A 115,343-nucleotide genomic window follows, 5' to 3' on the forward strand; every position below is an offset into this window, starting at 1 on the left:
GTCGTCGAGGTCTCCGGTCAGCTCAAGACCGTCGCGGTCTCGCTGTTCAAGATCGCCAACGACCTGCGTTGGTTGGGCTCCGGCCCGAGGACCGGTCTGGCCGAGTTGGCGCTGCCCGACCTGCAGCCTGGTTCGTCGATCATGCCGGGCAAGGTGAACCCGGTGATCTCCGAGGCGACCATGATGGTGGTGGCCCAGGTGATCGGTAACGACGCGGCCGTGACCTTCGCGGGTTCGCAGGGCAACTTCCAGCTCAACGTGATGCTGCCGGTGATCGCCCGCAACGTCCTGGAGTCGAGCAGGCTCCTGGCGGCGGTCGCCCGGCTGCTGGCCGACAAGGTCGTGGCGGGTGCGGTGGCCGATGAGGACCGCACCAGGGAGTACGCCGAGTCCTCGCCGTCGGTGGTGACGCCGCTGAACCGCTACCTGGGCTATGAGGAGGCGGCCGCCATCGCCAAGCAGTCCCTCAAGGAACGCAAGACGATCCGCGAGGTCGTGCTGGAGCGTGGGCACGTCGAGAAGGGCACGCTCACGCTGGCGCAGCTCGACGAGGCGCTCGACGTGCTGCGGATGACCAATAGCGACCGCTGATCGAGGATGCACGAGGGCGGGCGGACCTGATCGGTCCGCCCGCCCTGTCGTTCTTCAGCGGCGGGTTCGGCCGCCGCGATGTCGGTCCGTGTCAACGGCAGTGGTGTTGTCCGCGCGGCAGTTCGAAGCCGTTGTCCTCGGCCACCGAACGCAGCCGCACCGGATAGTCGGTGATGATGCCGTCCACGCCGTCGTCGATCAGTTTCTGCATGGTGGCTTCGTCGTTGATCGTCCAGGGGATGACCTGGATGCCTGCGGCGTGTGCCTCGTCGACCAACGCCTCGGTGGTGAAGGGCACGTAGTCGGGGTCGTCGATGGTGGCGTTCTGCGGCTCGCCGTGGACCGGCGAGAGTGCGCTGGCGCCGAAGGACCGCACCGCCTCGACCGGGCTGCCGCCGAAGTCGTCGATGTCCAGTCCGCCCAGCCACGGGGAACGGCCCGGCTCGCCGACCTGCAGGAAGTTCGGCTCGGTGAGGGCGACCAGCGGCAGTCGGGGTTCCAATTCGCCCATCATCATCAGCGCGCCCCAGTCGAAGCTCTGGATGGTGGTGCGGTGCAGCATCCCGGCTCGCCGGATCTCCCTTGCCGCCACCCGCACGAAGTCCTCACGAGGCGCGGTCTCGTGCGGTGCCGCCGCCTCGACCTTGGTCTCGATGTTGAACCGGACGTCCCGTGCCCCGCACCGGCCGACGAGTTGGAAGACCTCGCGCAACGTCGGCATCGGCTCGCCGGGCGCCGGACGCTGCTCCGGGTACTGCGGTTGGGTCTGCGAGCCGCAGTCCAGGGTGCGGACCTGCTCGAAGGTCAGCGTGTGCACGTACTTGCCCGCGTAGGGGAAATCGGGGTCGCCCTCGAACACCGGTTCGGTGTCCTGGCACTTCGCCGGGTTGATCAGCCGGTCGTGGGTGACGACGTCCCGGCCGTCCCTGGTGATCTGGATGTCGAGTTCGAGGGTGGTCACACCGATGCGCAGGGCGTTCTCGAACGCGGGCAGGGTGCCTTCCGGCAGGTAGGCCATCCCGCCCCGGTGTGCCTGGATGTCGAAGGCCTGCTGCGGTGCCGGAGCCGACTCCACATCGGCTGATCCGACGGCCGATGCCTGGCCTACCGAGGAGATGAGCAGGGCGCCGACCAGCAGCGACACCACACCCGACGGTGATCTGACCATCAGCGGTTCCCTTCGCCCAGCGGGCACGCCCAGCCAGCGACCGTGCCTCGTCGGAGCAGCGTGGCACGGCGGATACACATCGAGGTGACCTGCGGGTTAGCGCCGGACGACGTCGGCACGCACGTCCGGGGTATCCGCCGCCGCGATTGGATGGTCGTCGCGCCGGTCAGGCCCTCGGCCGGTGAGCCGGTCGGGACGGCCCGACTCGCCGCAGCCCCACCGCGCAGCCCGCGGCCACCAGCGCCGCGCCCAGCAGCGCGGCCGAGGTTAGCTGCTGAGCGCTCAGACAGACCGAGGCCACCAAACCGGCCACCGGCATCGCGCCGATCAGCACCGCAGCCCGATCGGCGCCGATCCGCGAGACACAGTGGAACCACCACACGAAGGCAACGGAGGTGACCAGCAACCCCAACACGATCAGGGCGACGGTCTCCGTCGCATCGGGTAGTCGCCAGGCCGGTGGCCCCTCGGCCACCGCGCTGACCACTCCGGCGCCGATCGCCGCGATAAGACACGCGTAGGCGGAGGCACCGATCGCGCCCAGTCTGCGGATGGGGCCCACCGCGAAGAGGGTGAACGACACCTCGCCGAACATGGCAAGACAGGCGAGGAGCAAGCCCGGCCCCTGCCAGGAACCACCGCCGGAGAGCACCACGACACCCACCAAGACCAGGGTGGCTCCGCCGATGACCCATCGGCCGGGACGCCGACCGGCGAGCAGTGGCGCAAGAATTCCCAAGACCAGCGGCGCCGAACCGACCATCGCGGTCACGAACCCGGGATCCGCATGTCGTTGGGCCAGCAGCACACAGATGCTGAATCCCACCATTCCGAGGGTCGCCACTGCGCCGAGAGCGAGGAGGTCCCGAGGCACGAGCTTGGGTAACCGTTGACCCCGGAGCACCAGCCAGCCGAACAGCCCGGCCGCGCCGATCAGATAGCGCACGGATTGAGCGGCGAACAGCGGGTAGTCGTCCAACAGCCCGGTCACGGGTACCGATGCGCCCACCAGCGCTATCCCGAGTAGGCCGAATGCGATGGCAGGCGCCGCACTCTTGATCGTCGCGGGTTCGGGGATCGTCACGCTCCGTCGAACTGGCACGGAGAACAGCGTGATCGCCGAGTGAACCAAAGATAAGGTCCACCCTTATGGCGCCTGGCTGGACCACTTTGCGGGAGATCCTCCTACCCGAGATGGCTGCGTCCGCTCGGGGCAACCGGGAACGCACCCTCGAAGCGGCGCTGCGCACCGGAATCCGCGAAGGCAGGCTGGCCGCCGGATCACGGTTGCCGTCGAGCCGGGATCTCGCCGCGCAGCTCGGGGTGGCCAGGGGCACCGTGACCAGTGCCTATGCCCAACTCGCCGCAGAGGGCTACGTGACGTCCCGCCGAGGGTCGGGGACCTCGGTGGCCAAAGTTGCCGGCAGCGAGAGCAACTCAGCGTCCCGGGCCGTCTCCGTTCGAAGCGCCGCGCCGCTCTGGGATTTGCGGCCAGGGCTTCCCGCGCTCGCGGCGTTCCCGCGCGCGGCGTGGTTGGGTGCCTTACGACTCGGACTCGCCGAGCTCGCCGATCACGATCTCGGCTACCCCGAACCGGCCGGTCTGCCCGCCTTGCGTACCGAACTCGCGGCCTATCTCGGTCGGGTGCGCTCGGTACACGCCGATCCGGGAGATCTGATCATCACGCATGGAGCGGCCGAGGGCTTCTCGCTGTTGGCGACGCTGCTGCGCCGCAGCGGCCATCAGACGATCGCGGTCGAGGATCCGGGGCATCCAGGGCAACCGCAGCTCTTCGCCGAGCATGGGCTCTCGACAACGCCGATTCCCGTCGACGATCGGGGGCTGCGAATCGATGCGCTGACCGCAGCCGAGGTACGAGCCGTGCTGGTCACCCCGGCCCACCAATTCCCTCTCGGCGTCGCGATGGCGGCCGACCGTCGGCGGGAACTCGTCGACTGGGCACGGCGGGTGAACGGAGTGATCCTGGAGGACGATTACGACGCCGAGCATCGTTACGATCGGCCTGCCATCGGATCCATCCACTCGCTGGCCCCTGCACACGTCGTCTACCTGGGCAGCGTGAGCAAAACCCTCGCGCCGGCGCTGCGCCTCGGCTGGTTGGTCTCCCCAGCGGGCATGGGCGCCGAGCTGGCCAGGATCAAGCTGTTCCGGGACCTCGGCACCGGCACCCTCGAACAAGCTGCGTTGAGTCAATTGATTCGCAACGGCGGCTACGACCGCCATCTGCGGCGAACCCGTCGGATCAACCGGGATCGTCGGGATGCCCTGGCGGGAGCGCTGGCAACCCGGTTGTCGAGCTGGCGCGTGCGGGGCCCGGCCGCCGGGCTGCACCTGGTCGTCGAACTGCCTGCGGGATCGGATGACCGGCTGGTGAGTGCCGCACTCGCCGAAGCAGGTGTGGCAGCGCCCGCGCTCTCCTCCTATGCCAGGGGCGACGCGGGCGTGCCGGTTCCCGGTCTCGTGCTCGGCTATGCGTCGATGTCCGTCGATCGGCTGCGGGCGGCGGTCGACGCGCTGGCCGGGATCGTCGCCGGTCTGGGTGCCGCCGTGGGTACCGCGTCGACTGCCCCTCGCGGCGAACCCACCGCCGCTCCGGCACCCGATTCCAGCCAGGCGTCAACCGTTCCAGGACCGCTGCCTGCCACGTAGGGTGCTACGTGTGCAGTTCCTTGACGGACACCTCCCCGCCCACGATCTGACCTACGACGACGTCTTCCTGGTGCCCAGGCGCTCGGGAGTCGAGTCCAGGTTCGACGTGGACCTGTCGACCTCGGACGGCACCGGCACGACGCTGCCGCTGGTGGTCGCGAACATGACGGCGGTGGCGGGCAGGCGGATGGCCGAGACCGTGGCACGGCGCGGCGGGCTGGTGGTGCTGCCGCAGGATGTGGCGCCCTCGGCCGTCGCGGAGATCGTCGACTGGGTCAAGCACCGGCACACGGTGTGGGACACGGCGCTGGTGTTGGGCACCGAGGACTCGGTGGCCGACGCGTTGAACCTGCTGCCCAAGCGGGCGCACGGGCTCGTGGTGGTCGTGGACGACGAGCAGCGTCCGGTCGGCACCGTCGACGAGGCCGCCTGCACCGAGGTCGATCGATTCACCCGGTTGGGCGAGGTACTCGACTCCGATCTGGTGTTGGTCCCGACCGACACCGCGCCGCGCGAGGTCTTCGACCGGTTGCACGGCAAGCAGGCGAGCGCCGCCCTCTCGGTGGACGCCGATGGTCGACTGGTGGGTGTGCTCACCAGCCTCGGCGCGCTTCGGGCCGGGATCTACCAGCCGGCCGTGGACGACCGGGGTCTGTTGCGGATCGCCGCTGCGGTCGGCGTGAACGGCGACGTGGCCGCCAAGGCCGCCGCCCTGCTCGCCGCAGGCGTGGACGCCCTGGTCGTGGACACCGCGCACGGGCATCAGGAGAAGATGCTCAGCGCGCTCAAGACCATTCGTGCGTTGAACCCGCAGGTGCCGCTGGTGGCAGGCAACGTCGTGACGGCCGAAGGCGTTCGCGATCTGGTCGAGGCAGGCGCGGACGTGGTCAAGGTCGGCGTCGGACCGGGCGCGATGTGCACCACGCGGATGATGACCGGGGTCGGCAGGCCGCAGTTCTCCGCCGTCGCCGAGTGCGCGGCCCAGGCCAGGGCCCTCGGCAAGCATGTCTGGGCGGACGGCGGCGTGCGCCACCCGCGCGATGTCGCGTTGGCACTGGCGGCTGGCGCTTCCTCGGTGATGATCGGCTCCTGGTTCGCGGGAACCTACGAATCGCCGGGCGATCTTCGCCGCGACGAGAACGGCCGGGCCTACAAGGAGTCCTTCGGGATGGCGTCCAAGCGTGCGGTCGGGGCGCGGACCCGGACCGACAACGCCTTCGACCGGGCCAGGAAGGGCCTGTTCGAGGAGGGCATCTCGAGCTCGCGGATGCTGTTGGACCCGCGCAGGCCGGGTGTCGAGGATCTGATCGACGAGATCTCGGCCGGTGTTCGCTCCGCGTGCACCTATGCGGGCGCGCATACGCTCGCCGAGTTCCACGAGCGCGCCACGCTCGGCATCCAGTCCGCCGCGGGCTTCGCCGAAGGACGTCCGCTGCCCGCAGGCTGGTGACCGGTCCCCGAGCGCACTACCGGCGGATCTCGTCGGCCGGCCGGCCTCGCTGTGCCGCCTGATCGACGCGAGCCGGGCCGCAGCCGGTGCCAAGGCCGGACCCGGGCCCGAACAGACGACCGTGCCGCCGACGCTAGAGGGAGGCGTCGGCGGCACGGTGACTCAGCTGCCCTGCATCACAACGGCGTATCGCCCTCCAACATCTCCGTCACCAGCGCGGCGATCGGAGACCGCTCGGAACGGGTGAGGGTGACATGGGCGAACAGCGGATGCCCCTTGAGTTTCTCGATCACCGCTGCCACGCCGTCGTGCCTGCCGACCCGGAGGTTGTCCCGTTGTGCCACGTCGTGGGTCAGCACCACCCGTGAGTTGGTGCCCAGCCGCGACAGCACGGTGAGCAGCACGTTGCGTTCCAGGGACTGCGCCTCGTCCACGATGACGAAGGAATCGTGCAGCGAGCGTCCCCGGATGTGGGTCAATGGCAATACCTCGAGCATGCCTCGGTCGACGACCTCGTCGATCACATGCTGCCCGGCCAGGGCACCGAGGGTGTCGAACACCGCTTCGGCCCACGGCTGCATCTTCTCGCTCTCGCTACCCGGCAGGTAGCCGAGTTCCTGTCCACCGACGGCATAGACCGGCCGGAAGACCACCACCTTCCGATGCTGCGAGCGCTCCATCACCGATTCGAGCCCCGCGCACAGGGCCAACGCCGACTTCCCGGTTCCGGCCCGGCCCCCGAGCGAGACGATGCCGATCTCCGGGTCGAGCAGCAGGTCGAGCGCGATCCGCTGTTCCGAGGATCGGCCACGCAGGCCGAAGGCCTCCCGTTCGCCACGGACCAGACGGACCCGCTTGTCCGCCGTCACCCTGGCGAGCGCGCTGCTCGTTCCGGCGAGCAGCCGCAGACCCGTGTTGCACGGCAGGTCCCTAGTCTCGTCGAGGTCGATGATGTTCTCCTTGAACAGGGAGTCCATCACCTCCTGGTCGATGTCGAGATCGGTCATCCCGGTCCACCCGGAGGGCGTGACGTTCTGCGCTCGATACTCGTCGGCGACCAGACCGACCGACCCCGCCTTGACCCGCAGGGGCATGTCCTTGGTCACCAGGGTGACGCGCCTGCCCTCGGCGGCCAGGTTCAGCGCACACGCCAGGATGCGCGCGTCGTTGGAATCGGTGCGGAAGCCCGGCGGCAACACCGAGGGATCGGTGTGATTGAGCTCCACATGCAGCGTGCCGTCGGCCTCCCCGACGGGGATGGGCCGATCCAACCTGCCGTGGCTCAGCCGCAGGTCGTCCAGCAGCCGGAGGGACTCCCGGGCGAACCAACCCAGTTCGGGGTGGTGCCGCTTGCCCTCCAGTTCGCTGATCACCACCAGCGGGAGGACCACGGAATGCTCGGCGAATCGAGTGATCGCCCAGGGATCGGACAAGAGGACCGACGTGTCGAGCACGTAGGTGGCGGTGCGATCCTTCGTGCGGGACCCGCGAGAGCGGGTGGCCCGCTTGGCGGGTTCAGCCGTCACCTCCGAGTTGTTCGACTTCGTGCTGGAGGTACTGCTGGCGGACCGCCTCGAAGAACGGGGTGCAGTCACGGCAACTCCCTAGCGACCACGTGGCGCGGACGCATCTCGGTGGGCCGGGTACGCTCCTGGCCGTTCGGATACGCCGGTTATCACCCGCGGAGGGCACGAGCGGCCGGAGCCTGCCCCACGCCCCTGCCAGCTGACCGGATCGGCAGGCCTGACGCCTGCAATCCGTTGCCGTACCCACTGAAATCACGACGTGAGCCTCCCGGGGCGGGCCGCCTCCGTCACGACTCGCCTCTTCGGACGCTACCTCCGCTCACCGGCATCTGGCACGGGCCACACAGGTGATTCGCCGAGCGGTAGTCCGCACGCTACGTGCAGGCCTGGCCTGGGAAACCTGGTGTTTCACCAAGCACATGCAGGCGAAACACCGACGTCGCCGCCACGCGGTCCGGCCGGATTCGGAAACGGCCCAACCGGCTCACCAGCAATCGAAGGTTGGTTCGCTCACCCGTTCAGCGCAATCGATCTCCGTCCGAACGGACTCGGGCACCAATGGTTCGTCCAGCAATCTCGCATAGCGGACGCCCAGGGGCTCCGCCGCAGGCCGCAGATCGAGCCAGGTCCGCAGCAAGCGGTAGCCCTCGACATAGGTGGTGGTGTATGCCCGCCACAACGGGTCGGCGAGGAAGCGGAGTGCCTGTCTGGCACGTCGATCCGAGATCAGCAGCCAACGGCGGAGGAAGGCCACCACCTCGTCCTCGTCGGCTCCTCGGTCGTGCAGCATCAGCGCGGCGTCCTGTCGGACTCCGAGCAGGCCCGCTCGGACGGTCTCGACGCGCTCGACGAGTTCGCCCTCCATTCGGAGCCCGAGGTCGGCCATGATCTCCGAGGTCCATCGCCCCCAGCCCGGGCCGACGATCGCGTGCAGTCCCAGGTCGGCCATGCCCTCGGCCATCAGGCATTGCGGGGTGTTGACCAGAAAGATCGTCTGTTCCTGCTGGCCGGAGCGGCCGACGAGGCCTGCCTCCTTGCGGCAGTGCTCGGTGTGATGCCCCGGATACGACTCATGGGCGATCAGATGCGGGAGATGCGCCATCCGATGGCCGATGTCGGTGTTGATCGACACTCGTGACCGGTAGTCGCCGAGGTAGTAGTTGAAACCGCTCCATGGTTTGTCGCTGACCACCTCGTATTCGACGGCCTCGTGCTCGGGCAGGCCGAACTGGGCCCGCACGCGCTCGCGGAGCGCGCCGGAGATCTCGCGGACGCAGCCTTCGAGGCGATGCGGTGGGATCTCGTCTCGTCTGCGTAGGTCGGCGAGTCTTTCCGGCAGTGGCCCCGAGCCCGGCAGCAGGGCGGCGAGATCGGCATGGACGGCTCGATAGGCATCGGTGTCGCCGGGTGCGATGCGAACCTGGAAGTAGGACTCGACCTCGTCGACGAAGCCGATCTCCTGGCCCGCGAGCCGCCGACCCGAACATTCCAGCGCGGTGAGTTGGGCGTCCAGGAACCGGGTGCGCTCCGCCGCCAGCCCTGCGGCGGGTAACCGCGCGCGCAGTTCGGCAGCCCACCGCGCCAATGCGGCGGGCTCCGGACGCGGTTCGAGATCGACCTGTCGTCGCAACCGAGGGTCGCCCGGATAGGCATCGACGAATCCTTCGACCAGGCGATCGAAACGCAGCCCCAACAGCAGGTACTCGCGAACGAGCTGGTTGCCGTCCATGGACCGGGGAGCCTACGGGCCGAGTCTTCCTTTCACGAGAGCGTGCGTATACCAAAGTCGTCACGCACCCACCATCATCGGGGGCCGGGCGTGGTACCAGCACAGATCGCGAACAGTAACTAATATCGAGTATCAACCTGCGGTTTCACTAACGAGTGAAAATCAACGGAAATTGCGATAACCACTCGATGGTGAATACCCGGTTGGATGATCTCGACTTAGTTAGAATTATTCTTTCACACAATAGTGTGACTCCGTTTCCCAGGATTGGCTTTCTGCTAGTAACTTTTGCCCTCGGCAGAGAAACACTTCGACTTCGCGACGTCAGTTCGCTGGTTCGAAGCCCCGAAACCGGTCGCCGGGAGTGGCTCGGAGACCGTAAACGCCTGTCGAGGAGCCTGCGCCAAGCCTGAATGTTGACGCGTTTTCCGTCGAGACGGGAACCCCTCGGCGTCGGTCACGACCGCCATGACGGGGACCGCAGATCCGCAAGGCTCTGCTGCTCGAGTCGGCCTGTCGCCTCGAGTAACGGCACACCGGGAATCCCGAGCTACATTCCAAGAGGAGAGTGAATCCAAGTGCTGAAGAAGGCAGGCGCTGTCGCCGCTGCTGCAGCCGGTCTGATGATGCTGGCTCCGGCCGCATTCGCGGGCAGCTACGACAACGATGGCATCAACATCCTCAACGACAACCAGCTCAGCGTGCTGCCGATCCAGCTGTGCGGCAACAACGTGGCCGTCCTGGGCATCATCGTCCCGATCGCCTCGCCGCAGATCAGCGACTGCACCAACGCGCCGCTGACCAGCGACGTGGGCAACACCACGAAGATCGTGGACTGAGTTCTCCCACGTAACACCCCGGCGGGGCGGTAGGCATCTTGTCTGCCGCCCCGCTGACGTGTCCGACCGGTATGTCCGGGCAGGCGAGCTTCCGGCCCCGTTGCCCGTATCGCGGCAGTCGCCTGCGGTGTCGCCGCACACATGTGCCCCCGATACGTAACCTACGGTCCCGTAACCTGGGGCACGTGACCGCAATAACCGTGCCGAAGCCGCTCGCGAAGCCTCGGATGCGCGGCTGGATCCACCTCTGGTCGTTCTTCATCACGCTGATCTCCGGTGGCACGCTGATCACGCTCGCCGCGACCACCGCCACCGCAGCCGCGTGGATCTCGGTGACGGTCTACGTACTCACCATCCTCGGGCTCTTCGGAGTCAGTGCCCTCTACCACCGACATCATTGGGCGAGCAATGCGAGCCGGGCCTGGATGAAGCGGCTCGACCATTCGATGATCTTCATCTTCATCGCGGGCACGTACACGCCCTTCGCCGTGCTCACGCTGTCCGACCAGACCGGGGCCGTGGTCCTCGGGGTGATCTGGGGCGGCGCGGCGGCAGGGGTCGCACTGAAGCTGCTGTGGCCGCACGCGCCCCGCTGGGTGGGGGTGCCGATCTACATCGGCCTCGGCTGGGTCGCCGTGTTCGTGATGCCCGAGATCGGTCAGAACGCCGGGATCGCGGCGCTGGTCCTGCTCATCGTGGGCGGCGTGTTCTACACGGTCGGTGCGGTGTTCTACGCGACTCGCTGGCCCGACCCCTGGCCGACGGTGTTCGGGTATCACGAGTTCTTCCACGCCACCACGGTCGTGGCGGCGCTCTGCCATCACATCGCGATCTGGTTCGTGTTGTTCGGCTAGATCCCGCCGACGCAGTCGAAGGGGTGGCCTGAACACCACGCCCGTCGACTCCGCTGGCGGCCGCCTGCGGATCAGGTCAGGTCGGGTCCCTGGGTCCGCAGCTTCTCGACCTCGGCCATCGCGCCGCGCAACTCGCCGAGCCAGTCGTCCGCGTGCTCGCCGACCAACCGCACCGCCCACGCCAAGGCCTCCGAACGGGAGCGGGCCACTCCGGCGTCGACCAGGGTGTCCAGCACGAGTCGCTCGGACTGGCGCAGCCTGGTCATGACCGGCACGGAGACCGTGGTGAAGTGCTCCTCGGTCTCCCCCAGCTTCGCGCCCCAGGCGACCTTGCGCCCGTAGCGGTGCTCGGCCTGCCGAGCGATCTCGATGCGCTCCTCGCGGGTCTGCTCGCGGAACCTGGCGATGCGTCCCGACTCGGCGGCGCTGCGCGCGGCATCGTCGGTGAACTCATCGGTCAGTGCGGGCAGCTCGCCGACAACGAGGATCTCCTCGCGGTCGATGGTCAGCTCGGGAGCTTCGACGAACCAACCGTCGGGCAGCCGCCCGGCGAACCAGCCTGCGGCGTCGTCGGTGGCGGGCAGGTCGGTCTGCTGCCAGCCGCCGCGTCCTCTGCCTCGGCCCCTGCCGGGCCGTCCACCACCGGGACCGCCGCCCCAGCCGCCGTGTGGACCGCGACCCACTGCCATGAATCGTGCGTACATTACCGCCTCCATTGCAACGATTACTTGATTACACCTCTTGCAACGTTGCGGGGGGCAGCGCTTGTTCCCGTGGCAGGCCCACTCGCGGGACAACCACGGGACAGACTGGAGAACTCGCAGGTCAGCGGGTCAGGGCTGCACGCAGTTCCGCCGCTTCGGTCAACGGCAGATCGCAGACGTAACCCCGGCAGACATAGGCAGCAGCGGCGCCCCCGATCGACGTGCGGTCCGCCAGCAAGGGCACGCCCTGATCGTCGCCGAGGCCCGCGACCACCACCGTGCCGCCCGGCGCGAGCGAACGGGCGGTCGCCAACAGCTCCGCCGCGCCCGACTCGTCGGTCCCGGCCGCGACGGCGATCTGCAGCGGTCCGGTGATCATGCCCTCGGCGACCGTGAGCCAGTGTCCGGCGAAACGAGGGCTGCGGGCGACCAGGACGCCCGCCCGTGCCAAGGCCTCCTCTGCTGCGGCCCGATAGCGACCGGCCCGCTCCGGCCCGGTCAATGCCGAGGCCGTCAGCAGGGCCTCCGCCGCAGCCGAGGCACCCGATGGGCTGGCGTTGTCGCCCGGATCGGATGGCCTGCGGACCAGGCGTTCCGCGTCGTCGGCGGTGTCATGGAACAACCCGGACACCTCCGGATCGGCGAAGTGTCGCAGCGTCGCATCCAGCAGCGTCTCGGCCTCGGTCAGCCAGCGCGGGGCCGCGGTGGCCTGATGCAGGGCGAGCAGCCCCTGCGCGAGGCTGCCGTAGTCCTCCAGCACCGCGCGGGCGCTGCCTGCCGTGCCATCACGCGAGCTGCGCAGCAGCCTGCCGTCGGCGAAGTGCAGCGAGAGCAACAGCTCGGCGGCCTCGACCGCTGCGGCGATCCAGTCCGCCCGGCCCAACGCCGTCCCGGCCTCGGCGAGTGCGGTGATCGTCAAGCCGTTCCAGGCGGTGACGACCTTGTCGTCCCTGGCCGGTTGGGATCGCCGGTCGCGGGCGACCCGAAGGGTGGTCCTGATCCGCTGCCACCGCTGCCAGCCGGGCGCGCCTGCGGATTCGGTCTGCGTGGCTTCGGTCGCCACGGCTTCGGTCGCCGCCGGTTCAGCAGCAGCGGAATCGGCCTCGGGCTCGCCATCGGGGTCGGCGAGCAGCCGCAGGGTCGAGCTGCCGTGTTCGAAGCTGCCCTCCTCGGTGACCGCGAGCAGCCGCGCCGCCCAGGCACCGTCTTCCGCTCCCAGGACGTCGATTAGCTCGGCGGGGGTCCAGACGTAGGTGCTGCCCTCGACTCCGTCGGTGTCGGCGTCCAGCGACGCCGCGAAGCCGCCCTGTTCGGTGCGTAGTTCGGTGAGCAGGAACTCGACGGTCTCGGTGGCGATCCGCTCGGCGAAGGCCGAGCCGGTACGGCGAGCCAGATGCGCGTAGACCCGAACCAGCAGCGCGTTGTCGTAGAGCATCTTCTCGAAGTGCGGCACGATCCACTGCGCGTCCACGCTGTAGCGCGCGAAGCCGCCCGCGAGCTGGTCGTAGAGCCCACCCCTGGCCATCGCAGCGCAGGTCTGCTCGACCATGCGCAGTGCGCTCCGATCGGCGGTGCGCTCGTGGTGCCGCAGTAGGAACTCCAGGACCATCGACGGCGGGAATTTCGGCGCCCCACCGAATCCGCCGTTACCCCGATCGAAGCCCGTGGTCAACGCGGCAACCGCCGAGACCAGCGTGCTCTCGTCCACCGCAGCGGCGGGCAGCGGCGCGGTCTGCTCCGCCAGGCCCGCGACGATCCGGCCCGCAGCCTCGCGGACCTCGTCGTTGCGCTCGTGCCATGCCTGCGCCACGGCATCGATGAGCTGCGGAAATGAGGGCATGCCCGGCCGTGGCGTCGGCGGATAGTAGGTGCCGCAGTGGAAGGGCTCGCCCTCCGGAGTGAGGAAACAGGTCATCGGCCAACCGCCGCTGCCGGTCATCGCCTGGGTCGCAGTCATGTACACGGCGTCGATGTCCGGCCGCTCTTCACGATCCACCTTGACGTTGACGAAGTTCTCATTCAGCAGGCCTGCGATCGCCGGGTCCTCGAACGACTCATGGGCCATCACGTGGCACCAATGGCAGGCGGCGTAACCGATGGACAGCAGCACCGGGACATCCCGCCGCGCCGCCTCGGCGAAGGCCTCCGGGCCCCACGGATACCAGTCCACCGGGTTGTCCGCGTGCTGTTGCAGGTAGGGACTCGTCGCGTCTGCCAATCGGTTCGCCATGATTCCGAGCCTCCCAGCAGGTGCCGACGCGCGCACCAACGCCCCGCCGCCGGGCAGGCGGGCCGACCGGCGGCGGGGCTGCCGCGCTGGAATGACCAGCGCCGCGTAGGTGGTTCGATCAGAGATTCACCGGAGTGCCGCCTCCAGGGAGCCGCAGCTCGCTACGTCGGCTTCCTGATGCGTCAGGATCGCTGGAAGGAGCTGAAGGCTCCAGCTCGAACGCAACAATGCCTGAAAATCACACCACCGTGTACTAGACACCTACCTGCGAATGCTGTCGAAGTTCCGCCGCATCAGGGACAGCCGCCAGCGCGGCACCAGCCGCTACGACCATCTTCTCTCATTCGACGAGCTGCAGCAGATCTCGAACGCGCGGGTGCATCCTTCGAACCGTCTCAGGACCGACCGGTGAAGCGCGCAGAGAGCCGCGTGTGCTAACCTTGATGTATCACGACCGGTTCCGCCTGCCTCGGCAGGTCCAGGGCCGGTCCTCATTTTTTTCGGGAAGGTCCGCGTGAGTACAGGGGTGAAGGAATTCCTTCCCTACAAGGACCAGCTCGACCTGCTTGTCCAGCGAGGTATGGACGTCGGCGACCGAGAATACGCGGCCGACTTCCTGCGTCGCGTTAACTACTACCGACTCAGCGGCTATTGGTACCCGTTCCGGCAGCTGGTCAACAGGACACGCACCGATGACTTCTATCCGGGAACCCGACTCGACGACGTCTTCGCACTCTACGAGTTCGACGGCCGACTGAAGGCGGCGACGTTCTCGGTGCTGGCTCCGATCGAGCTGGCGTTACGTGCGCTCCTCGGCCACGAACTGGGCCGCATCGACCCGTGCGCTCATCTCGATCCAAGTCTGCTCGGTCCGACCGCGCGTAAGGGCGGCGCGTACGCGAAGTGGCTCCGCGGCTACGAGTCGGAGCTCGCCCGGTCGCGAGAAGACTTCGTCGAGCATCATCGCCACAGATACGGTGGACGACTCCCGGCCTGGGCCGCAGTCGAAATTCTTGACTGGGGAAGTCTCACGTACCTTTACGGCTTCGCGCCTCGCACGGTCCAGGACGCCGTCGCCAATACGTGCGGACTAAGTGCGCCCCAGCTGACGAGCTGGATGAAGGCGCTCAACCTCGTGCGAAACACCTGCGCACACCACGGTCGGCTATTCAACCGTGTCCACACCATCATCCCGAAGCTGCCACCTGCGGACCGACATGCGGATCTCAACGCAGCCGCGTCCGAGTGGAACCGCACCTTCGGACAACTCACTCTGATCCAGTTCCTTCTCGACCGACTCGAACTCGGCCGCATGAGGTTGCTCCCGGCTGTGGTGAAGACCTTCCCGTCTGTGACTGCCGTGCCGCTGGCTCACCTCGGTGCTTCACAAGATTGGGAGACCGCGAGCCGACTCTGGGCAGGATGACGTGCTTCCCGGCGGCATTGATGCCCGCCGCAGCTGGGTGCTTCAGCACTGGCAGATCGCACGCTAGAACGGTTGTCAGGAATCAGCCCGCACAAAGCAGGTGAATGAATCCGATTGCCGACTCAACTCGGACGCGCAGGGCGCTGAGCTGCGTGATCGTGAATCGCCCTGCGTGCCCGTGTGTGCCGTTGTTGAAGTCACGGAAGAGGGTGAGGACGTTGTTCATGTCCTCCTCCACGAGGCTCTCGATGGACTCCTCGTGGATGCCCTTGCGCTGCAGGAGGAAGCCGACCTTGGCCCGTCGAGTCGGTGCTCCCTTGTCTGTCCGGTCGCAAGCCGGATCGGCCTCGACGACGCTTGCGTCAGGCGCTGCGCTGTCGATCATCTTGATCAGAACCTCGCGTGCGCTGGTGCAGAAGTGGCGAGCAGCGTCGGGGTTGCGTGGGCTCAGGGAGAACAGGGCTCCCGTCCATCGGTCGACGAGGTCTTGTCCGAACGTCGCGAGCTCGGCCTGCATGCTCGGACCGCGCAGGCCGTCCTCGGTCGGGTCATCCTCGGGCGCGCCGTCGCCGTCCATCGCGTTTAGCAAGTAGGCGCTGTTCGCGGCCTCTTCGCTGCTGCGGTCGACGAGCTCGCGGCCTGCGGGCGTGACGCTCCGTCCGGCCAGGCTCTCCTCGGTCTCGGTGTACGTCCGCGCGAGAGTCTCGACCGACGCACGGTACGTGACGAAGGTCGTCGCTGCCGGACGCGAATTCAGACGGCGGATCTCCTGGTCGAGGCGATGGCGTTGGTTCTCGACCCTGGCGTTGTGGGCACGGGCCTTGACGTTGTACGCCCGCAATTCGCGGTTGTAGTCGTTCACGGACTTCTTGACCGCCGCGTTGTGCTGGCGGGCTTGGCGGTTGTACTTGTCGATCGCCTGCTTCTGCTGACGCTGCGCCCTGTTCACTGCGGCCTTGAACTGAGCGGGTGTCATTTTCCGGGCCATGTCGATCAGTATGTCGGCGGGCAAGGACATTTCCAGCCCGTTGTCAACGGAGAGGGTTCGAACCGGCAGCGACAGTTCGCCGCACCGTCAGGGTTGCGAATCCGCTACGAGACGCCGTTCCTGTGGTTGCGAAAGCTGTGAGGACGAGCAAGACCGAGCAAAAAATCGGAGTCACGGGCGTGGCTCGGTCACAAGCTACGGAAGAAGCGGCCAGCGACGCCGCTGCGGTTCGCCATGATTCCGAGCCTCCCAGCAGCCGCCGACGCGCGCACCAACGCCCCGCCGCCGGGCAGGCGGGCCGACCGGCGGCGGGGCTGCCGCGCTGGAATGACCAGCGCCGCGTAGGTGGTTCGATCAGAGATTCACCGGAGTGCCGCCGAGGGTCACCTCCAGGGAGCCGTCGGAGGCGAAGCTCCAGTCCAGGTTGCCGGAGTACTGCGAGCACCGGGATCCGTTGGAACCGGACCACCACTGGTTTCCACCAGCATCGTTGCCGATGATCCGGTCGTTGGACCCGCTGTTGCAGGAGGTGTTGTTCCGGAAGTCGGAGTCACCGCCGTCGAAGTTGTAGTTGCGTTCCTCGCTGCCGATGCTCAGGTTGTTCTCGATCGTCATCGAGCCGTGGTTCCGGTTGTAGGTGAACCCGTGCTTGCCGTTGTCGAAGGCGATGGTCCGCACCACGGTGTGGTCGACCGAGATGTCCTCGCCGCCGAGCTTGAAACCGTTGCGGTCGCCGCTGGAGTTCTCGGTGCCGTCCGAGAGCGTGCCGTTCTCATACGACAGCGAGTCCTCGATGGTGACCTCGCCGATCGGGCCGGTGTCGCCCTTGGTGTACAGATCCCAGCCGTCGTCGATATTGTTGTGGGCCACGCAGTTGCGGAAGACGTTGCCGGGGCCGACGGTGAGCTTCGGGGCGAATCCGTCGGCGTCCTCACCGTCGGAGTCGGCGTTGTCGTGCGACTCCGAGCTGAGGATGAGGTTGTTCGAGGGCCACTCCGAGGCGGGCGCCCCTGCGGCATAGCGCGACAGTTGCAGCCCGGTGTCCCGGTTGAACCGCGTCACCACGCGCTCGATGATGTTGTTGTTCCCGCCGAGCAGGATTCCGTTGTCGCCTGCGCGTTCGACGATGATGCCCTGGATATGCCACCAGTCGGCGCCGATGGCCAGCCCACGGTTGGACGAGTCCTCGCTCTGCGCCGAGAAGTTGATGACCGGGGTCTCGCCGGGGTAGGCGAAGAGCTCGGTACGGCTGCTCGAGGTGCCGTCGTTGCCGGGCTCGATGTGGACGGTCTCCGACTCGTTGTAGGTGCCGCCGCGCAGGTAGATGGTCTCGCCGGGGGCGACGCGATCGATCGCCGAGGTGAGCGTCGTCGGGTCGGACTCGGTGCCTGCGGCGTTATCGCTGCCGTCCGGCGCCGCGTACAGTGCCTCGCCGGTCGGCGGCGGCTGGTCGCCCCCGCCGTCATCGTCATCGTCGTCGTCATCGTCGTCGGGCGGCGTGGTACCTGCGGCGAAGGTCTCGATCTCGGCGACCCGTGGGGTGCCGTTCGAGCCGGTGATGTGAATGGAGATCTTGCGCAGCGAGGTCGCGGCGAAGGTGGTGACTCCCGCCCCACTGCCGGAGACCAGGACGGCGCCGGTGTCGTGGTTGACGACCTCCCAGTTGCGGATGTTGCCCTCGGCTCCGGCCGCCTCGCGGATGTTGACCGTGGACACCGTGGTGGGCGAGTTCCACTTGACCGAGATGCGACCGGTCGAGCCGTTGGGCGACCAGTAGGTGTTCAGGTTGCCGTCGACGACGTTGCCGTAGCTGGTCCCGGATGCCTTGCTGGAGCCGTCGGCGCCCGCTCCGAGGCTGAGGTTGGCTCCGCTCGGCGGATCGGTCGGGTCCGGGTCCGGCGGGTCGGTCGGGTCGGGATCCGGGGGATCGGTCGGATCCGGCGGCTGCGACGAGCACTGGCCGTCCGACACCAGCAGTCCCTTGTTGGCGCCCGCCGTCTCCGCCACGATGCCCGCCACGCATTCGGCGTCGTCGAGGCGGTAGTCGTAGGGGATGCTGACGGAGGTGGTGGACTCCGGGTTGGGGCCCGCGGGATAGTTCTCGTCGTCCTCCTCGGACCAGGTCACGTTGTCGTAGATGTTGCCCGCGACCTCCCACGTACCGCGCTCGTCGGTGTAGAAGGTGCCCAGGACGTCCTTGGAGTCCTGGAAGTGGTTGTTCTCCACCTTGGCCCGCGCGCCCGCCCGCGAGTTGATCCCCGATTCGACGAGGCCCTCGTAGTGGTTGTTGAACGCATGGGCGATGCCGCCGCGCAGCAGGGGCGTCCGGGAATTGAGGTTCTGATACACGTTGTGGTGGAAGGTGACGTAGCCGTTCGACCGGTCGCTCTCACTCGATCCGATGAGGCCGCCACGCTCGGAGTTGCGCAGGATGCTGTAGGACAGCGTCACGTACTGCGTGTTGTTCTTCATGTCGAACAGGCCGTCGTAGCCCTCGTCCTCGCCGCCCGAGGCCTCCAGCGTGAGGTGGTCGGCCCAGACGTTGCGGACGTTGCTCTCCATGCCGATGGCGTCGCCACCGTTGGACGTCGGTGAGCCCGACTTCTTGACGTTCCGGACGGTCAGGTTCTGCAGGATGATGTTGCTGGAATCGCGGATGTGGATGCCCAGCTGGTCGAACAGGGCGCCGCTGCCGACCCCGACGATCGTGATGTTGCTGATGTTCTTGAGTTCGATCCGGTCGTCGTCGGTGTCGCAGCTGTCGCCGGACACCTTGCTGGTGTTGCCGTGGTTCACAGTGCCCTCGACCTCGATGATGATCGGGGTGCTGCTGTCGGCCCGCGAGCACAGGGCCTCGTGGATCTGGGTGCCGGTGGTGGCCCGGACCGTCTCTCCGCCCGCACCGCCGGTCGTCCCGCCGTTCTGACTGGCGAAGCCGGTCGCGGTGGCGGGGGCTGCCACGGCGCCGGTAGTGGAGATCACCAGTCCTGCAACGGCCAATGCCGAGGTCGCCAGCACGGCACCGAGCCGCGCGGCTAATGGTCTTCTCATGGGTTCTCTCCCCATCCGTTGTCGAATACCGAACTTCACTTTTTCGCACGCTATCGAATGAGCGGGTAGCACTCATTGTCGAAATATCGACGCAGTTCTTCTCGTGTCGTCGAATAGCTCGTCAGCTATCCAGTCCACGCAGATCCGGCAATACGGGAAAGCGTTTTCCCAAGTGGGAGAAGGGTAGGTTATTCATCGTATGGTTGACAAGGTTTCACCATAAAAGCGTTCACACCTGGATCGGTATGGGGCGGCACCCCGAGGCCTTCGGGGGCGAATGGCGCACACTGACCGGATGAGCAGCAGGCGCGGAGCGGCCAAAGGCCGGGCGAGGTGGACGGCCGAGGTCGTGCAGGCGTCGGTAGCAGGCGGCGAGGCCGTGCTGCGACCGGACACCGATCGCCGCGACTCGTGGACACTACTGGTCAACGGCACCCCGCAGTCACATGTCGACCTCGCCGAGCCGGACTACCTGCTCTTCGAATACGTGCGCCGGATCGGTCATGTGGTCGACCTCGTCGCCGAGCCCTCGTCGGCATTGGACGCGGTGCATCTCGGCGGCGGCGCGCTCACCCTTCCCCGATACGTGTCGGCGACCCGACCGGGGTCACGGCAGCGGGTCGTGGAATACGACGCGGCCCTGACCGAACTGGTCCGAACACACCTACCCATCGATAAACGCGCCAGAATCCGGATCAGCGGGGCCGACGCTCGCGAATGGCTGTCCCGACAGCGTCCCGCCGGGGCCGATCTGCTGATCGTCGACGTCTTCGCGGGCGCCAGGACGCCCGCGCACCTGACCTCGACGGAGTTCGTCGCTGCGGCGGCCGCGCTGCTGCGGCCCGGCGGGATCTATGTGGCGAATGTGGCCGACGGCCCGCCGCTGAGCTTCGCCCGCAGACAAGCCGCGACCCTGCGCGCGGTGTTTCCCGAGACGCTGCTGATGGCCGAACCCGGCCTGCTTCGCGGCCGCAGATTCTCGAATCTGATCTTGGTCGGCTCGACGGCGCCGCTGCCCGTCGCCGACCTCGTCCGTCGGACGGCTAGCGATCCGACGGCGGCCAGGGTCGTCGCCGGCGCCGACCTGACCGAGTTCATCGGCACCGCAACCGCAGTCACCGATGCCGACGCACGAGACTCCCCTATGCCTCCTGCGGGGATCTTCGGCGGGTGAACACCCGTCAGGTTTGACCGCTGTGGCTCGCTGGCGCCACACCGTCCGCAGGTCGGGAAACCGGACCGAGATCACCATCCACGGGCTTGGTCAACCGCGCAGCCAGCTCCGGGTCCGCGTAGATCGCCGCAGTGGCCTTCCACTCCCGAACCGTCTGCGCGAGTACCGTCCAGTGCCCCAGCTCCGCTGATGTCCGAAAGGCCCTCGCCAGCTCCGCAACGAACTCGGCCCGAGCATCCTCGGAAAGCACATCGACCCAGGGAAACTCCTTGATGGCGGCCCTCGCCAACTCTGAGGGGACCAACTGCGAGGTGAGCGACCGCACGAGGCGTGCCGCGTCCAAGGCGCCCTCGATCCTGCTGTTGGCCCGGTCTTCGCGGGTCAACAGCAGGGCGGGCCCATCCCGTCGATGAACTCGCACGTCACCCTCATCGGCCAGCCGGGCCACCGACTTGGGATCACGTTGCAGCTCGCTCCAGTGCACGTCTGCGGTCACAAGGCAATTCTGGACCTGATTCTTCGCAAAGCTGGCTATCTCGGCCTCTCACAACCTCGGATCGACCGGGTCGGATTCCAGGGCCAGCACCGCGAAGGCGCATTCGTGCACCCGCCACAGCGGCTCGCCGCCTGCCATCCTGGTCAGGCCCTCCAAGCCCACTGCGTACTCGCGCAGGGCCAACGACCGCTTCGAGTCCAGCTTGCGGTCCTTCAGCCGCGTCAGGTTCTCCGGTCGGAGGTAGTCGGGGCCGTAGATGATCCGCAGGTACTCCCGGCCGCGCACCTTCAGTCCTGGTTGCAGCAGTCGGTTCTTGGCGCTGACGAGGTTTGCGGTGGGCTTGACGACCATGCCCTCGCCGCCTGCGGCGGTCAGCTCGTCCCACCAGGCGATGCCCGCCTCGACCTCGCCGCTGTCCGCCAGTTCGACCTCGATACGTCGGGTGGCGCGGAAGGTCTCCGGGGCCGAGGCGACCAGCCGATCGGCCAGGTCGAGGTGCCAGCCGTGTGGGCGGTCCTCGTAGGTGTGGCCCTCCGTGGCCAACAGCTGGAACGGCGCCAACCGGATCTCAGCGAGGCCGGTCAGTGGCTCGCAGTAGCGTCGATAGGCGGTGCGGAACGCGGCCGCATCGGCGGATCTGGCGGTGGTGCGGGCCAGGAGTTCCGTCACATCGGCTCCCCGCGCCGCAGCGGCCGTCAGGCTGGCCACGGCCTCGGGCAGGGCCGCCTCGGCGGCCGCTCCGACGGCGGCGAAGTCCTCCCGGATCAACACGTCCGCCTTGGCGTTCCACGGCAGCAGTTCCGTGTCCAGCAGCAGCCAGTCCGTCGCCAGCTCGGTCCACAGACCGGCCTGCTCACAGGCCGAGCGGACCCGGTCCAGCAGGGCTTTGGTGTCCTTCTCGTCGAAGAACGATCGCCCGGTTCGGGTGTACACCGCGCCCGCGATCGCGGCCTGGACCTCGTCGCTCATCCCGAATCGCGACCGGGCGGTCTCGGCATTCCGGCACACCAGCACGACCGCCCGGGAACCCATGTGCTTCTCCTCGCACACGACCCGGCCCGTGCCGGCCGCGCGATAGAACTCGAAGGCCTCGGTCGGATGCTCCAGGACATCGGGCCGTGCCGAGGTCGGCGTCGGCGCCATCGTCGGCGGCAGGTACAGCAACCACCGAGGATCGAGGGAGAAGCGGCTGATCACCTCCAGCGCGGCTGCGGCCTGCTCGGCTCGCACCGTCACCCGGCCGTGGTGCGCGGTCTGGACGACCCGCTTGCCCGCGACGTCGTCCAGCCGAAGGACGTCGGGCTCGACCCGCGCGGGTGCCGCGTCCCCGCCCGGCTGCGACCCGGTGGCGGCGACCAGCGGCCGAACCGGCTCGTACCAGACCTGCTCCGCCGGTACCGAGACCAACTCCCGCTCGGGATAGCGCAGCGCGCTCAGCTTGCCGCCGAACACGCACCCGGTGTCCAGACACAGGGTGTTGTTCACCCACTCCGCCGTCGGCACCGGCGTGTGCCCGTACAGCACCGTTGCCTGTCCCCGGTAGTCCTTGGCCCACGGATAACGCACCGGCAGCCCGAACTCGTCGGTCTCCCCCGTGGTGTCGCCGAACAGGGCGAAGCTGCGAACCCGACCGGAGGCCCTGCCGTGATAGCGCTCCGGCAGGCCCGCATGCGCGACCACCAGCCGACCGCCGTCGAGCACGTAATGCGCCAACAGCTCGTCGCAGAACTGCCGCGCCCGTTCGACGAACTCCGCCGGTTCCTCGGCGAGCTGGGCCAGGGATTCGGCCAGTCCATGCCCCACCGAGACCTTGCGGCCCGCCAGCGCGCGAACGAGTTTCGCCTCGTGGTTACCCGAGACACACAGTGCGACGCCGTCGGCGACCATGCCCATGACCAGCCGCAACACGCCCGGGGTGTCGGGGCCTCTGTCGACGAGGTCGCCGACGAAGACGGCACGCCGATCGCCGGGCGGCCTCGCACCGACGGCCCGCCCCTCGGCATCCCTGCGCAGTCGGTACCCCAGCTTCACCAGCAGCGATTCGAGCTCGGCCCGGCAGCCATGCACATCACCGATCACGTCGAACGGCCCGGTCTCGCCACGCAGGTCGTTGCGCAGCGGCTCCAACCGCACCTCGGCGGCGGCGACCTCCTCCGGGCTGCGCAGCACGTGTACGCGCCGGAAGCCCTCCTTGGCGAGCCCGGCCAGCGATCGACGCAGCTCAGCCCGGTGTCGACGCACCACGTCGGCGCCGAACGAGCGGTCGGACCGGCCAGCGTTGCGTTCGATGCACACCCCGGCGGGCAGGTCCAGCACGATGGCCACCGGCAGGACGTCGTGTTCCTTGGCCAACTTGATCAGGCTGGCGCGGGCCTGGCGCTGGACGTTGGTCGCATCGATCACGGTGAGCCTGCCGAGCGCCAGCCGGGCGCCCGCCACGTGGTTCAGCGCCTCGAAGGCGGGCACGGTGACCGACTGATCGTTCTCGTCGTCGCCGACCATGGCGCGGAAGGCATCGCTGGCCAATACCTGGGTCGACAAGAAATGCGTACGCGCGAAGGTGGACTTGCCGGAGCCGGTCGCGCCGATCAACACCACCAACGCGGTCTCGGGCACGGTGAGGGTGGTCATGCGCCTGCTCCTTCCGATGCCGAGGCGTGGTCTACCGCGGTGTCCTGGCCCGCCGCACGCGGTGCGGCGGGATCGACCTCGGATTCCTGTCGGTTGAAGACGGCCAGCTGGGTCAGCGGCCCGAACTCCGGGTGCGTCGCGCCGACGCCCTCGAAGCGCACCCGATAGCGGTAGCGCCTGCAGATCTGTCTGGCCCAGGCCGCGAACTCGCCCCTGGTCCACTCGAACCGGTGGTCGGTGTGCCGGAAGCCGGCCGGGGTCAGCGTCTCGAATGATGCGTTGTGCTCGCGGTTCGGCGTGGTCACCACCACGGTGCCGGGCCGGGCATGTCCGAACACCGCGCGTTCCAGCGCGGGCAGCCGGGCGGGGTCAACGTGTTCCACGACCTCGACCAGCGCGGCGGCGTCGTAGCCGAGGAGTTCGTCGTCGAGGTAGGTCAGCGCCGACTGCCGCAGGGTCAACCGCGAGCGCTGCGAGTCCGACAGACGTTCGACGCCGATGCGCTTCTCCGCGATCCGCAGGGAGCGCATCGAGACGTCCACGCCGGTGACCTCGGTGAACGTGGGGTCGGCCAACAGATCGGCGACCAGCTCGCCATTCCCGCAGCCCAGGTCGACCACGCTGGAGGCACCGGAGGCACGCAATGCCTCGACGACCGCTGCCCGCCGTTCCCGCGCGGCCGTGCCTCGCGCCGGGCGCTGCTCGGCGACCGTGTCGGGTGCCACGTTCTCCTCGGGGACCTCGGCGGCCAGCCTGCCGAGAGCGGAGGCCACGTAGTCCCCGCGATGCGCGAGATATCGGGCGGTGATCAGATCCCGTTCCGGATGAGCGGCCAGCCAACCGGCGCCCGCCCGCAACAGCTTGTCGACCTCCTGCTCGGCCACCCAGTAGTGCTTGCCCGCATCGAGCACCGGCAACAGCACGTACAGCTGGTTCAGCGCGTCGGCCAGTCGCAGCGTCCCGGTCAGACGCAACCGCGCATAGGGCGAGTCGCCCCAGCCGGGGAACTCCGCGTCCAGGGGTTCCACCACGGTGTCGACCTGCCAACCGAGTGGCTCGAACAGCCGATGAATCAACCCCGCGTCGCCCCGTGTGGGCACTGCGGGGACCTCGATCACCAGCGGGATCGCCGTGTCGGCCAGTTCGGGTCGCGCATCACAACGGCCTCGCATCGCGGTGGCGAAGACCGAGCCCAGGGCGACCGCCACCATCGAAGAGGCCGCATACGGCCGGTCGTTGACGTAGGAGCCGAGACCGAGGTCACGCCGATCGCCCCGCGCCGCCCGCCGGGCCAGGGCGATCGGGTCGATCTCCAGCAGTAGGGCTGCCGTGCAGACCGATTCCTGTGCCTGCGGGTAGAAGACGTGTGCCGTCCCCGCGGGCGCTGGGAAGCTCTGCACCCGATCCGGATGCTTGTGCAACAGGAAGCCCAGGTCCGTCGCCGGTCGATGGGTGGTGGTCACGGTCACTAGCACCGCGCCATCCTGTCGCAGCCGGGCTCCCCAGCGCAGCCCTTTTAGCTGGGCTCGGCCGAGCCGCCCTTCGACGATCCGCTGCTCTGACCTGCGGCGCCGACGGTGACCTCCGGGGAGGCGGCAACAGCACCATCACCCCGTGGATCCGTGGGTTCGGCGTCATCCCGCGATGCGTCGTCGGCGGGCGGATCGAAGCTGGCGGGCAGTCTGCGCAGATGCCGGGTCATCGATCGGACCAGCAGACCCACCGCCACGAAGAACAGGATCAGCAACACCAGGCCGACGGGCGAGGACTTACCGAAGTCCTCACCCTGTCCACCGGGATCGTCCACGCCGAAGGCCAACGTGGACCAGGCCAGGTTGTTCGCGATGCTGATCACGCCATTGCCTTCTCATGCAGACCCGCGAAGAGGTCGTTCTCGGGCAGCGTCGCATCGACCAACGACCGGACCAGCTCGTACTCCTCGGTCGGCCACACCTCGCACTGCACGTCCAGCGGGACCGCGAACCACCTGCTGTTCGGGTCGATCTGGGTGGCGTGTGCGATCAGGGCCGCGTCCCGAGCGGCGAAGTGATCCGAGCACTCGACCTGGGTCGTGACCCGCTCCATCACGTCGGGGCCCTTCTCCTCCCAGTTCGCCAACCACTCGGCGTAAGGCGACTCGATGCCGCGCTTCAGCAGTTCCTCGTGGTAGGTGGTCATCTTCGCCCGCGAGAAGCCATGCGAGTAGTAGAGCTTCGAGGGCTGCCAGGGCTCGCCCGAGTCCGGGAATCGCTCCGGGTCGCCCGATGCGTCGAACGCGGCCATCGAGATCTCGTGGCAGCGGATGTGATCGGGGTGCGGGTAGCCGCCGTTCTCGTCGTAGGTCACCACGACGTGCGGCCGGAACTCACGCATCACCCGGACCAGCGCCTCCGTGGAGACGTCGAGGTCGACGAGTGCGAAGCAACCCTCCGGCAGCGGCGGAAGCGGGTCGCCCTCGGGGAGTCCGGAGTCGACGAAGCCGAGCCACCGGTGCTGGACACCCAGGATCTCCGCTGCGGCGGCCATCTCCTGGCGTCGCACCGCAGTGATGTTCTCGCTGATCTCCGGCCGTTCCATCGCCGGGTTGAGGATGCTGCCCCGTTCGCCACCGGTACACGTGACGACCATCACCTCGTGCCCCTCTGAGACGTAACGCACCAGGGTGGCGGCACCCTTGCTCGATTCGTCGTCCGGGTGAGCATGCACCGTCATCAATCGCAGCTTCTCAGCCATGGTGCGAACCGTCGTCCCTCCTGCTGGGTTAAACCGCCCCCGGCGAGCAGCCCGCCAGGGTGGTCCGGGGATACTCGTCAACACGGGTAACAATGCCATTGTTCCCGTGCTCCCCGACAACCCGCGTTTGAGGTATGCATAGGCCGTGAACGAGACCCCGTCGACACCGTCCGGTGAGCGGCCCGAGGGCCGATACGGCAGTCGCACCCGCCGCCGACCACGGTGGGTGGTCGGAGTCTCACTAGGCGTCGCCGCCGGGCTCGGACTCGTTGCGTCGGTCGTCGCCTACAACAACTTCGGCCCCGCGCCGATCCAGGCCCAGCAGACTGCGTTCGACATCACTTCCGACGCCGGTCTGGATCTGAGCTTCGAAGTGGTGCGGGACGAGCCGGAGCGCGCCGCGGTGTGTGTCGTCGCCAGTCGCGCCGAGAACGGCGACGAGGTGGGTCGGCGCGAGGTCTTCGTTCCGCCCGGCGAGGGCACACAGATCTACACGACAACGTTGCGCACATCGCAACCACCGGTCATCGGTGAGGTATTCGGCTGTTCGTATGACGTGCCGGAATACTTGGTCGACACTGTGGTGACACCACCAGAGGGAGGGATGCGGCCAAGCGGGTGAACCGCAGCTCACAGCCCGGCCCGACGCAGGAAAGCACGCGACGGGCCTCTTTTGGCGTGCTAACCTCGAAGGACAGCACGGTCCCCTGGTGGGCCGTGTTTTTCCGTATCCGGGCCGCGCGCCCGGATGGCTGCGGACGGGCCGACGCCTGTTCGGGACAGAACGAGGAGTGGTGACCGTGAGCGACACCCAGGTGACCTGGCTTACCCAGGATTCCTTCGACAGGCTCAAGCAGGAGCTTGAAGACCTGATCGCGAGCCGCCCGGTCATCTCAGAGAAGATCAACGCCGCCCGCGAGGAGGGCGACCTCAAGGAGAACGGCGGTTATCACGCCGCCCGCGAGGAACAGGGGCAGCTCGAGGCGCGCATCCGGCAGCTCCAGGAGCTGCTGCGGGTCGCCAAGGTCGGCGAGACTCCGACCGAGTCCGGCATCGCGCAGCCCGGCATGGTCCTCACCGTTCGTTACGCGGACGACGACGACACCGAGAGCTTCCTGCTGGCCACCCGCGAGGAGGGCACCCAGGGCGACCTGGAGGTCTACTCCCCCAGCTCGCCGCTGGGCCAGGCACTCCTGGACGCCAAGGAGGGCGAGACCAGGGAGTACGAGCTGCCCAACGGCGGCACCATGAAGGTCACGCTGGTCAAGGCGGTGCCCTTCACCGGCTGAGGCCGCACCAGGCGATTCGACGGGGCCGCGTTCCTTGGGAGCGCGGCCCTTCGCATGGGCGGTGTCGATGCGCTGCCAGGGCTGGTGTCTTGCGCGGCGACGAGGCCGGGTAAAGCGGACTAATTCCTTCGCAATCACCCTGTGTGAACTGGCACGATTCCGCAATGCCCGAATTCATGACACCTGAGCAGATCGCCGCGCGGGCGACCCGCGCCCTCGATGCGGCCGTCGCCGCAGGCCGCGATCTCGGGCTCACGGTGGACGAACCGCGAGTTCTGCACGACGTGTTCTCCGTGGTCGTGCATCTCGCCCCGTCGCCGGTGGTGGTCCGGGTGCCCACCGTCCTGCCCTATATCGACCCGGTCGCGCAGGCCGCCCAACAGCGCCGGGAGCTGGATGTGGTGGCATGGCTGGCGAGGCGGGGCGTTCCGGTGATCCCCCCGAGTCCACTGGTGCCCGCAGAGCCGGTGCAGCGCGATGGCTTCTCGATGACGTTCTGGCAGTTGGTGGAGCAGGACAAGGACGCGGAGCCGGATTACGTGCGCAATTCGGCGTTGATCGCCGACCTGCACGCCGCGCTGCGCGACTACCCCGGTGAGCTGCCCTTCCTGTCGGCCGCCGATCCGAGGATGGTCACCGAGAGCTTCGTCTTCCTGGAGTCGCATCCCGAGCTGTTCGCCCCGGGGGATCTGGACCGCGCCCGGCGGGAGTGGGCGGTCTTGGAGCCCTTCGTGAGTTCGCGCGAGCGTTTCGAGGCGCGATTCCCGGGGGTCGACCTTCAGCCGATCCATGGGGACGCACCGGCCTACAACATCATGGCGACCTCGAAGGGGATGCTGTACGCCGACTTCGAATTGATCTCGCTGGGGCCCGCCGAGTGGGACTTGGCGGCGTTCGGTCCGGAGGCCGAAGCCGCCTACGACGTCGCCGCGCAGGGCTTGGGCGGTCGGACGCTCGATAAGGACGTCCTGAAGTTCGTCAACGCGATCGGCATGTCGCGCGCGGTGGCCTGCCTGGCGATGTCACCACAGCTGCCGATGCTGGCGGATGCGGTCGCACCTGCGGTCGAGCAGTGGCGGGAGACGCCCTTCGCGGGCGGGTTCGTGAGCTGATCAGCCGGTTGCGGCGGCTGACGTGCCGCCGCAACCCGTGTCCGCGCGGTCCTGGGTCATTCCGGGTCCGCATTCCGGACCAGCCGTTCCAGCAGCGGCCGCACCCTCGGGGCCACCGGGGTGGACAGCGCGATCGACGTCGAGGTGCGTTGCACCCAATCGACGTCGACCATCTCGTCGATCACCCGTTGCAGGTCCTCGTTGGAGCGCGCCACGATGCGGACCAGTAGGTCGCCCTGACCGGTGGTGGCGTGCACCTCGCAGACCTCGTCGATCTGCGTCAACCGCTCGGCGACCTCGCCGCGTCGGCCCTGCGAGATCTCCAGGATCGCGAAGGCCGTCAGTCCGTAACCCATCGCGGCGAGGTCGATGCGGGGCGGGAATCCCGTCAGCACGCCGCGTCGGGTGAGCCGTTCCAACCGGGCCTGGACGGTGCCTCTGGCCACCGCGAGCCGCCGGGCGCACTCCAACACGCCCAGGCGTGGTTCGTCGATCAACAACAGCAACAGTCGGGCGTCGAGGGCGTCGAGTGGGTCTTGCTCTGTGTGGCGGCTCATGTCGTCCCATCTGGGCAGATTGCGCGAACCGAGCGGTCTTGTTCCGGGTTGGCTGGGCAATCTGTCCAGTCGAGTGCCCCGCTGTTGCTCAGACTGCGATCTCGATCCCATGCTGGCTGTACCGCAGACCGGATGCAACGGCCGTGACGGAGGACCCCGTGACCGAGATCCTGGATCAGCAGAACATCGACGACGTCAGCTTCGACCAGCTACGCCAGCTCGTCGGTTTGGTCGAGTACGACGAGAGCCGCGACCCGTTCCCCGTTCGTGCGATGGACGCCGTGGTGTTCGTCGTCGGCAATGCGACGCAGAGCGCGTTGTTCTATCAGGTGGCGTTCGGCATGCAGCTGGTCGCCTATTCCGGCCCCGAGACGGGCAACCGGGACCACAAGTCGTATGTGTTGAAGTCGGGTTCGGCGCGTTTCGTGCTGCGGGGCGGGGTGGACCCGGCCAGCCCGTTGCACGACCACCACCGGGAGCACGGCGATGGCGTCGTCGACCTGGCGTTGGAGGTCACCGACGTCGACAAGTGCATCGAACACGCCCGGAAGCAGGGTGCGACGGTGCTGGTCGAGCCCTACGACGAGAGCGACGAGCACGGGACGGTCCGCTTCGCCGCCATCGCCACCTACGGGCAGACCCGGCACACCCTGGTGGACCGCTCCCGCTACACCGGCCCCTATCTGCCGGGCTTCGTGAGCAGACAGGGCTCGTTGCAGCGGCCTGCGGATGCCCCCAAACGGTTGTTCCAGGCGGTGGACCACTGTGTCGGCAATGTCGAGCTGGGCCGGATGGACGAGTGGGTGTCGTTCTACAACCGGGTGTTGGGCTTCGTGAACATGGCGGAGTTCGTCGGCGATGACATCGCCACCGAGTACTCCGCCTTGATGAGCAAGGTCGTCTCCAACGGCAACCATCGGGTGAAGTTCCCGTTGAACGAGCCTGCCGTGGCGAAGAAGAAGTCCCAGATCGACGAGTACCTGGAGTTCTACGGGGGCGCAGGCTGCCAGCACATCGCCCTGGCCACCAACGACATCCTCGACACGGCCGACCGAATGCGTGCGGCGGGCGTGGAGTTCCTGGACACCCCGGACTCCTACTACGAGGACCCCGAGCTGCGGGAGCGGATCGGCGAGGTGCGGGTGCCCATCGAGGAGCTCAAGAAGCGTCGCATCCTGGTCGACCGCGACGAGGACGGCTACCTGTTGCAGATCTTCACCAAGCCGGTGGGTGATCGTCCGACCGTGTTCTACGAGCTGATCGAGCGCCACGGCTCGCTGGGCTTCGGCAAGGGCAACTTCAAGGCGCTGTTCGAGGCGATCGAGCGGGAGCAGGATCGGCGGGGGAATCTCTGACCGGTAGGCCGCTGACCTGGGGCTGACGTCGTGTGCGTCAGCCCCGGGCCCACGTCGGCGGCTTCGGCCGGGTGCAGGTTGGCGCTTGAACGGTCAGTCGGTGGGCTCGACCGCCAACCAGAGTTCGACGTCGGCGTGGGTGCCCTCGTCATCGTGGTAATCGGCCCGGACCAATTGCGGAACGGGCACCAGCCGGTACGGATTGGCCGGGAGCCATTCGCCGCCGACCGACCGCCACAACTTCTCCAAGGACTCGGGGAAGGGTCCGGACGCGGTGAAGGCCGCCCAGGTGTGCGCGCCGATCTCGAGCGAGTCGTAGCCGGGCGGCGCAGGCTGGTTGGTCGCCGCGCCGAGGTAGAACTCGGCCTCCGTGCCCTCGGCGCCGCCCGTTCCGTCGGCGTCGTACCAGACCGACAGCGCGCCGGCCGGCTCCTGGTCGGAGAGTTCTTCGATGCGCTCCCAGTCCGAGTCGGGCAGGGCGAGGACGAATTGATCGAGTTCGCTGTTGCCGCCCTCGAAGATGATCCTGGCGCGGGTTCGGCGCCCGACGATGCGGAATGCCGGCTTCTCGACGATGCGGTATTTCATGTCCGTTCTCCCTTGGACGGTGAGGTGAAAGGACAGCCTGGGTTGCGAACGCAGGATGGCTTCGGGCCGACGCGCCTGCTCCGGTCCGACGCCGTGCACGCCGCGAAAGGCGCGAGCGAAGGCATCGGCCGAGTTGTAGCCGAAGCGCACCGCGATGTCCTGCACAGACTCTTGACCGGCTCGTACGGCACGGGCGGCGACCGTCATCCTGCGGCGACGGATGTACTCCGACAGCGGCATCCCGGCCAGGACCGAGAAGACTCGGCGAAGCTGATACTCCGAGGTCAAAGCGGCGGCCGCGACCTGCCGCATATCGATCTCGTCCTGTTCGAGGTGCTCCTCGATGACGTCCATCGCGCGGTTCCACAACTCCATGGCCCATCCCTTCCGACCTGCTCAGCGTGGCGAAACCGAGCGGGCCGAGTCCGTCATCTCATGCCCGGGATAGTCGGGTGGTTTAGGGGCGCGGCGCCAGGGCGTCTCGGGTGCCGAAGTGCCCTTTGGCCAGATGCACGGCGACGACGCGCGAATCGTCAGGCCACCCACTGCATTCGATGAAATCGACACCCGAAAATCGTCTTCACCGTGTCGCGCGGAGACGGCGAGATACTCGGGACGAGCATCTGAAATGTCTTGGTACCCATTAGCGTTCCAATACCGATAGATTACCTCGACAACCCCTTCAGGACGCCGACTCGGTAAACCTTCGATAGACTGGCTGGCGTGAACGGCCAAGCGTCCCGTCGCACCATAATCCAATGGATCGAAACATTCTTGGCTGTCCACACGGGCGGCCGCTTCGGATCCCACCTCACCAGCCAGCTCAGCAATAGCTAGCTGAATATGCCGCTCGGCCATCTCCGTTGCTTCATCTTCAGTAACCGTCGATACGAAGTACCAACCCAATCCCGACAACAGAAAAACCGGGGCAATTATGATGATGGCAGCAACGCCGATCAGTACAATGTACCTTGAGTCCGCCGACTTTCTGCTTATCACGGCACCTCTGGTTCCGGTGTTCCGTTGGGCCATATGCACGGGGAAGAGGCGCCGAGCGAAAGACTTCCCTGAACGCTCGCACGGATCGACATGCGAAAGCCATCCTGGCGATGCTCAACCGATACGAATAGATCGTCTTCATGTCGCTTATCGGACAGAATCACAAACTCGTTGCTCTCCCACCAGCTCACAAGTTCATCCACGACGGCACGGTTCATCGATCGGTCTATACCGTCCATCCAATAGGTCGTACCTGAACTCACCCTACCCAATGGGCCATTATCATCGGGATCCAGACATTCCGAGCTTCGCCGTGAGTACAACTCAAGCTGCGGATCAACTGACAAGCTTTCCACAGCATCTTGAATTAGCTGCTCAGCTCGCCCCTCCGCCTCGGCCTCAGTTATTGTCGGTTCCATTCCATTACGGCCCATAACTCCACACCCAACCACGGAAAAAAGAATGAATAGCAGAAACAACGCTTGAGTCGAGAATTTCCACGACCTCGACGACTCAGCCATCTCCGACCACGATTCGCCCCATGTTCCGCAGAGAATCCGAACCTTCATCCCAGTACTCGGAATGCGCCGATCCGCTGAGCCCGCCTGATATCCAGGAGCCACTGGTACCAGCCTCGGTGTAGAAGGTCTGGCCGCCGAAATCGTCACTCGTTGGATCCGGCCCATGAACCGCCCATGCAGCAACTTTGATGAGATCGTTTTGAGCTAAGCCTGAATGGACGTTCTCAGGAGGTATGCCCAGTTCGCTGGCATGGTCTACGCCGACGCCTGGACTTCCGACGAATATCATGCTGTCCACGTCCAAGCCTCCTCCTGATCGCCCCGCATAGCCCACGGCAGTAGATCCGTAACTGTGGCCGAGAATCGTATTGTGCGAGCCGCTTCCTTCGTGTGTGACGCGCAGCCCTTCCTGGAAGCGCTGGAGGCTGCTGGTAGCACCTTCGGCGTACGATCCTCCCGCAGCATGAACGAGATCGGGAGGGGCGTCGTAGCCGAGCCAAGTTACGGCAGCCGTGGTCGCTTCTTTGTCGGCCAATCCGGAAGCATGCACCAACAGGTCAGAGCGATCCAGCAGCCCATGGACACCTGACAGATTGGCGCCTGTTCCGGGCACGCTGGTCACCACGTTATCCGCAGTGTCAGGGTTACCTGCCGCGACAACAGCCCGGCCACTCCCCTCGCTATCGATGAGGACCAGGTAGGCATCCTGCTCTCCCGGTTCAGGGTTCCTCAGGCGTTCGTCTACCGCGTTCAAGCCGCCGATCTTCCCGATAATCTCGTCAAGTTCGGCCTGTTGATTGCTACCCAAGTCCCCCAACGCCTCCAGCTGATCACGCCTGGCGGTGAGCACAGCTAGCTGCTCCTCCAAGATCGCTCGATTCGCCCGATCGCGTGCTTCGATCGGCACACCGTCCAGGCTGCCGACCAGGTCCGCGTCGCCGTAGATCAGTGACTCACGTTCCGTTGCGGTGAGCGAGTCCCACCAGTCTTTGACCTCGGCGGGGTCGGTGCCTGGCGCTGGAATCGACTCACGGGGGTACGGCTCGCCCGCACCGAGAGCCTGGGGAGACAGACCGACAACAGCAGGCATCAGTTCTGCAAGATTGGCCTTCGCCGCCTCGTCTGCTTCGGTCGCGGCCGTGACCGAAGCCCTGATCGCCGCCGCTAGCTCTTCCCTCAGCCGTTCGGCCTTGGCGAAATGGTCATCCCATCGCCCGCCCTGATGCCCTGGTCCTCGTGATGGACCGCTAAGCGCCCCATCGGGATGGACAGAGATTCCGGTCTCCTCCGCCTGCCGGATCGCCTCCAACAGTTGGTCCCGCGCGGTCGTGGTTCTATCGGTCAACTCCAGCAGGATCGGTGGGATCTGTCCCATCGTGCCGGCTGCCTCGGTGAATTGATCGTGTAACCGGCGGAAGTGCGCCCGCGCCGCGTCGGCGGCCTGCCCTTGCCAGCCTTCCAACTCATCGATCTTGCCGTCGAGATCATCCGCATGATGGCTGAGTCGGTCGGCGTGATCGGACCAGTTCTCGGCGGCCTTCTCGAAACGGCCCGGTTCTGCACTGCGCAAGTCTCCGAACGAGACCATTCACATACTCCCCTGCGGCCCACCGGCGCGGGCCATCGTCCGGTCGGCAACCGACTTCCCGACCGATGCTCGATAAGACCCGGTGTCACTCCAAGACGAATGAGCCGCGCGCTTCTTCGTCCATGCGCAGGTATTCGTCGGCATTCTCCTTGAGCAGCCCGCCGCCCGCGGAGGTCCGAGCGCTCAGTGTCTCGACCGCCTCCTGCCACTGCGACTCGGCGTCGATCAGCAGCGTGCTGGACTCGAAGCCCTGATTCAGACCGCCCAAGGCCGAGGACTCGCCGCTGAGTTCCCCGACCGAGGCGTGGATGTCATCCGCGAGCGTGATCAGCCCATCTCCGGTGCCACGTAACGCTTCCGGATCCACGTCGAAACCCTCGGACACCCCTCATCGCCTCCCCGCGATAGATCATCCGACCGAGCCGTACCGTAGCCAGACGATCACGCAAGGAAGTTCAATTCAGCAGAACCGGACGAAACACCACCCGAACGGCCGATCGACCGTCATGACACAGGTCGCCGCCCGACGAAGACAGCGCAGCGAGCCAAGGCCAACACGCGATCAGCGAAGCTCCTGAACAGCCACGGAAGGCGGTTGCAGTGCTTCACTCCCGTTCCGGGTTCGGGTTAGACCCAGGGCGATGAGGCTCCGACATCATGAAGGCATCATCTTCATTCATCACTGAGATGAATATCTTTCCAGAGCGGTGAGCCGTGCAGGCTTGATCAATGCTGCTTGCCGCCCGAACGGTCGATCAGTGCGAGAGCAGAATCGGATGCCCCGCGCCGAGGCGCTGCACGACCTCGCGGCGGTGGTCGGGTCCCCTGGTCTCCAGGTTCAGTGCGACGTTGACCTCGCCGAGTGCCAGCGCGCCGGATATGCGGGAGTGCTTGACGTCGATGACGTTGGCGCCCAACTGGCCGACCTCGGTGAGCAGCGCGGCCAATGAACCCGGCCGGTCGGGGATGCGGACGGTGAGTTCCAGGTACCGCCCGCCTGCGGTCATGCCGTGTTGGATGACGTGCAGGAGAAGCAGCGGGTCGATGTTGCCGCCGGAGAGCACCACGGCGACCGGACCTTCGAAGCTGCCGGGGTGGTCGAGGAGCGCGGCCACTCCCGCCGAGCCTGCGGGCTCCACGAGGAGCTTCGCCCGTTCCAGACACAGCAGGAGCGCGCGGGACAGCGATTCCTCGCTGACAGTAATAACGTCGTCGACGAGTTCGGCGACGTGGCGGAAGGTGACGACTCCCGGTTCGCCGACCGCGATTCCGTCGGCCATGGTGTGCATCTCGGTGAGGCGGACGGGCTTTCCTGCGGCCAGCGACGCGGGCCAGGCAGCGGCGCTCTCCGCCTGGGCGGCGACGATGCGGACATCGGGGCGCACCGGTTTCACGGCGGCGGCGATGCCCGCCACCAGTCCGCCGCCGCCCGCGGCGACCACGATGGTGCGCACATCGGGGAGTTGTTCGAGGATCTCCAGGCCCACGGTGCCCTGGCCTGCCACGACGTCTTCGTGGTCGAAGGGGTGGATCAGTTCCGCACCGGTCTGCGCGGCGAACTCCTTGGCAGCGGCCAAGCTTTCTTCGAGTACCGCTCCGACCAACCGAACCTCGGCGCCGTAGGCTTTGGTGGCCGACATCTTGGGCAACGACGCCTGTTCCGGCATGAACACCGTGCAGGGGATGTCGAGCAGCGACGCCGCGAGTGCGACTCCTTGAGCGTGGTTGCCCGCGCTGGCCGCCACCACCCCGCGTCGACGCTGGTCGGCCGACAGGTTATGAATGCGGTTGTAGGCGCCTCGGATCTTGAACGAGCCGGTGCGTTGGAGGTTCTCGCATTTGAGAAACACCTCGGTGTCACACCGATCCCGCAGCGCCCGTGACGGTCGCAGCGGGGTCTCGCGCACCACCCCGGCCAACAGCTTGCGGGCGGTATTGATCCGATCGACGCTGACCAGCTCCATGGCGGGCATCCTGCCAAACGAACCGAGGTACTGGGGATGAGCAGGACGCGAATCACCCGACCTCGGAACCTCTTGCCATACCGCACCCGAAGGTGGGAAGAGATGAATGGTCACGAGTACGCTTCAGAAGAGTGATCCCCCAACCGAGTGGATCAAGGATGTCGAGGAGAGGGACGGCGGTGTTCGGGGCGAGACAGGCCGGAGTGTCCTCCCTGGTGATGAGCGTGCTCGCCGCCACGGCGCTGACGGGCGCGGCGTTCTTCACCGTCTCCAGGATCGACTGCGATCCGTCCCCCCGCTATGAGCAGCACGATGGGGTGACCGAGCTGGTCGACTCCTGCTTGACCGATGAGGATCTACCGGCCTCCACGGACCTACGGCAGCGCGCCGAGCGGTCCGAACGCACCGGGGAGAAGCTGCCGAGCGAGCTGCACCGCTGAGCTTGTTCGCCTCGGCGCGCGGGTGGGTCCGCTAGGGCCGAATTCTTTGTGACATCGACACCGCGATAGGCGGGTTTCGTCGACCCTGCGCGGTCATCGACAGGCTTTACAGTGCGAGCAGGTGATCTCGGCGGCGATGAAGCGCCGATCACCTGCCGATTCGGGTGTCGATGAGTGAGGACGAGGACAGATGAAGGCGACGACGGTCACCACAGCCCTTACCCATCACGGCGAGGGACCGGTGTGGAATCCGCAGCGTGGGGTCCTGCACTGGGTGGACATGCTGGCGGGCGCGTTCCTGACCAGCGATCCGAGTTTCCGTGATGTCACCAGGACCGAGGTGGGCGAGGTCGCCGCCGTGGTGCGCCCCGCGACCGATGGCGGGCTGGTGGTCGCCGTCGAACGCGGTTTCGCGGTCATCCCGCCGGGGTCGGACGAGCCGCAGCGGCTGACCGAGGTGTGGTCCGATCCGTCGATTCGGATGAACGAGGGCGGTTGCGATCCGCAGGGCAGGTTCTACGTCGGGTCGATGGCCTACGGCGCGACTCCCGACCGAGGTAAGCTCTTCCGGTTGGACCCGGACGGCTCGGTCACCGTGGTGTTGGAGCCGGTGACCATCTCCAACGGCCTGAACTGGAGCTTGGACGGCGAGATCGCCTACTACATCGACACCCCGACCGGCCGCGTCGATGCCTTTGACTTCGATGCGACGGCGGGAGCGCTGCGCAACCGGCGGCCCCTGGTCGAGATCGACTCGAAGCACGGTTCGCCGGACGGGATGGCGATCGACGCCGAGGGCAGGCTGTGGGTGGCGTTGTGGGGTGGATCGGCGGTGCACTGCTACTCGCCGAACGGCACCCTGGAAGAGGTCGTGGACGTGCCGGTCCGGCAGGTCACCGCCTGCGCCTTCGGCGGGGACGGGCTGGACACGCTCTACATCACCACCTCCCGCGACGGACTCAGCGATCCCGAGGCCGAGGCGGGTGCGCTGTTCTCGGTCACCCCGGGCGTCACGGGCGTGCCGGTGCTGCCGTTCGCGGGGAGTACCGCGCGGGGGTGACGCGGGGAACGCGGTGGTCGGCGGCAGGCGAGCCGCCGACCACTCGCCGGACAGGGGCGCGCCGGCACGCTGGTTGTTGCGGCGGGCCGAGAGGGGACCACAGAATGACGGCGACGACGTCGGCGTGGCATGAATCAGCGCACCGGCTTGCCGAGGAGATGGCGGCGTCGGGGATATTGCGGTCGCCCGCGTGGCGGGACGCTGTCGAGGCGGTCCCGCGACATGTGTTCGTGCCACGGTTCTATGTTCAGCAACCAGACGGTCAGTGGACCGAGACGAGCGCGGACGATGACGGATGGTTCGCCGCTGTCTACCGCAACGAACCGCTGGTCACCGAGCTGGCGACCACCACGAAGGGCAATCGGGTCACCGTCTCGTCGTCGACCAAGCCCGGCCTCATGGTCCGGATGCTGGAGGCGCTCGATGTCCAGGATGGCCATCGGGTGCTCGAAGTCGGCACCGGGACCGGTTACAACGCCGCGCTGTTGACCCATCGGCTGGGCGCCGACCGGGTGTTCTCCGTCGATATCGGGGCATCGCTGGTCGATGCGGCCCGATGCAGGCTCGATCGATTGGGGTTGGCTCCGACTCTGGCCGTCGCGAACGGGGCCGAGGGCCTGCCCGCGCATGCTCCCTTCGATCGGATCATTGCGACGTGTTCGCTGCCGAGCATTCCTTGGGCGTGGGCCGAGCAGGTGCGAGAGGGCGGGCTCGTGTTGGTCGATCTGAAGCCGAGCACCCATGCAGGCAATCTCGTGTTGTTGACCCGACATGCCGATCGGTTCGAAGGGCGGTTCCTGCCGCAGTGGGCCGGGTTCATGGCGATGCGGAACACCGATCGCGCCCCGGAAGCCACGGGCTTCGTCGGGGAGGTGAACGCGAGCCGCCGATCCTCGACCCGCCTCGAACCGACACCGTGGTCGTCGCTGGTGCCGTGGTTCCTCGCGCAGACGCGGTTTCCCGGCGAGGTGGCCTTCGGGTATCGGGGTGCCACCAGTTCGGGGCCGGAGTGGGCTGTGTTCAGCACGCCCGACGGCTCCTGGTCCGCAGTCGGAATGCAGGCCGACGAGAACGGCAGGCGCGAGACCCGGCAGGGCGGTCCGGTGCCGCTCTGGGACGCCTTCGATGAAATTCACGCAACGTGGGACGCCCTCGGCGGGCCAGCCTGGGATCGTCTCGGTCTGACCGTCACCCCCGATGAGCGGCACCGGATCTGGCTCGATGAGCCGGAAGGCTCGGTGGGTTGGGACCTGCTGGTCCAGTAGCAGGCCCAAGATATTACGTACCCGCCCCCAACTACAAGAGAATCGCCATCCACAGACAAATCAAAAATTCCCGAAAATACTCCCAACAAATAAAGCAAGCGAAAGCAATTCTAAGGTAATCTGCAAGAACTTGCAGCTCAATCACCGGGATAAAATTTAGTGACACGAGCCACGCAAGTTCCACCGAACGGCGGAGTTTCAAGCTATTAGGGCTGCAGTAAGCTGAAAATCGATCCGGCAATTCCCATCTAAGTCTTATCCAATCTCGCACGGGAGGTGAATCCTATGCGTAAACCCATTTCCGGCAAATTTGCGAAACCAATGACAATTGCTTTGATTGCAGCCCAGGCATGCGCAGTCCTATCGATCCTATTGCAGTACAATCACCATCGGTGGGTATGCATCTCCCTGTCCGATTGGTACCAGACTACCGAGATAGCAAGAACCGGGTTGCTAACGACCCAATGTCGATATAACGACAGTTCGAATACCTACGATGTCGTTATCCATAGCTGGCCTCTTTTCCTCACATTGAGCGTCCTAGCGGTTTCGATTATTGGATCCATAATTACACATAGAACCATTTCACAGCCAAAAAGATAAGGAAACCTTCGGCCATAAAAAAATCGAATCTACGCAGAACGCTTAGAATCGCCCTACTGTCGCCGTTATTTGCAACACCCCTACTTGCAGCTGTTGTCGATCGACTGCCGCTTGCCCCGCTCTCCTCGGTCAGCCGTCGCCTCGCTGACGCTCATGGTGTCGTGGCCGCCGAGTGGTACGGAACCACCAGCCCGCACGCCCACCGAGCGCAAGCGTGCCTACGAGGCGTGGAAGCCGAACTCGAAGCGGCGCAGGCCAAACTCGTTCGGGCCGCCGAGCTGATCCAGTGCTACGTGGTCAGGCTCTAGGCGCGGCTGCCCATGAAGTCCGTCGAAACGATCGTCGCCGCTGTGCGGGCTTCGCTCGATGACGTCACCCCCAGCGAGATGGCCGCCTACCGGGAACTCATCCTGGGTGAACTACTGCCACCCTTGACCGAGGCTGCCTCAGGTTCCGCCAGTCCCGAACTGCACACCGCCGTCGCTCTCCTGCACGAAGTAGCCGAAGACTTGGCCCGAGCCTGGACACGGTTGGAAGCCGCCGGTCACCACGCCGAGTCCTATGCCCAATCCGTCCTCGGCTCGGACCCTGCCGCGCCGCAGGCCATCATCCCCACCACCGATCCCGCAACCGGCGCCCCTGCACCCCGACCGAGCCCGAAAGCCCCAGAACAGCCCGCATCGACGACCCCCGCCCGAGAACTCACCGAACAGGAGTCCGCCGATTGGGCTGCTCGGCAGAGGGTAAGGCTCCCGCCGCGTGTGCAAGGAAGCAAAACCACTGGTCGTTACCGTGATGCTAGCGGTGAGGAGTACGAGATCGTGAGCGGCGCAGACGCTGAGTGCGACCGAGTCAACGAGCACTTCCGCGATCATGGTCCGATTCCGCAGAGCAAGCTTCCCAACAGCCTTTCCAGGCACGTAGAGATAAAAACTGCATATAGGATGGTGGAGGAGGGCTGCTCTCGCGCCGACTTGGTGATTAACCATAGGATGTGTGCGCGAGCTTTGTATAATTGCGAGCGTATCGTTCCAAGGATATTGTATGTCGAACAGATTTTGATTATTCATGACCCAGTGAAGACGCATGTCATTAAGGGGCGGAGGACTCGATGACCTGCACCCTCCATGCAATGTATAAAACCAACGACGACACGCCCGTGGTGGTTCGAGACCAGGAGTCCCTGGACAAGGTCATCGATGAGGTGTTTGAGACTTATCTGGATGATAATGCGATCTTCATTATTGTCGAACGCCCGAAAGTTGAACCTAATGATCTACCCGATCATCAACTGGCTATCGACCTTCGTTTGGGTTGTGCCGTCACGGCGATTTACTTCATCGGCGAGACATCATCCGGGGAGGAGGGTCAATGGTTCAGTCTGAACCCGCATCCGATCGATGATGCGCCGGAGCTTTGTTACGACCTGCACACCGGCGATAGGTTCCCCGCGAATGCCGTGATCACGATGGATGACTTTCGCCGTGCACTTCACGAGTTCATGGACAACGGCGGTGTCCGTCCTGATTGTATAGATTGGCAACCTTTCCGCGATAACCCCGAATTGACGGATTCGTTGTCCCGGTGATCGATGACGTCCGGTTCGGGATACAGGCGGTGCGCGTCGACCCCAGGATCGCCCCGCCCAGCGCCTACCTGGGCGTGCTGGGGATGCCCGGCCTGACGGCATATGCGGGCATCGTGGACGTCGCGAAGGCCAAGGAGGGCGATGTCGTCTTCGTCTCGGGCGCGGCGGGTGCCGTCGGGTCGATCGCGCGCACGCACCGCTTTAGGGTAAGGTTAAATTTACGCCGAACCTAGTCTCGTTCATTCTTTCGGGCGGCAAGTCGCGAGACCGCAAACAGTGCTACGCCAGCTAAGATGACGCCGACGAGAACAAAAAGGGCAGCACGCCAACCTTGCAATAGGAGCGTTCCAGAGACCATCGTCAAGGCAATGACAGCGAACACCAGGAAGCGGCCTCTCATATCAACTCACCTTTCGACACCGAGAACTTGACCAAGTTTTACATCATACTCGACACATTGCATAAAAGTCCGAGTTGACAGCCTACCGGATTGACATTACACCCTTAGCCACCGCAAACGAAACTGGTGACACTAGCGCATCCGACTGTTGCGATGATGCCGCACAGAACACCGCATCCAAGGCCAGCAGGCGTGGTTCCGAAAGCGGCACAATACAAGAAACACTGGGCCGCACCCGACGCGCCACACAAAACGTTCATGAGGTTCTCGCACCAATTTAGAGTGCCAGCCTCGCCCGCGTTTTCGTCCAGTTGGGTCGCGTCACCGAAGTCCCCTTCGTCGAAACCACCCGGGAAGACTCCGCAGTCTTCACAATCTGAGATGCTTCCGCGCCTGGGAAGTACCTACCCAGAGCTTCCTCGGTGAGCTTCCCGTGACCGAGGCGGTGTAGCAGGTGTTCGAGGCGTATCGGGAGCTTCGGGTGGGCTGATCTCGCGTGATCGGCGAGGGAGATCGGTTCGATCGGACGCGGCGGCCTGGCTGTTAGGTCAGCGCAGTCGGTCGGCCTTCAACTGGGACAGGAACGCATCGAACTCGGGGCGGCCGACGACGAGCGTGCCGCCATCGCGGTTCTTGGTGTCGCGGATGCCGACTAAGCCCGGGGCGTCACCGACCTCTACACAGCCGCCGTTGCCCCCGCTGGCGTTCGCCTTGTGCCATCCGGTGAGGTTGTGGTTCATCCCGTCCCCTTCGTGGTGCTGCGAACAACTCACGATGGGCGGCTGAGAAACGAAGCGGCCCATCGCCGATCGTGGCGATGGGCCGCGGAGACGTCGAGGGTGGTCATCCGATCGGACGCGCCAGCGTGGCACCGCCGTCAGCGCAGCCGGTTGGCCTTCAGCTGGGACAGGAACGCATCGAACTCGGGGCGGCCGACGACGAGCGTGCCGCCATCGCGGTTCTTGGTGTCGCGGATGCCGACTAAGCCCGGGGCGTCGCCGACCTCTACGCAGCCGCCTTCTGCATGGCTCGCCGTAGCCTTGTGCCAACCCGCGAAACGAGGGAACTTCATTCCGCCGCCTTCCTTTCGTGGTACCGCTGATAGCTGATCATGAGGTTGACGGACTCAGCTGAAGACATCGCCTGAGATCGCAACCGCTTTAGCGCTGGCGCATACGGAGCGGTGTCGTTCGGCTTGTCGAGCCAGGTCGCCGTCGCGAGTAGCTCGACGTAGACGACGGGGTCAGAGTCCTCGAACTCCAACACTGTGAACTGAGCAGACATTCCGGGGTAGACACCAGCCGAATTAGGGATGACACGAACATCGACATTTGAGAGTTCCGCCATGGTGGCCAGGTGTGCCATCTGCTTCGCCATCGCCTCGTGGCCCGCAATCGGTCTCTGCAAGGCAGATTCATCGAGAATCACCAGGTAGAACGGTGCGGTCGAGCAGGTCAATACTTGTTGCCGCTCCATCCGGATCCGCACCAGGTCATCTTGGTCGTAACGCTCCGAAGTGGAAATCATGGCCCGTGCGTACTGCTCGGTCTGGAGCAACCCAGGGATGATCCGAGTGATCTCGTTTATCTGCACCGCTTCACGCTCGTAACCAACCAGGGTCGTCAACTGACCGGGGAGGTCCGTGCTTGGCGTCCACGGAGACATGCCGATGTCGTCCGCCCGCCGGGCCAGCGCCTCGCGTTCCGGGGTCGGCAGTTCGAGTGCGTTGGCAACTGCTGTCACCAGCTCTGGGGTGAAGACCACTTCACCACGTTCCAGCATGAGCACCCACGCAGCGGACTTGCCCAATCGGCGACCCAGGGCGCGGGTGGAATGACCTGCCGCCGTGCGCGCAGCCTTCACCGCTGCACCAAGCGATCGAGCACCGGGCGTTCGCAGCTGAGCGCTACGCGGTCTTCCCATGCCGAGCAGCATAGCCGCTGGTAGTTCACCCAGACGGAGGAAGATCCTTGTTTATATGAACCATGAAGCCATAGTGTTCATATGAACGAATTCCTGACAAGGAGGCTGCCTGATGGCGCCGTTTTGGATCTTCACCTTGCTCGCGCTGCTCACCACAGCGCTTGCCTGCCACTGGCAGGAAAACCGCCTCTGGCGGGCTCGCCGCCGCCCGCCATCGCGCCGTCGGATGGCGGAGATGAAAACCCTCACCGCCGATGCGATTCGGCGGGCCGCCGAAGGACCAGCAGCACCGTCTTCTCCGGACCTCGCTGCATCGGCACGGTCCGCCGCTCCCCCGTTTCGGCCGCAGCCGCCGAGGCCCGCGTTGGTGGGCACGCTGCCTCGGCATCTGCGAGTGTCGCGGTGAGCGGGGCGAACTCCGTAGCGGCGGAGTGGATCAGCTACCTCGACAGCCAGGCCGTCGAACTCTCAGTGGAGGTCGCAGCCGAGCGAATCGCCCTGGTGGGTGGGCGTTCCGACGTGGCAGCCGCCGTTCGGGTGGAGGTGGCCAGGACCGACACGGCCGATCTCCTGGACATGCTCGGGCGCGGCCGGTTCCTCGATCTGCCCGCCGTGCAGGACGGCGAACCGCGTCGACTCCGACTGGAACGACAGGCCACCGGCGTGGAGGTCGCGGTGTTGCGGCTTCGGCACGACGACCTTGTCGCCCGTTGGCTGGTCGCCGCACGTTACGTACCCGCGTTGTTGGCCGCACTGCGCAACGCGCTGACCGAGCTCGACACCCGCGAGGCGCTGGCCGGACTGGAGGTGTCATGACCGAGCCCTCGGAATTCTGGTTCGTCCGGTCCGTCGCCATCGGCGACACCCACCTCCGGCACCCCGCCGCGCTGCCCGCACCGCAGGTCGCGCCCCGCTGTGAGCCCGAGGCCGTCTTTCATCCGCTGAACCGGCGCCCCGTGGAATCCTGCTTCTTCGATTGGCAGGAGTGCCCCGGATGTCGGGCCGCCGCCGCACCGCACAGCGCACGCGCCTTGGCGGTGGTCCGGTGATCGGCAACGGAACACGTCCCTGGCTGCGGGTGCTGCGGTCGGTGCCCGCCCGGGCCCGCAAGCTGCGAGTTGTCGACCGGCGGCCTCGGTTGCGGCTCGTCACCACGCCGCCCGAACCACCGGCCACCACCCAACCCCGCTGGTCGGCGCCGAGTCTGCCGCAGCTGTGGCCGATGGGCGCGGTGCGGCAGCTGCGGGCCGCCCGGATTCGACCATTCCTCAACAGTCCACTGTGGCCGGACAGCGAGGAAGCGGCATGACGGCATCCTGTGCGGCGGCCGTGTCCGTGCACACGGCGACCGGCGGGTCCTTCACGCTCGTCCTCGTGGCCAACCGCTCGGCAGGCTCGGTCTCGCTGGCCTGTCGCGGGCGCGGCTTCGCCTCCTTCGCCTCGCGCGAGGCGGGTCTGCTGCTGCGCACCGTGACCACCGAACGCCCAAGCGCCACCACCACGTTCAATGTGATCGACCGCGCCCGCCAGACCGGGCAGCTGCGGGTGACCGTCCTCGGACCGCGAGCCATCATGCAGGTCGCCGTCGGAAACCTGGTGCTCCAACGCTTCATCGTCCCCGACCGCGCCACCCTCGCCACCGCCACCGCGCGGGTGGTCGACCACCTCGCCGAGGCCCGGTCCGCCTAGCGGCAATCACGTCCGCGCGGCCGGGCGCCCGGCCGCGCTGTCGATTCCTCCCTGAGAATGCGCGTCTCCCGCGCGTCCCCTTGTCATGCCCTGCTCATCAACGCTGATGGAGCCATGCCCGTGTTGAAACCTTGGATGAAAAAGCGTCCCGACGAAACAGAAGAGGAGGCCTATAACCGCAGGTCACGAACCTGCTACTACTGCCCCCGCGAAGACGCGAACGCCACAGAAAGCATCGAGCACGAAAAAGAACACGAAAAGCCTCGATCAGGGAATCCCGAGCCGAATCCGAAACCGGTCTACTCGGAGGATGAAGCAGGTGGTGCGCGTGTGCCCCTTGAGTGATCGCTAGGAGCTTTCCTGCGGCCGCAGCGTGTACAGCATGAACCAGTGATCGCGCTCGGGGTCGTGCAGCATCTCGGTGTCGAAATCGAGCCAGCCCCGCGTGGGGTGGTGGATGCGTTTGAACGCGGATCGCCACGCGCCGACCTCGCCGCGTTCCCACCGCTCGCGAAAGGCCGCGCTGCGCGCCAACAGATCCTCGAACAGCCCGCGTAGATAGGGGTCATCCGGATACCGGCTCAGCGCCGCGCGCAGCTCGGCGGCCGCCACCCGCCACAACTGCTCCATGCCCTCGTCATCGAGGAACTTCGCGAAGACCTCCGAGGTGAAGGCCCGGTGGACGATGTTGCGGCCATAGTCGCCGCTGCCAATGACTGCGCCGAGGAGTTCCGTGGCGGCGGCGTTGGTGGACACCACATCGAGTCTGCCGTCGTGCACCGTCACGGGAACGGCCGAGTCAAGGTGCGCCATCAGGCGCAGCAGGCCCGGCCGGACAGCGCCGGAGGGCTCGGCCGGTTCGGGCGGCAGCTCACCTGCGAGCCGGTACAGGTGGTCCCGTTCCGCGACGGTGAGTTCGAAAGCGCGGGCCAGCGCGGCGAGGATGTCGCGGGACGGGCGCGGGGCCCGGCCCTGTTCGAGCCGGGTGTAGTACTCGACGGAGATCGACGCGACCTCGGCCAACTCCTGACGGCGTAGTCCCGGCACTCGGCGATGCGAACCCCGAAGACCATCCGCCCTGGTCGGCGGGGTCATCATCGCCCGTCGCCGCCGGAGGTAGTTCCCGAGGTCCGGGTGGCCAGCGTTCTCCATGAGCCCAGTGTGCCCATGGTCCCCGCACACCACGACCGACGAGCGTGGCCCTGCTGAGACCAGTTTCGTCGTGGCCTTCCTCGGCCGCCGCCCAGCCCGCAATGTCCTTCTCGATGGCCTCGCGAACCCACCGAGCCGCGCCGAGGCAGCCAACTCACCGGAGGACGCACCCATGGCCGACTGCACGATCGTGATGACCGGCGCCACCCGAGGTATCGGCCTCGAAGCCGCCCAAGAACTGCTTCGCCGTCGACCGGACGTCCACCTCGTCGTTCTCGCGCGGGCGGCCTCCGCCGCTCAGGTAATGCCGCAACTGCGGAAGATCTCCGCACACGTCTCCACCATCGACGTCGACCTGGCGAGCACGGCGAGCATCAACAAGGCCGCAGCACAGGTAGAGGACCTGCTCGACGCGGGCACGCTTCCACCGCTGCACGGCGTGGTCTGCAATGCCGGTGTTCACCTCGACAGCGCGATGCACACTACGGTCGACGGCTACGAGACGACCTTCGCCGTCAACGTGCTCGCCACGCATCTGCTCCTTCGTAGACTGCACCCGCATCTGCGGAACACACCTGCACGCATCGTCGTCACCGTCAGCGACGCCCACTTCGGCGACCTCCGCCATACCGCAGGCGTGTTCCCCGCCACCGACTGGACCACCCCCGAAAAGCTCTTCCGGCCCGGCGCCTACGTCCGGTCGACATCCGTCCGCGCAGGCCGAAGGGCCTACGCCACCAGCAAACTCGGCGGCATCCACCTGGTCCACGAGTGGGCGCGCAGGCTTCCCGAAGGAGTCGACATCCTGGCCTACAACCCCAGCTTGGTCATCGGCACCGGGCTGGCTCGCGAGGCGGGCGGCGCCTCGGACTTCGTGATGAAGTACCTCGTCCCAGCGTTCACGCTCACCCCGCTCGTCGACACCCCGCCGGTCGCGGGCCGCAAGCTCGCCGACGTCATCCTGGGCGACACCTCGGCGGTCACCGGCTCGTACATCCACCGCACCCGGGTCGCCGCGTCGTCGAAGGAGTCCTACGACGCCGACCGGGAGGCAGAACTCTGGGCGTGGCTGGAGAAAGCGGCGCAAGGCTGAGCGGATTCCGCCCCGCCGCCGGAGGGCGACGGGGCGGAAGGCAACACCGAGAACTACTGACTCACGGTGTCCCGCCGCTGCCAGCCGTCCTTGAACAGGTTGAAGTTCACCTTCTGCCGAGGGTGCTCGGCGACGAGATCCAGATCCAGCTCGACGCCCAGACCCGGCCCGGTGGGCAGGGCGAAGTAGCCGTCGACGACCTCGGGGTTACCCGGTGCCACGTCCTTGACGAAGGCGTCCGAGAAGTCGTTGAAGTGTTCCTGGATCTTGAAATTCGTGGTGCAGGCGGCCAGATGCAGGTTGGCCGCCGTGAGCACCGCGCCGCCCACGTTGTGCGGGGCGACCATCATGTGATGGGTCTCGGCGGTGGCGGCCAGCTTCTTCAACTCCAGGATGCCGCCGAAGTGCGAGATGTCGGCCTGCACGATGTCCGCCGCCTGCAGGGCGAAAAGCTGGCGGAACTCGTGTCTGGTGTGCAGGCGTTCGCCGGTGGCCACCGGTGCCTCCGCCGTCGCGGAGAACTTCGCCAGCGCCTCGATGTCGTCCGGCGGGGTCGGCTCCTCCAACCACGCCGGGTCGTAGGGCCGCAGTAACCGCGCGATCCGGGACGCGGTGGCCGCAGTGAAACGACCGTGCATCTCCACCAGCAGTTCGACCTCGGGCCCGACCGCGTCACGCACCGCCTCGACCAGTTCGATCGAGCGCACGGTCTCGGCGTGGTCGAGTTCCATCCGGCCGGGGCCGAAGGGGTCGAACTTCAACGCCTGGTAGCCGTAGTCGACGACCTTCTTGGCGGCGGTGTGGAACTCCTCCGGCGTCCGCTCCACGGTGTACCAGCCGTTGGCGTAGGCCTTGATCTTGTCGCGCACCGCGCCGCCGAGCAGCCGATACACCGGCTGGTTCAACGCCTTGCCGATGATGTCCCAACAGGCCATCTCGATGACGGCGATCCCCGACATCACGATCTCGCCAGCCCGACCGAAGTCGTTGTGATACATCCGCGACACCAGCGACTCGATGTCGAAGGGGTCGCTGCCCAACACATGGTTGCCGACGGCCTCACCGAGATAGCCGATCAGCGCGTCGGTGTGGTTGAGCATCCGCACCTCGCCGACGCCCCGCAGCCCCTCGTCGGTCTCCACGACGACGTAGGTCAGGTTCCGCCACGGCGTGCCGAGCACATGAGTGCTGACGTTGGATATCTTCACTGACACCCTTCTCCTTTGATTCGAAACGGCGTCGCCGATCGGCAGGCGCCGGCTGCACCCGAGCTATGGAGCCACTGCGCCGCATTCGGCGCGCTGGGCTCAGCTGCCGAGGCGGATCACGTTCCAGGACAACGGCGGCAGCGCGGCCTGAACTCGGCCGTCGGTGACGGTCGAGCCGTCGACCGTGGTGGGCCGCACGCGATCCGGGGCGGCCAGCGTGTTGCTGGCATGCCGGTCGGTGTCGGTGAGGACCCGGTGCTCCAACACGCGGACGTCGCCGAGGTTGCGGACGTCCACCGACAGATCCAGCGCGTCGGTGGTGGAGCGGTTCACGGCGAACACCGTGGTCGTGCCGTCCTCGCCCTGCACGGCCGTGGCGTGCAGCAGGTCGACGTCGCCGTACTTGGCCGTCTCATGCGAGGGGCTGTTCGGTTCGACGCGCAGCACCCGGCCGCGCCCGTGCTTCGCGGCGTCGGCGAACGGGTAGAAGCTGGTCTGTCGCCAGGCCGGGCCGTCGGGTTCGGTCATGATCGGGGCGATGACGTTGACCAACTGGGCGATGCAGGCGGCGGTGACCCGATCGCAGTGCCGCAGCAGCGCGATCAGCAGGCTGCCCACCACCACGGCGTCGGTGACCGTGTAGTTGTCCTCGATCAGCCGGGGCGCGGTGGACCAGGGCTCGGGCTTCTCGGCGGTCTGGCGCGACTGGTACCAGACGTTCCACTCGTCGAAGGAGATCATCAGCTTCTTCTTGCTCTGTCGCTTGCCCGCGATGTGATCGCTGCTGGCGACGACACTGCTGATGAAGTGCTCCATGTTCACGGCCGACGCGAGGAAGCTGTCGACGTCGCCGTCGTGCTCCTGGTAGTAGGCGTGGCAGGAGATGTAGTCGACGTGGTCGAAGGTGTGGTCGAGGACGGTCTCCTCCCAGCTGCCGAAGGTCGGCATCGAGGAGTGCGAGCTGCCGCAGGCCACCAACCGCAGGTCCGGGTCGACCAGTCGCATCGCCTTGGCGGTCTCGGCGGCGAGCCTGCCGTACTCCTCGGCGGTCTTGTGCCCGATCTGCCACGGGCCGTCCAGCTCGTTGCCCAGGCACCACAACCGCACGTCGAAGGGCTCTTCGTCGCCGTGGGAACGCCGCAGGTCGGAGAGTTCGGTGCCGCCCGGGTGGTTGCTGTACTCGACCAACCTGCGGGCGGCGTCCACTCCCCTGGTTCCGAGGTTGACGGCCATCATCGGGTCGACGCCGGTCTTGCGGGTGAAGTTCATGAACTCGGAGAGCCCGAACTGGTTGGTCTCCACCGCCCGCCAGGCCCCTTCGAGGCGACGCGGCCGGGATTCGGCCGGACCGACGCCGTCCTCCCAGTTGTAGCCGGAGACGAAGTTGCCGCCGGGATAGCGCACCAAGGTGACGCCGAGTTCTCTGATCAGGTCCAGCACATCGGTGCGCAGGCCGTCCTCGTCCGCCGTCGCATGTCCGGGCTCGTAGATGCCGGTGTAGACGCAGCGCCCCATGTGTTCGACGAAGGAACCGAACAGATGCGGGTGCACCTCGCCGACGGCGAAATCCGGGTGCAGGGTGAAGGACGCGGCAGTCGACTCGGTGGGCTTACTCATGGCTGCCTTTCCGGTTGCAGAGTGAGGTTCGTGCGCTCGGGTGTGCGCACGGACGTCGATGGATGGCCACGGGCACCGGGCTTGCGGTGCTGGAAGAACCTCCCTGGTGTTTGGCCCTTGGCGGCGGGCGCACTCCAGCGGGTGCGGGCGCCTGCTTCGAGGCTGCCCGCACCCGGCCCGAGATCAGTAGACGTACGGCCAACCCTGGTCATCCCAGCCGAGAAGGTTGACTCCCAGCCGTTCGATGCCCGAGTTGTTCGCGTCGTAGTAGTGGTAGACGAGCAGGTCGCCGTCGGTGTCGCGCAGGACGCTCTGGCCGCCGGGGCCGATCACGTTGCGATGGCTGCCGAGGATCTGCGTGCCGCCGCCACCGAGCATCGGCGTGCCGTTGCGGTCGTAGTACGGGCCGGTCGGCGAGTCGGCGCGGCCGACCATGATCCGGTAGGTGCTGTCGGTGCCCGCGCAGCAGCGATCGAAGGAGACGAACAGGTAGAAGTCGCCGCCGCGTTCGAGGATGTAGGGGGCTTCGATCGCGCCGCCCGCCGATGGCCTGCTGGCGAGGTTGTGCACGGTGCGGTCGGAGCCGTGGCGCATCCCGGTGGCCGGGTCGATGCGGATCATCTTGATGCCGGACCAGTGCGAGCCGAAGGACAGCCACCAGTCGTTGCCGACGACCAGCAGCGAGGGGTCGATGGCGTTGTGATCCGCGCTGGTGGTCGTCGAGTAGACGACCCCCCGGTCCTGCCAGCTGCCCGGTTCGGCGGTCTGGCTGGTGGCCAGCCCGATCGCGGAGTTGTTGCTGCCGAAGGACGAGGCCGCGTAGTACAGCCAGTAGGTGCCGTTGTGGAAGGAGATGTCGGGCGCCCAGACATCTCCGCCGGAGTTGCGGGAGTACACCCACTCCGGGATGGCGGACAGGGCGGCCGGATTGCGTTGGAAGTCGACGCGGTCCGGCGAGGTGCGCAGTTGCACGCCGTCGTGGGTGGCGAACAGTCGATAGCCCTGCGGGGTGCGGATCATCGAGGGGTCGTGGGCCCGCAGGTCGCCGGTGACCAGGCCGGGCAACGGATAGTCCTGGTCTGCGGTGGTCTGCGTGTTGCTCTCCGATGCCTGCCGCTCGACGGCTGCGGCAGGTAACCCGGCGGCGACCAGCAACAGCAGGCTGCCGAGCAGGATGGCCGCTCGGCGCGGCCGTTGACTTCGGCCCGTGGTTCGTCGGTGGGGTCTGGTCATCACATCTCCTTCTGTTGGTTCCTCAGACCTGGTTTCTCGCTGGCCTATTGGCCGGAAAGACCGGTGTGCGCGATACCGCGCACCACCTGGCGTTGGAACAGAACGAAGATGATCAACAGTGGGAGAGCCGCGAGCACGGCCGCGGCCATGATCTCGGCGAATCGGAGTCCGTAACCACCCTGCACGGCGACCAGGCCGACTGGCAGGGTCATGGCGTTGGGGTCGGTGGTGACGATGAAGGGCCAGAGGAAGTTGTTCCAGGTACTGATGAAGGTGAAGATCGACACGGCGGCCAGGACCGGCCGGGACAGCGGCATGACGATCTGCCAATAGATCCGCCAGCGGCTCGCGCCGTCCATGTGGGCGGCCTCCTCCAGCTCGGTGGGTAGAGCTTGGAAGAACTTGACCAGGATGAAGACCATCGCGGGCGCCACGACCTGCGGCAGGATGATGCCCCAGTAGGTGTCCACCAGCCCGAGAGCCACCATCTCCGCGAACAGCGGAACGATGAGCACCTGCGGCGGCACCATGATGCCGATGATGGTCAGGGCCAACAGGATTCGACGGCCGGGGAAGGTCGTCCTGGCGAATCCGTAGGCCGCCATGCTCGACACCAGCACCACCAGGATCGTGGTGATCACTGCGGTGACGATGCTGTTGAACATCCACAGCCCGATGTCGCTGTTGCCGATCACCGACCGATAGGCGTCCAGCGTCCACTCGGTGGGGAACCACTGCAGCGGAATCGCGGTGGTCTCGCCCTCCGGCTTGAACGAGGTCAGCACCGCCCAGGCCAGCGGCAACAGCCAGAATGCGGCCAGCACTGCGGTCACCGCGAACAGCACGACCGTGCTGATACTGATCCGGCGACGACGACCCCTGCCCCGGCCGGTCGGCCGGTTCGATCCGGGTGGCACGCGACCACCGCCCGATGGCTCGGCGGGATCCGGTTTGTCCAGCGTGAGCGCGTCGGCGGTCATCGGTCTGACTCCTTGCGATTGCCGAACAGGCGTAGTTGCGCCAGGGCGATCACCAGCACGATGGCGAAGAACAGGTAGGAGATCGCGGAGGCATAGCCGATCCGGAAGTTGGTGAAGCCCATCTCGTAGACGTATTGGATGACCGGGATGGTCGAGTTGCCCGGCCCGCCGCTGGTCATCAGGTAGATCTGGTCGAACACCTTCAGCGAGGCGAGCAGCTGGAGCACCAACACCAGTCCGGTGGTGCGGCCGAGCAGCGGCAGGGTGATGCGCCACAGCTGTCGCCAACGGTCCGCGCCATCCAGGGCCGCGGCCTCGTAGTACTCCTGCGGGATCGATTGCAGCGCGGCGAGATAGAGCAGGAAGTTGAAGCCGACCGTCCACCAGGTGGTGGTCAGCACGATGGAGAACATCGCCATCGAGGGATCACTCAGCCACCCGACATCGGTGTTCAGCCCGATCGCCGCGAGCATTCCGTCCGCCAGACCGAAATCCGGCTGGAAGATCCACACGAAGATCAGCGATACGACCGTGGCGGGCAGCAGGAATGGGGCGAAGAACGACAGCCGCCAGAACCACCGTCCCGGCGTGAGCTGGTGCACCAACAGCGCGAGGATCAACCCGATGCCGACCAACAGCGGCGTGCTCAACACGGTGAACCACAGCGTGTTGCCCAGCGACACCCAGACGTCGGGGTCCCGGAACGCGGCGACGAAGTTGTCCAGCCCGACGAACTCGCCGGGGGTGGACAGGCCTGCGTCGGTGGTGCTCGTGCCGAGGCCAGCGAGCAACGGCCAGATCAGGAAGGCCACGAAGAAGGCGAAGAACGGGAGCACGAAGTACAGCCCCGTGAAGTCCGTCCGACGTCGGTTGGGCCTCGGTCCCGACGGATCGGCTAAGCGGCTGGGGCGCGCGGCGCTGCGCACTGCCATGGCCGTACCTCCGAAGATGGTCAGCGGGTTGGATCTGGGGTGTCGAGGAGGTTCTGCAGGGCGCTCTTCGCCTCGTCGAGTCCCTCTCGCGGGGTGGCGCGACCGGTGAGGACGGAGGAGAACGCCGAGCCGAAGGAGATCCACAGTCGGGAGGCGGAGCCGCCGAACCAGACGGGCGGATCGATCTGCACGTCCTCGGCGACCGAGCTGTAGAGCGACTGTGGTCGCATCGACAGGAACTCGTCGCTGGTGGCGACGGGCTGGTAGGCCGGAAGATGGCCGCTCGCCGCCCATTGCAGGCTGTCCCGCAGCAGGTAGGCGATGAACTCGTAGGCGTTGCGCTGCTGCTCTCGATCGCTGCGATCGAGTTGATGCGGCAGGACGAAGACGTGCGAGTCGGCCTGCGCGACGTCGGTGTCGAAGATCTTGGGAATCCGGGCCATCCCGAAGGGCACCCCGGTCTCCTGGAAGGTGGCCAGCTCCCATTCGCCGTTCATATGGAAGCCGGCCTGACCGTTGCCGAAGATCGCGACCGACCCGTTGATGTCCATCTCGCGGGCGGCGCCGCCGCTGTGGGTCATCTGCTGCATGAAGTCGAGCGCTTCGAGGGCCTTGTCGTCGTCGATGGCCGATGCCTGGTTGTCCGGCGTCAGCAGTTCGCCTTCGAGTTGGCGATAGAGCGTGTACCAGAGGCGCCACGGCGTGATGCAGTCCGGACCGAGGGTCTCCATGGCCAGTCCGTGCACGCCGGTGATCTCCTGGGCGGCGGTGAAGGCGTCCAGGATCGCCTCGGGGCCCTCCAGTGCGCGTAGCTCGTCGTTCGCATCGAGCAGGCCCGCCTCGCGGCAGACGTCGAGGTTGTAATAGAGCACGAACGGGTGGGTGTCGAATGGGATCGCGAAGAGTCGGTCGCCGGAGTGGGAGCGCCGCCAGAGTTCGGCGGGGAAGTCCTCCTCGCGGATGCCGACCTCGGCCAACAGTTCGTCGTCGAAGGGGTCGAGCAGTCCGGCGGGGGCGTAGGCGCCGAGCCGGGCCAGGTGCAGGGCGGCCACATCGGAGGCGCGACCGCCCGCCCCGGCCATCGCGAGCTTGGTGTAATACGGCTCGCCCCATTGCAGGGTGACGGCCTCCAAGCTGACCTGGGGGTGGGCGGCCCGGTAGCCGTCGAGCATCTGCTGCATGTTGACGCCGTCGCCGCCCGCGTAGAGATCCCAGAACCGCAGGCCTGCGTCCTGGCCGCCGAAGAAGGTCCTGGCGCTGCAACCGGACAACGCGCCGAGCGCGCCGATGCCGAGGGCACCCGTGAGCAGGCCGCGCCTGCTCACGGTGAACGGCTTCATCGCGTCTCGCCCGTCTGCGTGCCATCGGCCGATTCCGGCGCGGGCTCGAATCGACGCAGTCCCCCGATCGCCCTGCTGCCCAAGGGCGACATCTGGTCGAGCAGGCCGCGTCGCTCCAGTAGAGCCAGGCCGAGTTCGGCGCGGCGGACCCGCTCGCGGCCGGACTCCAGCACCGCGCCGCGCAGATGTCCGCCGGAGGGGTAGATGTCCGGGGCGTTGCGCAGGCCGAACTTGAGGTAGACGGGGGCGACGAGCCGGACGAGTTCGGGTCCGTCGTAGTGCCGGATGAAACCGCCGAGGTTGTCCGGCGATTCGAGGTAGAAGTCGATGGCACTACGGCCCGCCGAGCGCAGGGCCGAGAGCTGGGCGAGGCTGAGGTCGCCGGGGACGTTCACCGAGTCGGCGCCCAGATTCTCGAACAGCGCGAAGGAAGCGGGATTCGCCGGTCCGATGAGCGCGGAGACCTTGAAGGTCAGATCGGCGGGCAGTTCACCGGTGGCCCGCAGGCGATGCAGCGCCCACAGCACACCTTCGTCGCCGACGAGCAGGCAGCGGACCCCGAGTTCCACGGCCCGCAACGCGTCTTCGAGGCTCTGCTCCAGTTGCTCGCCGCCGCGCGCCCTCGTACCGAGGTTGCCCGCCGCCGTGTACCGCCCGGCGCCGTAATCCCAGCTCGCGCGGGGACCGAGGAACAGACACAGCTCGATGTCGGCCTCGGCGCAGCGCTGCACCATGTCGGTGATCTCGGCGTCGGTCTGCATCATCACGCCGCTGCCCTGGCTGACCCGGTGGATCGGTACCGACCGGCGGGCGGCCTCGTCCAGCACGGCGGCCAGCGCGTCCGGGCCCTCGACGGAGGGGATCTCCACCCGGAAGGCACCGCCGTCGGGGAAGGCCAGTGCGGACGTCGGCAGGGTGTTCGCGGCGCCCGGATAGCCGAGCCGGGCCAGCGACGCCGACGCTGGCGATGTCTGGGTCGAACGCGGTACGTCTGAAGTCACCACAGGCATCCATTCGATATTTCGGACCAAATCTGTCCAACCGAACACGAAAGTACGACTGTGCTTGCAGTCACGTCAACCCCTGCATTGCCTGGACATCGACCGGATCGGCAATGGTGCAAACCATTACCTCGGACGGCCGGAACCTGCCATTCTGCCCATTACAGATGTTAAAGTCGTCGACAATTCGACGCATGTTCGATATTTCGAATCAATACCCGCGCGGGCCGCACCCTCGGAGTCCTGCGCGGCGCCGAGGAGAACCGGTTCGCCAGCAGAATGGAGCCCCAGCCCGATGAGCGACGCCGATGTCACACCGCGCAGCGCCACGCAGCCCGGCGCCCAGCACTGCGCAGCGGTGCGGGTCGAAGCCCCCGGAAGGCACAGGCTGATCGAGCACGAGGTACCCGCCCCCGGGCCGGGCGAGGTGCTCGTCGAAGTCGCCGCAGCGGGCGTGTGCGGCAGCGATGTCGAACTGTTCGAAGGCCGCAGGCCCGCCCCCTATGTTCGCTACCCGATCGTTCCCGGACACGAATGGGCAGGCCGGATCGCCGCCGTGGGCCAGGGTGCCGAGGCCTTGCCGATCGGCGCCTCCGTGGTCGCCGAAGGTTTTCGCTCCTGTCTGACCTGTGCACGCTGCCGGGCAGGCGAACCCACCCTGTGCACCGCCGACTACGCCGAGACCGGATTCACCCATCCCGGCGCGTTCTCCCGCTTCCTCACGGTGCCGAGCCGACTGGTCCACCTGCTGCCCGCCGAACTGCCCACGGGCGCCGAACTCGGCGACTGCGCGCTGCTCGAACCCGCCGCCTGCGTGGCCGCCGGACTGCTGGCCGCCCAACCACGGCCGGGCGGGCGGTTCACCGTGCTGGGCACCGGAACCCTGAGTCTGCTCGCCGTGCAGATGTTGGCCGCCTATCGGCCCGAATCGCTCACCGTCGTGGGGAGGGGCGACCAACACTTCGCGCTCGCCGAGTCCTTCGGCGCGACCCGCTGCCTCCGCTCCGGCGACGCGGCCGGTTTGGCCGCGGTCGCGGGCCGGGCAGACCTGGTCTTCGAGGCGACCGGCGCGGCGGCGATGGTCCCGCTTTCGTTCGAATTGGCTCGCCGTGGCGCGACGGTGCTCCTCGAAGGCATCGCGGGTGCTGGGACCGTCGAACTGGACCCCGACGTCTTCGCGCTCAAACAACTCACCGTGCGCGGCATCTTCGGCGCGGGCCCGGCGGCCTGGTCGCACGCCATCGACCAACTGCGCATCGGCGTGCTCGACCTGCCCAGCCTGGTGTCGCACCGCATCCCGCTCGCCGACTACGCGCGGGGCATGGAACTGCTCGGCAACCGGCCGCCGGAGTTGAAGAAGGTGCTGTTCGTGCCCGCGTGAGACATCGACTGCGGCGCAACCGGTTTCGGCTACCGTGGCCGGGGATTCGGTTGTGCGACGGGTAGGCCGCCGATCCGAGGAATCGGACGGCTCCCCGGCCGCCGCCCAACCGACCCAAGGCGTGGAACAGCAAGGAGACCGGGATCACCGCGTGAGCGCAACTGCTTCGTCCGAGAGACCGAACACGACTCGGTAGGCTCGAAAACCGGTCGGTGTAGCGGAAGGCAGGCATGGCATGGCGCGACACGTTCCCGCGGTGATGCGCGCGGCGGACATCCTGGAGCTGTTCCTCGGCGAGCGGACCACGCTGTCCGCTCCGGAGGTCGCGAACCGGCTGGAACTGCCACGGAGCACGGTGCACGAACTCGTCACCACGCTGGTGGCCCGGGGCTACCTCGATCGCCAGCCCGGTGCGGAAACCCAGTACAAACTGGGCTTCCGACTGCTGGAGCTCGGCGCCCGCTACCAACAGGACCTCGATTTGGCCGCAGAAGGCGACGCGGTGGCGCGGCGGATCGCCCGCGAGTGCGGGGAGACCGTGCACGTCGCGGTGCTGGACGGCCTGGAGGTCGTCTACATCTGCAAGATCGACTCGACGCACTCGGTGCGGATGATCTCCGGAGTGGGCAGGCGGCTGCCCGCACACTGCACCGCCGTCGGCAAGGTGCTGCTCGCCGGTCTGCCCACCGAAGAGGCGGATGCGCTGCTACGCGGCCACGAACTCCATCCGCTGACCCCCCGCAGCATCACCTCCGGGGCGGCCCTGCGCGGCCAACTCTCCGAGGTGCGGCGCACCGGCGTCGGCTACGAGATGTGCGAGTCCAACCCCGACGTCGGATGTGTGGCTGCCCCGGTGACCGACCACGCGGGCACCTGGGTGGCAGCGCTGAGCATCTCGGTGCCGACCGTCCGACACCGCGACGATGCCTGGCCGGAATGGGAACGACTGGTCCGCGACGGCGCCACCGAACTATCCCGCCGGTTGGGCAGCACGGTGCGTTGAGTCTTGCCGACCGAAACGAGGGCGGACCGTTGGCATTCAACGGTCCGCCCTCGTGGTCTCGGTCAGATCAGCCCAGCGCCTCGGTCAGGTCGGCAATCAGATCATCGGCATCCTCGATGCCGACCGACAGCCGCACCAGGTCGTCCGGCACCTCAAGCTGCGAACCAGCCGTGCTGGCGTGCGTCATCTTGCCGGGGTGCTCGATCAACGATTCGACACCGCCCAGCGACTCGGCAAGCGTGAACAGCTTCGTCTTCGCACAGACCGCCAGCGCGGCGTCCACACCACCGGCCAGACGGAAGGACACCATGCCGCCCGCGCGACGCATCTGCTTGACCGCCACCTCGTGGCCGGGGTGCTCGGCCAGGCCCGGGTAGGCCACCGAGGTCACCGCCGGGTGGCTCACCAGCAGGTTCACGATCCGCTCCGCGTTGTCGCAGTGCCGATCCATCCGCACCGCGAGCGTCTTGATTCCCCGCAGCGTCAGGAACGCATCGAAAGGACCGGGCACCGCGCCCGCGCCGTTCTGCAGGAAGCCGAATCCCGCGTCCAGCGCCTCATCCGAGGTGATCGCCGCGCCGCCGACCACATCGGAGTGACCGCCCAGATACTTGGTGGTGGAGTGCACGACGACATCGGCGCCGAGGCCCAGCGGGGACTGGAGATACGGGGTGGCGAAGGTGTTGTCGACAACCAGCCGCGCGCCGAACTCCCGCGCGATCGCGCCCAACCCGGCGATGTCGGCGATGTTGAGCAGCGGGTTGGTGGGTGTCTCACACCAGATGGCCTTGGTCTCCGGGCGCATCGCGGCCCGCACCGCGTCCAAATTCTGTAGCGGAACCGGGGTGTGCTCGATGCCCCACAGGCTGAAGACCTTGTCGATGAGCCGGTAGGTGCCGCCGTAGGCGTCGTTGGGAATGAGCAGGTGATCGCCGGGCTTGAGCAGCGTGCGCAGCACGGCGTCGGTCGCCCCCATCCCCGAGGCGAAGGCGCGGGCATGCCTGCCGCCCTCCAGCGCGGCCAGACACTCCTCCAGCGCCGTCCGCGTCGGGTTGCCGGTCCGCGAGTACTCGTAGCCCGCCCGCATTCCGCCCACGCCGTCCTGGGCGTAGGTAGAGGTGGCATGGATGGGCACGATGACGGAACCGGTGGTCGGATCGGGTTCCTGGCCTGCGTGGATGGCGTTGGTGGCGAACCCGTGGCGCGCGTCGCTGGGCTGACTCATCTGTCAAGCGTAGCGCCGTCATGTCCGCCGAACGGAGCAGCCCGGCGACAGAGCGTGGCAAGCCACGCGGGGACGTCGTCGAGCCGTGCTCACGCCGCGACCGACACATCCACTGCCACCCAACGAGAAGCGGCCCCGAACCCGCTGGGGTTCGAGGCCGCTCGCTAGGAAACGAGAACTGCTGTGCTCAGTAGCCGGGTCCCTGCTGCGGGAAGCCACCCTGGCCGGGGGGCGGGCCGGTCAACTGCTGCTTGACCTTGAGTTCCTGGGTGGTCTGCGGCAGCCACCACAGGACGATCACTCCACCCGCCAGCAGAAGCTGAAGCACGCCGATGACGTGGAAGGCCGTCGTCATCCCGAACAGCACTAGCGCGACGACAAGTCCGCCGGTGATGGTCAGGACGAGCCGACCCCAGTCCTGGCCTTGACCCGCGAACCAGCCGCCAACGCCGATGCCGACGTACAGCAGAAGGATGATGATGGACGGCCAGATCGGGACGGCGAAGCTGCTGGAGCCACCAAGGCTCGAAATCTGGTCGTTCAGGCTCATCAGGTTGAACAACCCAAAAAGCGACAGCAGCAAGCCGACGCCGCCGACACCGACGCTGCTCCACAGCGCGATCGGGAGCATCTTGGTGCCCGTGCCGCCCGGGTACGCCTGCGGGTATTGGCCCTGCTGGCCATAGGGATTGGCGCCCCACTGCCCCTGACCGGGCTGCCCCGGCTGGCCGAACTGGCCCTGCGGCTGCTGACCGAACTGCTGCTGGCCGGGCTGCCCATAGCCCTGCTGCGGCTGCTGGCCGAACTGCTGCTGCTGGGGCTGGCCGAACTGCTGCTGGCCATAACCCTGCTGCTGACCGAACTGGCCCTGCGGCTGACCGAACTGCTGCTGGGGCTGCCCATAGCCCTGCTGCTGGCCGAACTGCTGCTGCTGAGGCTGCCCATAGCCCTGCGTCGGCTGCTGGCCGAACTGCTGCTGTTGCTGCTGGCCACCGCCACCGGCCACCACCTGCGTGGCGTCGGGGTTGGGCGTGCCACCGGCGGCCTGCTGGCCGGGGCGGACGACCTGGGTGGCGTCCGGGTTGCCGCCTCCGGGCGTTCCACCGGCGGCCGGTGCGCCGGGACGGACCACCTGGGTGGCGTCGGGATTGCCACCCGCCGGCGTTGCAGGGGCAGCGGCTGCGGCGGGCGCCGCAGCGGCCTGCTGGCCGGGACGCACGACCACGGTCCGCTCCGGCTCGTCGCCGCCGGAGTCCTGGTTCGTCGGAACCGGATTTTCCGTCGGTGTCGGTGCCGGGGTGGACGGCGTGCCCTGGCTGGGCTCGCCCCCCTGCCCGGGCTGCTGCGGCTGCGCGCCCTGGGGCGGCTGCGGAGCGCTCATCGGGTGTTCAACCCCCTAAGGGTGTTTACGATTTCGGGTTACGAGCCCTCGGCGGTGCAGTCCCTGCAGACAGCGCCGCCGACGAGCGTCCTTACGGTAGCCGATGGATGTGGGGCCACAGTCACGGATTGCGTTGATACAGGCCAATCCGGTCACGGACGACCCGCGATGAAACCCAACACATCCTGTCGAGTGACCACGCCCGCGGGCTTGCCATCGACGAGCACCAGGGCACCGTCCGCATCGGACAGCGCCGACATCGCCTTGCCGACCGGTTCGCCCGCACCGATCGTCGGCAGTGCCTTCGACATGTGCTGTTCCACCCGATCCGCCAGCTGGGCCCGACCCGCGAACAGCGCGTCCAACAGCTCGCGTTCGTTGACCGCACCGGAGACCTCGGCCGCCATCACCGGCGGTTCCGCGTTGACCACCGGCATCTGCGAGACACCGAACTCGCGCAGCACCGCGACCGCCTCCGCGACCGTCTCGTTGGGGTGCGCGTGGATCAGGTCCGGGATGGTGCCGTCCTTGCGGCGCAGCACATCGCCGACGGTGGCGCCCGCGTGGTCGGGCGAGAGGAAACCGTAGGAGGCCATCCAGGAGTCGTCGAAGACCTTCGACAGATAGCCGCGTCCGCCATCGGGCAACAGCACGACGATGACCGCGTCCGGGCCCTCGCGCCGGGCCACCTCCAGGGCGGCGGCAGCGGCCATCCCGCAGGAACCGCCGACCAGCAGGGCCTCCTCGCGGGCCAGCCTGCGGGTGACGTCGAAGGAGTCGCCGTCGGAGATCGCGATGATCTCGTCGCAGCTCTCCCGGTCGTAGGTGGTGGGCCAGAAGTCCTCGCCGACGCCTTCCACCAGGTAGGGCCGACCGCTTCCACCCGAGTAGACCGAGCCGACCGGGTCGGCGCCGATGATCTTGACTCGACCGCCGGAGACCTCCTTGAGGTAGCGCCCGGTGCCCGAGATGGTGCCGCCCGTGCCGATACCGGCGACGAAGTGGGTGATCCGCCCCTCAGTCTGCTTCCACAGCTCGGGGCCGGTGGTCGCATAGTGCGAGGCCGGGTTCTCCACGTTGGCGTACTGATTCGGCTTCCACGCACCCGGCGTCTCGCGGACGATCCGGTCGGAGACGTTGTAGTAGGAGTCTGGGTGCTCCGGGGCCACGGCCGTCGGGCAGACGACGACCTCGGCGCCATAGGCCTTGAGCACGTTGCGCTTGTCCTCGCTGACCTTGTCAGGACAGACGAAGATGCAGTGGTAACCACGCTGCTGGGCGAACATCGCCAGGCCGACACCGGTGTTGCCGGAGGTCGGTTCGACGATGGTCCCACCCGGCTTGAGCTCACCGGACTTCTCGGCTGCCTCGACCATCCGCAGCGCGATGCGGTCCTTCACGCTCCCGCCGGGGTTGAAGTACTCGACCTTGGCCAGCACCAGCGGCTCAAGTCCGTGCGACAACGCCCCCAGTCGAACCAGGGGGGTGTTGCCCACCAGGTCCGTCACATGCTCGGCGTACTCCATCTCAACCGGCCTCTTTCGTCGTCATCGAGATCGAAGGCGAGCCTAGAGCAACCGGAGCAACCCGCCGGATCCCGCTGGCACACATCGCTCGTTGGGTAAAACGACAGATCGTGTTCGACCGGAACGGGGATGATGAGGGGGAAACTTGAACGGGGAGCTGGTTGATGTTGATACCGAGAGTGGTGCGAGGCGCCGCGCTCGCGGCGGGGGCGTTGGGCGGACTGACCGGCGTCGCCTACGGACTGTTGACGGGACAGTCCAAGCAGGCACGGAAGGTGATCGGGATTCCCACCACCGATCCGTTCCGTGCCGATGGGATCTACCTGCCCGACGGTTCCGGGCCGATCGACCCGGCGGCCTTCGGGCTGCCGGAGCAGCGGGAGCCGCGCGCGGGCTGCCTGACCGAGGAGGAGACCTCGGGCCCGAGGACGCTGGGGCGCGAGGATGTCCTGTCCTTCGGCGTGCTCGGCGACTCCTCGGCGGCCGGACTCGGCGTGAGCGTCGCGGCCGAGCTGCCCGGGGTGCTGATGGCGATCGGTCTGGCCGAGGAATCGGAACGGCCGGTGCGGCTGCGGACCTACGCCGTCAGCGGTTCCACGAGCCTGGACCTGGCGGGCCAGGTCGATGAGGCGCTGACCGATCCGCCGGACGTCGCGTTGATCATCATCGGCGCGAACGACGTCACGACCCAATTGCCGGTGCGCACCTCGACCGCGCTGCTGGGCGTCGGTGTCGAGCGGCTGCGCGCCGCAGGGATCGGGGTGACGGTCGGCACCTGCCCCGATCTGGGCGCCATCCGACCCATCGCGCAGCCGCTGCGCTCGATCGTGCGGAGCTGGAGCCTCGCGCTGTCCAAGGCACAGCGCGACGAGGTCGAGCGGGCCGGTGGCATCGCCGTGCCGTTGGCGGACTTGCTTTCCCCGGAGTTCCTGACCCGACCGACGGAACTGTTCAGCGCCGACCGCTTCCACCCGTCGGCCGCCGGCTACGAGACCGCCGCGGCGATCCTGCTGCCCGCGCTGTGCACCGCGGCGGGGATCTGGGACGGCGGCCCGCTGCCCAGGACGTCGATCCGCTCGGCGGCCGCCGAGGCCAGAAGACCGACGAGTCGGATCGTCCAACGGTTGAACAGGCGGTTCGGCCGCAATCGTTGATGCGAGCAGGCCGGGAACGCCGGAGCCGCCGCGCCACCCGAGCCGGTCGACTGAACGCCTGGAACGACAACGACGTCGCTCCGGTGGCCGCGCTCACACCACGGCAGGCCGAAAAGTCCTACTCTTCAGTAACAAGGACTTTTCTCTCGTGGGGACAAAGGAGTTTCCGTCATGCCAGAGGCCGTGATCGTCGCCGCCGCCCGCTCCCCCATCGGCCGGGCCCGCAAGGGCTCGCTGATCGACCTCCGCCCGGACGACCTCACCGCGCAGATCGTCTCGGCCGCGCTGGCCCAGGTCCCGGAGATCAACCCCGCCGAGGTCGACGACCTCCTGCTCGGCTGCGGGCTGCCCGGCGGCGAGCAGGGCTTCAACATGGCCCGGGTCGTCGCGGTGCTGCTCGGCCAGGACACGCTGCCGGGGACCACCGTCACCCGCTACTGCGCATCGAGCCTGCAGACCACCCGGATGGCCATGCACGCCATCCGGGCCGGCGAGGGCGACACGTTCATCAGCGCGGGCGTCGAGACCGTCTCGCGCTATCCCAAGGGAAACTCCGACAGCTGGCCGGACACGATGAACCCGGTCTTCGGCGAGGCGATCGCCCGAGGTGAGGCCGCCGCCGAGCAGGGCGCGCAGGAGTGGCACGACCCTCGCGAGTCCGGTGGGATCCCCGACGTCTACATGGCGATGGGCCAGACCGCCGAGAACCTCGCGCTGGCCAAGGGAATCAGCCGCCAGGAGATGGACGAGTTCGGCGTCCGCTCGCAGAACCTCGCCGAGCAGGCCGGGACGAACGGCTTCTGGGCCAGCGACATCACGCCGGTGACCCTGCCCAACGGCACGGTGGTTTCCGCCGATGACGGGCCGAGGGCGGGCGTCACCTACGAGGGCGTCTCCGCGCTCAAACCGGTGTTCCGCCCGAACGGCCGGGTCACCGCGGGCAACTGCTGTCCGCTCAACGACGGTGCGGCGGCGGTGATCATCACCAGCGACGAGAAGGCCCGCAGGCTGGGACTCACCCCGTTGGCGCGGATCGTGTCCACCGGGTTGTCGGCGCTGTCCCCGGAGATCATGGGACTCGGCCCGGTGGAGGCGTCCCGGCAGGCGCTGGCTCGCGCGGGTATGACGATCGACGACATCGACCTGGTGGAGATCAACGAGGCCTTCGCAGCCCAGGTCATCCCGTCGTACCAGGAGTTGGGCATCCCGCTGGAGAAGCTCAACGTCAATGGGGGCGCGATCGCCGTCGGTCATCCCTTCGGCAGCACCGGAGCCAGGATCACGACGACGCTGCTGAACTCGCTGCGCTTCCACGACAAGCAGATCGGCCTGGAGACGATGTGTGTCGGCGGCGGCCAGGGCATGGCGATGGTCATCGAACGGCTGTCCTGACGACTGCCGTCCGCCTCACCTGAGGACCTGCACAGACAAGAAGAGCCGTCCCGATTCGGGACGGCTCTTCTTCAGCTGGTCAGCTTACTCGTTGAAGTACGAGAGCAGGCGCAGGATCTCGATGTAGAGCCAGACCAGCGTCACGGTCAGACCGAACGCGACCTGCCAGGCGTACACCGAGGGGGTGCCCTGCTGGATCATGTCGTCGGCGGCCTTGAAGTCGAGCAGGAACACGAAGGCCGCGATGCCGATGCAGACCAGGCTGAAGATGATGGCCATCGTGCTGCCGTCGCGCAGGCCCATGCCGCCGGGGACGAAGAAGCCCGCGACCAGGTTGGCCAGCATCAGGACGACGACACCGATCATGGCGCCGAAGATCCAGCGGGTCAGCTTCGGGGTGACGCGGATGGCGCCGGTCTTGTAGACGACCAGCATTCCGGCGAAGACACCGATGGTGCCCACCACGGCCTGGCTGACGATCGCGCCGCCTCCCGGGGCGAAGCTCGCCACCAAGCCGCTGAGCGCGCCGAACAGCATGCCCTCGGCCACCGCGTACAGCAGGATCAGCACCGGGCTCGGCTTGCGCTTGAACGCGTTGACGAAACCGAGGATCAGGCCGGCGATCAGGCCGGGAATAGCCAGGAAGTACGCGCCACTCAACGCGGTCAGCACCGCCGTGATCACCAGCACGCCCAGCGTCATGCCGGTCTTGGTGACGACGTCGTCGATGGTCATGGGCCGGTCGGCCACCACCGGCGGGCCCTGCTGCTGGCCGTAGCCCTGCGGCTGGCCGTAGCCGTCGAAGTTCGCGTAGCCGCCGCCGCTGGGCAGGTTGCGGAACGCGGGATTGCTGGTTGTGCGCACCTGATCCTCCTGGAAACGTGCTCACGCTTTACCGGGTTCAACGGCCGAACGGGTCGTCGGGTTCCCGCAATCGAGTAAAAGCTACTTTACTCGCCGGGCCGGCCGAGTCGAGCCGCCGGTAAGCGGCCGACGGCGCCGAGACCCACGTCACCCGCCCGTGACCTGGTTGTTGCCAGCTGGATGCGAGGCAGCGCAGCGTGCCGCTCCCCACGCCGCCGGTCGTGGCGTTACTCCGCCATCACGGTGACATTCGGCGAGGATCCGGTGACCCGCCGCCAGTGCTGATCTTGGAAAACTTCCTTCTAAAGGCGGCTTGCGACACGGGGAGTAATCAGACGAGCATCACAGCGTCTCTGCATGGTGGCGTCGTGTGTCGACGTTCGAAGGGCGTCGACCGATCCCCATCGACGCACAACCCGCCGATGGGCCCGACCACTCGATGCCACCTCGAACCAGCTGCACCCGTCGTCCGCCGGGCTTTTCGACGGCGACGGCGACGGCCGATCAGCGACGACATGACCAGCAGCGCACGCAAGGAGAATTCATGCGGAGGAGAGTGGTCGCCGGTCTAGCCGGCATCTCGATGCTGACCGCCGTGGGACTGGCTGCGGTGCCAGGCACGGCGACCGCAGAAGTTGAGGAGGGACTCGGCTACCAGACCGCACCTCAGCCCTACCTGCACAAGCCGCAGGACTACGACTGGGTCGGGTCGTACCTGTGGAACGGAGAGCACGTCTGGTGTGTGCAGTACGCATTCCGTGCACCGGACTCCAACGAGGAGTACGTCGACGGCGATGATCTGCTGACCAAGTGGGGCGACCCGCTCGACCCGCAGATCGCCTCGAACATCTCCTATCTATTGCTGCGTTACAGCGGTACCGAGTCCAACGACGAGTCGGCGGCGCTGGCCCATCTGATGCACAGCTGGACCGCCGCGCCCCGTGAGGGTCACGACGACCTCAATCCGAACAACGAGTACACGACCATCGGCTACGACATCGACTTCCACTACAACGAGCTTCCCGAATCCACCCGACTCGTGATCGACCACATGCAGGCCGACGCAGAGATCAATCGGGGCCCTTGGACCGTCGAGATGGCCGCCCCGGAGGGCGACCAGATCATCGGGACGCCGGATTCGTGGCAGGTCGATGTACTGAACACCGCAGGCGTCGGCGTCGGCGGCATTCCGGTGGAGTTGCAGCTCACCGATGCCGAACTCGCCGAGCCCGAGATCGTCGAGCCGCCCAGGACGGTCCTGCTCCAGAAGGAGGACCTCGAAGGCGACGAGGACGGCACCACGACCCAGTATCTGAACACGCCGGAGGACGGCTCGCCGCTGGTCTTCGACGTGGTTCCGACCGGGCCGAACCCGTCGGTGGTCGCCAACGTCCAGACGCCCGCGGCACAGCCGCAGGTTCGGGTGCCACCGGACGCGGGCAACAACGTCCAGCGGGTGGTGACCACCGGGGGCGAGGACACCGTGACGGTCGAGGCGGCCCTGGAGGCACGTACCGCCCCTGGCATCGTCGAGGTGTCCAAGGTGGACGCCGCCACCGGATTGGCCGTCGCGGATGTCTCGCTGCGGATCACCGGAGCCGACGAGGTGACGCCCGCCATCCGACAGGACGGCGAGCCGCTGGTCGGCGACGACGGTGAACCGTTGGTCGTCATCACCGACGCGGAGGGCAAGGCCGTCATCGAGGATCTCCAGACACCACAGGAGATCTGTCTCATCGAGACGGCGGCACCTCCGGGATACGAGGAGGAGTTCGACCCGAACGATCCGCCGACTGCGTGTGGCACGGTGGAACCGGGTCAGACACTGAGTCTGTCCATCGCCAATCAGCCCAATCCGACACCCACCGTGCCGAGCACCATTCCGGCCGGTGACGTCGGTGCGGGCGTGACCACCGCTTCGGCCTCGACCACTCAGACGAACCCGGCCGCCCTGGCCGGACTCGGCGCGTTGGTCGTGATCGGCGCTACGCTGACAGGACTCGTCTGGCACCGCAGACTCGCCGGACGGGACAGCCGACGACAGTAGGCGGTCGGAGTGTCCTCCAGCTCAGAATCCACCACTCCCGGCGCGCGGCGACGCGCGGCGGGAGTGGTGGGCGTGGGCGGTGCCGTCGGCATCGCCGGACTGCTCATCTTCGGTCCGACGACGACGCCGGTGCCCGGAACGCCCCACGCCATCGAACAGCCGAGGTCCAGTGTGCTGGGCCATAATCTCGCGCTCCCCGGAGCCGCCGAGGTGCGCTTCGGGGTTCCCGCCGAACAGCCGGTCACCGACGAGACCGTCGAGCCGGACGTGGAGCAGACGGCCGAGATCGAGCCGCCGCCTCCGCCGCCACCATCTCCGCCGCCCGCACCGCAGGCCGCGCCGGATCCGCCTGCGCAGGATGCCCCGGCGGGCGTCGCCCAGCGCCCCGGCACGATCCGCCTGCCGCAGGGCGGCACCGCCGACCTGGTCCGCCAAGAGGTCGGCGCCGATCGAGTGCTGCCCGTTCCGGATGGCATCAACGAGGCCACCTGGTGGGGCAGCGGACTCGGTGCGAACGCGGGCGCGGCCGTCTTCGCAGGCCACGTCAACTGGCAGGGCAGCCGAGGCCCCTTCGCCGAACTGTGGGAATCGCGGATCGGCAACGAGGTCTCGGTGATGGACCGCGACGGCCGCGAATGGCGGTACTCGGTCTCCGAGGTGTACACGGTCCACAAGGACGATCTCCCGGCCAGGGCCGCGGCCCTGTTCGGTCAGGACGGACCACATCGGATCGTCCTGGTGACCTGTGGCGGTCGTTGGCAGGGCGGCGCGCTCGGCTACGAGGAGAACCGCATCGTGGTCGCCACCCCGGTCGCCTGACGCTGCAATAGCGCTTCCGCCCGGCTGGATTCGCCGCAGGGCCCCGAAAAGCCCTGCGGCGCATTCGGGGCCTTCTCTAGGAACGATTCGCCCGGTGCGCGGGCTCAGGGGTTGGTCGGCTCCTCGGAGTCGAGTAGACCCGCACCCCGGCTCGTGGTCGTCGGCGGAGGCGAGACGAGCTCGGTCCGGCCTGCTTGGGCGGCGCGATACTTGGCAGGCTCGGCACCGCTTGCCTGCTTCGCATCGGTTCGCACGCCGACGTCCGCGCGGTCCGTATCCGCCGCGCTGGCACGACTGTGCTGGGCATCGGGTCCGTACCGCAGCACGAGGGCCACCAGCAACCCCATGGCGACAAGCCCACCGACCACGTAATCGCCCGCGAGAAGCTGCTGCCAACCCGACCATTCCGTACCCCGCTCACGGACACCGGGCAGCCACCAATGCATACCGAGGACCAGATAGACGCTCAGCACGACGCAGCTCACGCGCTGGATCAACACCAGTCTGCGGTATTCGGGGGTCGTCGGCGCCAGCAGAGTCGAGTCGGTGGCGGGCAGGCCGTCGCGATCCTCGAGTGCCGGTTCTCTGCGCCCACCCGGCTGTCTGCACCACAGCACCAACAGCAGCGGAACCACCCAGACCCAGTGGTGCGACCAGGAGACCGGTGAGATCAGCAGCCCGGTCAACGCCACCGCGCACAAGGCGAGGACGTCCTGACCCACACGGCGCAGGCGGACCGCCAGCCACCAACCCATCACGACCACGAGCGCTGCGGACACCGCCCACGCGGCGATCAGGAGCGTCTCATCGGAGATGAGCCTGGCGAAGACGCCCCGCAGCGATTGGTTGCCCACATAGGCCAGATTGCCGACCCGCCCGGCATCGTTGAGCGTCTCGAACCAGTAGCGGAACGAGTCGGTGGGGGTGATCAGCCAGCCGAGTCCGGTGGCACCCAGGAAGCCGGTGATGGTCCAGCCCGCCGCCCGCCAGTCACGGCGGGCGAGGAAGAACAGGATGAAGACCGCCGGGGTGAGCTTGATCGCGGCTGCCAGGCCGACCAGGACTCCCCTGGGCAGGAAACGCGCCTTGCCCAGGCAGTCGATGGTCACCATGCCCAGCAGGATCAGATTGATCTGAACGAAGTCCACTGTGTGCGCAACCGGTTCCAACAACGTCGCCACGGCCGTTGCCACGGCTGCGATGGCGAGGGTGCGGGTTCGATCGGCATCGAAACGGCGAATGACCAGCAGCAGCGACGCGAACAGGAAGGCGAAGCCTGCGACGGTCAATATCAGGACGCCGGGTAGCAACGAGCCCGCGAAGATCGGGACGAACAGGATCGCGGCGAACGGCGGGTAGGTGAAGGGCAGCCCGAGGCCTGCGGACTCGATCCGTTCGCCGTAGAGGTCGCCGCCCTCCAACAGCAACCGCGCGCCGCCGAGATAGACCTGCGCATCGACGAGCAGGGAGGCGTTGACCATCCGCGCGACGTTGAAGATCGTCAACCCTGCCGCGAGCGAGATCATCAGGATCAGACGCAGCTGGGCTCTACGGGCATCCGAGGGCGCAGTCGGCTCGCGAGCATCTCCGGATGCTGGCAAAGAGCTCTTCAACATGACACATAACATAAGTGCCCGACCTGACGGAAGTGGCCACCTTAATAACACGCCTGGGTTGAACTTAAATTTCACCCGTTTGGGTGAACATGACCGGCCTAGGGATCAATGGCTGCTGCCTGGCTGCCGAAGAATGAGTTGCGCCGCGCGGAGGCCGACCCCTCTGGCGCGGTGCGCAGTTCCTGCTGAATCTCGACACCGAGCGGTCGTCGTGGCGGCTATGGCGCACTGGGCGACGCTGCTGGTGCCCCCGGTCGGACTCGAACCGACACTGGGACCCTTTTAAGGGGCCTGCCTCTGCCTATTGGGCTACGGGGGCAGCGTTGAACCGGTAAACGGTGGGCGCTGACGGCGGCCTCGTCGACCACGACCTCGATGCCAAGAGCACGACGACGATCGCCGCACCGAAACGCGGCCGACCCATGACGACCGGGGCGCACGAGGACGCACCGACTGGGACAGGACGGCGGCATCGAAGGAGTGGGCTGCAAGATCGCCCGCTCGGCTCGAGCATCACCTCCTGTCGGCGCGCTCGCCGACTCCACCGGACATCGCCACACGAGCGCTTGAGCGCGCGCACGACACTGATCGGGCGAAAGCGTAGTACCCCGAGGCGCCCACGAACATGGGTATGTGGAATTTCTGTGAAAACGTTTCCGTAATTTCGCTAGGCGCGTAGTGTTGGCAGATTGCTCACCGGGTGCGATCGGCGGCCAGCAACTCCGCGAATCGCGCAACGATCCACCGGTTCACGGCATCGGAGACCCGCGTCTCGTCCGCACGGTTCTCGAACCAGCGCCAATCGCAACTGACGTTCACCTCGAGGAACACGTAATCACCATCGGCTTGGAGCAGGTCGAAGGCGGCGACGTCCAGTTGCCAGCGGTGAGCCAGTGCCAGCAGCTTCTCGACGAGCGAGGCCTCCAGCTCGACCGGGGTCACGCGGACCGCGTCCGGATCCTGCCAGAGCGCGGCGGGATCCATCTTCTCCACCCGATAGGGAATCAGCTCGCCGCCGACGACGAAGACCCGTAGTTCGGTATCGGCGGCGACATACTGCTGCACGATCACCGGCGCGGGCTCGCCGAGTTCGCCCGCCCGACTGGTGTCCAGCGGTCGCGGGAACAGTCCCTGCAGCGAACCGGGTCGCGGCTCCAGGAGGTGTCGTCCCGCCGTCTTGACGATGCAGCGGGCGCCGCCCGGCCGGTTGCGGGCGGGGCGGGTGGTGACGACGGTCCTCGGCACGGCGAGGCCGACCTCCTGGGCGTCGGCCAGCTGACTGAGCCGGTTCAACCGCCCGGTCGTCCTGGGCTGGTTGACGTGTCCCCAGTCGGAGCGCACCGTCAGCCAGTCGGCCACCGCACTCCACTGGTCGAGCGTGTACGAGCCGTAGAGCGACCGGGGGTCGATGGGTACCGAGGTGAGATCGAAGTGCCGCCGCCACACCAGCAGGGGACGCAGCAACCACTGATCGAGTTCGAGTAGCGGGGCTTCCGGATAGATGGTGAGGGCGAGATCGAGGCTGCGATCGGCGTCGATCCGCACCATTCGGATGTCATGCTCGGCCAGGGTGAGGGAGAGTTCGTTCATCTCCATGTCCGCGGCTCTGGCCAGCACGAGCACGCAGGGCACCGGATTGCCGTCGTCGGGCTCGACCAGACCTGCGCGGTACATCCGCTCCTGGAAGTCCAGGCAGGCGTTGGGAGCCCGGTAGTGATATTCCTGCCCCTGCAACAACAACGGGGTTGCCAGCGGGGTCGACATCGGTTGGATGGAGATCTGGTCGGCGGTCGCAGCGGACGAGAGCGGCAGCAGCGCCTGCTCCCGCTCGGCGTCCGCCATGTCAGTCGTCCTTCTTGCGGAAGATCTTCCGTTCCTTGTCGAAGGCTGCTTGGTAGTCCGCGAGCGGTCCGTCCGTCACCTCGCCCCGCCGAACGAGTTCGGCCAGTTCCTTGAGCGTCATGACGATCACCCCATCCCTCACTGCGAAACCGGCGACTGACCGGCAGAGGTAGTTTCAGGTTCACCTTACGCAGTGTCAAGCGAGTGCCGCGATTGCTTCGCCTGTTTGGCCCAACAGGACGAGCCGAATGCACTAATAATTACCGAAAGTGTTACTACCGCCTCGTCTGCACGAAGATCGTCCCCCATTCGCGCAAACCTCCGCCAACAGGGTGATCAACACCATCTCGGGTCGAATGCATCCCTTCGGCGGTTGCCGCCGAGGGCCTATCGCCTTCGGCCTGCCGGGCACGTGCCTCGCTGCACGTGCCTGGAGCGGTCGTTCCCTGTTGGCGGGTCCTCATAGAGCCGTCTATCGAGATCGTCGGATCCGAACAGTCCGCCACGGGGCGACGGTCGGTGGTGGCGCCTCCCGGCGCCGACGCTGGACACGGTCGTCACCCCGGTTGGCGAGGGTCACTTCGCCGCGCGAGCGAACTCCGCCTTGGGCTCCTGGATCTGACCCATCGAGATGACCTCGCGCCGGAACAGCAACGCCAGCGTCCAGTCGATCACGATACGGGCCTTGCGGTTGAACGTGGGCATCCGGCTCACGTGGTACGTGCGGTGCATGAACCACGCCGGGAAGCCCTTGAGCTTGATCCCGTACACATCGGCCACGCCCTTGTACAGGCCGAGGCTGGCCACCGAACCCGCGTACTTGTGCCGATAAGGCTCGATCTTGCGCGACCGCAGCGAGGCGATCACGTTGTCCGCGAGCTGCTTGGCCTGGCGGACGGCGTGCTGCGCCGACGGGCTGCACTTCGCCTCCGGGTCGCTTGCCACCTTGGACAGATCCGGCACCGACGCGCAGTCCCCGGCCGCCCAGACCTCCGGCATGCCCTCGACCCGCAGATCGGCGGTGCACCGAACGCGGCCCCGCTCGTCCAACGGCAGGTCGGTCTCCGCGAGCACCGGGTTGGCCTTGACGCCTGCGGTCCAGACGATCGTGTCGCTGGCGAACGCGGTGCCGTCGCTGAGCCGGACGTCGCCGCCGGTCATGTCGTCGACCCTGGTCTCCAGATGGACCTTGATCCCCCGCTCCTCCAGGCGCTCCACGGTGTAGACGCCCATCCGGGGGCTGACCTCCGGCATGACCCGGTTCGTCGCCTCGACGAGGACCCACTTCATGTCCGATGGCGCGATGGTCTTGTAGTACCGAGTCGCGTAGCGAGCCATGTCCTCCAGCTCCGCCAGGGCCTCGATACCCGCGTAACCGCCGCCGACGACCATGAAGGTGAGCAGGCGCTTACGCCGCTCGCCATCGCTCATCGACGCCGCCTCGTCCATCTTCGACAGGACGTGGTTGCGCAGGAAGATCGCCTCGCCGACGGTCTTGAACGAGTTGCCCTGCTCGGCCAGGCCGGGGATGGGCAGTGTGCGGGCGACCGAACCCAGCGCCACCACGAGGATGTCGTAGTCGAGCTCCTCGGTGTGCCCGTCCGCCATGTCTACGCTGACCTTGCGGTTCGCGTGTTCGACCTTCGCGACCCGACCCGTCAGGACATGGCAGTTCTTGAGCGTGCGCCGCAGCGGCACCACCACGTGTCTCGGTTCGATCGAGCCCGCCGCCGCCTCCGGAAGGAAGGGTTGGTAGGTCATGTGCGGTTGCGGATCGATGACCGTGACCGACGCTTCCTCCCCCTTCAGTTTGTTCTGGAGGCGCAGCGCTGTGTACATTCCGACATATCCGCCACCCAAGATGACGATCTTGGTGGGTGAAGCCTTCATACCAGCCATGTCAACGATGCTGCCACCAGCGCACGATGACGGCTTGACGTACTACCTCCAGTTGTGATCCCGCTCGCTCGATTCAGTTGCCGCCTGCCTGGCCACTCTCGGCCGAAAGCCGCGGTCTGAACTCTCGATGCCCAGGTCGGGAATCCGCCCGATGGTCACGTCGCCTCGGCCAACGCGGTCATCCGACGGGCGAGCCGGGCGGCGGCGTCCCGCAGCTCGGACGGCTCCAACACGACCATGTCGAAGCCCAACCAGGCCAGGTGCATCGTGAGCCAGTCCAGATCGTCGGCGCCCACCTCCAGCAGGCACCAGCCGTCGCGGTCGGCCGTCACCCGGCCCACCTGGGGCGGTATCAGCTCCTGGACCTGCGCTTCCCGCGCATGTACCCGGATTCGGGCGACGTACCGATACGGCGAGGCCGTCACGGCACGTTGCACGAACTCGACCGGGTCCGGGTGCGGCCTCGGTGTGAAACGCCAGGTCGTCTCCTGCACGTCCTGCATCCGATCCAGTCGGAAGGTCCGCCAGTCCTCCCGATCCAGGTCCCAGGCCATCAGATACCAGCGGTGCCTGGTGGCCACCATCCGAATGGGTTCGACCGTGCGTTCGCGTTCCGCCGCGTCTCGACCGGTGTATCGGAACCTCGCCCGCACCGCGTCCCGACAACAGCGGGCCAGGGTGACCAGCAGGTCGGCATCGATCTCGATGCCGGGGCCGGTCAGGGTGTCGGTCGCCCCGTGGACCGCCCGCACCTGAGCTCGCATCCGAGGCGGCATCACCTGATCGAGTTTCGCCAGCGCACGCAGGGCCGCCTCGCCCGCCCCGGCGACCGTGCCACCCGCGGCCAACCGGAGCGACACCGCCGTCGCGACCGCCTCCTCCTCGTCGAGCAGCAACGGCGGCAGCCGAGTGCCCGCGCCCAGCTGGTAGCCACCACCGACCCCCGAGGTCGCCCGCACGGGGTAGCCGACCGCGCGTAGTCGCTCCACATCACGGCGCACGCAGCGGTCGGTGACCCGCAGCTCCGCAGCCAGCTCGGCCGCGGTCCACGACGGCCGCCGCTGCAGCAAGGCCAGCAGGCGCAACACCCGCTCGGTGGTTCCCTCGACGGTCATGCACCCATCGTGTCACGGGTCGCGGAACGATCCTGTCCGCTATTTACCGGAAGCTGGCACCATGACCGAGCTGAACTGGAACTCCGAGCTGCGCGATCAACTGCGCTGGCATTGGGACCATCAACTGCGGGAACGCCTCGAAGGCCTCACCGACGATGAATACTTCTGGGAGCCGACCCCGAACTGCTGGAACCTGCATCCCCGAGGCCAGGGCGTCGCGCCGATCCAGGGCGGTTCCGGCGCGATGACCATCGACTTCGAGTTCCCGGCACCCACGCCCACCCCGTTCACCACCATCGCCTGGCGGCTCGGTCATGTGATCGTCGGGGTGCTCGCGATACGCAATGCCTCGCACTTCGGTCGCACCCCGACCGACTACTACTCGTTCGAGTACGCCACGTCCGCCGCCGACGCCCTCGCGCAACTCGACGCGGAGTACGCGGGTTGGTTGGCGGGCATCGAATCTCTCGGCGAAGCGGGGCTGGCCCGCCCATGCGGCGAAGCGGAGGGCGAGTTCGCCGAATTCTCGATGGCGACGCTGATCCTGCACATCAACCGCGAGGTCATCCACCACCTCTCCGAGGTCAGCCTGCTCCGCGATCTCTACCAACACACCAAGCAGGAGACGAACTGATATGGCGCGCACCGTTCAAATCACCTTCGACTGTGCCGACCCGGGCGCCACGGCCGCGTTCTGGGCCGAGGCGCTCGGCTACCGACTCCAGGAGCCGCCCGCAGGCTTCGAGTCCTGGGACGCGGCGTTGGATGCGATGGGAGTGCCGCCGGAACAGCGCAACGACGCGTCGGCCGTCCTCGACCCCGACGGCGTCGGACCGCGGATCTTCTTCCAACGGGTCCCGGAACCGAAACAGAACAAGAACCGGCTTCACCTCGACATACGATCCGCGGTCGGGCTCGAGGGCGATGCACGGATGGCGGCGTTGGAAGCCGAGGCGCAACGACTCATCACCCACGGCGCCACCCGACTGCAGCGCTTTGAGCCCGCACTCCCGCTCGACGGCGGGCACCTGGTGATGGCCGACCCGGAGGGCAACGAGTTCTGCCTCGACTGACCGGCTACCGGCGGGTGGGGCGGCTACTTCCCTCCCCGTCGACGGTCGGCAGCCCGGCGGCGCGCCCGGCCGCAGCCAACACCGAGCGCAGTACCGCCGGAGTCAGCCGTCCGGTGAAGGTGTTGCGTTGGCTGACGTGGAAGCAGCCGAAGACGGCGAGATCGGGGCCGTCATCGCTGGCGGGCAGCCGAACGCGCGCCCCATGGCCGAACCTGGGCCGAGGCACCGGCACCTTCCATCGGGTGTCGGCGAGGATGGGGAAAACGGCCTGCCAGGCGAAACCTCCGAGCACCACCACGGCTCGCAGGGTCGGACGCAGCAGCTCCAGCTCGCGTCGCAACCAGGACCCGCATCGGTCCCGTTCCGCAGGCGTCGGCTTGTTCTCCGGCGGAGCGCAGTGCACCGGCGCGGTGATCCTGGTGCCGATCAGCCGCAGGCCGTCATCGCGGGCCGTCGCGGTAGGCGCGGTGGCCAGCCCGACCTCGTACATGGCGGCGTAGAGGACGTCCCCGGCCCGATCCCCGGTGAACATCCGCCCGGTGCGGTTGCCACCGTGGGCAGCCGGGGCCAGCCCCACGATCGCCAGTGAGGCATCCTCGGCACCGAAACTCGGCACCGGACGGCCCCAATAGGTCTGGTCGGCATAGGCCCGGCGTCGATCCCGCGCGACCTGTTCGCGCCAGGCAACCAGCCTCGGGCAGGCATCGCACCGCACCACCAGGTCGTCGAGTTCGGTCTGGCTGGTCACGGTTGGCGCGAGCGCACCCGGGTCCAGGGGTTCCACCGAGCCATCATCCCGCGCGGACTGCGGCCGCGCCGACTCCTCGGCCAGCGCCGATTCAACGCGAAATCTCTCCGCTAACCCCTTTGGATGGCTAACCATCGCTCCGTAGGCTGCCGGGCATGGCGAAGAAGGAGACAGCAACCGACGTCGAGGCAGGCCCCGAGACCAAGGCCTCGACCCCCGTCGAGCCCACCGACGACCTGGTCACCACCCACCACACCCTTCCCGTGGACGGCCGCGACCTGGCCTACACCGCGACGGCGGGTCGGATCGTGCTGCGCGAAGAGGTGTTCACCGACGGGAAGTTCGACGGTCATCAGGCCAAGGCGGAGGTGTTCGTCACCGCCTACACGCTCGACGGCGATCAACCCACCGATCGGCCGGTCACCTTCGCGTTCAACGGTGGCCCCGGCTCGTCCAGCGTGTGGCTGCACCTCGGCGTGCTCGGCCCGAAGCGGGTCCTGATGGGCGACGCAGGCGAGCTGTCGCCGCCGCCATACGGGCTCACCGACAACCCGGAATCGCTGTTGGTGCACAGCGACCTGGTGTTCATCGACCCGGTGTCCACCGGTTTCTCCCGCGCGGTCAAGGGCGGGACGCCCGGCAACTACCACGGCTTCCAGGGCGACCTGGAGTCCATCGCCGAGGTGATCCGGCTGTGGACCACCCGCAACAAGCGCTGGATGTCACCCAAGTACCTGGCAGGCGAGTCCTACGGCACGCTGCGCGCCGCCGCGCTCGCCGACCACCTGCAGTCCCGCTACGGGTTCTACCTCAACGGCCTGCTGCTGCTGTCCACGGTGTTGGACATGGGCACCATCCGCTTCCACGAGGGCAACGATCAGCCCTACCCGCTCTTCCTGCCCACCTATGCGGCGATCGCGCACTACCACGGTCTGCACGGCGACCGGGAGCTCGCGGACGTCCTGGCCGAGGCCGAGGAGTACGCCGAGCGCGACTACCCGTGGGCACTGGCCAGGGGCGCTCGACTCAGCGAGGACCAGCGGGCCGAGGCGGTGCGTCGCATCGCCTCGATCACCGGGCTGACCGAGGACTACGTGGACCGGGTGAACCTGCGGATCGAGCACATCCGCTTCTTCACCGAGCTGCTGCGGTCCCGCAGGCAGGTCGTCGGCAGGCTCGACGGCCGGTTCGCCGGTTGGGAAGCCGACTCAGGCGGCGAGCACTTCAGCGCGGACCCCAGCATGAACGCCATCACCGGCCCGTACAGCGCGGCGCTCAACCACTACCTGCGCGCGGATCTCGGTTACGAGAACGACCTGCCCTACGAGATCCTGACCAGGCGCGTTCAGCCGTGGTCGTACTCGGAGTTCGAGGGCGCGTTCGTGACCGTGGCCCATCAGCTGTCCTCGGCGATGCGGACCAACCCGCACCTGCGGGTGCACGTCGCCAGCGGCTACCACGATGGCGCGACGCCGTACTTCGCCGCCGAGCACGTCTTCGCGCACCTGGAGATCCCCGCGGAACTGCAGGACAACATCGAATTCCGCTACTACGAGGCTGGTCACATGATGTACGTCCACGAGCCGAGCAGGCGCACCCAGTCGGCTGACCTCGCGGAGTTCATCACCCGCGCGAACGACTGATCACGCGCTCGAGGCTTCGGCCGACCGGTAGGCGATCCTCGCTACCGGTCGGCCGTTCTCGTTCGGGGCCGCGCCGCCGCTGGACTCTCGCGGCTACTCGGGGTTTCCCGCTGCTCGGGGTGTCCCGCTGTTGGCTGCCTCGGCGATGGACAATGCGATGCCGTCCAGGATGTCGTGCTCGCTGGCTATCAACCGGTCGATGCCCGAACGCGCCGTGAGTTCCTCGGCGAGAGTCTGGACGACGATCGCGCCGCCCGCGATGACATCGACCCGGCCGGGGTGCATCGACGGGATGGCAGCGCGTTCGGAATGGGTGGCCGACACCAGGTCGCGGGTGGTGCGAGCGATCCGGTCCGGGGTGATCGCCGAACCATGAATCCGTTCCGGGTCGTACTCGGTCAGCTCCTGGGAGATGGCGGCCAGCGTGGTGACCGTGCCCGCCACACCGACCCAGGTGCGCGCATCCGACACGGCGACCGCGTCGAACGCCTCCGCCAGGGTCTCCTTCGCGACCCGGCGGGCCTCGGCGACCTCCGCGTCGGTGGGCGGGTCGGAGGGCAGGCAACGCTCGGTCAACCGGACGCAGCCGACGTCGACCGACCGGGCGGCGATGACCTCTGCGCGGGTGCCATCCCAGGTGCCATAGACGAGTTCGGTCGAACCGCCGCCGACGTCGGTGACCACGAATGGCCCCTGATCGGCGTCGAGGTCGCCGACCGCTCCGACGAAGGACAACCGCGCCTCCTCGTCTCCGGAGATGACCTCCGCGTCGACGCCGAGGGTGTCGCGGACCATCGAGAAGAAGTCCTCCCGGTTGCCTGCGTCGCGGGTGGCCGAGGTGGCGACCATCCGCACGCGGTAGGCGCCCTCGGACCGGATGGCCTCGGCGTACTCCGCCAATGCGACTCGGGTCCGCTCGATCGCCTCCGGCGCCAGTAGCCCCGTCGCGTCGACGCCCTGGCCCAGCCGGACGATGCGCATCTGGCGGCTGATATCCCGAAGCACGGGACGGCCCTGGTCATCGCTGGTGATGTCGGCGATCAACAACCGAATCGAATTCGTTCCGCAGTCGATCGCGGCGACCCGTGACATCGATGCTCCTCATCGTCGATTCCCGTCACGCGCCAGTGTCCTCCGGGCTGCGGACCCGCCGCCGATCGGGCGGGCCCGCAGAGCCGGGTCGACTCTCGTCGTCAGTCGCGCGGCAGCCGGGCCACCGTCTTGCGGGTGGCCGTGGCCACCGTGGCCGCCTCGGCCTCCGGCTGATCGGGATCGGCCGGGGGCTCCCCCGAGCCGGACGTGGGCTCCGGCGCCTCGGTCTCGTCCTCGTCGCACTCGGCCGGGGGCTCGGTCGACTCCTCCGTCTCCGATTCCTCGGCCCCGGTCTCCTCCGTCGTCTCGCCCGGCTCCGTGGGCTCCTCGGGATCGCACGGGACGCAGGGCTGGTCCGTGGGCGGAATCGACTCCGGGTCGTCCGCAGGCGGGTCCTCCGCAGGCGGATCGCACGGCGGATCGGTCGGATCCGGGTCCGGCGGATCGGTCGGGTCCGGTTCCTCCGGCGGGTCCGTGGGGTCCGGTTCCTCCGGCGGATCGGTCGGGTCGGGCTCCTCCGGCGGATCGGTCGGGCCCGGGGTCCAGGGCGGTTCCGTCGGGTCCGGGTTCCACGGCGGCTCGGTCGGCTCGCTGTTCTCCGGCGGGTCGGGCGGTGTCGTCGGCTTCGAGGTCGGCGGGTCCGGCTGTGGCGGGTTCGGCGGATTCGGGTTCGGTGGGTTCGGCCTCGGCGGATCCTGCGGTGCGGGCGGTGCGGGCGGTGCGGGCGGCGGGGTGTTCGGGCCGTTGCCCGAACCGCTCGGCGGCGGCGTGGCACCTTCGAGCGGCGTCACCCCGTTGGCATAGGTCCGCGCCCAGTAGAGGACGTTGCCCACGTACACATTGGACCGGTTGTAGCGGAACACGGCGGTCCGCAGCTCGGCGTCGTTGCGGAGGTTCAAGCCGCCCGAACACAGGTAGCGACCTGCGGCCAGCGATGCGTCGAACACGTTGTGCGGGTCGGACTTGCCGTCCCCGTCGCCGTCCGAGGCGTACGCCGCCCAGGTCGAGGGGATGAACTGCATCGGGCCGACCGCACGGTCCCAGACGGTGTCCCCGTCGAGTCGACCGCCATCGGTGTCATGGATCGCGGCGATACCGGGTCCGCCGTCGAGTCTCGGTCCCAGGATGGGCGAGAGCGTCCGCCCGGCTGCGTCGACCAGTCCGCCGCGCGCGTGGTTGGACTCGATCCGCCCGATGCCCGCCAGCAGCGACCATTCGATGCCACAACCGGGCATCGACTCGGCGAGGGTGTCCTCCGCCGCGAGATAGGCGGCCAGCACCACACCGGGGATACCGGCGGCGCTTCCACCGGGCACGGCGACGGAGCTGCCCTCGTCGTCGCCCTCGCCGTGCGCGCCGCCGGAGGAGGCCTGGCTGTACTCGGGACTGATCTGGGTACCGCCGGGGAGTCGGCCGCCGACGCCGTAGCCCGCGCTGTCGTCGTCTCGGTGCCGCAGCAGGTTGAGCAGACTGTCCGCATCGGCCAGTGCGAGCTCGGTGGTGTCCGGGGTGGAGCGAGTGAAGCCGGGAACCGACTCCACGGCGGCCAGGGTCGGCGGCACTAACAGCGCGGCGAAGAGCACCGCTGCCGAGACGAGCTTGCGGCGGGCCCTACGTTGCGAACGCCACCAGTTGTTGCCCGTCGAGCCTTCCGAGGATTGTTGCGCCAGGATCGCCACCAGGAATACACCCTCCTTGCGCACGGAACCGATCACCGAGTATTTCAGCCCACCCCGACCAGGTTCTCAACCGTCTCGCCGAACCGATGCCGGATCGGCGCACATTCTGTCCGCTTGGGACGGCCGAAGACCAGCGGTTTGCCCGGGTGTCGGCGAAAGTCCACCAAGGTTTCGAATCCGAGCCATCGGTGGCGATGGCCCAGGACACCCTGACGGCTCATCTCATCGATGCGTGGGTGTGATCACGGTGAGGCGACGGCGGCGCAATCGCCCGTCGGCCACAGGTCGGCGAGCTGTTCGAGGACCTCGTCGCCGAAGGGATTCACTCCCGGCCCGACCGCCAGCCGGTGTGCCAGGTGCACGTGCAGACATTTGACCCGCGTCGGCATGCCACCGGCACTCACGTCCGTGCCCAGGGATTCGATCGCGTTGCGCTGGGCCAGGTACGACTCGTGCGCGCGCTGATACTGCTCGGCCAGCTCGGGGTCGACCTCCAGCCGCTCGGTCATCTCCCGCATCAACCCGGAGGTCTCCAGGGTGCTGGTCAGACTGGTCAGCCGAGGGCACGTCAGGTAGTACAGCGTCGGGAACGGGCTGCCGTCCTCCAGTCTCGGGCTGGTCAGCACCACCGCCGGGTGTCCGCTGGGGCACCTGGCCGCCACCGACAACAGCCCGCGCGGCGTCCGGCCCAGCTGCGCGGCGACCTCGGCGCGGTCGTCATCGCTGGCGCGTGTCGCACCCGGTGTCGGTGATCCGACGCTCATTGCCCGCCTCCTGTGATGGAACGCCACAACCTACCGAACCAGTTGGCGTCCTCCTGCTCTGCCTCCTGGTCGGCGGGTTCATCCGCCTGATCACGTTCGTCGGCGGGAAGCTGAACGATGTACGGCGTCTCACCGGGGCGGACGTACCGCAGCCTGCGCCGGGCCTCCGCCTCGATGTGGTCGGGGTCGGAGAGCTGATCGCGCCGCGCCTCCAGCTCTTGGCGCTCCTGTTCGAGCTCGTCGCGCTGCTGGGCGACCTCGCGCATCTCGCCCTGTTGGGTGAAGTAGGTACGCAAGGGCACCGCCACGCTCAACGCCAGGGCGCACACCACCAGGGCGAGGATGGCCGCCCGTCTTGTCGAGGCGAGCCCGAAAGCGCCGCCGGTGCCGGTACGCCGGCTCGCCCGGCGTCGGACCCGGCGGCGCAGGGTGCTGGCGAGGTTGACCTGCCTGCCTCGCGTGGTTCGCCGGGCGCGATCGGCCGACCGGGCGGGCGAGGATACGCCGCGCCCACCCGGTCGGTCCCGCTCGCGCCTGGCCATGCCTCAGGCTCCCGGAGTGAACCGGGGGAAGGCAAGTTCTCCGGCGTACCGCGCGGCGTCGCCCAACGCCTCTTCGATCCGCAGGAGCTGGTTGTACTTGGCGACCCGCTCGCTTCGGGCGGGCGCGCCGGTCTTGATCTGGCCGCTGCCGACGGCCACCGCGAGGTCGGCGATGGTGGTGTCCTCGGTCTCACCGGAACGGTGGCTCATCATCGTCTTGAACCCGTTGGAGTGGGCCAGCGACACCGCGTCGAGGGTCTCGGAGAGGGTGCCGATCTGGTTGACCTTCACCAGCATCGAGTTGCCCGCGCCCTCGCTGATCCCCCGGGCCAGTCGGGTCGGGTTGGTGACGAACAGGTCGTCGCCGAGGAGTTGGACCTGGTCGCCGATCTCGTTGGTCAGGTGCGTCCAGCCGTCCCAGTCGTCCTCCGACAGCGGGTCCTCGATGGACACCAGCGGGTAGGCGGCCACGAGTTCGGCGTAGTAGGACGAGAGCTCGGCAGCGGTGAGCTTGCGGCCCTCGAAGGAGTAGGCGTTGTCGGCGTAGAGCTCGGTCGCCGCCACGTCGAGCGCCAGGGCCACGTCGTGACCGGGCCGGTAACCGGCCTTCTCGATGGCCGTCGTGATGAGGTCCAGCGCCTCGCGGTTGCTGCCCAGGTCGGGGGCGAACCCGCCCTCGTCGCCGAGGCCGGTGGACAGGCCCTTGCCCTTGAGCACCGACTTCAGCGAGTGGTAGACCTCCGCGCCCCAGCGCAGGGCCTCGCGGAAGGACTCCGCACCGATCGGCGCGATCATGAATTCCTGGATGTCCACGTCGTTGTCGGCGTGGGCACCGCCGTTGACGATGTTGAACATCGGGACCGGCAGCAGATGCGCGTTGGGGCCGCCGACATAGCGGAACAGCTCCAGACCGCTGGAGTCCGCCGCCGCCTTCGCCACCGCGAGCGACACGCCGAGGGTGGCGTTGGCGCCCAGCCGCGACTTGGCGGGCGTGCCGTCCAAGTCGATCAGCTTCTGGTCGACGATGCGCTGCTCCATGGCCTCGACACCGGTCAGCTCCGGGCCGATCTCGTCGAGCACCGCAGTCACGGCCTTCTCGACGCCCTTGCCGTTGTAGCGGTCCTTGTCGCCGTCACGAAGCTCGACCGCCTCGTGCTCCCCCGTGGACGCACCGGAGGGCACCGCCGCACGGGCCACCGTGCCGTCGTCCAACGCGACCTCGACCTCGACGGTCGGGTTCCCGCGCGAATCGAGGATCTCTCGGGCGCCGACCTGTTCGATGACTGCCACCTGTGCTCCTCACCCTGAGTGAATTGATCGCCGTCGAGCCTAGCCCGACGGTGTGTACGGCCCATCGAAGGCAGGCACTCCGGGCCGAATGTGGCTGCTTCCGCGCTGGTCCAGGCTTGATTATCGATCAAGTGTGCCACCGTTGGTTCGCGTCGCCAGTGCGAAGCGGGACCGGGGTCGATCCACCGAGTCGACGCGGACTCGTCGCGCTGCGTCGTCCGGCGCCCAGCATGGCCGATCCGGGGCGCTTCGCAGCGGGAACGACACCCTGCGGGCGACCCCGGTGGTTCGCAACGCCCACCGTTTGGCGGACGTGGAACAGCCAAGCCCGGCGTAGCGTTGAGCCGACCATGAGTAGCGAGGAATTTTTCGAAGCCTTCCGTCGGGCCGAAGCGCTGCTCGCGAATCGGCGCCCGTTGGAGGCGCTGCGCGCGCTGGGTCCGGTGCTGGAGGAGAACCCCGACACCCATAGTGTCCAGATTCTCGCGGGTCGCGCCTACCTGCACACGGCGCAGTTCGCCCGCGCAGAGCAGGCGTTCACCGCTGCGGTCGATCTCGATCCGGCCGACCATTACGCGCGGCTCGCCCTGGGGCGGACGCTGCAACGACAGGGCCGGTTCACCGAGGCGCTCACGCAGATAAAGATGGCTGCGGCGATGCACCCGACACCGGAGTACCAGGACGCACTGGGCGAGGTCAGCGCCAGGGTCGCCCTACAGGATCGCTGAACGCCACAGCCGGTCGTACCAACGTCCGTCGGCCCGTGCGGTACGGGTCGACGGACTCGTCATTCCGGCATCGCCTGCGCCACGCACGGGTCGGCGCCGATCCACCCACCGGCCCGGGCGAGCGCCTGGGCCGCCCGGTTGATCACGGGACGTAGCCCGCGTAGGTCTCGGCGAGGTTGAAGACCCGCTGGCCGTAGTCGACCGAGTTGTTGTAGGTCATCACCGCCGTCCACCAGCCGACACCGGTGGTGAGGTCGCCGCCCTCGGAACAGAGGTAGGTGGCCGCCGAGAGCACCGCGTCGTCGATGTTCTGCGGGTCCGCCACCCCATCGCCGTTGGCGTCGCGGCCGTACAGGTGCCAGGTGGTGGGCAGGAACTGCACCGGGCCCATCGCCCGATCCCAGACGTCGTCGCCATCCAACTCGCCACCGTCGGTGTCGGGGATGGCCATCACGCCGGGCGAGCCGTCCAGCGGAGGCCCGTAGATCGGGATGGTGATCCTGCCGTCCTCGCCGATCACGCCGCCGGTGACCCGACCATGGTCGGACTCGACTCGGCCGATCCCGACCAGCATCGTCCACGAGATCCCGCAGCCGGGCTGCTCGGCCCGCAGGTGGGCGTCGGCATTGGCATAGGCGCGCAGCGCCCTGGCCGGAGCGTCGACGACGGTGGCCATGTCACGGGCCCAGACGTCCAGTGGGTTGGTCGACGCCAGGAACTCCGCATCGGAGCCACTGAACAGTGGCGCTTCGTCCGGACCGCCCGCGCCGAACGAATCGAGGGTCGGGGCGGGCACCTCGGCGACCCGGGGGGCCGCGGCGTCCGGTTCCACCGGCGCAGGCGTCACCGGCACCCTGGGCGGTTCCGGGGGCGGCGTCGGCTGCACCTCCATGCCGTGGTCCGGTTCCGGTTCCGGTTCCGGCTCGGGGCGTTCGCTGTTGACCGCCCAGATGGTCAGGGCGATGAAGCCCACCACGATCACAAGAAGGATCAACCCGCCAATCGCCCCTGCCCATCGCAGCGGATTGGACGAAGGCCCGTATTCCTGGAGGAACGACCTGCTCTCGGCCATATCGGGGAGGCTACTTCGCCGCCCGATATGTCTGATTTTCTTTCCTCGGCGCGCAGGCACGACGAGAACCGAGCGGTCGGCCGATCGGCCCCGAAACGTGATACAGGACACGCAAGCCTGCAGTGACGGTCCCAAGATCGAATCGTCGCGGTACGTAACCCGCACGCCTGGCTGGCCCGGATCTCGCGCGGCGGCCGCGAGGATGCCGGCAGAAAGCCATGCCCCGATCGGTGGACCCGCACCGCCGTTGCCGAGTGATCCACCGGCAGCCCGTCTCAGCTATGCGGTCCCGTAACTCGCGGCTGCGGACACCCCGCTCGCCTCGGCCGAAACGTCAGTCGCAGCAGTGCCGTCGGTGCACCGCACGCCACAGGTGGTTCCCGTCGAGAAACCGAATCGGTGCTTGCTCGGCACGACCACACCGGCGCGATCCCGAGCCGGTCAGGACTCCTCGGGAGTCATGCCCGAGTAGGCCTCGGCGAGACCGAAGACCCGACGGCCGTAGTCCACCGAGTTGTTGTAGGTCAGCACCGCCGACCACCAACCGGTTCCGCTGGTGAGGTCGCCGCCGGACGCACACAGATACGTCGCCGCCGTGAGGGCCGCATCGTCGATGCTCTGCGGATCGGCCACGCCGTCGCCGTTGGCGTCCCGGCCGACCAGCTCCCACGTCGTCGGCAGGAACTGCATCGGGCCCATCGCCCGATCCCACTCGGTGTCCCCGTCCATCTCGCCGCCATCGGTGTCCGGGATGGCCATCACGCCGGGCGAACCATCCAGCGGCACCCCGTAGATCGGGCTGGACGGCAGGCCGTCGTCGCCGAGCCGGGTACCGCCGTACCGGCCGTGGTCGGACTCGATCCGCCCGATGCCGACCAGCGTGGTCCAGGACAATCCGCATCCTGGTTGCTCGACCCGCAGGCGGGCCTCGGCATCGGCATAGGCCCGCAGGGCTCGCGGCGGGGCGTCGACGACCGTGGCCATCTCGTCGGCCCAGGCATCGAGCGGGTCCTCGGATGCCGGCTCCGGCTCGGGCGCCGCGTCCTCCGCGTCTGCCTGCGGTTCGGCGCCCTGTTCCTCCTCGCCGGGTGTGGGGGCCGGGATCATCGCCTGCGGCGGCGCCGCGTCATGCGGCTCAACCGGCGCGGCCGTCGCCGGGACTCGCTCCGGTCCCGTCGGCCCGCGATCGAAGGTGAAGTCGTCCGGGACGCTGCGAATGATCCAGAATCCGATGGCGATCATTCCGCCCACGGTTGCGAGAACCACCAAGACGCCGAAAGCGCCTAACCATCTCCGCAATCGGGAGCGTGGCTTGGGACCGTTGTCCATCGACCAGATGTCGGGCACCGTGTCAGGCTACGGGGAGCTCGTCGAAGTCAAATCCGGTACGCACGAATCCTCCCGGTAACAGTGGTCGCCAAGCATTCGAGAAACGAGGGTTCACGCCCTGATGACTATCGGTACCGCCGCTCAATCAGTGGCGACGACCGCCCGGCTGCGCCTGCCGTATTCCTCGCCCTGAGCCAGAATGCCCTCGGCATAGCTCTGGCTCTCGTTATAGGTCAGAACCGCCCGCCACCAACCCGTGGACTCGGTGAGATCGCCGCCCGCATGGCAGAGGTATCGAGCAGCGGCCAACGAGGCGTCGTCGATGTCCTGCGGGTCGGTCACCCCGTCCTGGTCGGCGTCGGCGCCCCAGCGCTCCCAGGTGGTCGGCAGGAACTGCATCGGGCCCACCGCCCGGTCGTACACGGTGTCCCCGTCCAACTCGCCGCCATCGGTGTCCCGGATCTCCTTGACCCCGGGCCCGCCGTCCAAGGGCAGGCCGATGATCGGGGTGGACGGCCTGCCGGTGAAGTCCAAGGTGGCACCGTTGAATCGGCCGTGGTTGGACTCCGAGAAGCCGATCCCGGCCAACACCGTCCAGGTGACGCCGCAGCCGGGGTTCTCCGCCAACACCGCTGCGGCCGCGTAGCCGTACGCCTCCAGCGCGGCCCTGGGGATGTTGAGCGGATCGGCCAACCGGTCCGCCCATTCCGCGAGTTGCTCCTGCGGGCGTTCGTCGAGCACGACGACGCTCTCGGTACCGGTCGAATCCGCGAGCGTGGCGCTGAGGGTCAGCTCGGGCAACGCGGCACCCCGGTCGGGCGGCGCGTTCGTCGGCATCGTTCTGGCCATCGCCAGCAGCCGGTCGCCTTCGGCCTCATCGGGCGCCACCATGGTGTTGATCACGGCGGCGATGACCGCGAGCCCGACCCCGGCCACCAGAAGACGGGTCAAGCGACGGCGTGGCGGCGTAGACGACGAATTCGACACGAGTACGTCCTCCTAGTCCGGGCGGCGATGTGCTCGGCTCGGTTCGCCGAGCGAACGATCCCCGGGTGCTGTGGGCACGGATGTCGCACACAACCCACGAGACGCTAGCCCGCCGACAACCCGACGAGAATAGACCGAAGGACGTAGCGCACTGCCCCGAACGGCTCAATGTCCATTCAGGGCAGTGCACCTGCATGATCAGGGCCAGACGGTGGGCAGCGGTGGCTGGACCGCCGCGGGCCGCGCTACCAAGGCGTCCAGTGCGAGTCGGACAGCCGTATCAAGCTGCGGATCCTCGCCCCGCGCCCAGTGCTGTGGTGCCCGCACCACCTCGACGTCGGGATCGACGCCGTGGTTCTCGATCCCCCAACCCTGGCCCTCCATCCAGTTTGCGTAGCGGGGCTGCGTGACGGTCGTCCCATCGACGAGCCGGTACTGCATGTCGATACCGATCGTGCCGCCCCAGGTGCGCACACCCACCACCGGAGCGATTCCCATCGCTTTGATCGCCGCATTGACGAGATCGCCATCGGAGCCGGAGAACTCATCGGCCACCGCGACCAACGGACCTCGGATCGCGTGCGCGGGATAGCTCCACCCGTGGCTGCCGTTCTCCGCGACCTGCCAGCCGAGCACCCGCCGGGAGAGCTTCTCCACCACCAGCTGCGAGGTGTGGCCGCCACGGTTCTCCCGCAGGTCGACGATCAGCGCCTCGCGCCCGGTCTCGACCCGCAAGTCGCGGAAGAGCTGCGCCCAACCGACCGCCTGCATGTCGGGGACATGCAGATAACCGACCCGGCCTCCCGACAGCGATCGGACGTGGGCCCGGCGGCCTGCGATCCAGTCCTGATAGCGCAGGGCCTCCTCGTCGCCGATCGGGACGACCACGACCCGACGCGGCTCGGCGACCGCCGAGACGGCGCCTTCGTCGTCGCTGTCGTCCTCGCCCACGCGTTCGACGGTCGCCGGTGCCGGGGTATCCATCGCGGGCCCGATCAACAGTTCCACCGGTTGTTCCGCCGTGCCCACCAACAGCGGCGCCGGGCCGGTGGTGGGGTTCACCGGCCTACCGTTGACCGCCAGCAGGAACTCACCAGCGCGGGCGGCCACGCCGGGCGCGGTCAGCGGTGACCGGGCCTTGGCATCGGAACTCTCGCCCGGCAGGATCCGATCGATCCGCCAGCGGCCATCGGCAGTGCGCGTGAGGTCCGCGCCCAACAGGCCCTGACGAATCTGCGGATCCCCGCCGCCATTCGGCGGCAGAACGTAGGCATGCGCGGTATCGACCTCACCGTGCAGTTCCCAGAGCAGGTCGTAGAAGTCGTCCTGGCTGCCGAGTCGCTCCACCAGGGGGCGATAACGCGCCGTCGCCGCAGCCCAGTCCACCCCGCCCATATCGCTTCGCCAGAAGTGGTCGCGCATCAACCGCGCGGCCTCGTCGTAAGCCTGCCGCCATTCAGCGATCGGGTCGACCTCGACTCGGATACGAGTCAGATCCAGCAGGATGGATTCATCCGGCCCGGTCCCCTCTCCGGTCGATTTCCGCTCCGCCGAGGTGGCCCGGGTGATGTTGCCGTCGGTGAAGACCAACCGGGATCCGTCGCCGCTGACCTGGTACGCCTGCAATCCTTCGATCAGGATCTCGGACCGGGCGCGCTCCAGATCGAAGCGGATCAGATCCTGCCGGGACGACTGCGGTTCCACCGGCGAGAGCGCGTCGCCGACGGTGCCGGTGAGCGGCTCGGAGACCCACAGCAGCCCGCCCTTGGCCGCAGACAGGGAGTGGTATCGCCCGGCGCCGACCGGGAAGGGCACCACCCGCTGCGCGATGCCCTCGACGTCCACCTCGGTGCACGGCGGTCCGGCGGGGACGTTCTCCTCGCCGGCATCGGCCACCGGCTCCGAGGGCCTGCCCTGCAGACTCGGCCCGAACGGCGATGGCGTCAACGCCGACAACGGCACCAGGTGCGGCCGACAGGCGGCGATGAATGCCAGGTCGAAGTCGTGTTCGTCGTAGAACGGGTCGAAGGTCCGCAGCGATAGGAAGGCGAGATGCCTGCCGTCCAGCGTGAACACCGGTTCCAGATCGATGAATCGCAGGTCGGTGACGTCGACGGTGGTGTCATCGGCGCGGCAGTACAGCCGGATGTGCCGCAACGGATCGGGGCCGGGTTCCGACCAGGTCAACCAGTTGGAATCGGGCGAGAAGTTCACCCCGGACACCGCACCGTGCCGACTCGTCACCACCGGATGGATCTCGCCGTCGGCCAGATTCACCAGCGACAGCCTGCCGTCATGACTGGCCACCGCAGCCGTGCTGCCATCGGGGGACACCGCCAGCTCCAGCACGCGACCCAGCTTGCCCTCGGCCAGCAGCCGTCCCTGGGCATAGGAACTCGCGGTCGGCTCCGAGATCGTCTCCAGGGCGTCGGCACCACGCACGTCGGTGACCCAGACCGCGCCAAGGCCGGTGTCCTTGTCGGCTGGCACCACCGGGAGCCTCGCCCGCACTCCGGGCCGGACGGACAACGCGATCGCCGGACCGTCCACATGGGTCACCCGGTGCACCGTGCCGCGCACCTCGACGACGCTCGTCCGGCCCAGGTGATCCACCGCGACGGCGCCCAGATCGCCTGCGGTGTCGATCGGATAGGCCCGGTGACCGGTGGCGGGCCCGGCCGTTCGCACATCCACCTTGCGGGCTTCGGCGTCCAATGAGTCCAGCGCCCACAGATCGCCCGCATGCTGGTAGACGATCCGCCGACCATCCGAGGCGGCGTGGCGGGCGTAGAACTCCGTGTGATGAGTGTGTTGGCGCAGGTCGGAACCGTCGGGAAGACAGGAGTACACGTTGGCGATCCCGTCGTGATCGGACAGGAACGCCACCCGCTCGCCGACCCACTGCGGCGCGACGATGTGCCCGTTGACCTCGGACAGGATGCGGACGAACTCGCCGCTGCCCTCGACATCGATCCACAGTTTTCCTGCGGTGCCGCCTCGATAGCGTTTCTGCCGGGCAGGCTCGTTCATCACCACGGTGGACAACACGACGCCGCCGCCCGAGGTGCGTTCGAAGCCGGTCGCCGCGAACCGCGTCTGGGGTGCGAACGCGATCCCGCCGACGGGGCCGTAGGGCAACCTGGTGGCGGGCCCGCCGTCCAACGGCACGGCGTGCGCCCAGGTCTGCCGCATCGACGGCTCCCCAGCCTCGGTCGCCGCGATCACCCGGGGCTGGTCACCGGGCAACCACCCGAGGACCGAGGTCTTGAAGCCGCCCCAATGCGTGAGAGTCCGGGTGGAGCCGCCGGTGATCGACGCGACCCGAACCTCGCTCGCCCCGTCGTCGAAACCACTGGTCCAGGCGAGTTGGGAGCCGTCGGGCGAGAATCGCGGATTCGACACGGGCACCCGGTCCGCCGAGACGCGCCAAGCGCGGCCACCGTCGATCGGCGCCAACCAGACGTCGTCCTCGGCGGTGAAGGCAATCAGCTCGCCATGCAGATGTGGAAATCGTAGATATCCGGCGCTCATCGTCCCGACATTACGCAGCATTGCCCGCCATGATCGTCACAGTTCCCGCATTCGACGCAATATGACGGTCGAACCAACCCACCGGGTCAACCGGCGGTACGCGCAGAAGCGGCTTGGCGATATCCGAGAGTCCGTCTATGTCCTCCCCGTACTACACGAAGGGGAGGTAAGCGCAGGTGGCGGAAGCCGCAGCAGGCGATTACCCCGTCGATCGCGAAGCACGGACGTCGATCTACTAAAGCGGCTCAGCCTGCCCGCAGCCCGCCACGAATAACGGGCTCGTCTACCGACTGCTCGTATCCGGCCAATGGTTGCGCCAGTCCGATTCGGTCAGCCGCAACGCATCCGCACCCGATTCCCGAGCCGAGATCTCGGCGGCCCGAACCCTGGTCGCGAAGCCCCGCGCGGCGGCGCGCAGCGCGTCCTCGGGATCGGCGCCGTCCCGACGGGCCAACGCCGCGAGTCGGAACAGCTGCTCGCCCAGCTTCTCGCCCGCAGGCAACAGATCGGCGGGCAGGCCGGCTCGGGCGGTGCGTTGGGCGAGTTTCGCGGCCAGGGCCACGGCAGGCTGGCCGAGAGCGACGCCGTCGATGCTGGACTCGCGTTGTTTCTCGACCTGCTTGAGTTCTTCCCAACGGCCCTGTTGGCTCGCCGCATCGACGACCGAGTCGTCGCCGCCTGCGAAGACATGGGGGTGGCGGCCCCGGAGTTTGGCAACCAGCTCCGCCGCCACCACATCCACGTCGAAGGGTTCCTCGGTGTGCTCGGCCGCGATCCGCGCGTGGAACAACACCTGCAGCAGCACATCGCCGAGTTCCTCCCGCAGCGCGGGACGATCCTCGTCCTCCAGTGCCTCCAGAAGCTCGTAGGCCTCCTCGACCAGGTACTGCCGCAGCGAGAGATGGGTCTGCTCGGCATCCCACGGGCAGCCGCCCGGCGACCGAAGTCGATCCATCACGGCCACCGCGTCCAACAGCCGCGCCCCCGGCGGTTCGACGACGCCGACCAGCGACGCGCCCGCCGAACGCAGGGCATCGGAATGCGCGGAAGCAGCATCGTCGGTGATCAACACGACGCGCGTCGCGGCGGCCCGGTCGAGAAGCTCGGTGACGGACGGCGCCACGGCCGCGTCCAACTGCGCCCGAATCCGAGCAGACAGCACCGGGTCGGCCAACACCTCGTCGGCGCTCCGCAACAGCCCGAGGGCCGCAGCGGGCAGCACCGGGCCGAGGCTCGGTGCCACCACCACGACGCTGCTCTCCGAGGCAGGCGAGGGTTGCCGCGCCTGTTCGGGTGACTGCGAGATCAGCTCCATCGAGCGATCACTGGGCGGCGGTCTGCCGCGCCGGGATGATCAACCCACCGGTCTCGCCCTCGGACGGCGACACCTGGACCATCGTCGGGTCCCACACGCCGTAGCGCGGGTTCACCTCGATGTCGGCCTCCTGCGAGGCCGCGCCCAGCATCCGCAGCCCGAACTGGGTGGTCATCGCCGGGTCGATCTGCGCGGTCAGGCTCGGGTCGATCTGTGCGGCCGGGTCGTCGGCGGCGAGGATCTCGCGCTCGTGGATCAACGCGACCATCCACTGCCCGCTCTGCGGCTGGACCTCGAAGGCCACCACGTTGCCCGCCTCGGTGCCGAACAGCGCGGTCGCGGCGAAGGCCTGCGCCATCACCGGGGTGAGCACCTCGTCGGTGCCACCGCCCAGACCTGCGGCGCCGCTCTCCTGCAGCATCGTCTCGACCTGGTCCGGCTCGGCCGCGAGCTGCTCAGCCAGCTCGACGGCCTGCTCCCGGCTGGACGCCTGCAGGAAGTCGAAGCGGACCTGCACCCGGCCCAGGTACTCCTCGCCCACCTCGGTGAGCAGCAACTGATCGGCGATGTCGGAGCGGATGCTCTCCTCGATGAAGGGCGTGCCCTGCACCGCGGCCTCAGTGCCGCCGCTCTGCTCGATCAGGGCGTCGATCTCGCTCTCGTCAGCGGTGAGTCCCTCCTGCGCGGCCAGCTCGTTGATCAGCCGGTGCCGCACGGAGAGCGTGACGATGTTGCGAGACAGGTCGTCGACCTGCCCCTGCTCGACGAGCTGCGTCCGCATGTCCGGCTCGCGCTCGTAGATCGCGTCGAGACGTGCCTGCACGTCGTCCAGGGAGATGACCGCTTGATCGCCCACGATCGCGGCGGTGCCCGTCTTGGTCGGCTGGGTCGAACAGCCCGCCAGCAGTACACCCGTCACTGCGGAGAGCGCGGCGATCAACCGAACGGGGCGTCCCGGAAGAGTCCTCACAACGACACCCTCTCACGAACGGTTGCCTGCGGATGCGGCAGCCGGCGCCGGAACCCCGGCCATCGCCGACAGAAATCCTTCCGCCCAGGACAATAGGGCCTCGTCCCGCAGCGGCGGAGCCCCCAGCCGGCCGCCGGCGCCGCCCTCGGTGGGCCGGGGCACCGAGACCAATCGCAACGCAGGCTTGTAGGTCGCCTTCGGGTACAGCCGTTCGAGTCGGATCAGCTGCGAGTCCCGAAGCTCCATCGGCGCGAAGCGGATCAGATTGCCCTGCAGGGTCACCTCGGCGATGCCGAACCGGCGACAGAGCTGCCGGAAGGCCGACACCGCAAGCAATCGGTCGACCTCGATCGGCGGTGGCCCGTAACGGTCGACGAGTTCCGCGCGCACCGCTGCCAGCGCATCGGCATCCGAGGCCACCCGCTCGCGGGAGTCCAGGGGCGAGTCGCCCGAGGCCGAGGCGATCTTGCGATACGCCTCCAGCCGCAACCGCTCCCCCGGCACGTAGTCGTGCGGGATGTGTGCGGTGACCGGCAGATCGATGCGCACCTCGGTGCTCTCCTCGACCGCGTCACCGTCCTCCGACGCGCCGCTCTGCTTCCGGAAGGCCGCGACGGCCTCACCGACCAGCCGGATGTAGAGGTCGAAGCCGACGCCTGCGATATGCCCGGACTGCTCCGCGCCGAGGATGTTGCCCGCGCCCCGGATCTCCAGGTCCTTCATCGCCACCGCCATACCGGAGCCCAGTTCCGAGTTCTGCGCGATGGTGGCGAGCCGGTCGTGGGCGGTCTCGGTCAGCGGTTTCTCCGCCGGATAGAGGAAGTAGGCGTAACCGCGTTCCCGCGCTCGACCCACCCGACCGCGCAGCTGATGCAGCTGAGCCAGACCCAGCATGTCGCCGCGCTCGACGATCAGGGTGTTGGCGTTGGAGATGTCCAGCCCGGTCTCGATGATGGTCGTGCAGACCAGGACGTCGAACTCCCGCTCCCAGAAACCCTGGATGATCTTCTCCAGGCGATCCTCGTTCATCTGGCCGTGGGCGGTGACGACCTTGGCCTCGGGGACGAGTTCCCGGAGCTGCTTGGCGGCCTTCTCGATCGAGGACACCCGATTGTGCACGTAGAAGACCTGGCCGTCGCGCAGCAGCTCCCGGCGGATCGCCGCGGCCGTCTGCTTGCCGTCGTACTGGCCGACATAGGTCAGCACCGGGTGCCGTTCCTCCGGCGGCGTGAGGATGGTCGACATCTCCCGGATGCCCGCCAGGCTCATCTCCAGCGTTCGCGGAATCGGCGTGGCCGACATGGTCAGCACGTCGACGTGGGTCCGCAGCGCCTTGATGTGTTCCTTGTGCTCGACGCCGAACCGCTGTTCCTCATCGACGATCACCAGGCCGAGATCCTTGTAGCGGATTCCGGTCTGCAACAGCCGGTGCGTGCCGATCACCACGTCGACATCGCCTGCCGCGAGGCCGTTGATCACCTCGTCGGCCTCCAGCTTGTCGGTGAACCGCGACATCCCCTTGACCACCACGGGGAAGGACCGCATCCGCTCGCTGAAGGTGTTGAGGTGCTGCTGGGCCAGCAAGGTCGTCGGCACCAGGACCACGACCTGCTTACCGTCTTGGACGGCCTTGAACGCGGCGCGGACGGCGATCTCGGTCTTGCCGTATCCGACGTCGCCGCAGATGACCCGGTCCATCGGGACCGCCCGACGCATGTCGCCCTTGACCTCGTCGATCGCGGCGAGCTGGTCGATGGTCTCGTTGTAGGGGAACGCGTCCTCCAGCTCCCGTTGCCACGGGGTGTCCGGGCCGAAGGCGTGCCCTGGTGCCGACTGTCGCGCGGCGTAGAGCTGCACGAGTTCGGCAGCGATCTCCCGGACGGCCTTCTTGGCCCTGGTCTTGGTCTTGGCCCAGTCGGAGCCGCCGAGCCGGTTGAGCGTCGGCAGTTCGCCGCCCACGTATCGGGAGACCTCGTCGAGCTGGTCGGTCGGCACGAACAGCCGGTCACCCGGTTGGCCGCGCTTGCTGGAGGCGTATTCGAGCACCAGGTATTCGCGGGTGGCACCCGCCACGGTGCGCTGGGACATCTCCACGTACCGGCCGATGCCGTGCTTGTCGTGAACGACGTAGTCGCCGGGGGTGAGTCCCAGTGGATCGACGGCGTTGCGCCGCCGAGAGGGCATCCGCCGCATGTCCCTGGTCGAGGTGCCGCCCCGACCGCCGGTCAGGTCGGCCTCGGTCAGCACCACCAGCGCCGGGTCGGCGGCGATGAAACCGTCCTCCATCGTCGCGCGGACCACGCTGACGACGCCGGTGGCAGGCGCCTCGGTCAGGCCGTCGGTGATCAGTCGCACCGGCACCTCGGCGTCCCGCAACTGGTCGGCGGCCCGCGAGGCCGTGCCCGCGCCGGGAAACACCACGATCGCGGCCCCACCGGCGGCGGTGTGGGCCCGCAGGTCGACGAAGGCGCGCTCCACCTCGCCGCGATACGCCTCGACGGGTCGGACGTCGAGTTGCAGTGCGTCGGCGTCCGAGGTGGCGTCCGCGTCCGGCTCGGAGAGCAGCTGGGTCAGCGTCCACCAGGGGCGGCCGCCTGCCGTGGTGTGGTCCTCGACCTCCTCGATGCTCCGGTAGGCCGAGGCACCGAGGTCGATCGGCGCCCCGCCGCCGCCTGCGGCGGTCATCCAGGACGCCTCCAGGAACTCCTGACCGGTACGCACCAGGTCGGCCGCCCGACCGCGGATCTTCTCCGGGTCGGCGAGCAGCACATGCGCCGACCGGGGAAGCAGGTCGGGCAGCAACGCCAGCTCGCCCTCGCAGAGGGCCGGGATCAGGGCTTCCATGCCCTCCACCGGAATACCCTCGGCGATCTTCGCCAGCATCTCGGCGAGTTGTGCGTCGGCCTGGTGCACCTCGGCGAGCTTCTCGGCCTTGGACCGCACCGAGTCCGTGATCAGCAGTTCCCGACAGGGCGGCGCGAGCAGCTCGGCGACGGGCTCCGGCAACGATCGTTGATCGGCGACGGAGAAGGCCCGGATCTCGGAGACCTCGTCACCCCAGAACTCCACTCGCAACGGGTGTTCGCAGGTCGGGGGGAAGACATCGAGGATGCCGCCCCGGACGGCGAACTCGCCGCGCTTCTCCACCATGTCGACCCGGCTGTAGGCCAGGTTCGCGAGGCGCTGTGCCTGCTCGGCGAAGTCGTGTTCCTCGCCGACCCGCAGGTGTACCGGTGCGACCTCGCCGAGGCCGGGCGCCAACGGCTGGATCAGGCTGCGGACCGTGGTCACGACGACTCGAAGCGGCCCGAGCCCGCTCTCCTTCGGGTGGGCCAGCCTGCGCAACACCGCCAGCCTGCGTCCCACCGTGTCGGCGCGTGGCGAGAGCCGCTCGTGCGGCAGGGTCTCCCAGGACGGCAGTTCGGCGACGGCGTCGGGCCCGATCAGATCGCCGAGCACGGCGGTGCTCTCCTCGGCCTCCCGCCCGGTGGCCGTGACCAACAACACAGGCCGGTCGGCACCCTGCTGCGCGGCCAGTACTGCGGCGACCAATGGCCGCAGGGCGGGCGGACCGCCGAGCTCGACCGCAGCCGAACCCGCCGCATCGACAAGGTCTTGGAAGGGCTTGCTGCCCAGAAGGGCGGTGAGCAGCCCGGCGAGTGGAGCGGACACGACGGGAGATCTCCTCGTTACCGAAAAACGACACACCCCTGCCCGGAACAGGCCGGGAGGGGTCTCGGCATTCAGGGTACGGGTGCGAGCCCACACCGAGCAGCTGGTTAAGCGGACGGCGGTGTCGTGTCCGCCCAGCTCGGGCGGTGGCCGGGCGTATCGGGTGCGGCGCAGTTCACAGCCGTCCCGACGGTGTGATTCGCCGAGACCGGGTCGGTGCGTGTGGTCGGCCCCGAAGAGTCGGATCGCCGACCGAAGGGACACCGCCGATTCTGGAAATCATTGGAGCGCCGACCGGCAGGCGAGCCATCATCGACGGCCATGGAACATCGGATTCTCGCGAACCACGATGCCGAGACCGTGGTCGTCTACCAGGCGTACTCGCCATTGATCGCCAAGCCCGCGCTGGCGGCGGGCACCTTCGTGCCGCCGTTCTCCCGGACCAGGATGACCTGGATCAAGCCGTCCTTCCGGTGGATGATGCACCGCAGCGGTTGGGCGCTCAAACCCGACCAGGAGGTCGTCCTGGCCATCACGTTGAAGCGATCCGGGTTCGACTGGGCGGTGCGCAACGCCTGCCCCAGCTCGTTCCGCGAGGGACGCGATCCCGACCAGGCGACGTGGCGTCGGCGCTTGGCCGAAAGCCCGGTGCGGATCCAGTGGGATCCCGACCGAGGCACCCGGATGGAACGGTTGGACACCAGGGCGATCCAGCTCGGTCTGCGCGGCGTGGCCGTCGAGCACTATGTCGACGACTGGATCGTCGGCTTGGCCGACGTCACCCCGTTGGCCCACGAGATCCACCGACTGGTATCGGCGGACCGGCTGACCGAGGCGAGCGCACTGCTCCCCGTCGAACGGCCCTATCAACCGGCCGAGGCGCGATGAGTGGGCCCGGACCTCGATCGTCCGGGCCTCTCGCAACTCAATCGCGGCGGATGTGCAGACCCGGGTGCAGCTCCAGGTGTGACAACCCGTTCCAGGCCAGGTTCACCAGGTGCGCCGCCACCTCGTCCTTCGGCGGGGTCCGCACCTCCAACCACCATTGGCCGGTCAGCGCGACCATGCCCACCAACGCCTGGCTGTAGAGCGCGGCCAGGTTCGTGTCGTAACCCCTGGCACCGAACTGTTTGCCGAAGATGTCCTCGACCTGACTGGCGATGTCGTTGAGCAGGCTGGAGAAGGTGCCGGTGGCGCTGGCGACCGGCGAATCGCGAACCAGGATGCGGAAGCCGTCGCTGGAGTCCTGGATGTAGTCCAGCAGCGCGCACGCCGCCTGTTCGAGCAGCTCCTTGGGATGCCCGGCGGAGAGCGCCGAGACGATCCGGTCGAGCAGCAGCTCCATCTCGCGGTCGACGACCACCGCGTAGATGCCCTCCTTGCCACCGAAGTGCTCGTAGACCACCGGCTTGCTCACGCCTGCCCGGTGGGCGATCTCCTCGATGGAAGCGGCCTCGAAGCCCTTCTCGGCGAACAACTCGCGACCGACGTCGAGCAGCTGTCGGCGACGTTCCTTCCCGGTCATTCGAACTCGGGCGGGTCGCGGTGCCGTCCCGCCCGCTGCCGTCCCGGCCTGCACCCGCGCTCGTCGCCCCGCCATCTGGTTCAGCCTAAGGGGTGGCTGTCCGACCTGGGGGGAGGCCAACGGGTCTGATCTCGGGACCGGTTCGATCATTCTTCATTCGCCGAGATCCTGGCGAGTCGCTGCGTGGTTGGCCACCGCACCTTGGTCGCCCAACCGAACTTCTCGAACATCCAGATGAGCCGGGCCGTGATGTCGATCTGGCCGCGCTGGACGCCGTGCCGAGCACAGGTCGGGTCGGCGTGGTGCAGGTTGTGCCAGGACTCGCCGAAGGACAGGATCGCCAGCGGCCAGAAGTTCGCCGACTTGTCCCTGGCCTGGAACGGACGCTCACCCACCATGTGGCAGATCGAGTTCACCGACCAGGTCACGTGGTGCAGCAGGCCGACGCGGACCAGACCCGCCCAGAAGAACGCGGTGATGCCGCCCCAGATCGACCAGCTGATCAGCCCACCGAGCACGCCGGGCAGCACCAGGCTCACCACGGTCCACAGCCCGAACTGACGCTGCACCCTGGCGATGTCGGGGTCGGCCAGCAGATCGGGGGCGAAGCGCTGCGAGTTGGTGAGGTCCCGCTCGAACAGCCAGCCGGTGTGCGCGTGCCAGAACCCCTTGGCCAACGCTGCGGGCGAGGTGCCGAACATCCACGGCGAGTGCGGGTCGCCCTCCTTGTCGGAGAACGCGTGGTGCCTGCGGTGGTCGGCCACCCAGGTGATCACCGGTCCCTGCAGGGCCATGCTGCCCGCGATCGCCAGTCCCACCCGCAACGGACGGTTCGCTTTGAACGATCCATGGGTGAAGTAGCGGTGGAAACCAGCGGTGATGCCTAGACCGGAGAAGACGAAGAAGATCGCCCCCAACCCGATGTCCAGCCAGCTCAGCCCCCAGCCCCAGGCGAAGGGGACGGCGGCGATCAATGCCAGGAAGGGAAGGATCACGAAGACATAGACGCCGATCTGCGCCGCATCACGGCGCCGTCCGAGGATCACCGGTTTCGGCGATCGTCCCGATTCGGCCGAGGGCGTGGCATCGAGTGTGCTCGTCATGGGCCTACCTCAGAAGAGTCAGATGGCCAGGGGAAGGTCCGGCTTACCTACGGCTACGGAACCGTAACCTACGCTAGCGTAGGTTACGGCGAACCGGTTGGCCACCCCCGGTGTGACCACCGATCGAGGGCTGCGCGACCCCGGCGTGATCGCGAGGTCGCCTACGTCCGGAGACAAACTGCTTTCGAAGTCAACCCACGGCCGGGCATCGTGGACAGATCGACGAAGAAGAAGGGACGTTCGGGCATCCCCCCTGACTCACGTACCCCGCTCGTGTCACCATGTACGGGCGCGACCGTAAAGTCGTGACGCCGCGCACGACTCCCCGTCGTGTGATCCGCCGTGGTGTAACGGCAGCACCTCGGATTTTGGTTCCGATAGTCCAGGTTCGAATCCTGGCGGCGGAGCGTCGCAGGTCGGCTCGATGACCTGCATAGACGCCAGATGCTCGACATCGTCTGAGTACTCGGCAGGGGACTCGCCAGGGGGTGTAGAGCACTGCACAGGGACTCGGAGGGATTGCGAGAGGCCTCGCCTGAGCCCAGCGAGCGCTCCGACGCCTGGCTGATCGCCCGTGCGCACGAACTGATCGTCGCCTCACAGTTCGATGATCGGAAGCGGCAGTTCTCCAGCATCGACGAGGTGGATGAATTACTCGCCGAGGCACGTCGACGCGGTGAGCCGAGTCTGGTGGCCCAGCTGCTCCGTGGCGCTGCGGTAACCCGTCTGGTTACCAAGGGGAACGCCAGATTCTCCGATCCGCTGCTCGACGAACTCATCATGCATGCCAAGCGGCACGGGTTGACGGTCATGGAGGCCGACGGCCGTGCGTTGCGCGGGCGCCGGATGATGCTCGACAACAACCACGAGATCACCCTGGACGAGACGGCCAAGGCGCTGGCGATCCTCAACGGCACGCTGACGCCGGATCCGCTGATGAGCCACCGGGCCTGGGAGCAGCAGGTATCGCTGGCGCTGCAGGACATCGCCCTGGTCCTGACCCAGCTCGGGGTCTACGAGATGGCCGACGAGGAGATGATCCGGGCCCACGAGTTCCTGCGCCGCAGCGGCAGCCCGCACCAGATCTCGGTGCACATGATCAACCGGACCAGGATGATGGTCGGCTGGGGCCTGCGTCTGGAGCGGGCCGATCGCATGGAGGAGGCCGCCGATCGGTTCGCCGTGGCCTCGGCGATGGCCAGTTCCGTCGAGGATCTCTGGCGCGATTCGATGTATCCCCGGAGCTATCCCGACCAGCCCGCCGCAGACCGCGTCCCGGTGGTCGGCTCGGCGCTCGCCCTGGCCAAGCCCGGCGGTGAGCACGTCCCCCGGCTCGACAAGCTGCTGCAACGCTCCCGCTACCCCCGCGAACTGCTGATCACCTCCTTGGCGCTGTCCCGCTGCCTGGAACACGACGGCGACCGGGAGGAGGCGCTGGAGGTGCTGCGTGACGCCCGCAAGGAGATGGTGGGCGACCCCTCCGAGCCGCCGCTCCAGCTCTCGCTGGTCCGGGAGTTCGCTCGGCTGTGCGGGCCGGACGACGGCCCGGCCGCCACGACAGCGCTCAGCCAGTACAACGCCGCGTTGGAGAGCGAGCTGTGGATGCTGCGGGAGGTGCGGATGGCGACGCTGATCTCCCGCCGCGACCATGAACGACTGCGCCGCGAGCATGGCGACATCACCCGGCAGGCCCTCCAGGACCCGCTCACGGGTCTGGCCAACCGACGGGCCCTGGACGAGCGGATGGACCACCTCGTCATCGATCCGGACGCCAACCCGCTCTCGGTGGCGCTGTGCGACCTCGATGGCTTCAAGGGCGTCAACGACCGCTGTTCGCACGCCGACGGCGACGATGTGCTCCGGATCATCGCCACCACGCTGCGGGAGGCGCTGCGGCAGGACGATCTGGTCGCGCGGTACGGCGGCGACGAGTTCGTGGTGTTGATGCCCACGACCACCCTCGCCGATGCCGAGGCGGCCATGGGCCGCGCCGTCAAGGCGGTCTCCGAGCTGCCCCCGGAGCAGTCCCGAGGCGTCACGCTGTCGGTGGGTGTGATCACCGTCGCGTCCCAGGAGGGCAGCGGACACGCCCTGACTCGGGCCGACGCGGCGATGTACCAGGCAAAGCGGGACGGCGGGAGTCGGGTGTTCTCGCAGCGGGTCTTGGGAGACGGCGAGCTCAGCGAGATCGTCGAGCTGGACACGCCGTCCTGAACAGCACTTCTCGACGTGCTCGTCGCGTGCTCGACTTCCTACCGGGTGTAGCCGGGCCGCACCGAGACAGCCCTTAGGATCACAGCATCCGTGCCGAGCACGAGCCCTGTCTCTTGCCGGGTCGACCGTCTCAGACGAGCAGGCGGCCGGAATCCCCCGCGGTCACCAACCCAGCGTGGAAGGGAAGCATCGATGCTCCAGGGCGGCCCAGCTCCCCGAGTTCCCTCCGGCGAGCCCACCGGCCCGATCAGCACCGTCGTCCTCGCCGCGGGTGAAGGAACCCGTATGCGCTCGAAGACGCCGAAGGTGCTGCATCAGATCGCCGGACGGGCCCTCGTGGAACATGCGGTCCACGCCGCCTTCGGCGTCGATCCCGAGCATCTCGTGGTCGTCGTCGGACACGGCAGGGAGCAGGTGACCGAACGTCTCGACGCCGTCGCTCGCGACACGGGCAGGCAGGTGGCCACGGCGGTGCAGGAGGAGCAGAAGGGCACCGGCCACGCGGTCGGTTGCGCGCTCGCCGCGCTGCCCGCCGGTCTCACCGGGATCGTGCTGGTGAGCTACGGCGACGTGCCGCTGCTGGACTCCGACACGCTGGTTTCACTGCTGACCGAACACGGCACGGCAGGCAACGCCGTCACGGTCCTCACCTCGGAGCTCGCCGACCCGACCGGGTACGGCCGAGTGCTGCGGGACGCCGATGGCAGCGTGACCGGCATCGTCGAGCAGAAGGACGCCACCGAGGCCCAGCGGGCCATCACCGAGATCAACTCGGGGGTGTACGCCTTCGACGCCGAGGTGTTGCGCGATGCCCTCGGCAGGCTGGGCACCGACAACGCCCAGGGCGAGCTCTACCTCACCGACGTGCTGGGCATCGCCAGGGGCGACGGACGCCGGGTCGGGGCCTCGCGCTGCTCGGACCCGTGGTTGGTCGAGGGCGTGAACGACCGGGTGCAGCTGGCGAAATTGGGTGTCGAGCTCAACCGCAGGCTGGTGGAACGCTGGATGCGGGCGGGCGTCACGATGGTCGACCCGGCCTCGGTGTGGCTGGACGTCGAGGTCGAGCTGGCCAGGGACGTGGTGCTCGAACCGGGGGTCCGGCTGCGTGGTCGCACCCGGGTCGCCGAGGGCGCGGTCATCGGACCGGACACCGACCTCACCGACACGGTGATCGGCGCGGGCGCCACGGTGATCCGTACCCATGGCCGGGAGGCCGAGATCGCCGAGCAGGCCACGGTCGGCCCGTTCGCCTATCTCCGGCCCGGCGCACGGCTCGGTGCGAACGGAAAGATCGGCACCTTCGTCGAGGTGAAGAATTCCGACATCGGCGCGGGCAGCAAGGTTCCGCACCTGAGCTACGTCGGCGATGCCACGATCGGCGAGCAGAGCAACATCGGCGCGGCCAGCGTGTTCGTGAACTACGACGGCATCGCCAAGCACCGCAGCGTGGTGGGCTCCCATGTCCGCACCGGCTCGGACAACATGTTCGTCGCCCCGGTGACGGTCGGCGATGGCGCCTACACCGGCGCGGGCACGGTGCTCCGGCGCGATGTACCGCCCGGCGCGTTGGCCGTCTCCGGTGGTCCGCAGCGCAACATCGAGGACTGGGTGATCCGACGCAGGCCGGGAACGGCTGCGGCCGAGGCGGCGACCGAGGCGAAGGAAGCCGCGGCGAAGGAGAGCGGCGACGCCGAACAGGGCTGAGTCACACCGGACACATCGTCGCCGATCCGCACCGGGTCACCCGGCACCCAGCACTCTCGATCCGTGACGTTGGGTACCCGTCGGATCGCGCGTTGCCGGACGAATGTCCTCAATCGGACACGCCATGCGCACGGTGCGGCCGAGCCGAGGCAGGTCCCTCGTCCGTGTCGATCAGTGTGCATCGATACTGCGGGCGCAACTGGCCGAAAAGCGCGGGTACCGTGCGGAAGGCCATCGATAGTCGTGACCAAAAGTGAGGGTTTACTGCGGTGATGATCTTTCCTCTTGCGGCTGCACAGGACCACACGGCGGTGAGCCGGGCATGAGCCCGAAACCGGGAACACCGAAGAAGAACCTGATGCTTTTCAGCGGGCGGGCCTACCCGGAGCTGGCGGACGAGGTCGCCAAGTACCTCAACGTCTCGGTGACCCCGCAATCCGCCTACGACTTCGCCAGCGGCGAGATCTTCGTGCGCTTCGAGGAGTCGGTGCGTGGTTCGGACGCCTTCGTCCTGCAGAGCCACACCGCGCCCATCAATCAGTGGGTGATGGAGCAGCTCATCATGGTGGACGCGCTGAAGCGAGCGAGCGCCAAGCGCATCACGGTGATCATGCCGTTCTACCCCTATGCGCGGCAGGACAAGAAGCACCGGGGCCGGGAGCCGATCTCGGCGCGGTTGATCGCGGACATGTTCAAGACCGCGGGCGCCGACCGGATCATGACCATGGACCTGCACACCGCGCAGATCCAGGGTTTCTTCGACGGACCGGTCGACCACCTGCTCGCGCAGAACCTGTTGGCCGAGCATGTCGCAACCACCTATGCCGACGAGCAGCTCACGGTGGTCTCACCCGACGCGGGCCGGGTCCGGCTCGCGGAGAAGTGGGCCGACCAGCTCGGTGGCAGGCCGATCGCCTTCATTCACAAGACGCGAGACCCGTTCAAGCCGAATCAGGCCGTGGCCAACCGAATCGTCGGCGAGGTCAAGGGCAGGCTCTGCGTGGTGATCGACGACATGATCGACACCGGCGGAACGATCGTGAAGGCGGTGGACGCGCTGCTGGAGGCGGGCGCCTCCGACGTGATCATCGCCGCCACGCATGGCGTGCTTTCCGCGCCTGCGACCGAGCGGCTGGCCAACTGTGGGGCCAAGGAGGTGTTGTTCACCAACACCCTGCCCATCCCCGAGGAGAAGCGCTTCCCGACCATGACGGTGCTGTCCATCGCGCCGTTGCTGGCCAGGGCGATCCAGGCGGTGTTCGAGGACGACTCCGTGACGAGCCTGTTCGGCGGCAACGCCTGACGACGGCCACTCGGTGACCGCCTTCGAATAGAACGGGCGGGACGGCCCAACCGGGGCGTCCCGCCCGTTTCGTGTCTCGTCGGCCCGTCAGCCGGTGAAGATGCCGATCAACTGGTTGATGGCGATCACCGCGAACAGCAGCACGCAGATGCCCAGCAGCGTGTTGGACAACCACCGCGAGCGGTACTGCTTGTCGAGCTTCTTCGAGTTCAGCAGCACCATCAGCGTGCCTGCCAGGAATGGCATGAACAGCGCACCGAGCACCCCATAGACGATGACCAGCTGGAACGGCTGGTCCAGGAACAGCAGCGCCATCGGTGGGAAGGTCAGCCAGAGCAGGTAGCCCTTGTACATCTTGGTCTTCGGGCCGGCGAACTGGTCGTAGTGCTGTTCGTCATCGACCTTCTCGCTCTCGTGCTTGCGGAGCCGCCACACCCGCCACCAGTCGCTGACCAGCAGGCTGACACCGTTCCACACGCCGATCACCGAGCTGAACGCCACGGCGAAGAACCCGACGAGGAACGGGATGCGGGCCCACTGGCCGTAGTCAGCGGCGAGGACGTCGGCCAGGGTCAGCAGGCCGCCGTCACCGCTCTGGATGTCGAAGCCACGCAGCAGCTCGGCGCCCACGATGAGCATCGAGGCGACGAAGACACCGGTGGTGACGTAGCCGACGATGTTGTCGAACCGCATCATGCCCAGCCACTTGGGCGTCCGCCAGCCCTTGGCCATCGTCCAGTAGCCGTAGGAGGCCATGGTGATGGTGCCGCCGACGCCACCGATCAACCCGAGGACGTAGATCAACGAACCCTCCGGCAGGACCGGCGCCACGCCCGCGGTGAGCGCCGTCATGTTCGGCACCACGAGGATCGCCGTGCCGACCACGGTGACGAACATGATCCCGACGAAGATCGTCATGATCCGTTCGAGGACTGCGTAGCGGCCGAACCACACGATCACCAGGCCGAGCAGACCGCAGATGATTCCCCAATACCGGACGTCGAGCACCGGGAACAGGGCGTTGAGTGGCAGGGCCGAGGCCGACATCGCGGTCGCGCCGTAGACGAAACCCCAGATCGCGGCGTAGATACCGAAGTATCCGAGCGCCCATCGGCCCAGCTGGCGCCAGCCGGAGAGGATCGTTCGGCCGGAGGTCACGTGCCATCGTCCGGTGGCCTCGGCCAAGGCGATCTTGAAGATCGTGCCGACGATGACGGCCCAGAAGAGTGTGTAGCCGAAGCGGGATCCCGCGACGAGGGTCGCGACCAGGTCACCGGCTCCCACGCCCGTGGCGGCGGCCATGATGCCCGGGCCGACTTGGCGTAGGCGAGCACGCCAGCCTTGCGGCGGCACGGCCTGTGCTGGTTCGACGTCTGCTGACATGGGGAGAAATTAACCGTCAGCTCACGCTGAGTCCACGATTGTCAGGGAACATCATGTGTGTGTGACGGGACCGTGCCGCGCTGTTCACCATCGCGCGTACGTCCTGATCTGGGCACCCCCGGGTGAAGTGCATCCTTCGGTCGGCCTACACTATTCGGGTTGCCTCGGCGAGGCCGGGTTCTCTCGACCTGGCGTGATTGACGCGGCGGTTGAATCAGCCGCGCTGTGTCTGCTTTCGCGCGCCTCACCGCCGCAGCCGCCCACCGGTCACATCATCCGATGTCGCAAGGAGTGCAATCCCGTGTCCCAGGTACGTCTTGCCGCAGAATCGCGCACCGAGTTCGGCAAGGGTGCCGCCCGCCGCACCCGTCGCGCGGGAAAGATCCCTGCCGTTCTCTACGGCCACGGCTCCGACCCCAAGCACCTGTCGTTGCCTGCCCTGGAGTTCGCCCGGGTCGTCCGTGAGCACGGCCGCAACGCGGTGCTCTCGCTCGACTTCGAGGGTGCCACCCCAGAGCTGGCGCTCACCAAGACCGTCACGGTCCACCCGCTGAAGAACTACATCGAGCACGTTGACCTGCTGCTCGTGCAGCGCGGCGAGAAGGTCAACATCGAGGTCTCCATCGTCGTCAACGGCGAGGGTGGCCCCGGAACCCTGGTCAACCAGGAGCTCACCGTCATCGAGGTCGCCGCCGACGCGCTGAACATCCCCGAGCAGTTCGAGGTCTCGGTCCAGGGCGCCACCGAGGGCACCCAGATCCTCGCGTCGCAGGTCACCCTGCCGGAGGGCGTCGAGCTGGTCACCGACCCCGACACCCTGATCGTCTCGGTCAACGCCGCACCGACCGCCGCGCAGCTGGACGGTGGCGAGTCGGAGGGCGAAGGCGAAGGCGAAGGCGACGCATCGGAGAGCTGATCCGAGCCGATGAGGGCTTGGTGTTTCATCGCGCCCACGTCGGACCGGTGGGCGAGCCACCCGAGAAGTTCGCGTTGACGAGGGCGGCACACTTTAATGAGTGTGCCGCCTTCGCTTCATCGAGGGGACCGACATGGGCTTGACCGCCGCCGACATCCGCGAGACGACCTTCGCGCCGGGAGGCCTGCTGCGCCGTGGCTATCACTGCGAACAGGTGGACGCCTTCCTCGAGGAGATCGCTCGCACTCTGGAAGGGCGCGCGGCGCTGACCGCAGGCAACGTTGCCGACGTCGTGTTCGCCAGGTCGCCGCTGGGCAATCGCGGATACAACGAAGACGAGGTCGACGTATTCCTCGACCGCGTTCAGCAGGCCCTGCCGGGCCGAGTGGATCGGGAAGATTCGGTGGACGAACAGCAGCTCCCCTTGATCGTCGGGCTGGGCAATCCCGGGGCGAGTTACGCGGGCAACCGGCACAACGTCGGCTTCATGGTGCTCGACGAGCTGGCGTCGCGGGTCGGCGGCAAGTTCAAGAGCCACAAGAGTTCCGCCGAGGTGGTCGAGGGCAGGCTGTCGAACCAGCGGGCGGTCCTGGCCAAACCGAGGTCGTACATGAACCTCTCCGGCGGCGCGGTCGCGGGCGCGGTGCGGTTCTTCAAGATCCAGCCCGCCTCGGTCATCGTGGTGCACGACGAACTCGATCTGCCGTTCGGCACGGTGCGCATGAAGCTGGGCGGCGGCGACAACGGCCATAACGGGCTGCGATCGATCACCTCCTCGCTGAGCACCAAGGACTACCTGCGGGTGCGCTGCGGCATCGGCAGGCCACCCGGCCGAATGGACCCGGCGGCCTTCGTACTGCGGGACTTCTCCACCGTGGAACGCAAGGAACTGGCGTTCTTCGTGGATCACTGCGCCGACGCCGTCGAAGCGTTGATGACCGAGGGCCTGGAAGCCGCCCAGAACCGGTTCCACCAGCGCTGAATCCATGGGTCTCGACTAGCTGAGCCGCCCCGCGTGATGGGCACGCGGCGCATAGGCCGGCCGCTGCCGTCGAGCGCATAGCAATCCGGCGGATGGATACGTCCTCATCATCGACGGTTTCGTCGCGTTGCTGGAACGGGTGATCGGGCGGGTGAACGCGCTGCCCTCGATCGACCCGCAGGGCTCGGCGCTGCTCGACGAACGGTCCCTCGAATTCCTGCGGTACCGGGTGCTGTGCCAGCTCCAACAATGATTGGACCAGCACTGATGGCGCTCCCAGCTGCCGGCGTACCGGCACCGTGACCCACCTCTCATCGGTGTGGTCTTGATTCGGACGCGACGTCAGGGTCTGGACTCGGTGGTGTCCGAATCCCCACCGACTCGGTGCCGGACCCGGCACCCCGGAGGAGCAGCTTTCATGACGACCGATCTGGAGACCAGGTACGCCAACGCCGAGGCCCTACTGCCACATCACCTGAAGGCGCTGGTCACGCACGCTCAGGTCCAACCGACGTGGATCCGGGACACCGCGACCTTCTGGTACCGGATTCAAACGGCGGCGGGCAAGGAGTTCGTCGTGGTCGACGCTGAGGCGCGCACCAAGGAGCCCGCTTTCGACCACGAGCGGATGGCCACGGCGCTCGGTCGGATCCTCGACGCGACGTATCGGGCGACCGATCTGCCGTTCCACGGGATCGAGCTGTTCGACGACGCCGTGGAGGTCGTCGTCGGCGAGCAGCGGATCCGGGTCAGCACGGACGACTACGAGGCCACCATCCTCGGCCCCACCCATCCCTCGGAAACCCGCTCGCCCGACGGGCGGTGGTCGGTGGGCGTGCGCGATCACAACCTCTACCTCCGCGACACCACCACCGACGAGGAGCGACAGCTCACGACCGACGGAGCCGAGGGGTACGCGTACGCGGGCATGAACGACGCGGTCGCGAACCGAGTCATGGAAGAGAATCTCGGCGTCACCTTCCCCCCTCATGTCGTGTGGTCGCCAGACTCGAGTCGGTTCGTCACACACCGGCTCGACCAGCGCGAGGTCGAACTCATGCACCTCGTACGGTCGTCTCCCCAAGACGGCGGACGACCTCGCTTGATGAGCTACCACTACCCCTTGGTCGGGGATGAGAAAGTGGCCACCGCAGAGTTCTTCGTCTTCGATGCGGCCACGGGCGAGTCGACGAAGTCGACGTGCGCGCCGATCGATACGCCGTTCGTCCCGACCATCGCCTACGGATTCATGTGGTGGAGCGAGGATTCCTCGACTATCCACTTCGCGTGGGGCGATCGCGGCGACAAGACCGTCCGCGTCCACGAACTCGATCCGGACACCGGCGACGTCACCGTGCTCGTTGCGGAGAGCAGCGAGACCAACGTCCTGATCGCCCCCTATCACCACGAGCGCAACATCAGGGTTCTGGCGTCTGGGGAGGTGCTGTTGTGGTCCGAACGCAGCGGGTGGGGGCACCTCTACCTGCACCGTCCGGACGGATCTACGGTGACCGTCACCTCGGGCGACTGGCTGGTCCGCAAGATCGTGAGCGTCGACGAGCAGGCCCGACGCGTCACCTTCACCGCCGCCGGACGCGAACCGGGCAGCGACATCCACCTGCAGGAGCTGTACTCGGTCTCCCTCGACGGCGGTGAGATCACCACCATCACCACCGACGGACTCGACCATGAGACCCGCCCCTCACCTTCGGGTCGGTTCTTCGTCGATGTCATGTCACGCGTCGATGTCCCAGCCGTATCCGTGCTGCGCAACGGGGCCGGAGAAGTGGTTCTCGAACTCGAGCAGGCCGATGCCACGGCCCTGTACGCGGCCGGCTGGACGCCACCCGAGCGTGTCATGGTCAAGTCCGCAGACGGCGTCACCGACATCCAGTGCGCCATCTACAAGCCGCACGACTTCGACCCGTCGAAGTCCTACCCCGTCCTCGACGAGATCTACGCAGGCGTTCAGGTCACGACCACACCCCGGCGGTTCCCGCAATCCGGTGGTTTCATCTCGGCCGAGGTATCGGGAGCCGTCTTCGCCGCCCTCGGGTTCGTCGTGGTCGCCATCGACGCGCGCGGCACCGCCCTGCGGCACAAGGCCTTCCAGGACCACGCGCGTCTCGTGGGCGAAGGGCAATTCGTCGCCGATCACGTCGAGGCCATCAAGCAGCTCGCCGAGACCCGGCCGTGGATGGATCTGGACCGGGTAGGCATCTTCGGTGAGTCCGGCGGTGGCTACGGATCCACCCGGGCCATGCTCCAAGCGCCCGACTTCTTCAAGGTCGCGGTCTCATCGTCCGGCGACCACGACGACGCCATGTACCACGCCTGGTGGGGTGAGAAGTTCTTCGGCGATCCCGACGAGTACGACTACGCCAAGCACTCCAACATGTCGCTCGTCGACAACCTCCGAGGCAAACTCCTCCTCGTACACGGCGAGATGGACGATAACGTCACGCCGCACCTCACGATGCGTCTCGTCGATGCCCTGATCCAAGCCAACAAGAACTTCGACCTGCTCATCATGCCCAACGCCGATCACGCCATGCTGGTCAATCAGGCGTACTGGTTGCGTCGCCGCTGGGACTACTTCGTCGAGCACTTGATGGGTGAGACACCACCCGTCTACCGCATCGCCGATATCGAGCTGGATCCGGACATGCTCGCCTCCATCGGAGGCTGATCAAAACCCCATCGCCACTAGGGTCTGGCCCTAACCGAGGACGGGACGCGCTTCGTCTCCCTTGACGAGGGTTTCTGGACGCGCACCAACCGGGCTGGATGCCGCGTGCGGCCATCAAGCCCGAACCCTCGTCATGTTCGCGGTCGGCGAGATCGTGCACTATGAACAGAACTACCGACTGTGCTGCCTGAACGAGTGCGGCAGTCGTTCCGCGTTCGACAACCGGCGACGCTGCGTGACTGTGGATGCACGGAATTGACGCCCGCAGTCGCTACGCTGCCGCGCATGGCGATTCGGCGAATGGACAACGTCCTCATCGTTGTCGACGACCTCGACGCGGTCATCTCGTTCTTCACGGAACTCGGCATGACGCTGGAAGGCAAGGCGCCCATCGAAGGGCGCTGGGCGGAACGGGTCATCGGGATCGACAACGTTCGCCAGGACATCGCCATGCTGCGGACCCCGGACGGCCATGGCGGCGTCGAGCTGGCGAAATTCCACACGCCTGCGTCGATCAGCCCGGAGCCCGCATCCGCCCCGGTCAACACGCTGGGGCTTCGGCGCATCATGTTCGCCGTCGACGATATCGACGAGGTCGTGGCACGGATGCTCACCCATGGCGCCGAGCTGGTCGGCGAGATCGTGCAGTACGAACAGAGCTATCGGCTCTGCTATCTCCGTGGCCCCGAGGACATCATCGTCGGACTGGCCGAACAGCTCGACTGACGCGAGCTGTTTCAGCGCAGTCGGTCGAGGCTGCCCGGATCGATGCTGATCGCTCCGGTGAGACGCCACGCACCGCGTTCGAATATCAAGTCTCCGGTCACGACGATCGGCTGCTTGCTTCGGTGTGCCTGGATTGCACCCTCATAGTCGAGACCGGCAAGCGGCACCTGGACTTTTCGCAACCGGCCATTGACGTGTGTCGTCAGTACGATGCTGGTGCTATCGAGATCATCATCGCCGTTTTCCTCCCGGTTCAAGGTACGTACCATCCCGAACAGGGTCTCCCGTCGCGGCGGTTCCTCCCGTCGGACCAGTCGTTCCCGTAGCAGCGGAAGGCCCGCCATCGCATCGCGATCGACGCGGATACGCGAGGTCTCCACAGCAGGTGTCGGGGCAGCTGTGGCCCAGGCGAAGGACAGATCCACCATGCGTAGCGTCCTTGGCTGAGTGAGGTCTTGCAGCGACTCCACCAGGTTGGCACTCAGGCCGGATTCCGCAGCACGATCGAGGGCTTGTTCGTCCCAGGCCAACGCCAGCCTGCGCACCGACGACAGGTCGGAGGCGAGTGTCGTCATGACTTTACGGGCGAAGGGCAGGTCGGAAGCAGCCTCGTCCGGTGCGGCATCACCGAGCCGGGACACGACGGTGAAGACGAAACTGCCCCGCTGGGTATGCCCCAGCCGGATCCCATCGTCGAGGTACTCGGTGACGACAGCTGATCGCCTGCCTCGATGCGAGTGCAGCGGGTCGTCGGCCGTCGTGGCTGCGGCCTTCATCATTCTGAACAGTGCACCGAGAGACGCTTCGGCTTGCCGGAACGGAATGGTCCCGTCCAGCAGTTCTTGATCAAGCCGAACGTAGAAGAGATCGGCACGAGCGCTCGTGATGTGTTCCACCAACTGCGCGATATTCCAGTCATAGATGGAGGTGAGAGCGAGGAGCACCTCCTTGAAGCGCCGCGAGAAATCCACGTAGTCGGTAGCCAGCGGAAGCATGATCCGGCCGCGTAGCCCGCCCTCGCCCGGGAGCCGCCAGATCTCCTTGATCTCCGCCTGCCGTGCTTCGAGTTCCCACCCGTGAGAGGCCAGGTACTGCGAGACCGCAGAAGGCGACAGCACGGACGTAACTTCTTGCAGGTCACCATCCCGCAGGTAGCTCATTGCCCACCACCTTCACCGAGCTCGTTCATGGTGCGCTGGAGCGCTGGGACATCGAAGAAACCGTCTCGGGGCAGGCGCACCGTCTTGTTCGCCCTACCCTCCACGATGTCACCCAGACTCGTTGCCCGCGCCCAGTACATCCGACTTTCACTCGTGAGTCCCTCCTCCGAGAGATCGAGGAGGCGGTGCGGATCCTCCGGGATCAGCAACACACCGAGGAACGCAGGAACGAAACGCTTGGGATTACACAGCTTCAAGAACGATTTGCGCTCCAACGTCCACGCGAGGTAGCCGTCCTTGAGCAAGCCATGTTGGGATGTGCACTTCAGCTGGAGCTCCAGCTCCGGGTAGTTGAACTCCTTATGCTCGCGGGAGTCCACGATGGTGATGTCGACTCCGTCATAGTCCGTCTCATGGCTCTTGATCGAACATCCCGCTGCTGCCGCGACCATTCGCACGAACGCAAGACTGAACTGCTCTTGCATGGCGTTACGTGGTAAACCGTCGACCGGGCCCCTGGTTGTCAGTTCTCGGCCGCTCGCCACGTCCGTCATACCTTCTTCTTCCGCCGCTCTAGATCGACAGAAGACTAGGGACCGCTCTCGCGCTCTTTGTCGTCTTCAACGCGCCTTCACCCGATCGGTTCGCCGACCACCCCGGTCGAGTGCTCGCTGACCCAGCAATGAGCTGGGCTCGACAGAGCAACCGGTTCCGACAACGGAGGTTGTCGGCTGCGGCCCGGTCGGCGAGAGAGCAGGACGGGGACCCGCTGGGCCATGCCTCGCTGCCGCCCTCATCCCTCCAGCGCGTCGGCTGACAGGAGCCATTCCTCCTCGACCTCGGCCTTCTCGGCCTTGAGCTGTCGGAGTTCGGCGTCCAGATCCATCAGCCGACCGGTGTCGCTGCCCGCATCCGCCAGCGCCTGGTTGAGTTCCTTCTCCTTCTTGTCCAGGGTCGCCAACCTGCGTTCGAGCTTGGCGAGCTGCTTGCGGGCGGCCCTGGTGTCGGCGGCGGACATCCCACTGCCTGCGGACGGGCTAGCATTCTCGGTCCCCGCCGAGGTGGCCTCGCCCACCGAGGTCGGCTGTGTTTGCAGCTGTTCGCGGCGACGCAGGTATTCGTCGATTCCGCCCGGCAAATCGGTCACCTGGCCGTCTCCGAACAACGCGACCGTCTTGTCGCAGACCCGTTCGATGAGGTACCGGTCGTGTGAGACGACCACCATGGTTCCCGGCCAGGAGTCGAGCAGGTCCTCGAGCTGTTGCAGGGTGTCGATGTCCAGGTCGTTGGTCGGTTCGTCGAGCAGCAGCACGTTGGGCTCGGCCATCATCAGCCGGACCAACTGCAGTCGGCGTCGCTCGCCGCCGGACAGGTCGCCGACCGGCGTCCATTGCTTGCCCTTGGGGAAGCCGAGCCGCTCGGCCAGCTGGGCGGCGGAGAGATCCTGTTTGCCGAGGGTGACCCGGGTGGCGACCTCTTCGACGGCCTCCAGCACCCGCAGCTGCGGCGGCAGGTCGTGCAACTCCTGGGTGAGGTGGGCGAGGCGCACGGTCTGTCCCTGGATGCGTTGGCCCGCTGCCGGTTCCCGCTCCCCCGCCAGCATCCGCAGCAGGGTCGTCTTGCCCGATCCGTTGACACCGACCAATCCGACTCGATCCCCGGGGCCGATCCGCCAGGTGATGTCCTCGGCGATGGTCAGATCGCCTGCACGCAGGTCGACGTTCTCCAGTTCCAGCACCGTGCGCCCGAGTCTGCGCTTGGCGAAGGTCATCAGCTCGACGGTGTCCCGGGGCGGTGGGACATCGGAGATCAGCGTCTCGGCCGCCTCGATGCGGTATCTCGGCTTCGAGGTGCGGGCCGGTGCTCCCCGGCGCAGCCAGGCGAGTTCCTTACGCGCCAGGTTGCGGCGTCGGTCCTCGGCCGCGTCGGCCTGTCTGGCCCGCTCCGCCCTGGCGAAGATCCAGTCGGCGTAGCCGCCCTCGTACTGTTCGACGCTGCCGCCGACGACCTCCCAGGTCCTGGTGCACACGGTGTCCAGGAACCAGCGATCGTGGGTGACGACGATCAGGGCACAGCGGCGGGCGGTGAGATGCCCGGCCAGCCACTGCACGCCCTCGATGTCGAGGTGGTTGGTCGGCTCGTCGAGCACGATGAGGTCGAGTTCCTGCACCAGCGCCGCGGC

At 67.4% G+C, this 115,343-nt stretch carries 102 protein-coding genes, 2 tRNA genes and 2 pseudogenes (2 of these 106 cut by a window edge); 47 read left to right on the plus strand and 59 right to left on the minus strand.

The window, feature by feature from the left end; translation table 11 throughout:
- Nucleotides 1–591: the 3' end of a class II fumarate hydratase gene (locus BKA25_RS23060; protein ID WP_069846698.1), read on the plus strand. The gene continues 834 nt to the left of window position 1, outside the view; the window shows 591 of its 1,425 coding nt (coding positions 835–1,425); its start codon lies beyond the left edge, outside the window; it ends in the stop codon at nt 589–591.
- Nucleotides 592–682: 91 nt separating this feature from the next.
- Here the strand turns inward: BKA25_RS23060 and BKA25_RS23065 are convergent, their stop codons facing one another.
- The gene (locus BKA25_RS23065) at nt 683–1,759 is read right to left on the minus strand and encodes a glycerophosphodiester phosphodiesterase (protein WP_084642514.1); all 1,077 of its coding nucleotides are present in this window, start codon (nt 1,757–1,759) and stop codon (nt 683–685) included.
- Nucleotides 1,760–1,925: 166 nt separating this feature from the next.
- Nucleotides 1,926–2,861 carry a DMT family transporter gene (locus BKA25_RS23070; protein ID WP_236750478.1) on the minus strand — a complete coding sequence of 312 codons (936 nt, stop codon included), beginning with the start codon at nt 2,859–2,861 and terminating at the stop codon, nt 1,926–1,928.
- A gap of 47 nt (nt 2,862–2,908) precedes the next feature.
- Here BKA25_RS23070 and pdxR point away from each other — a divergent pair, with 47 nt between their 5' ends.
- Nucleotides 2,909–4,429 (plus strand): MocR-like pyridoxine biosynthesis transcription factor PdxR, encoded by a 1,521-nt coding sequence (gene pdxR / locus BKA25_RS23075; protein WP_069846694.1) that lies wholly within the window; start codon nt 2,909–2,911, stop codon nt 4,427–4,429.
- A 10-nt stretch (nt 4,430–4,439) separates the two neighbouring features.
- Nucleotides 4,440–5,879 carry a GuaB1 family IMP dehydrogenase-related protein gene (locus BKA25_RS23080; protein WP_069853259.1) on the plus strand — a complete coding sequence of 480 codons (1,440 nt, stop codon included), beginning with the start codon at nt 4,440–4,442 and terminating at the stop codon, nt 5,877–5,879.
- A gap of 176 nt (nt 5,880–6,055) precedes the next feature.
- Here the strand turns inward: BKA25_RS23080 and phoH2 are convergent, their stop codons facing one another.
- The gene (gene phoH2, locus BKA25_RS23085; RefSeq protein WP_069846692.1) at nt 6,056–7,333 is read right to left on the minus strand and encodes an RNA 5'-3' helicase PhoH2; all 1,278 of its coding nucleotides are present in this window, start codon (nt 7,331–7,333) and stop codon (nt 6,056–6,058) included.
- A gap of 556 nt (nt 7,334–7,889) precedes the next feature.
- Nucleotides 7,890–9,134 carry a DUF885 domain-containing protein gene (locus BKA25_RS23090; RefSeq protein ID WP_069846690.1) on the minus strand — a complete coding sequence of 415 codons (1,245 nt, stop codon included), beginning with the start codon at nt 9,132–9,134 and terminating at the stop codon, nt 7,890–7,892.
- Nucleotides 9,135–9,712: 578 nt separating this feature from the next.
- On the opposite strand from BKA25_RS23090, the gene BKA25_RS23095 reads away from it, so the two are divergent.
- Complete coding sequence (locus tag BKA25_RS23095) at nt 9,713–9,973, plus strand: cousin-of-CoaP protein (RefSeq protein ID WP_069846688.1); 261 nt, start codon at nt 9,713–9,715, stop codon at nt 9,971–9,973.
- Between the two features lie 227 nt (nt 9,974–10,200).
- Nucleotides 10,201–10,827: a PAQR family membrane homeostasis protein TrhA gene (gene trhA / locus BKA25_RS23100; protein ID WP_084642512.1), complete on the plus strand. Its 627-nt coding sequence runs from the start codon at nt 10,201–10,203 to the stop codon at nt 10,825–10,827.
- Between the two features lie 71 nt (nt 10,828–10,898).
- On the opposite strand, the gene abmR is transcribed toward trhA, so the two are convergent.
- Nucleotides 10,899–11,516 (minus strand): ATP-binding transcription factor AbmR, encoded by a 618-nt coding sequence (gene abmR / locus BKA25_RS23105; RefSeq protein WP_069853257.1) that lies wholly within the window; start codon nt 11,514–11,516, stop codon nt 10,899–10,901.
- Between the two features lie 136 nt (nt 11,517–11,652).
- Nucleotides 11,653–13,761: a thioredoxin domain-containing protein gene (locus BKA25_RS23110; RefSeq protein ID WP_069846686.1), complete on the minus strand. Its 2,109-nt coding sequence runs from the start codon at nt 13,759–13,761 to the stop codon at nt 11,653–11,655.
- Between the two features lie 271 nt (nt 13,762–14,032).
- Between BKA25_RS23110 and BKA25_RS27410 the strand changes: the two genes are divergently transcribed.
- Nucleotides 14,033–14,173: a hypothetical protein gene (locus tag BKA25_RS27410; RefSeq protein ID WP_216637787.1), complete on the plus strand. Its 141-nt coding sequence runs from the start codon at nt 14,033–14,035 to the stop codon at nt 14,171–14,173.
- Nucleotides 14,174–14,275: 102 nt separating this feature from the next.
- A complete protein-coding gene (locus BKA25_RS23120; RefSeq protein ID WP_216637786.1) occupies nt 14,276–15,187 on the plus strand; it encodes an Abi family protein in 912 nt (303 codons plus the stop codon).
- Nucleotides 15,188–15,269: 82 nt separating this feature from the next.
- Here BKA25_RS23120 and BKA25_RS23125 read toward each other — a convergent pair whose 3' ends face one another.
- Together BKA25_RS23125 and BKA25_RS28090 are read right to left on the minus strand one after the other, a co-directional pair.
- Nucleotides 15,270–16,205, minus strand: a complete 936-nt coding sequence (locus BKA25_RS23125) for a pPIWI-associating nuclease domain-containing protein (RefSeq protein ID WP_216637785.1) — start codon at nt 16,203–16,205, stop codon at nt 15,270–15,272.
- A gap of 324 nt (nt 16,206–16,529) precedes the next feature.
- Entirely contained in the window at nt 16,530–19,226 is a 2,697-nt protein-coding gene (locus tag BKA25_RS28090) for a pectate lyase family protein (protein ID WP_069846683.1), read from the minus strand.
- Nucleotides 19,227–19,521: 295 nt separating this feature from the next.
- Between BKA25_RS28090 and BKA25_RS23135 the strand changes: the two genes are divergently transcribed.
- Nucleotides 19,522–20,400, plus strand: a complete 879-nt coding sequence (locus tag BKA25_RS23135) for a spermidine synthase (protein WP_069853255.1) — start codon at nt 19,522–19,524, stop codon at nt 20,398–20,400.
- A 7-nt stretch (nt 20,401–20,407) separates the two neighbouring features.
- Here BKA25_RS23135 and BKA25_RS23140 read toward each other — a convergent pair whose 3' ends face one another.
- Genes BKA25_RS23140 through mca form a run of 5 tightly spaced genes read right to left on the minus strand, consistent with a single transcriptional unit; the run spans nt 20,408 to nt 26,260 of the window.
- Nucleotides 20,408–20,896, minus strand: coding sequence for a DUF6247 family protein (locus BKA25_RS23140; protein ID WP_084642511.1), 489 nt, complete (start codon nt 20,894–20,896; stop codon nt 20,408–20,410).
- 48 nt (nt 20,897–20,944) lie between these two features.
- Nucleotides 20,945–23,527 (minus strand): polynucleotide kinase-phosphatase, encoded by a 2,583-nt coding sequence (locus tag BKA25_RS23145; protein WP_069846679.1) that lies wholly within the window; start codon nt 23,525–23,527, stop codon nt 20,945–20,947.
- Nucleotides 23,524–25,002 (minus strand): 3' terminal RNA ribose 2'-O-methyltransferase Hen1, encoded by a 1,479-nt coding sequence (locus tag BKA25_RS23150; RefSeq protein WP_084642509.1) that lies wholly within the window; start codon nt 25,000–25,002, stop codon nt 23,524–23,526. The genes BKA25_RS23145 and BKA25_RS23150 overlap by 4 nt, the downstream gene beginning before the upstream one ends.
- Before the next feature lie 41 nt (nt 25,003–25,043).
- Nucleotides 25,044–25,382 carry a hypothetical protein gene (locus BKA25_RS28095; RefSeq protein ID WP_236750476.1) on the minus strand — a complete coding sequence of 113 codons (339 nt, stop codon included), beginning with the start codon at nt 25,380–25,382 and terminating at the stop codon, nt 25,044–25,046.
- Nucleotides 25,379–26,260 carry a mycothiol conjugate amidase Mca gene (gene mca, locus BKA25_RS23160; RefSeq protein ID WP_069846676.1) on the minus strand — a complete coding sequence of 294 codons (882 nt, stop codon included), beginning with the start codon at nt 26,258–26,260 and terminating at the stop codon, nt 25,379–25,381. Before mca ends, BKA25_RS28095 begins: the two co-directional genes overlap by 4 nt.
- A 145-nt stretch (nt 26,261–26,405) precedes the next feature.
- Here mca and BKA25_RS23165 point away from each other — a divergent pair, with 145 nt between their 5' ends.
- The 3 genes from BKA25_RS23165 to BKA25_RS23175 all read left to right on the plus strand — a co-directional run bounded on the left by BKA25_RS23165 (nt 26,406) and on the right by BKA25_RS23175 (nt 28,661).
- Nucleotides 26,406–26,882, plus strand: a complete 477-nt coding sequence (locus BKA25_RS23165) for a DUF4307 domain-containing protein (RefSeq protein WP_084642507.1) — start codon at nt 26,406–26,408, stop codon at nt 26,880–26,882.
- Between the two features lie 178 nt (nt 26,883–27,060).
- Entirely contained in the window at nt 27,061–27,549 is a 489-nt protein-coding gene (gene greA, locus BKA25_RS23170) for a transcription elongation factor GreA (protein WP_172803729.1), read from the plus strand.
- Nucleotides 27,550–27,713: 164 nt separating this feature from the next.
- A complete protein-coding gene (locus BKA25_RS23175) occupies nt 27,714–28,661 on the plus strand; it encodes a phosphotransferase (RefSeq protein ID WP_069846671.1) in 948 nt (315 codons plus the stop codon).
- 56 nt (nt 28,662–28,717) lie between these two features.
- Here BKA25_RS23175 and BKA25_RS23180 read toward each other — a convergent pair whose 3' ends face one another.
- Nucleotides 28,718–29,218: an Lrp/AsnC family transcriptional regulator gene (locus BKA25_RS23180; RefSeq protein WP_069846670.1), complete on the minus strand. Its 501-nt coding sequence runs from the start codon at nt 29,216–29,218 to the stop codon at nt 28,718–28,720.
- A gap of 158 nt (nt 29,219–29,376) precedes the next feature.
- On the opposite strand from BKA25_RS23180, the gene hppD reads away from it, so the two are divergent.
- A complete protein-coding gene (gene hppD / locus BKA25_RS23185) occupies nt 29,377–30,573 on the plus strand; it encodes a 4-hydroxyphenylpyruvate dioxygenase (protein WP_069853253.1) in 1,197 nt (398 codons plus the stop codon).
- A 93-nt stretch (nt 30,574–30,666) separates the two neighbouring features.
- Here the strand turns inward: hppD and BKA25_RS23190 are convergent, their stop codons facing one another.
- From BKA25_RS23190 to ilvA, 5 genes are all read right to left on the minus strand, one after another.
- Nucleotides 30,667–31,536, minus strand: a complete 870-nt coding sequence (locus tag BKA25_RS23190) for an AraC family transcriptional regulator (protein ID WP_069846668.1) — start codon at nt 31,534–31,536, stop codon at nt 30,667–30,669.
- 21 nt (nt 31,537–31,557) lie between these two features.
- A complete protein-coding gene (locus BKA25_RS23195; protein WP_157420935.1) occupies nt 31,558–32,160 on the minus strand; it encodes a hypothetical protein in 603 nt (200 codons plus the stop codon).
- Nucleotides 32,161–32,673: 513 nt separating this feature from the next.
- Nucleotides 32,674–34,269 (minus strand): alpha/beta hydrolase, encoded by a 1,596-nt coding sequence (locus BKA25_RS23200; protein WP_069846666.1) that lies wholly within the window; start codon nt 34,267–34,269, stop codon nt 32,674–32,676.
- Nucleotides 34,270–34,354: 85 nt separating this feature from the next.
- Nucleotides 34,355–34,654 (minus strand): WXG100 family type VII secretion target, encoded by a 300-nt coding sequence (locus BKA25_RS23205; protein ID WP_069846664.1) that lies wholly within the window; start codon nt 34,652–34,654, stop codon nt 34,355–34,357.
- A 370-nt stretch (nt 34,655–35,024) separates the two neighbouring features.
- A complete protein-coding gene (ilvA, locus tag BKA25_RS23210) occupies nt 35,025–36,233 on the minus strand; it encodes a threonine ammonia-lyase (RefSeq protein ID WP_069846663.1) in 1,209 nt (402 codons plus the stop codon).
- A gap of 158 nt (nt 36,234–36,391) precedes the next feature.
- Between ilvA and BKA25_RS23215 the strand changes: the two genes are divergently transcribed.
- From BKA25_RS23215 to BKA25_RS23245, 7 genes and pseudogenes are all read left to right on the plus strand, one after another.
- The gene (locus BKA25_RS23215; RefSeq protein WP_069846661.1) at nt 36,392–36,673 is read left to right on the plus strand and encodes a hypothetical protein; all 282 of its coding nucleotides are present in this window, start codon (nt 36,392–36,394) and stop codon (nt 36,671–36,673) included.
- A gap of 190 nt (nt 36,674–36,863) precedes the next feature.
- Complete coding sequence (locus BKA25_RS23220) at nt 36,864–37,733, plus strand: SMP-30/gluconolactonase/LRE family protein (RefSeq protein ID WP_069846659.1); 870 nt, start codon at nt 36,864–36,866, stop codon at nt 37,731–37,733.
- Between the two features lie 104 nt (nt 37,734–37,837).
- Nucleotides 37,838–38,998 carry a methyltransferase domain-containing protein gene (locus BKA25_RS23225; protein WP_069846658.1) on the plus strand — a complete coding sequence of 387 codons (1,161 nt, stop codon included), beginning with the start codon at nt 37,838–37,840 and terminating at the stop codon, nt 38,996–38,998.
- Nucleotides 38,999–39,762: 764 nt separating this feature from the next.
- Complete coding sequence (locus tag BKA25_RS23230) at nt 39,763–39,909, plus strand: hypothetical protein (protein WP_157420934.1); 147 nt, start codon at nt 39,763–39,765, stop codon at nt 39,907–39,909.
- A gap of 78 nt (nt 39,910–39,987) precedes the next feature.
- Nucleotides 39,988–40,716, plus strand: coding sequence for a DddA-like double-stranded DNA deaminase toxin (locus BKA25_RS28695; RefSeq protein ID WP_375791894.1), 729 nt, complete (start codon nt 39,988–39,990; stop codon nt 40,714–40,716).
- Entirely contained in the window at nt 40,713–41,189 is a 477-nt protein-coding gene (locus BKA25_RS23240) for an Imm1 family immunity protein (protein ID WP_084642502.1), read from the plus strand. Before BKA25_RS28695 ends, BKA25_RS23240 begins: the two co-directional genes overlap by 4 nt.
- 26 nt (nt 41,190–41,215) lie before the next feature.
- A pseudogene (locus BKA25_RS23245) lies at nt 41,216–41,374 on the plus strand (NADP-dependent oxidoreductase); the annotation flags it as partial.
- Between the two features lie 319 nt (nt 41,375–41,693).
- Here BKA25_RS23245 and BKA25_RS28790 read toward each other — a convergent pair.
- The 4 genes from BKA25_RS28790 to BKA25_RS23260 form a co-directional block, all read right to left on the minus strand.
- Nucleotides 41,694–41,972, minus strand: a complete 279-nt coding sequence (locus BKA25_RS28790; RefSeq protein WP_512699161.1) for a hypothetical protein — start codon at nt 41,970–41,972, stop codon at nt 41,694–41,696.
- 165 nt (nt 41,973–42,137) lie between these two features.
- On the minus strand, nt 42,138–42,329 hold the full coding sequence (locus BKA25_RS23250; protein ID WP_069846650.1) for a DUF397 domain-containing protein: 192 nt from the start codon (nt 42,327–42,329) through the stop codon (nt 42,138–42,140).
- Nucleotides 42,330–42,466: 137 nt separating this feature from the next.
- Entirely contained in the window at nt 42,467–42,661 is a 195-nt protein-coding gene (locus BKA25_RS23255) for a DUF397 domain-containing protein (RefSeq protein WP_084642501.1), read from the minus strand.
- On the minus strand, nt 42,658–43,524 hold the full coding sequence (locus BKA25_RS23260) for a helix-turn-helix domain-containing protein (RefSeq protein WP_084642499.1): 867 nt from the start codon (nt 43,522–43,524) through the stop codon (nt 42,658–42,660). The genes BKA25_RS23255 and BKA25_RS23260 overlap by 4 nt, the downstream gene beginning before the upstream one ends.
- Before the next feature lie 100 nt (nt 43,525–43,624).
- Here BKA25_RS23260 and BKA25_RS23265 point away from each other — a divergent pair, with 100 nt between their 5' ends.
- From BKA25_RS23265 to BKA25_RS23290, 6 genes are all read left to right on the plus strand, one after another.
- Nucleotides 43,625–43,918: a hypothetical protein gene (locus BKA25_RS23265; protein WP_157420933.1), complete on the plus strand. Its 294-nt coding sequence runs from the start codon at nt 43,625–43,627 to the stop codon at nt 43,916–43,918.
- On the plus strand, nt 43,915–44,328 hold the full coding sequence (locus tag BKA25_RS23270) for a hypothetical protein (RefSeq protein WP_069846647.1): 414 nt from the start codon (nt 43,915–43,917) through the stop codon (nt 44,326–44,328). Before BKA25_RS23265 ends, BKA25_RS23270 begins: the two co-directional genes overlap by 4 nt.
- Entirely contained in the window at nt 44,325–44,561 is a 237-nt protein-coding gene (locus tag BKA25_RS23275; RefSeq protein WP_069846645.1) for a hypothetical protein, read from the plus strand. Before BKA25_RS23270 ends, BKA25_RS23275 begins: the two co-directional genes overlap by 4 nt.
- A complete protein-coding gene (locus BKA25_RS23280) occupies nt 44,558–44,821 on the plus strand; it encodes a hypothetical protein (RefSeq protein WP_069846643.1) in 264 nt (87 codons plus the stop codon). Before BKA25_RS23275 ends, BKA25_RS23280 begins: the two co-directional genes overlap by 4 nt.
- Nucleotides 44,818–45,201, plus strand: coding sequence for a hypothetical protein (locus BKA25_RS23285; protein ID WP_157420932.1), 384 nt, complete (start codon nt 44,818–44,820; stop codon nt 45,199–45,201). The genes BKA25_RS23280 and BKA25_RS23285 overlap by 4 nt, the downstream gene beginning before the upstream one ends.
- A 120-nt stretch (nt 45,202–45,321) precedes the next feature.
- Entirely contained in the window at nt 45,322–45,546 is a 225-nt protein-coding gene (locus BKA25_RS23290; RefSeq protein WP_157420931.1) for a hypothetical protein, read from the plus strand.
- Between the two features lie 3 nt (nt 45,547–45,549).
- Here the strand turns inward: BKA25_RS23290 and BKA25_RS23295 are convergent, their stop codons facing one another.
- Complete coding sequence (locus BKA25_RS23295; protein WP_069846636.1) at nt 45,550–46,353, minus strand: helix-turn-helix transcriptional regulator; 804 nt, start codon at nt 46,351–46,353, stop codon at nt 45,550–45,552.
- A 172-nt stretch (nt 46,354–46,525) separates the two neighbouring features.
- Here BKA25_RS23295 and BKA25_RS23300 point away from each other — a divergent pair, with 172 nt between their 5' ends.
- On the plus strand, nt 46,526–47,446 hold the full coding sequence (locus tag BKA25_RS23300) for an SDR family NAD(P)-dependent oxidoreductase (RefSeq protein WP_069853252.1): 921 nt from the start codon (nt 46,526–46,528) through the stop codon (nt 47,444–47,446).
- 53 nt (nt 47,447–47,499) lie between these two features.
- Here the strand turns inward: BKA25_RS23300 and BKA25_RS23305 are convergent, their stop codons facing one another.
- The 7 genes from BKA25_RS23305 to BKA25_RS23335 all read right to left on the minus strand — a co-directional run bounded on the left by BKA25_RS23305 (nt 47,500) and on the right by BKA25_RS23335 (nt 55,757).
- Nucleotides 47,500–48,654, minus strand: coding sequence for a mandelate racemase/muconate lactonizing enzyme family protein (locus BKA25_RS23305; RefSeq protein ID WP_069846635.1), 1,155 nt, complete (start codon nt 48,652–48,654; stop codon nt 47,500–47,502).
- Between the two features lie 99 nt (nt 48,655–48,753).
- Nucleotides 48,754–50,271 carry an arabinosylfuranosidase ArfA gene (gene arfA / locus BKA25_RS23310; RefSeq protein WP_069846633.1) on the minus strand — a complete coding sequence of 506 codons (1,518 nt, stop codon included), beginning with the start codon at nt 50,269–50,271 and terminating at the stop codon, nt 48,754–48,756.
- A gap of 183 nt (nt 50,272–50,454) precedes the next feature.
- Complete coding sequence (locus BKA25_RS23315; protein WP_069846631.1) at nt 50,455–51,504, minus strand: arabinan endo-1,5-alpha-L-arabinosidase; 1,050 nt, start codon at nt 51,502–51,504, stop codon at nt 50,455–50,457.
- A gap of 44 nt (nt 51,505–51,548) precedes the next feature.
- Nucleotides 51,549–52,484: a carbohydrate ABC transporter permease gene (locus BKA25_RS23320; RefSeq protein ID WP_084642497.1), complete on the minus strand. Its 936-nt coding sequence runs from the start codon at nt 52,482–52,484 to the stop codon at nt 51,549–51,551.
- The gene (locus BKA25_RS23325; RefSeq protein ID WP_069846629.1) at nt 52,481–53,416 is read right to left on the minus strand and encodes a carbohydrate ABC transporter permease; all 936 of its coding nucleotides are present in this window, start codon (nt 53,414–53,416) and stop codon (nt 52,481–52,483) included. The genes BKA25_RS23320 and BKA25_RS23325 overlap by 4 nt, the downstream gene beginning before the upstream one ends.
- Before the next feature lie 20 nt (nt 53,417–53,436).
- Nucleotides 53,437–54,756: an extracellular solute-binding protein gene (locus tag BKA25_RS23330; protein WP_069846628.1), complete on the minus strand. Its 1,320-nt coding sequence runs from the start codon at nt 54,754–54,756 to the stop codon at nt 53,437–53,439.
- Nucleotides 54,753–55,757: a hypothetical protein gene (locus BKA25_RS23335; RefSeq protein ID WP_216637784.1), complete on the minus strand. Its 1,005-nt coding sequence runs from the start codon at nt 55,755–55,757 to the stop codon at nt 54,753–54,755. Before BKA25_RS23335 ends, BKA25_RS23330 begins: the two co-directional genes overlap by 4 nt.
- 295 nt (nt 55,758–56,052) lie before the next feature.
- Between BKA25_RS23335 and BKA25_RS23340 the strand changes: the two genes are divergently transcribed.
- Nucleotides 56,053–57,138 carry a zinc-dependent alcohol dehydrogenase gene (locus tag BKA25_RS23340; RefSeq protein WP_069846624.1) on the plus strand — a complete coding sequence of 362 codons (1,086 nt, stop codon included), beginning with the start codon at nt 56,053–56,055 and terminating at the stop codon, nt 57,136–57,138.
- Nucleotides 57,139–57,373: 235 nt separating this feature from the next.
- Entirely contained in the window at nt 57,374–58,141 is a 768-nt protein-coding gene (locus BKA25_RS23345) for an IclR family transcriptional regulator (protein WP_069846623.1), read from the plus strand.
- A 67-nt stretch (nt 58,142–58,208) separates the two neighbouring features.
- On the opposite strand, the gene BKA25_RS23350 is transcribed toward BKA25_RS23345, so the two are convergent.
- The 3 genes from BKA25_RS23350 to BKA25_RS23360 all read right to left on the minus strand — a co-directional run bounded on the left by BKA25_RS23350 (nt 58,209) and on the right by BKA25_RS23360 (nt 62,273).
- On the minus strand, nt 58,209–59,366 hold the full coding sequence (locus BKA25_RS23350) for a cystathionine gamma-synthase (protein WP_069846621.1): 1,158 nt from the start codon (nt 59,364–59,366) through the stop codon (nt 58,209–58,211).
- A 187-nt stretch (nt 59,367–59,553) separates the two neighbouring features.
- Nucleotides 59,554–60,747, minus strand: coding sequence for a hypothetical protein (locus tag BKA25_RS23355; RefSeq protein WP_069846619.1), 1,194 nt, complete (start codon nt 60,745–60,747; stop codon nt 59,554–59,556).
- Between the two features lie 152 nt (nt 60,748–60,899).
- Nucleotides 60,900–62,273: a cystathionine beta-synthase gene (locus BKA25_RS23360; RefSeq protein ID WP_069846618.1), complete on the minus strand. Its 1,374-nt coding sequence runs from the start codon at nt 62,271–62,273 to the stop codon at nt 60,900–60,902.
- 164 nt (nt 62,274–62,437) lie between these two features.
- Here BKA25_RS23360 and BKA25_RS23365 point away from each other — a divergent pair, with 164 nt between their 5' ends.
- Together BKA25_RS23365 and BKA25_RS23370 are read left to right on the plus strand one after the other, a co-directional pair.
- Nucleotides 62,438–63,427, plus strand: coding sequence for an SGNH/GDSL hydrolase family protein (locus BKA25_RS23365; protein ID WP_069846617.1), 990 nt, complete (start codon nt 62,438–62,440; stop codon nt 63,425–63,427).
- Nucleotides 63,428–63,598: 171 nt separating this feature from the next.
- The gene (locus BKA25_RS23370; protein ID WP_069846616.1) at nt 63,599–64,819 is read left to right on the plus strand and encodes an acetyl-CoA C-acetyltransferase; all 1,221 of its coding nucleotides are present in this window, start codon (nt 63,599–63,601) and stop codon (nt 64,817–64,819) included.
- Between the two features lie 84 nt (nt 64,820–64,903).
- Here the strand turns inward: BKA25_RS23370 and BKA25_RS23375 are convergent, their stop codons facing one another.
- On the minus strand, nt 64,904–65,683 hold the full coding sequence (locus BKA25_RS23375) for a Bax inhibitor-1/YccA family protein (protein WP_069846614.1): 780 nt from the start codon (nt 65,681–65,683) through the stop codon (nt 64,904–64,906).
- Nucleotides 65,684–66,227: 544 nt separating this feature from the next.
- Here BKA25_RS23375 and BKA25_RS23380 point away from each other — a divergent pair.
- Both BKA25_RS23380 and BKA25_RS23385 read left to right on the plus strand, forming a co-directional pair.
- The gene (locus tag BKA25_RS23380) at nt 66,228–67,730 is read left to right on the plus strand and encodes an MSCRAMM family protein (RefSeq protein WP_069846613.1); all 1,503 of its coding nucleotides are present in this window, start codon (nt 66,228–66,230) and stop codon (nt 67,728–67,730) included.
- 9 nt (nt 67,731–67,739) lie between these two features.
- Nucleotides 67,740–68,549, plus strand: coding sequence for a class F sortase (locus tag BKA25_RS23385; RefSeq protein ID WP_236750473.1), 810 nt, complete (start codon nt 67,740–67,742; stop codon nt 68,547–68,549).
- Nucleotides 68,550–68,653: 104 nt separating this feature from the next.
- On the opposite strand, the gene BKA25_RS23390 is transcribed toward BKA25_RS23385, so the two are convergent.
- The 5 genes from BKA25_RS23390 to BKA25_RS23410 all read right to left on the minus strand — a co-directional run bounded on the left by BKA25_RS23390 (nt 68,654) and on the right by BKA25_RS23410 (nt 75,021).
- A complete protein-coding gene (locus tag BKA25_RS23390; RefSeq protein WP_172803727.1) occupies nt 68,654–70,165 on the minus strand; it encodes a glycosyltransferase 87 family protein in 1,512 nt (503 codons plus the stop codon).
- A 242-nt stretch (nt 70,166–70,407) separates the two neighbouring features.
- Nucleotides 70,408–70,484 (minus strand) — tRNA-Leu (locus tag BKA25_RS23395).
- Nucleotides 70,485–70,858: 374 nt separating this feature from the next.
- Nucleotides 70,859–72,007 carry an ATP-grasp domain-containing protein gene (locus BKA25_RS23400; protein WP_069846605.1) on the minus strand — a complete coding sequence of 383 codons (1,149 nt, stop codon included), beginning with the start codon at nt 72,005–72,007 and terminating at the stop codon, nt 70,859–70,861.
- A gap of 576 nt (nt 72,008–72,583) precedes the next feature.
- A complete protein-coding gene (locus BKA25_RS23405; protein WP_069846603.1) occupies nt 72,584–73,906 on the minus strand; it encodes an NAD(P)/FAD-dependent oxidoreductase in 1,323 nt (440 codons plus the stop codon).
- A 155-nt stretch (nt 73,907–74,061) separates the two neighbouring features.
- Nucleotides 74,062–75,021 carry a helix-turn-helix transcriptional regulator gene (locus BKA25_RS23410; protein WP_069846601.1) on the minus strand — a complete coding sequence of 320 codons (960 nt, stop codon included), beginning with the start codon at nt 75,019–75,021 and terminating at the stop codon, nt 74,062–74,064.
- 61 nt (nt 75,022–75,082) lie between these two features.
- Here BKA25_RS23410 and BKA25_RS23415 point away from each other — a divergent pair, with 61 nt between their 5' ends.
- Both BKA25_RS23415 and BKA25_RS23420 read left to right on the plus strand, forming a co-directional pair.
- A complete protein-coding gene (locus BKA25_RS23415) occupies nt 75,083–75,655 on the plus strand; it encodes a DinB family protein (RefSeq protein WP_172803726.1) in 573 nt (190 codons plus the stop codon).
- A 1-nt stretch (nt 75,656) separates the two neighbouring features.
- Entirely contained in the window at nt 75,657–76,094 is a 438-nt protein-coding gene (locus tag BKA25_RS23420; RefSeq protein WP_069846599.1) for a VOC family protein, read from the plus strand.
- Nucleotides 76,095–76,098: 4 nt separating this feature from the next.
- Here BKA25_RS23420 and BKA25_RS23425 read toward each other — a convergent pair whose 3' ends face one another.
- On the minus strand, nt 76,099–76,878 hold the full coding sequence (locus BKA25_RS23425) for a uracil-DNA glycosylase (protein ID WP_069846598.1): 780 nt from the start codon (nt 76,876–76,878) through the stop codon (nt 76,099–76,101).
- Between the two features lie 119 nt (nt 76,879–76,997).
- Here BKA25_RS23425 and BKA25_RS23430 point away from each other — a divergent pair, with 119 nt between their 5' ends.
- The gene (locus tag BKA25_RS23430; protein ID WP_069846596.1) at nt 76,998–78,485 is read left to right on the plus strand and encodes a S10 family peptidase; all 1,488 of its coding nucleotides are present in this window, start codon (nt 76,998–77,000) and stop codon (nt 78,483–78,485) included.
- A gap of 93 nt (nt 78,486–78,578) precedes the next feature.
- Here the strand turns inward: BKA25_RS23430 and BKA25_RS23435 are convergent, their stop codons facing one another.
- The 5 genes from BKA25_RS23435 to eno all read right to left on the minus strand — a co-directional run bounded on the left by BKA25_RS23435 (nt 78,579) and on the right by eno (nt 83,852).
- Nucleotides 78,579–79,577 (minus strand): Ppx/GppA phosphatase family protein, encoded by a 999-nt coding sequence (locus tag BKA25_RS23435; RefSeq protein ID WP_069846595.1) that lies wholly within the window; start codon nt 79,575–79,577, stop codon nt 78,579–78,581.
- A gap of 101 nt (nt 79,578–79,678) precedes the next feature.
- Nucleotides 79,679–81,292: a lytic transglycosylase domain-containing protein gene (locus tag BKA25_RS28510; protein ID WP_069846593.1), complete on the minus strand. Its 1,614-nt coding sequence runs from the start codon at nt 81,290–81,292 to the stop codon at nt 79,679–79,681.
- Between the two features lie 206 nt (nt 81,293–81,498).
- Entirely contained in the window at nt 81,499–82,020 is a 522-nt protein-coding gene (locus BKA25_RS23445) for a DUF501 domain-containing protein (protein ID WP_069846592.1), read from the minus strand.
- Nucleotides 82,017–82,562, minus strand: a complete 546-nt coding sequence (locus BKA25_RS23450; protein ID WP_069846590.1) for an FtsB family cell division protein — start codon at nt 82,560–82,562, stop codon at nt 82,017–82,019. Before BKA25_RS23450 ends, BKA25_RS23445 begins: the two co-directional genes overlap by 4 nt.
- Nucleotides 82,563–82,565: 3 nt before the next feature.
- Nucleotides 82,566–83,852 carry a phosphopyruvate hydratase gene (gene eno, locus BKA25_RS23455; protein ID WP_069846588.1) on the minus strand — a complete coding sequence of 429 codons (1,287 nt, stop codon included), beginning with the start codon at nt 83,850–83,852 and terminating at the stop codon, nt 82,566–82,568.
- Between the two features lie 350 nt (nt 83,853–84,202).
- Here eno and BKA25_RS23460 point away from each other — a divergent pair, with 350 nt between their 5' ends.
- Nucleotides 84,203–84,580: a tetratricopeptide repeat protein gene (locus tag BKA25_RS23460; protein WP_069846587.1), complete on the plus strand. Its 378-nt coding sequence runs from the start codon at nt 84,203–84,205 to the stop codon at nt 84,578–84,580.
- A 142-nt stretch (nt 84,581–84,722) separates the two neighbouring features.
- On the opposite strand, the gene BKA25_RS23465 is transcribed toward BKA25_RS23460, so the two are convergent.
- From BKA25_RS23465 to mfd, 7 genes are all read right to left on the minus strand, one after another.
- Complete coding sequence (locus tag BKA25_RS23465; RefSeq protein ID WP_069846585.1) at nt 84,723–85,652, minus strand: lytic transglycosylase domain-containing protein; 930 nt, start codon at nt 85,650–85,652, stop codon at nt 84,723–84,725.
- Nucleotides 85,653–86,093: 441 nt separating this feature from the next.
- Nucleotides 86,094–86,999: a lytic transglycosylase domain-containing protein gene (locus BKA25_RS23470; RefSeq protein WP_236750472.1), complete on the minus strand. Its 906-nt coding sequence runs from the start codon at nt 86,997–86,999 to the stop codon at nt 86,094–86,096.
- Between the two features lie 123 nt (nt 87,000–87,122).
- Nucleotides 87,123–87,932 (minus strand): lytic transglycosylase domain-containing protein, encoded by an 810-nt coding sequence (locus tag BKA25_RS23475; protein WP_236750471.1) that lies wholly within the window; start codon nt 87,930–87,932, stop codon nt 87,123–87,125.
- Nucleotides 87,933–88,166: 234 nt separating this feature from the next.
- Nucleotides 88,167–91,499 (minus strand): S41 family peptidase, encoded by a 3,333-nt coding sequence (locus tag BKA25_RS23480; protein WP_069853247.1) that lies wholly within the window; start codon nt 91,497–91,499, stop codon nt 88,167–88,169.
- 283 nt (nt 91,500–91,782) lie between these two features.
- Nucleotides 91,783–92,814 carry a nucleoside triphosphate pyrophosphohydrolase gene (locus BKA25_RS23485; RefSeq protein WP_069846584.1) on the minus strand — a complete coding sequence of 344 codons (1,032 nt, stop codon included), beginning with the start codon at nt 92,812–92,814 and terminating at the stop codon, nt 91,783–91,785.
- A 7-nt stretch (nt 92,815–92,821) separates the two neighbouring features.
- Entirely contained in the window at nt 92,822–93,784 is a 963-nt protein-coding gene (locus tag BKA25_RS23490; RefSeq protein ID WP_157420930.1) for a hypothetical protein, read from the minus strand.
- 12 nt (nt 93,785–93,796) lie between these two features.
- On the minus strand, nt 93,797–97,456 hold the full coding sequence (gene mfd, locus BKA25_RS23495; RefSeq protein ID WP_069846581.1) for a transcription-repair coupling factor: 3,660 nt from the start codon (nt 97,454–97,456) through the stop codon (nt 93,797–93,799).
- Between the two features lie 321 nt (nt 97,457–97,777).
- On the opposite strand from mfd, the gene BKA25_RS23500 reads away from it, so the two are divergent.
- Complete coding sequence (locus BKA25_RS23500; RefSeq protein WP_069846579.1) at nt 97,778–98,344, plus strand: DUF4291 domain-containing protein; 567 nt, start codon at nt 97,778–97,780, stop codon at nt 98,342–98,344.
- A 37-nt stretch (nt 98,345–98,381) separates the two neighbouring features.
- Here BKA25_RS23500 and BKA25_RS23505 read toward each other — a convergent pair whose 3' ends face one another.
- On the minus strand, nt 98,382–98,981 hold the full coding sequence (locus tag BKA25_RS23505; RefSeq protein WP_069846578.1) for a TetR/AcrR family transcriptional regulator: 600 nt from the start codon (nt 98,979–98,981) through the stop codon (nt 98,382–98,384).
- A 146-nt stretch (nt 98,982–99,127) separates the two neighbouring features.
- The gene (locus BKA25_RS23510; protein ID WP_069846576.1) at nt 99,128–100,084 is read right to left on the minus strand and encodes an acyl-CoA desaturase; all 957 of its coding nucleotides are present in this window, start codon (nt 100,082–100,084) and stop codon (nt 99,128–99,130) included.
- Between the two features lie 336 nt (nt 100,085–100,420).
- Between BKA25_RS23510 and BKA25_RS23515 the strand changes: the two genes are divergently transcribed.
- From BKA25_RS23515 to BKA25_RS23530, 4 genes are all read left to right on the plus strand, one after another.
- A tRNA-Gln gene (locus tag BKA25_RS23515) sits at nt 100,421–100,491 on the plus strand.
- Nucleotides 100,492–100,603: 112 nt separating this feature from the next.
- Nucleotides 100,604–102,298 (plus strand): sensor domain-containing diguanylate cyclase, encoded by a 1,695-nt coding sequence (locus BKA25_RS23520; RefSeq protein ID WP_069846575.1) that lies wholly within the window; start codon nt 100,604–100,606, stop codon nt 102,296–102,298.
- A gap of 192 nt (nt 102,299–102,490) precedes the next feature.
- On the plus strand, nt 102,491–104,002 hold the full coding sequence (gene glmU / locus BKA25_RS23525; protein ID WP_069846573.1) for a bifunctional UDP-N-acetylglucosamine diphosphorylase/glucosamine-1-phosphate N-acetyltransferase GlmU: 1,512 nt from the start codon (nt 102,491–102,493) through the stop codon (nt 104,000–104,002).
- A gap of 322 nt (nt 104,003–104,324) precedes the next feature.
- Nucleotides 104,325–105,305, plus strand: coding sequence for a ribose-phosphate diphosphokinase (locus tag BKA25_RS23530; RefSeq protein ID WP_069846571.1), 981 nt, complete (start codon nt 104,325–104,327; stop codon nt 105,303–105,305).
- An 87-nt stretch (nt 105,306–105,392) separates the two neighbouring features.
- Here BKA25_RS23530 and BKA25_RS23535 read toward each other — a convergent pair whose 3' ends face one another.
- Nucleotides 105,393–106,688: an Nramp family divalent metal transporter gene (locus BKA25_RS23535; protein WP_069846570.1), complete on the minus strand. Its 1,296-nt coding sequence runs from the start codon at nt 106,686–106,688 to the stop codon at nt 105,393–105,395.
- 301 nt (nt 106,689–106,989) lie between these two features.
- Between BKA25_RS23535 and BKA25_RS23540 the strand changes: the two genes are divergently transcribed.
- From BKA25_RS23540 to BKA25_RS23555, 6 genes and pseudogenes are all read left to right on the plus strand, one after another.
- Nucleotides 106,990–107,604: a 50S ribosomal protein L25/general stress protein Ctc gene (locus BKA25_RS23540; RefSeq protein ID WP_069846568.1), complete on the plus strand. Its 615-nt coding sequence runs from the start codon at nt 106,990–106,992 to the stop codon at nt 107,602–107,604.
- A 133-nt stretch (nt 107,605–107,737) separates the two neighbouring features.
- Nucleotides 107,738–107,968, plus strand: a pseudogene (locus BKA25_RS27425) (DivIVA domain-containing protein); the annotation flags it as partial.
- A gap of 39 nt (nt 107,969–108,007) precedes the next feature.
- Complete coding sequence (pth, locus tag BKA25_RS23545) at nt 108,008–108,586, plus strand: aminoacyl-tRNA hydrolase (protein ID WP_069853246.1); 579 nt, start codon at nt 108,008–108,010, stop codon at nt 108,584–108,586.
- A 127-nt stretch (nt 108,587–108,713) separates the two neighbouring features.
- Entirely contained in the window at nt 108,714–108,839 is a 126-nt protein-coding gene (locus BKA25_RS28105) for a hypothetical protein (protein WP_257786088.1), read from the plus strand.
- A 165-nt stretch (nt 108,840–109,004) separates the two neighbouring features.
- Nucleotides 109,005–111,275, plus strand: coding sequence for a S9 family peptidase (locus BKA25_RS23550; protein ID WP_069846566.1), 2,271 nt, complete (start codon nt 109,005–109,007; stop codon nt 111,273–111,275).
- Nucleotides 111,276–111,560: 285 nt separating this feature from the next.
- The gene (locus tag BKA25_RS23555; protein WP_069846565.1) at nt 111,561–112,001 is read left to right on the plus strand and encodes a VOC family protein; all 441 of its coding nucleotides are present in this window, start codon (nt 111,561–111,563) and stop codon (nt 111,999–112,001) included.
- A gap of 11 nt (nt 112,002–112,012) precedes the next feature.
- Here the strand turns inward: BKA25_RS23555 and BKA25_RS23560 are convergent, their stop codons facing one another.
- From BKA25_RS23560 to BKA25_RS23570, 3 genes are all read right to left on the minus strand, one after another.
- Nucleotides 112,013–113,161, minus strand: coding sequence for a hypothetical protein (locus BKA25_RS23560; protein ID WP_069846563.1), 1,149 nt, complete (start codon nt 113,159–113,161; stop codon nt 112,013–112,015).
- Entirely contained in the window at nt 113,158–113,715 is a 558-nt protein-coding gene (locus BKA25_RS23565) for a DUF4365 domain-containing protein (protein WP_069846561.1), read from the minus strand. Before BKA25_RS23565 ends, BKA25_RS23560 begins: the two co-directional genes overlap by 4 nt.
- Nucleotides 113,716–113,954: 239 nt before the next feature.
- Nucleotides 113,955–115,343, minus strand: partial view of an ABC-F family ATP-binding cassette domain-containing protein gene (locus BKA25_RS23570; RefSeq protein WP_069846560.1) — the 3' portion only. It continues 411 nt past the right edge of the window; only the last 1,389 of its 1,800 coding nucleotides appear in the window; its start codon lies beyond the right edge, outside the window — the gene reads right to left on this strand; the stop codon is at nt 113,955–113,957.

The organism is Actinoalloteichus hymeniacidonis (assembly GCF_014203365.1).
GTDB classification, from domain to species: domain Bacteria; phylum Actinomycetota; class Actinomycetes; order Mycobacteriales; family Pseudonocardiaceae; genus Actinoalloteichus_A; species Actinoalloteichus_A hymeniacidonis.

Coding starts and splice junctions, on each gene's coding strand:
- BKA25_RS23565 (WP_069846561.1), bottom strand. CDS start 113,715: ATGACGGACGTGGCGAGCGGCCGAGAACTGACAACCAGGGGCCCGGTC.
- BKA25_RS23410 (WP_069846601.1), bottom strand. CDS start 75,021: ATGACCGTCGAGGGAACCACCGAGCGGGTGTTGCGCCTGCTGGCCTTG.
- BKA25_RS23420 (WP_069846599.1), top strand. CDS start 75,657: ATGGCGCGCACCGTTCAAATCACCTTCGACTGTGCCGACCCGGGCGCC.
- BKA25_RS23255 (WP_084642501.1), bottom strand. CDS start 42,661: ATGAAGTTCCCTCGTTTCGCGGGTTGGCACAAGGCTACGGCGAGCCAT.
- BKA25_RS23430 (WP_069846596.1), top strand. CDS start 76,998: ATGGCGAAGAAGGAGACAGCAACCGACGTCGAGGCAGGCCCCGAGACC.
- BKA25_RS23445 (WP_069846592.1), bottom strand. CDS start 82,020: ATGAGCGTCGGATCACCGACACCGGGTGCGACACGCGCCAGCGATGAC.
- BKA25_RS23560 (WP_069846563.1), bottom strand. CDS start 113,161: ATGAGCTACCTGCGGGATGGTGACCTGCAAGAAGTTACGTCCGTGCTG.
- BKA25_RS27410 (WP_216637787.1), top strand. CDS start 14,033: ATGCTGTCGAAGTTCCGCCGCATCAGGGACAGCCGCCAGCGCGGCACC.
- BKA25_RS23380 (WP_069846613.1), top strand. CDS start 66,228: ATGCGGAGGAGAGTGGTCGCCGGTCTAGCCGGCATCTCGATGCTGACC.
- BKA25_RS23360 (WP_069846618.1), bottom strand. CDS start 62,273: ATGGAGTACGCCGAGCATGTGACGGACCTGGTGGGCAACACCCCCCTG.
- BKA25_RS23275 (WP_069846645.1), top strand. CDS start 44,325: ATGACCGAGCCCTCGGAATTCTGGTTCGTCCGGTCCGTCGCCATCGGC.
- BKA25_RS23550 (WP_069846566.1), top strand. CDS start 109,005: ATGACGACCGATCTGGAGACCAGGTACGCCAACGCCGAGGCCCTACTG.
- BKA25_RS23325 (WP_069846629.1), bottom strand. CDS start 53,416: ATGGCAGTGCGCAGCGCCGCGCGCCCCAGCCGCTTAGCCGATCCGTCG.
- abmR (WP_069853257.1), bottom strand. CDS start 11,516: ATGGCAGTGGGTCGCGGTCCACACGGCGGCTGGGGCGGCGGTCCCGGT.
- BKA25_RS23415 (WP_172803726.1), top strand. CDS start 75,083: ATGACCGAGCTGAACTGGAACTCCGAGCTGCGCGATCAACTGCGCTGG.
- BKA25_RS23220 (WP_069846659.1), top strand. CDS start 36,864: ATGAAGGCGACGACGGTCACCACAGCCCTTACCCATCACGGCGAGGGA.
- glmU (WP_069846573.1), top strand. CDS start 102,491: ATGCTCCAGGGCGGCCCAGCTCCCCGAGTTCCCTCCGGCGAGCCCACC.
- BKA25_RS23505 (WP_069846578.1), bottom strand. CDS start 98,981: ATGACCGGGAAGGAACGTCGCCGACAGCTGCTCGACGTCGGTCGCGAG.
- BKA25_RS23145 (WP_069846679.1), bottom strand. CDS start 23,527: ATGACCACCCTCACCGTGCCCGAGACCGCGTTGGTGGTGTTGATCGGC.
- BKA25_RS23215 (WP_069846661.1), top strand. CDS start 36,392: ATGTCGAGGAGAGGGACGGCGGTGTTCGGGGCGAGACAGGCCGGAGTG.
- BKA25_RS23555 (WP_069846565.1), top strand. CDS start 111,561: ATGGCGATTCGGCGAATGGACAACGTCCTCATCGTTGTCGACGACCTC.
- BKA25_RS23340 (WP_069846624.1), top strand. CDS start 56,053: ATGAGCGACGCCGATGTCACACCGCGCAGCGCCACGCAGCCCGGCGCC.
- BKA25_RS23125 (WP_216637785.1), bottom strand. CDS start 16,205: ATGTCCTTGCCCGCCGACATACTGATCGACATGGCCCGGAAAATGACA.
- BKA25_RS23435 (WP_069846595.1), bottom strand. CDS start 79,577: ATGTCACGGGTCGCCGCGATCGACTGCGGAACGAATTCGATTCGGTTG.
- BKA25_RS23225 (WP_069846658.1), top strand. CDS start 37,838: ATGACGGCGACGACGTCGGCGTGGCATGAATCAGCGCACCGGCTTGCC.
- BKA25_RS23320 (WP_084642497.1), bottom strand. CDS start 52,484: ATGACCGCCGACGCGCTCACGCTGGACAAACCGGATCCCGCCGAGCCA.
- arfA (WP_069846633.1), bottom strand. CDS start 50,271: ATGAGTAAGCCCACCGAGTCGACTGCCGCGTCCTTCACCCTGCACCCG.
- BKA25_RS23365 (WP_069846617.1), top strand. CDS start 62,438: ATGTTGATACCGAGAGTGGTGCGAGGCGCCGCGCTCGCGGCGGGGGCG.
- BKA25_RS23405 (WP_069846603.1), bottom strand. CDS start 73,906: ATGGCTGGTATGAAGGCTTCACCCACCAAGATCGTCATCTTGGGTGGC.
- BKA25_RS23065 (WP_084642514.1), bottom strand. CDS start 1,759: ATGGTCAGATCACCGTCGGGTGTGGTGTCGCTGCTGGTCGGCGCCCTG.
- BKA25_RS23265 (WP_157420933.1), top strand. CDS start 43,625: ATGGCGCCGTTTTGGATCTTCACCTTGCTCGCGCTGCTCACCACAGCG.
- BKA25_RS23400 (WP_069846605.1), bottom strand. CDS start 72,007: ATGGCGGACGCCGAGCGGGAGCAGGCGCTGCTGCCGCTCTCGTCCGCT.
- BKA25_RS23465 (WP_069846585.1), bottom strand. CDS start 85,652: ATGGCCGAGAGCAGGTCGTTCCTCCAGGAATACGGGCCTTCGTCCAAT.
- BKA25_RS23450 (WP_069846590.1), bottom strand. CDS start 82,562: ATGGCCAGGCGCGAGCGGGACCGACCGGGTGGGCGCGGCGTATCCTCG.
- BKA25_RS23355 (WP_069846619.1), bottom strand. CDS start 60,747: ATGAGCGCTCCGCAGCCGCCCCAGGGCGCGCAGCCGCAGCAGCCCGGG.
- mca (WP_069846676.1), bottom strand. CDS start 26,260: ATGGCTGAGAAGCTGCGATTGATGACGGTGCATGCTCACCCGGACGAC.
- BKA25_RS23485 (WP_069846584.1), bottom strand. CDS start 92,814: ATGGAGCTGATCTCGCAGTCACCCGAACAGGCGCGGCAACCCTCGCCT.
- BKA25_RS23090 (WP_069846690.1), bottom strand. CDS start 9,134: ATGGACGGCAACCAGCTCGTTCGCGAGTACCTGCTGTTGGGGCTGCGT.
- BKA25_RS23500 (WP_069846579.1), top strand. CDS start 97,778: ATGGAACATCGGATTCTCGCGAACCACGATGCCGAGACCGTGGTCGTC.
- BKA25_RS23135 (WP_069853255.1), top strand. CDS start 19,522: ATGAGCAGCAGGCGCGGAGCGGCCAAAGGCCGGGCGAGGTGGACGGCC.
- BKA25_RS23535 (WP_069846570.1), bottom strand. CDS start 106,688: ATGTCAGCAGACGTCGAACCAGCACAGGCCGTGCCGCCGCAAGGCTGG.
- BKA25_RS23250 (WP_069846650.1), bottom strand. CDS start 42,329: ATGAACCACAACCTCACCGGATGGCACAAGGCGAACGCCAGCGGGGGC.
- BKA25_RS23180 (WP_069846670.1), bottom strand. CDS start 29,218: ATGAGCCGCCACACAGAGCAAGACCCACTCGACGCCCTCGACGCCCGA.
- BKA25_RS23190 (WP_069846668.1), bottom strand. CDS start 31,536: ATGGAGTTGTGGAACCGCGCGATGGACGTCATCGAGGAGCACCTCGAA.
- BKA25_RS23200 (WP_069846666.1), bottom strand. CDS start 34,269: ATGGTCTCGTTCGGAGACTTGCGCAGTGCAGAACCGGGCCGTTTCGAG.
- BKA25_RS23530 (WP_069846571.1), top strand. CDS start 104,325: ATGAGCCCGAAACCGGGAACACCGAAGAAGAACCTGATGCTTTTCAGC.
- BKA25_RS23295 (WP_069846636.1), bottom strand. CDS start 46,353: ATGGAGAACGCTGGCCACCCGGACCTCGGGAACTACCTCCGGCGGCGA.
- BKA25_RS23175 (WP_069846671.1), top strand. CDS start 27,714: ATGCCCGAATTCATGACACCTGAGCAGATCGCCGCGCGGGCGACCCGC.
- BKA25_RS28695 (WP_375791894.1), top strand. CDS start 39,988: ATGGCCGCCTACCGGGAACTCATCCTGGGTGAACTACTGCCACCCTTG.
- BKA25_RS28090 (WP_069846683.1), bottom strand. CDS start 19,226: ATGAGAAGACCATTAGCCGCGCGGCTCGGTGCCGTGCTGGCGACCTCG.
- BKA25_RS23510 (WP_069846576.1), bottom strand. CDS start 100,084: ATGACGAGCACACTCGATGCCACGCCCTCGGCCGAATCGGGACGATCG.
- BKA25_RS23110 (WP_069846686.1), bottom strand. CDS start 13,761: ATGGCGAACCGATTGGCAGACGCGACGAGTCCCTACCTGCAACAGCAC.
- BKA25_RS23350 (WP_069846621.1), bottom strand. CDS start 59,366: ATGAGTCAGCCCAGCGACGCGCGCCACGGGTTCGCCACCAACGCCATC.
- BKA25_RS23330 (WP_069846628.1), bottom strand. CDS start 54,756: ATGAAGCCGTTCACCGTGAGCAGGCGCGGCCTGCTCACGGGTGCCCTC.
- trhA (WP_084642512.1), top strand. CDS start 10,201: ATGCGCGGCTGGATCCACCTCTGGTCGTTCTTCATCACGCTGATCTCC.
- BKA25_RS23460 (WP_069846587.1), top strand. CDS start 84,203: ATGAGTAGCGAGGAATTTTTCGAAGCCTTCCGTCGGGCCGAAGCGCTG.
- BKA25_RS23285 (WP_157420932.1), top strand. CDS start 44,818: ATGACGGCATCCTGTGCGGCGGCCGTGTCCGTGCACACGGCGACCGGC.
- BKA25_RS23345 (WP_069846623.1), top strand. CDS start 57,374: ATGGCGCGACACGTTCCCGCGGTGATGCGCGCGGCGGACATCCTGGAG.
- BKA25_RS23240 (WP_084642502.1), top strand. CDS start 40,713: ATGACCTGCACCCTCCATGCAATGTATAAAACCAACGACGACACGCCC.
- ilvA (WP_069846663.1), bottom strand. CDS start 36,233: ATGGAGCTGGTCAGCGTCGATCGGATCAATACCGCCCGCAAGCTGTTG.
- pdxR (WP_069846694.1), top strand. CDS start 2,909: ATGGCGCCTGGCTGGACCACTTTGCGGGAGATCCTCCTACCCGAGATG.
- BKA25_RS23300 (WP_069853252.1), top strand. CDS start 46,526: ATGGCCGACTGCACGATCGTGATGACCGGCGCCACCCGAGGTATCGGC.
- BKA25_RS23390 (WP_172803727.1), bottom strand. CDS start 70,165: ATGTTGAAGAGCTCTTTGCCAGCATCCGGAGATGCTCGCGAGCCGACT.
- BKA25_RS23480 (WP_069853247.1), bottom strand. CDS start 91,499: ATGAGCGCCGGATATCTACGATTTCCACATCTGCATGGCGAGCTGATT.
- BKA25_RS23260 (WP_084642499.1), bottom strand. CDS start 43,524: ATGCTGCTCGGCATGGGAAGACCGCGTAGCGCTCAGCTGCGAACGCCC.
- BKA25_RS23370 (WP_069846616.1), top strand. CDS start 63,599: ATGCCAGAGGCCGTGATCGTCGCCGCCGCCCGCTCCCCCATCGGCCGG.
- BKA25_RS23315 (WP_069846631.1), bottom strand. CDS start 51,504: ATGACCAGACCCCACCGACGAACCACGGGCCGAAGTCAACGGCCGCGC.